We start from the raw sequence: 90,302 nt of genomic DNA, 5'->3' as shown, positions 1-90,302 counted from the left end.
CTTGCTGAGATGCATCAGGTAGGGCATCGAGCGTTCGAGCAGCCCGTTGCCGCGCAGGTAGTGATGGCCGAGGTCGAGCGTCTTGACCGTCAGCTCGAACCGCTTCGTCTCCGGGTCCTTGTGCAGGTAGCCCAGCTTTTCCAGCGTGTGGGTGAAGCGCTGCGCCGCGCTTTTGTCCAACCCGACGATCGAGGCGATCTGGGTCAGACTCATCGTCGGACGCGCCGCGTCGAACGCGTTCAGCACACGGAACGCCTTCTCCACGGACATCACCATCAAGGGATCGCCGGCACGCGCGGCGCCCCCCTCCTTCACCGAGGCGTCCGCAACGGCAGTTGCGGATTCCGTGTCTGACTGTCGGGAAGACGGACGGCGCGGAGCCATGGCGATCGGTCCTGTGGTTCGTGTGCGAGAGATACCGTTGACAGGTCTAGCAAAGCAAGCCAAGCTATTCAATACCAAGTATCGTATTGCAATACGACGCGCCGCCCCGAGGGGCGCCGGAACATCCGCAAGGCGCGCGAAACGCCCCGCTTACAGGAGTGGTCCCGTGTTCAAATTCATCCTCACCGAGGTCCGCGGCCCGGTCGGCATCATCACGCTGAACCGCCCGGAGATCCTGAACGCCTGGAACGCCGCGATGCGCGACGAGCTGGTCGTCGCCTTCGACCAGCTCGAGAACCAGGACGGTGTGCGCGCGATCATCCTGACCGGGGCCGGCGACCGCGCCTTTGGCGCCGGGCAGGACCTGAACGAGACCAAGACCTTCGACGCCGACCGCGCCGAGGAGTGGGTGGCGGAGTGGGAGCGCCTCTACCACCGCATGCGCACCCTCTCGAAGCCGCTGATCATCGCGCTGAACGGCGTCGCCGCCGGCTCCGCCTTCCAGGTCGCCCTGCTCGGCGACTTCCGCATCGGCCATGCCGGGGTGCGCATGGGCCAGCCGGAGATCAACTCGGGCATCGCCAGCACCACCGGCCCGTGGATCATGAAGGAGATGATCGGTCTGGCCCGCACCATGGACCTGACGCTGTCGGGCCGGCTGATGGACGCCGAGGAGAGCCACCGCATCGGCCTGATCAACCGCATCGTCCCGCAGGACCGCGTGATGGCCGAATCGCTGGCCCTGGCCGAGGAGCTGGCCGCCAAGCCGCCGGTCGCCATGCGGCTGGACAAGCAGCGCTTCCGCGAGATGACTGAGGCCGGCTTCCGCGACGCCCTGGCCGCCGGCGTGCGCATCCAGCGCGAGGCCTACGCGTCCGGCGAACCGGCCCGGATGATGGAGGAGTTCCTCGCCAAGCGCGCCGCGAAGCGCGCGTAACTCGGTCTCAGGCCGCAAACACGACTCTTCCTGGGCGCAACGATCCGCCCACCCGCGCCGCCACGGCGGCGCTCCTTCACCGGGGCAACAGAGACGCCCCGACCGCAGAACAGGGAGTTTCACATGAGCAAGTCCACCTTCTCCATGGGCCGCCGCAGCCTGATGAAGGGAGCCGCCGGCGTCGCGCTGGGCGCCACCCTGCCCGCCGGGCTGCTTCGTCCGGCCTTCGCCGCCACGCAGATCACCGTCGCCGATCCGGGCGGCCCCTACAGCCCGGCCTTCCGCAAGGCCTTCTACGACCCGTTCGAGAAGGCCACCGGCATCAAGGTGGTCAACGTCGCCCGCGAGGCGGAGCCGACCGCCCAGTTCAAGGCCATCGTGGAGACCAAGTCCTACACCTGGGACGTCTGCACGCTGACCCTGTCGGCCCGCGACATCCTGATGAAGCAGAACCTGCTGGAGCCGCTGAACTTCACCGCGGCGGACGCGCCCGGCCTGATGCCGGACTCGCTGACCAGCCATTGGATGGGCACCGACGTCTATTCGACCATTCTCGGCTACCGCGCCGACAAATTCGCCTCCAACGCCCCGCAGAGCTGGGCCGATTTCTGGAACGTCGAGAAGTTCCCGGGCCGCCGTTCGCTGCGCAAGAACCCCATCGACACGCTGGAGCAGGCGCTGCTCGCCGACGGCGTGCCGCTCGACCAGCTCTACCCGCTCGACGTCGACCGCGCCTTCAAGGCGCTCGACCGCATCAAGCCGCATGTCGCCGTGTGGTGGACCGGCGGCGCCCAGTCCAGCCAGCTCATCCAGAGCGGCGAGGTCGACATGATCGCCCTGTGGAACGCCCGCGCCCAGGCGGTGATCGACGGCGGCGCCCCCGTCAAGATCAACTGGAACCAGGGGCTCTACTCGATCGAGGGCTGGGGCATCCCGCGCGGCACCCCGCGCGCCGACGCCGCCCGCCAGTTCATCAAGTTCTGCGCCGACCCGGCCCGTCAGGCCGTCTTCACCGAGGTCCTGGCCTACGGCCCGACCAACCTCGACGCCTACAAGAGCATCCCGAAGGAGCGCGCCCCGGCGCTGCCGACCTTCGAAGACAATCTGAAGGTGATGACCATCGCCAAGGAGGATTGGTGGGGCGCCAACCGGTCGAAGATGAACGAGCGTTTCAACGCCTGGATTCTCGGCTAAGCCCGCCTGTCGGAAAGGAGACCCGCCGCCATGCTCTCACCGCTCGCACAGGCGCGGACAGCGCCGGTCCAGGCCGGAGCCGCCGCCACGCCGAAGCTGCTGGTCGACGGCCTGACCAAACGGTACGGCGCCATCACGGCGCTGGAGCCCACCCGCCTGGAAGTCCCGGCGGGCGAGTTCCTGACGCTGCTCGGCCCGTCAGGGTCCGGCAAGACCACGCTGCTGCAGATGATCTGCGGACTGGTGGAGCCCAGCGGCGGGCGCATCCTGATCGACGGGCAGGACGAGACCCGGACGCCCGTGCACAAGCGGGACATCGGCCTCGTCTTCCAGCATTACGCCCTGTTCCCCCACCTGACGGTGGCGGAGAACATCGGCTTTCCCCTGCGCATGCGCGGCGTCGCCCCGGCGGACCTGACGCGGCGCGTGAAGGAGGCGCTGGAGATGGTCCATCTCGGCCATCTCGCCGGGCGCTTCCCCAAGGAGCTGTCCGGCGGACAGCAGCAGCGCGTCGCCCTGGCGCGCTGCTTCGTCTACCAGCCCTCAGTCATTTTGATGGACGAGCCGCTGGGCGCCTTGGACAAGAAGCTGCGCGAGCACATGCAGTACGAGATCAAGCGCCTGCACCGCGAGACCGGCGCGACGATCATCTACGTCACTCATGACCAGGAGGAAGCCCTGGCCATGTCGGACCGCATCTGCCTGATGAACCACGCCCGGATCGAGCAACTCGGCACCCCGCACGACATCTACGCCCGCCCGAAGACCGCGTTTGCCGCCGACTTCATCGGCGTGTCGAACATCTTCCGCGGGCAGGTCCGGCGCGACGGCAACGGAGCGCCCATGCTGGTCACCGGCAAGGGCAGCTTCCGCCTGTCCGCCGACACGCCGGACAGCCAGGACGGCACGCTGGTCGTCCGTCCCGAACAGCTCGACATCGACGGCGACGGCGACAACGAGGTGCGCGGCGAGGTGGTGGACACCGTCTATGCCGGGTCCGAGACCCGCGTGCTGGTGTCACTCGGCGGCGAGGAGACGATCACCGTCCGCCTTCGCCGCGGCACCGCACCGCCGCGGCTGGGCGAGGTGGTCGCGGTGCGCTGGCGCGCCGACGCCGGGGTGCTGGTGTCATGAGCGCCGCCACCCTGAACCATGACGGTGCCTTCGCCGCGGCGCGGCGGCGGCTGCGCTTCGGCCCGCTGTGGCTGGCCGCCCCCGGCCTCGCCTTCCTGGCCATCTTCTTCCTGTTCCCGGTGCTGCGGCTGCTCGGCCTCAGCGTCCAGGATCTCGAGACCTCGGCCTGGACCGGCGACCATTACGCCCGCATCGTCGCCACGGACGTCTATTTCCGCGTCCTGATGAGCACCTTCCGCATCGCCGGGCTGACCGCCCTGCTGTCGCTCCTGTTCGGCTATCCGCTGGCCTATTGGCTGGCGCAGCTGCCGGAGCGCCAGCGCGGGCTGGCAATCCTGGCGGTGATGGTGCCCTTCTGGACCAGCTATCTGGTGAAGACCTTCGCCTGGATGGTCATCCTGGGGCGCACCGGCGTCATCAACCAGATCCTCTCCGGCACGGGGATGTCCCCCCTGCCGCTGCTGCACAACGAGTTCGGCGTGATGGCCGGCATGGTCCACGCCATGCTGCCGCTGGCCGTGCTGACCATGCTGCCGGTGCTGACCACCATCGACCGCCGGCTGGTCCAGGCGGCCGAGACGCTGGGGGCGCCGCCGGCCAACGCCTTCTGGCTGGTCTATTTCCAGCTCTCTCTGCCCGGCGTGGCGGCGGCCGGACTCCTCACCTTCATCTCCTCGCTGGGCTTCTTCATCGTTCCGGCGCTGCTCGGCGGGCCGCAGCAGACCATGCTGGCGCAGCTCATCATCACCCAGATCCAGGAGATGCTGAACTGGGCCTTCGCCGGCGCGCTGGCCACCTTCATGCTGGTCGCGGCGCTGGTCACCTGCTGGGTCTACGACCGGCTGTTCGGCCTGTCCTCCCTGTCGGGGGAGACCTCCGGGCGGACCGGCGCCGGCCAAGGGCATCTGCGCAACGCCGGGATGAAAATCCTGTCGGCGCTCGCCAAGGCTTCGACGGCTCTGGGCGGCCCAGTCGGGCGCGTTCTGGGACCGAAGATGATGGACCGGCTGCTGCCGCTCTATTCCGCGGCGGTGATCGTCTTCCTGGTCGCCCCGGCGCTGGTGGTCGTTCCCATCGCCTTCACCACCTCCCCCTTCCTCGACTTCCCGCCGCCGGGCTATGGGCTGGAATGGTTCCGGGTCTACTTCAACTCCGACCTCTGGGTGTCGGCGACGATCCGCTCCTTCGCGGTGGCCCTTGCCACGGCGGTCCTGGCGACGCTGGTCGCCGGTCTGGCCGCGCTGGCGCTCGCCCGCTCCTCCTCGCGCTGGCGGGGGGCGATCTTCGCCTTCTTCCTGGCGCCGATGATCGTGCCGCGCATCGTCATCGCGGTCGGGCTGTTCTACCTGTTCGCCCAGATCGGGCTGGTCGCCACCGACCTCGGCCTGATCATCGGCCACACGGTGCTGGCCCTGCCCTTCGCCTTCGTCGCGATCTCCGCGGTGGTCAAGGGGCACGACTGGCGGCTGGACCAGGCGGCGGCGACGCTGGGGGCGAACCGCTTCCGGACGCTGATACTGGTCACCGTTCCGCTGATCCGCGGCGGTCTGGTGGCGGCCTTCCTGTTCGCCTTCATCACCTCCTTCGACGAGCTGACCGTGGCGATCTTCGTCAGCGGCGGCGTCAAGACCACGCTTCCGAAGCAGATGTGGGACGACATGATCCTCCAGTTGAACCCGACGCTGGCCGCCGTGTCCGTCGTGGTCTTCGCGATCGTGATGGCCCTGCTGCTGATGGCGGAATGGCTGCGCCGTCCGGCGCGGTGATCCGCAACCACACTCGGCCGTCACCAACCGACCAAACGCATTCGAGATTACGCATCATGTCCGATTTCGAAGAAGGGTTCGTCCGCCTGTTCACGCAGGCGGCCCGGACCGGACGCGCCCGCCTGTTCGCCCGCTTCAACGGCGAGGCGCTGAGCTTCGCCACGCTCGACCGCCAGTCCGACGGCGTGGCGGCGGAGCTGCGGCGGCTGGGGCTGAAGCCCGGCGATCGCGTGGCGCTGATGCTGCGCAACAGCCCGCTGGTGCTCTCCACCCTGTTCGGCCTCGCCAAGGCGGGGCTGGTCTGGGTGCCGATCAACGCCCAGCAGCGCGGCGAGGGCCTGCGCTACATCCTGGAGCATTCAGATCCCGGCGCCATCATCGCCGAGACCGAGTTCCTGCCGGTGATCGCCGAGACGGGTGCTGTGCCCGCCGGCACGCCGCTGATCGTCCAGGGCGATCCGGCGGCGGCGCTGCGGCTGGAGACCCTGCTGGAGTCCGACGCCGCCTTCGAGGAGCCGCCGCCCGCCCCCGACGACACCTTCGCCATCATGTACACCTCCGGCACCACCGGGCGGCCCAAGGGCGTGCTGGTGTCGCACCGCATGATGCGGCTGGCCGGCGAGGCGGTGGCCCGCGTCTCGGCCGCCCGCGACGGCGACGTGCTGTTCGTGTGGGAGCCGCTGTACCACATCGGCGGCGCCCAGATGATCGTCATGCCGCTGATCCGCAGCGTGTCGCTGGCCATGGTCGACCGCTTCAGCGCCAGCCGCTTCTGGGATCAGGTGCGGGAGTACGGGGCGACCCACATCCACTATCTGGGCGGCATCCTGCAGATCCTGCTCAAGCAGCCGGTCTCGCCGCGCGACCATGACCACCCCGTGCGCATCGCCTGGGGCGGCGGCTGCCCCAAGGAGACCTGGACGCCCTTCGAGGAACGGTTCGGCGTGCAGATCCGCGAATGCTACGGCATGACCGAGGCGTCGAGCATCACCACCTGCAACGACGAGGGCGTGGTCGGCGCGGTCGGCCGCCCGATGCCGTGGTTCACCGTGGAGCTGCTGGACGGCGCCGGCCAGCCGGTGCCGAAGGGCGAACGCGGCGAGATCGTCGTCCGCACCGACCGCCCCGGCGCCATCTTCCCCGGCTATTTCCGCAACCCGGAGGCGACGGCCCGCGCGCTCAAGAACGGCGCCCTGCACACCGGCGACCTCGGCTCGCTCGACGAAGGCGGGACGCTGCTGTTCCACGGCCGGATGACCGACAGCGTGCGCTGCAAGGGCGAGAACGTCTCGGCCTGGGAGGTCGAGCATGTGGCGGCCACCCACCCCTCCGTCGAGGACTGCGCCATCATCGGCGTTGCCGCCGACGTCGGCGAACAAGACATCAAGCTGTTCGTGAAGCCGAAGGCCGGGGCGACGCTGGACATCCCGTCGCTGTCCGGCTGGCTCGGAAAGCAGCTCGCCCCCTACCAGAATCCACGCTACATCGCGGTGGTCGAGGAGTTCGAGCGCACCCCCAGCCAGCGCATCATGAAGCACAAGCTGTCCCCCGCCTTAGACGGCTGCTGGGACCGGCTGGCCGGCTGACGGCGTCCCCACTCCCCCCGCATGCCGGCTGGCCTGCGGGGGATTTTTTTGGACACGGCTCCCGGCGCCCCCCCACCGCCCCGCCGACGAAGCCCGATTTATTGGAAAGCCCTGGACATGCCGCTGCACCGCTGGTTTTCGAACCGCAAGTTATTGCACAAGATCCTCGTTCCGGTTCTCGTCCTGCTGATCGTCATCGCCAGCCTCGTCTGGACCGCCCGGAGCGCGATCTCCGATCTGACAAGCTCCACCGCCCGCATCACGGAGCTGGTCGCCGATCGGCTCGGCGCGACCATCGCCGTCCAATCGGCGCTGGGTGACGCTATGGACACCGAGGCGAACGCCATCGTCGCCTCGTCCCGCGAAGCCATCGACGCCGCCAACGCGCAGCTCACGGCCAACATTGCCAAGGCCCTGTCCGCCATCGACACGCTGGCCGCGGCCTATGACGATCCGGCGGAGCGCGAGAGCATCCAGGCCATCAAGTCGATCGTCGGTGAGTACGAGCGCGTTGCCCAGACCACCGTGCAGCTGGCCCGCGGCTTCGACACCGACGGCGCCATCCGCGTGTCCATCGACGTCGGCCGGCCGGTCCGGCAGAAGCTGACCGCGGCGCTGGGCGAGCGGGTGGAGCAGAGCATGGCCGAGACTCGGGAGGCCGAGCGGCGGGCCACCGCCCTGTCCCAGCAGGTCATGACGCGGCTCTACACGGTCGCGGGCGCGGGCGTGCTGTTCGCCTTCGGCCTGCTGGGGTCCATCCTGCTGTTCTTCGTCGTGCGTCCACTGCACCGCCTGACGTCGGAGATGACCTCCATCGCCGCCGGCGACCTGACCGTCGCCATCCAGGGCACCGAGCGCACGGACGAGGTCGGCCTGCTCGCCCGCGCGCTCCAGGTCTTCAAGAGCAACGGGCTCGACATGCGCCGCCTCCAGGAGGAGAGCGACGCGCAGAAGCGCCAGATGGAGGCCGACCGCCGCGCCGCCATGCTGGCCCTGGCCGACCAGTTCGACGCCAACGTCCAGGGCGTGGTCCAGGCCGTCTCGCAGGCCGCTCGCCAGCTTCAGAGCAACGCGCAGACGATGACCGGCGCCGCCGAGACGACGACGGAACAGGCCTCCTCGGTCGCCGCCGCGACGGAGCAGGCGTCGGCCAACGTCGCGACGGTCGCCGCGGCGTCGGAGCAGCTGGGAAGCTCCATCGGGGAGATCGGCCGTCAGGTGAACGGTGCGGCGACGGTCGCCCGCGATGCCGTGGCCGAAGGGGAACGGACCAACGCGCTGGTGGAACGGCTGGCCAGCGCCGCCCAGAAGATCGGCGACGTCGTCAACCTGATCCAGAACATCGCGTCGCAGACCAACCTGCTGGCGCTGAACGCGACCATCGAGGCGGCGCGCGCCGGCGAGGCCGGCAAGGGCTTCGCCGTCGTGGCGGGCGAGGTCAAGGCGCTGGCCACCCAAACCTCCCAGGCGACCGAGGAGATCGCCAGCCAGATCACCGAGATCCAGGCGATCACCGAAGGCACCGTGACGGCCATCCGCAACATCGCCCGGACCATCGCCGACGTGGACGCCATCGCCGGGGCCATCGCCGCCGCCGTGGAGGAGCAGACCGCCGCCACGCACGAGATCGGCCGCAACATCCAGCAGGCAGCCCAGGGCACCCGGCTGGTCTCGGGCAACATCGGCGGGGTCAGCCAGTCGGCCACCGACGTGCGCGAGGCCGCCGCGGAGGTGCTGAACGCCGCGAACAGCCTGTCCCGCGACTCCGACCTGCTGCGCGACGAGATCCACGGCTTCATCGCGCGGGTCCGCGCCGGCTGACACCTTTGCACGAGCGTGACCCCCGCGTGACCATTTTCACATCACGCGGGGGTCACGCCCCCAACGGCCGAATTCGTGGTAGCATGGCGCTCCACAGTCGGAAGCCTTTGGAAACCATGCCGAGCCTGTCCAGCGGCCTCAACGCCCTCATCGCCACGGTCCTGCGCAGCCACCCGTCGCTGCGGGTTCTGCCGGTGTCCCGCTACACCCGGGACCATGCCGCCGCTTATGCCGCCGCCAACGGGCGGGCCATCGCCCACGCCGTCGACGAGCGGGGGCGGCAGTCGCTCCTGGTCGCCCTGGCCGGGCTGGACTACGTCAGCGTCTGCGACCTCGACCACGACCTGACGGTACCCGCCGAGCAGCCGGTGTCGCTGATCGTGCCCGAGCTGCGCGGCGGGCTGCTCGCCCGCTTCACCCCGCGGACCGCCGGGGACGTCTGCCGGATCGTCGAGGCCGTCTGCCCCTGATCCGCCCACGTCCCCGTTAAGGCCCCCGTCAAGGCACTCAGGCCGGCTGCATGCTGCCCGTCTGCTGGTAGCGCAGGTGCCAGGAGAAGGCCTCCTCCAGCAGATGCGGCGTATGGCCGCCGCGCTGCAGCGCCCGGCGGTGATAGTCCAGCGCCAGCTCGCGGTAGCTGGGATGGACGCAGTTGCGGATGATCGTCTCCGCCCGCTCGCGCGGGGCGAGGCCGCGCAGGTCGGCCAGACCGGTTTCGGTCACCAGGACATCCACGTCATGCTCGTTGTGGTCGGTGTGGGTGACCATCGGCACGACGCTGGAGATGCGGCCGTCCTTCGCCAGCGACTTGGTGACGAAGATGGCGAGATGGGCGTTGCGCGCGAAGTCGCCGGAGCCGCCTATGCCGTTCATCATCTGCGTGCCGTTGACGTGGGTCGAATTCACGTTGCCGTAGATGTCGCACTCCAGCGCCGTGTTGATGCCGATCACGCCCAGCCGGCGGATGACCTCCGGGTGGTTGGAGATTTCCTGCGGGCGCAGCAGCAGCCGGCCCTTGTAGGTGCCGATCCGCGGCAGGACCTCCGCGTATTTCCCGGCGCTCAGCGTGATCGAGGAGCCCGAGGCGAAGGTCAGCTTGCCGGCGTCGAACAGATCGAAGGTGCTGTCCTGCAGGACCTCGCTGTACATGGTCAGGTCGTGGAACGGGCTGTCGATCATGCCGTGCAGCACGGCGTTGGCGATGGTCCCGATCCCGGCCTGGAGCGGGTTCAGCGAACGGCCCAACCGGCCCTGCCGCACCTCGCGGTCGAGAAATTCGATCAGGTGCCCGGCGATGTCCCTGGTCTCGCCGTCCGGCGGCAGGATGGTGGCGCTGCTGTCCTGCTTGCGGGTCACCACGATGGCCGCGATCTTCGACGGGTCGATGGGGATGCAGGGCAGGCCGGCGCGGCTCTCCGCCGTCACCACCGGGATCGGCTCGCGGAAGGGGCGGCGCGTCGGGATGTAGACGTCGTGCATCCCCTCCAGATCGAGCGGCTGGGTCAGGTTCAGCTCGACGATGACCTTCTCCGCCAGGATGGCGAAGGTCGCCGAGTTGCCGATCGAGGTGGTCGGGACGATCCCGCCCGTCTCGGTGATCGCGCAGGCCTCGATCACCGCCACGTCCACCGGCCCCATCTGACGGGAGCGCAGAAGCTCCACCGTCTCCGACAGGTGCTGGTCGACGAACATCACCTCGCCGCGGTTGATCGCCTTGCGCAGCACCGGGTCGGCCTGGAACGGCAGGCGGCGGGCCAGCACCCCGGCTTCCGTCAGGATGCGGTCCACGTCGTTGCCGAGCGAGGCGCCGGTCATCAGCGTGATCTTCAGCCGTTCCGTCGCGGCGCGTTCGGCCAGCGCCAGCGGCACCGCCTTGGCGTCCCCGGCGCGGGTGAAGCCGCTCATGCCGATGGTCATGCCGTCACGGATCAGCAGGGCGGCCTCTTCCGGCGTCACCACCTTCCCCCACAGGGACTTCAGGCGAATACGGTCGCGGTACATGGTTATCCTTTGCACGTTCTCGGGCGTTTGTTGGCGGACGATTCATTCGCCTTTTATCGTTGAGGTCCGTCATAGGCCCCGCTTTCGCAGCGCTGCAATTGCCGGTCGGTCATATCAGGGTGTCCTAATGGGCATGAATGGCCGCATTGCGCCGTCGCTCCTCAAACGCCCGGTTGTGCCCCGGCACCGTCCTGGGGCATATGGATGGGTCGTCCGCCGTGACCCTTGTCCGGCCAACAGAAAAGCCTGCCAGGGAGCCTCCGCCGATGCGTTTCTCTTCCCTCACCGACCGCATCCGCGGCGACCGCGTCGCGGCCTGGGACATCCATTTCGCCGCCTGGACCGCCAAGGGACGCGGCGAGGACGTGATCGTGCTGAGCGTCGGCGACCCGGATTTCGACACGCCCGCCCCGGTGCGCGACGCCGCCATCGCCGCCCTTCACGCCGGCGACACCCACTACACTCCTATTCCCGGTCGTCCGGAGCTGCGCGCCGCGCTGGCCCGCGACGTCGCCCGCCGCACCAGCATGGCCGTCGAGCCGGAGAACGTCATCGTCTGCGCCGGGGCGCAGAACGGCCTGTTCAACGCCACGCTCTGCCTCGTAGAGGCGGGGGACGAGGTTCTGGTGCCGGAGCCGATGTACCTGACATACGAGGCCTGCGTCCGCGCGTCGGGCGCCACGCTGGTCCCGGTGGCCCCGGACGCCGCCACGCTCCGGCTGGACCCGGCGGCGCTGGCCGCCGCGGTCACCCCGCGCACCCGTGCCATCTTCCTGGCGACCCCCGCCAACCCCACCGGCATCGTGATGTCCATGGAGGAGTTGGAGGCCGTGGCCGACCTCGCCCGCCGCCACGATCTGTGGGTGGTCGCCGACGAGGTCTACGCCAGCCTGACCTTCGACCGGCCGCACATCGGCATCGCCACCCTGCCCGGCATGGCGGAGCGCACGGTGACCATCAACAGCCTGTCCAAGTCGCACGCCATGACCGGCTGGCGCGCCGGCTGGGTGGTCGCCCCGGCGCCGCTGGTCGCCCATATGGGCACGCTGGCGCTGTGCATGCTCTACGGCCTGCCGGGCTTCGTGCAGCAGGCGGCGCTGGTCGCCGTCGAGCAGGGCGACGAGGCGGTGGCGGCGATGCGCGAGGGCTACCGCCGCCGCCGCGACATCGCGCTGGAAGCGCTCGGCTCCGTTCCCGGCCTGCGCTGCCTGAAGCCGGAGGCCGGGATGTTCATGCTGGTGGACGTGCGCGGCACCGGCCTGCCGACCATGGAGTTCGCGTGGCGGCTGTTCCGCGAGACCGGCGTGTCGGTGCTGGACGCCGGAGCCTTCGGCCCGGCGGCGGCGGGCTGCGTCCGCCTGTCCTTCGCGGTCGGCGAGGCGGAGCTTGCGGAGGCCTGCCGCCGCATCGCCGCCTTCGTGACGGGGTTGGGTCTGGCGGCTGAGTAACGTAACCCTCTCCCCCTGGGGAGAGGGTGGCCCGTAGGGCCGGTGAGGGGGTTGCGCTTGTGCCGAACGTGGCGCCACGCGCAACCCCCTCACCCTAGCCCTCTCCCCGGAGGGGAGAGGGGATTCCTGACGCCCCTCGACGCTGTTACCGAGCGTTACAAATCTAATCCCTTCTGGACATATTCTGCGCGCGACGCCGTGATAGCGTCCCGCCGGGATCGGGGCTGGGTCGCCGGCCGCCCTCCCGACGCGACTTTCCGGACGACGCCCGCAGGCGATGAAGGACCCGATGGATTTGGACACGCCTCTCAAGCCGCCGCCCGCGCCCGGGCCGGATAGCCACACCACGGCAGTACCGGAGGCCCGCCGGGACCAGTCGGCTCCCGACGCCCAGCGGATCGACGCGCCACGGCGCCGCTCGATCCTGGGCCGGGTGCTGGCGTGGCTGGTGGTGCTGGCGCTGATCGGCGGCGGGGTGTGGTGGTTCGCCTTCCGCCCGGCGCCGGAAATGGCGGCGCGCGGCGGCCCCGGCGGGTTCCGGCCCGGCATGCCGACCGCCTCGCCGGTAGTGACCGCCACGGTGGAGAAGGGCGACATGCCGATCCGGCTGAATGGGCTGGGCACCGTCTCGTCGCTCGCCACCGTCACGGTGCGCCCGCAGGTCGGCGGCCAGCTCACCCAGGTCGCCTTCACCGAGGGGCAGGCCGTGCAGAAGGGCGACTTCCTGGCGGAGGTCGACCCGCGGCCCTTCCAACTCGCCGTCGAGCAGGCCGAGGCCCAGCTTCTGCGCGATCAGGCGCTGTTGAAGAACGCCCGGCTGGACCTGGAGCGCTACCGCCTGCTGGTCAAGCAGGACTCCATCGCCAAGCAGCAGCGCGACACCCAGGAATCGCTGGTCCAGCAGTATGAAGGCACGGTGAAGGCCGATCAGGTGGCGGTGGAGAACGCCAAGCTCAACCTGTCCTACACCCGCATCACCGCCCCCGTCTCCGGCCGCGCCGGCCTGCGGCTGGTCGATCCCGGCAACTACGTCACCGCGGGCGAGGCCGGCGGCATCGTCGTCATCACCCAGGTGCAGCCGATCTCCGTCCTGTTCACCCTGCCGGAGGACAACATCCCGGCGATCATGGCGCGGCTGCGCGACGGGGCGAAGCTGCCGGTCACCGCCTACGACCGGACGCGCGACCGCGTGCTGGCAACCGGCACGCTGACGACGGTGGACAACCAGATCGACGTGACCACCGGCACGGTCAAGCTGCGCGCCCAGTTCGACAACGCCGACCAGTCGCTGTTCCCCAACCAGTTCGTCAACGTTCAGCTTCTGGTGGACACGCTGGCCGGTGTGCCGATGGTCCCGGTGGCGGCGGTGCAGCGCGGGGCGCCCGGCACCTACGTCTATGTGGTGAACGGCGAGGACAGCACGGCCTCGGTCCGTCCGGTGACGCTGGGTGCCAGCGACGGGGCGAAGACCGTCATCACCCAGGGCGTGCAGCCCGGCGAGACGGTGGTGATCCAGGGCGCCGACCGGCTGCGCGAGGGCGCCAAGGTGGCGGCGACCGACGGCACGGCCCAGCCAGCGCCCCCCACCCCGTCCAGCGAAGGGCCGCGCCCGCAGCGCCGTCCCCAGCGCAACGCGTCGTAACGCGCGCCTGCCGCCATGAACATCTCCCACCCCTTCGTCGTCCGCCCGGTCGCCACCTCGCTGCTGATGCTGGCGATCCTGCTGGTCGGGGCGGTGTCCTACCGCTTCCTGCCGCTGTCGGCGCTGCCGGCGGTGGAATACCCGACGATCCAGGTCCAGACCTTCTTCCCCGGCGCCAGCCCGGAGGTGATGACCTCGTCGGTCACCGCCCCGCTGGAACGCCAGCTCGGCCAGATGCCGGGGCTGGTGCAGATGTCCTCGGTCAGCGCCGCCGGGGCGTCGGTCATCACGCTCCAGTTCGGGCTGGAACTCAGCATCGACATCGCGGAGCAGGAGGTGCAGGCGGCCATCAACGCCGCCGGGAACCTGCTGCCCTCCGACCTGCCCGCCCCGCCGATCTACGCCAAGGTCAACCCAGCGGACGCGCCGATCCTGACGCTGGCCCTGACCTCCAAGACGCTGCCGCTGACCCAGGTGCAGGACCTCGCGGACAGCCGCTTCGCGCAGAAGCTGTCGCAGCTTCCCGGTGTCGGTCTGGTCAGCCTCAGCGGCGGGCACCGGCCGGCGGTGCGCATCCGCGCCAACGTCCAGGCGCTGGCCGCCTACGGCCTGAACATCGACGACCTGCGCAGCACCATCAACACGGCCAACGTCAACTCACCCAAGGGCACCATCGACGGGCCGACCCGCAACTACACCATCAACGCCAACGACCAGCTCCGCCGGGCCGACGAGTACAAGGACCTCGTCGTCGCCTATCGCAGCGGCGCCCCGGTGCGCCTGTCCGACGTGGCCGAGGTGCTGGACAGCGCCGAGAACACCCGGCTGGGCGCCTGGATGAACGACACGCCGGCCATCCTCCTGAACATCCAGCGCCAGCCCGGCGCCAACGTGATCGAGGTGGTGGACCGGGTGAAGGAGATGCTGCCCAACCTGACCGCCGCCCTGCCCGGCTCGGTCGACGTCGCCGTGCTGACCGACCGCACCGTGACCATCCGCGCCTCCGTCGAGGACGTGCAGATGGAGATGATGGTGGCCATGGGGCTGGTCGTCCTGGTGATCTTCCTGTTCCTGCGCAACATCCCGGCGACGATCATCCCCAGCCTGTCGGTGCCGCTGTCGCTGGTCGGCACCTTCGCGGTGATGTATCTGGCGGGCTTCAGCCTGAACAACCTGTCGCTGATGGCGCTGACCGTCGCGACCGGCTTCGTCGTCGACGACGCCATCGTGATGATCGAGAACATCGCCCGCCATGTGGAGCGCGGCGAGTCCCCGCTCCAGGCCGCGCTGAAGGGGTCGAAGCAGATCGGCTTCACCATCGTGTCGTTGACCGTCTCGCTGATCGCGGTGCTGATCCCGCTGCTGTTCATGGGCGACGTGGTGGGCCGGCTGTTCCGCGAGTTCGCCATCACGCTGGCCGTCACCATCCTGATCTCCGCCGTCGTCTCGCTGACTCTGGTGCCGATGCTCTGCGCCAAGCTGCTGCGCCACCGCGAGCCGCGCGAGATGTCCGCCATCGCGCGGCGCAGCGAGGCGTGGTTCGACGCGGTGATCGCCGGCTACGCCCGCACGCTGCGCTGGGTGCTGGACCGCCAGGGGGCGACGCTGCTGGTCGCCGTGGGCACGCTGGCGCTGACGGTCGTGCTCTACACCGCCATCCCCAAGGGCTTCTTCCCGGCGCAGGACACCGGCCTGATCCAGGGCGTGACGGAGGCCACCCAGTCCGTCTCCTACGCCGCCATGGCGGAGCGGCAGCGGGCGCTGGCGGTGGAGGTGCTGAAGGACCCGGACGTGGTCAGCCTGTCCTCCTTCATCGGGGTGGACGGCGCCAACACCACCATGAACAGCGGCCGCCTCCTCATCAACCTGAAGCCGAAGGAGCAGCGGACGGACCATGTCGCCGACATCATCCGCCGCATCCGCCACAACACCGCCGCCGTTCCGGGAATCGAGCTGTTCATGCAGCCGGTGCAGGACCTGACCATCGACGCCACGGTCAGCCGCACCCAGTACCAGTTCGTCCTTGAGGACGCGAATCCCGAGGAGCTGCGCGTCTGGGCGCCCAGGCTGATCGACCGGCTGGCCGCGGTTCCGGAGATCACCGATGTCACCAGCAACCTTCAGGAGAAGGGGCTGTCGGCTGCCATCACCATCGACCGCGACACCGCCGCGCGCTACGGCGTCACCACCGCGGCCATCGACAACGCGCTGTACGACTCCTTCGGCCAGCGCATCGTCTCCACCATCTTCACCCAGGCCAACCAGTTCCGGGTGATCCTGGAGGCCGACCCCGACCGCATGACGGTGGACCAGCTTCTCACCTCCATCCATCTGCCCTCGGCGGGCGGCGGGCAGGTGCCGCTGGCCGCCTTCGCGCGGATGGAGGTGCGCAACGCGCCGCTCCAGATCAACCATTTCGGGCAGTTCCCGGCGGTCACCGTCTCCTTCAACCTGGCGCCGGGGGTGTCGCTGGGCGCCGCGGTCAAGGCCATCGAGGCGGCGGAGCAGGAGCTTGGCCTGCCGGCCAGCGTGCTGACCCGCTTCCAGGGCGCGGCCCTGGCCTTCCAGGCGTCGCTCGGCAACCAGCTGCTGCTGATCCTGGCCGCCATCGTCACGATGTACATCGTGCTGGGCGTCCTCTACGAGAGCTACATCCACCCGATCACGATCCTGTCCACCCTGCCCTCGGCGGGCGTCGGGGCGCTGATCGCGCTGATGCTGGCCGGGCACGACCTGGACATCATCGCCATCATCGGCATCATCCTGCTGATCGGCATCGTGAAGAAGAACGCGATCATGATGATCGACTTCGCGCTCGACGCCGAGCGGGAGGAGGGCAAGCCGCCGCGCGAGGCGATCTATCAGGCCTGCCTGCTGCGCTTCCGCCCGATCCTGATGACGACCATGGCGGCGCTGCTCGGCGCCCTGCCGCTGATGCTCGGCTCCGGTACGGGGTCGGAGCTGCGCCAGCCGATGGGCGTGTCGATCGTCGGCGGTCTGATCCTCAGCCAGCTTCTCACCCTCTACACCACGCCGGTGATCTATCTGGCCTTCGACCGGCTGGCAGCAAAGCTGCGCGGGCGTCCCGACGGGCAGGCGGAAGGGGCCGCGCGATGAGCTGGGCCGCCAACCTGTCGGCGCCCTTCATCCGGCGGCCGGTGGCGACGACCCTGCTGACGCTCGGGCTGGCGCTCGCCGGAGCGCTGGGCTTCGTCGGGCTGCCGGTGTCGCCGCTGCCGCAGGTGGATTTCCCGACCATCTCGGTCACCGCCTCGATGCCCGGCGCCAGCCCGGAGACGATGGCGGCCAGCGTCGCCACGCCGCTGGAGCGGCATCTGGCGCAGATCGCCGACGTCACGGAGATGACCTCCTCCAGCTCCGCCGGCTCGACGCGCATCACGTTGCAGTTCGGGCTGAACCGCGACATCGACGGGGCGGGGCGGGAGGTCCAGGCGGCCATCAACGCCGCCCGTGCCGACCTGCCGTCCAGCCTGCGCAGCAACCCGACCTACCGCAAGGTCAACCCCGCCGACGCGCCGATCATGATCCTGACCATGACCTCGGCGACGCTCAGCCAAGGGCAGCTCTACGATTCCGCGGCGACCGTGCTCCAGCAGAAGCTGTCGCAGGTCGAGGGCATCGGGCAGGTCAGCATCGGCGGCAGCTCGCTCCCCGCCGTGCGGGTGGAGCTGAACCCCCGCGCCCTGTTCCAGTACGGCATCGGGCTGGAGGACGTGCGCGCCGCCATCGCCTCGGCCAACGCCAACGCCCCCAAGGGCGCCGTCGAGGACGGGGAGCTGCGCTTCCAGATCTACACCAACGACCAAGCCCGCAAGGCGGAGGAATACCGGTCGCTGGTCATCGCCTACCGCAACGGCGCGGCGGTCCGCCTGTCGGACGTGGCCGAGGTGTCGGACAGCGTGGAGGATCTGCGCAACGCCGGCATCACCAACGGCAAGCCGTCGGTCCTGCTGATGCTGAACCGCCAGCCGGCGGCCAACATCATCGAGACGGTGGACCGGGTGAAGGCCATGCTGCCGGAGCTTCGCGCCTCCATCCCCGCCGACATCGACCTGTCGGTCTCCAGCGACCGCACCACGACCATCCGCGCCTCGCTGGCCGAGGTGGAGCACACGCTCATCATCGCCGTAGGGCTGGTGGTGATGGTGGTGTTCCTGTTCCTGCGCAACGCGCGGGCCGCCCTGATCCCCAGCGTGGTCGTGCCGGTGTCGCTGGTCGCCACCTTCGGCGCCATGTATCTGCTCGGCTACAGCCTGAACAACCTGTCGCTGATGGCGCTGACCATCGCCACCGGCTTCGTCGTCGACGACGCCATCGTCGTGCTGGAGAACATCGCCCGCCACATCGAGAACGGCATGTCCCGCACCCAGGCCGCGTTGCGCGGCGCGCGGGAGGTCGGCTTCACCGTCCTGTCGATGAGCGTGTCGCTGGTCGCCGTCTTCATCCCGATCCTGCTGATGGGCGGCATCGTCGGGCGGCTGTTCCGCGAATTCGCCCTGACCCTGTCCATCGCCATCCTGGTTTCGATGGTCATCAGCCTGACCACCACGCCGATGATGTGCGCCATCCTTCTGCGCGAGCCGCGCAAGGCCAGGGAGCCGGGCCGCACCATGGTCGCCCTGCGCCGGGTCGGGGCATGGATCGGCGGGGGCACGCTGCGCCTCTACGACCGGACGCTGACGGCGGCGCTCGACAACAGCCTGCTGACCATGGTGGTCTTCGCGGCGACCGTGGCGCTCAGCGTCCATCTCTTCACGATCATTCCCAAGGGCTTCTTCCCGCAGCAGGACACCGGCCGGCTGATCGGCTTCGTCGTGGCGGACCAGAGCACCTCCTTCACGCTGATGAAGGAGAAGATGGAGCGTTTCGTGGCGCTGGTGCAGGCCGACCCGGCGGTGGACACGGTGGTGGGCTACACCGGCGGCAGCCGGACCAACAGTGGCTTCATGGCCGTGTCGCTGAAGCCGCTGGCGCAGCGCGACGTCACCGCCGACGCGGTGATCGCCCGGCTGCGCACCCAGCTCACCCAAGTCCCCGGCGCCAACCTGTACCTGTCGGTCATGCAGGATTTGCGGGCGGGGGCGCGGCAGTCAAACGCCAACTACCAGTTCACGCTGCAGGGCGACACGCTGGACGAGCTGCAGACCTGGGCGCCCCGCCTGACCCAGGCGCTCCAGCAGGTGCCGGAGCTGACGGAGGTGAACTCCGACCAGCAGCAGCGCGGGCTGGCGCTGGAGGTGACGGTGGACCGCGACGCCGCGGCGCGGCTGGGCCTGTCCTTCAACCAGATCAACAACACGCTCTACGACGCCTTCGGCCAGCGCTCCGCCTCGACCATCTACAACCCGCTGAACCAGTACCGCGTGATCATGGAGGTCGCCCCCCAGTACCGCGAGGACCCGGAGATGATGAAGGACATCCTCATCAGCAAATCCGGCGGCGCGGTCAGCGGGACGCAGGCGACCAGCGCCATTGCCGGCGCCGCCACCGCCGACACCGAGGCCGCGCGCAACCAGCGCATCAACCAGATCGCCACCACCGGCCGCAGCGCCGCCTCCACCGGGTCGGCGCTCAGCACGGGAGTGGAGACGATGGTGCCGCTCTCGGCGATTGCCCGCGTCGCGCTGGAGAACACGCCGCTGTCGGTGAACCACCAGGGGCCGTTCGTCGCCACCACCCTCTCCTTCAACCTCGCCCCCGGCGTTTCGCTGGGCGAGGGGCTGGCCGTCATCCGCCACACCATGGATCGGATCGGCGTGCCGACCACCATCCAGGGCAGCTTCCAGGGCACCGCGCGGGTGTTCCAGCAGTCGATCGGCGACCAGCCGGTGCTGATCCTGGCGGCGCTGCTGGCCGTCTACATCGTGCTGGGCGTGCTCTACGAGAGCTACATCCACCCGCTGACCATCCTGTCCACCCTGCCCTCCGCCGGGGTGGGAGCGCTGCTCGCGCTGATGGCGCTGGACAAGGAGCTGAGCATCATCGCGCTGATCGGCGTGATCCTGCTGATCGGCATCGTCAAGAAGAACGCGATCATGATGATCGACGTGGCCCTGGAGGCGGAGCGGAGCGAAGGGCTGGACCCGCGCACCGCGATCCACCGCGCCTGCCTGCTGCGCTTCCGCCCGATCATGATGACCACGGTCGCCGCGTTGCTGGGCGCCCTGCCGCTGGCGCTGGGTTCCGGCGACGGGGCTGAACTGCGCCAGCCGCTGGGCATCGCCATCGTCGGCGGTCTGGTGGTCAGCCAGATGCTAACCCTCTACACCACCCCGGTCACCTACCTGTACCTCGACCGCTTCCGGCTGTGGTGCCGTCGGCGCTGGCGGCGCCCCGAGGCGGGTGTCGCGGCATGATGACCGATTTCGCCCATCGTAGCCCTCTCCCCTCTGGGGAGAGGGGATTTGTCCTTCGGATGGACCTGACATGACGACGATCATCGGGCGGCGCGCCCGTCTCCTGGGCTCGGCGCTCGGCGCCCTCACGCTGCTGTCGGCCTGCGCGGTGGGACCGGATTACGAGCGGCCGTCCGCCGCCGTGCCGCCGGCCTACAAGGAGGGCGGCATCACCCCCGTGGCCTTCGCAGCTCTTCCCGTCCCGCGCGACGACGGCTGGCGCCCCGCCGCCCCCGGACAGGCTGAGGCCGGACCCTGGTGGACCGTCTTCAACGATCCGGTGCTGGACGGGCTGATGCGCCGGGTGGAGGTCGACAACCAGAGCCTGAAGGCGACGGAAGCCGCCTACCGGCAGGCGAAAGCGCTGTCGGATCAGGCCCGCTCCGGATTCTTCCCCATCCTGTCGGTCAACGGCGGGGCCGACCGGGCGGGACGCGTCGGATCGGGCGACCGCAGCACCGCCGGCACCGGCACCGGCACGGCGGCCAGCCGGAGCAGAACCCCGGTGACCACCTACGACGCCGGTCTGGGGGCGAGTTGGGCGCCGGACCTCTGGGGCCGCATCCGCCGTTCGGTGGAGAGCAACGACGCCAACCTCCAGGCCAGCGCCGCCGACCTCGCCGCCGCCCGCCTGTCGGCGCAGGCGCAGCTCGCCACCGCCTACGTCCAGTTCCGTGTGGCGGACGAGCGCAAGGCGCTGCTGGAGCGGGCCATCGCCGCCTACCGCCAGTCGCTGGAGATCGCCCGCAACCGCCACGCCGTGGGCACGGCGACCCTGGCCGACGTCTTCACCGCCGAGACCCAGGTCCGCTCCACCGAGTCGCAGCTCGTGGCGCTGGGGGTACAGCGCGCCCAGTTCGAGCACGCCATGGCGGTTCTGGTCGGCCAGGCGCCCGCCGCCTTCGCGTTGGCCCCGGCACCACTGACCGCCGCGGTCCCGGCGATCCCGCCCGGCGTGCCCTCAGCCCTGCTGGAGCGCCGGCCGGACATCGCGGCGGCGGAACGGCAGATGGCCCAGGCCAACGCCCAGATCGGCATCGCGGAGTCGGCCTGGTACCCGGACGTGGTGCTGTCCGGCTCCCTCACCAACAGCGCGACGATCCTGCCCAAGCTTCTCCAGGCGCCGACGGCGATCTGGGCGGTCGGGGCGCAGGTCGCCCAGACCCTGTTCGACGGCGGCACGCGGACGGCCGAGGTGGAGCTGCGCCGCGCCGTCTTCGACCAGACCGTGGCGCAGTATCGCCAGACCGTGCTGACCGCCTTCCAGGAGGTGGAGGACCAGCTCGCCGCCCAGCGCATCCTGGCGCAGCAGGCCGCCGTGCAGGACGACGCCGTGCGGCTGGCGCGCGAGGCGGAGCGGCTGACCCTGAACCAGTACCGGGCCGGTACCCTGCCCTACAGCAGCGTCCTGACCGCCCAGACCGCCGCCCTGTCGGACGAGGAAAGCGCCCTGTCGGTGCGGCAGAGCCGCCTGCTGGCCGCCGTCTCGCTTCTCCAGGCGTTGGGGGGCACTCCGCCAAGTTTTTAATCCGGGGGAAGGCCGGGCTACCCCTTCGGACTCCGCATCGAAAGTGGTGCGGGGATGGGGCGGTCAGTCCTTTGAAAAAATGGATAAAACCCGCGCAGTTGCTGGCTGCGGGGGCGGTGCCGGGGTCAATCCGCTGGACGGGCTAGCCCGCAATTTCAGTAACGGCATGGGGAACTTGAGATTTATCTGAGTCCCGTGCGTTCAACCCCAAAGAAAAGCAGGCGCAGCATGATCCTCGATGCTCGCTCGGTGTCCTCGGGCACCAACCTTGACGCGGACCTCTGCATCGTCGGCGCCGGCGCCGCCGGGCTCGCCATAGCCCGTGCGCTGGCCGGTTCGCGCTGGAAGATCGTCCTTCTGGAGAGCGGCGGGCTCGACCCCGACGGCCACACCCAGTCGCTCTACGCCGGCGAGAATCTCGGCCTGCCCTATGAGCGCCTGTCCACCGCGCGCAGCCGCTATTTCGGCGGCAGCACCAACTGCTGGGGCGGTTTCTGCCGGCCCTTCGAGCCGATCGACATGGAGGCGCGGCCCTGGGTGCCGAACAGCGGCTGGCCCTTCGGGCCGGAGATGCTGGCCCCCTACTACGCCCGCGCCCACAGCCACCTGAATCTGCCGTCTCGCATCTACGACAACGGCCATTGGGAGAAGACCCTGGCGCCGGACGGGATCGAGTTCCTGCCGGTCGAGGGCGGCGCGCTGGAGAACCGGATCGCCCAGATCAGCGACCAGCCGCGCGTCGGCGTGACCTCCGTCGACGAGATCGTCCAGGCCACGAACATCGCCTGCTACCTGAACGCCAACGTCACCGAATTCGAGACCAACGACACCGCCACAGTGGTCGAGCGGGTGCGTTGCGCCGCCCTTAGCGGCGCCCGCTTCACCGTCACCGCGCGGCAGTTCGTCCTATGCTGCGGCGGCATCGAGAACGCCCGCCTGCTGCTGCTGTCCAACCGTGTGCAGAGCGCCGGTCTGGGCAACGGCCACGATCTGGTCGGCCGCTACTTCACCGACCACCCGCGCATCAAGGCCGGCTCGGTCCGGCTGACCGATCAGGCGCGGCACCGCCGCCTCTACGACATGACGCTGACGCTGTCGCGCCGCCGGCTGAACGCCAAGCACCTTCCCGTCTCCGCCTCCCTGTCGCCGACGGTGGAGACTCAGCGCCGGCTGGGGCTGATGAACTCGCGCAGCTATCTGGTGGCGCAGTATCACGGCGAGGCAACCGCCGGGGTGCGGGCGCTGCACGACCTGCGCATGCTGATGTCCGACCGCCGCAAGTTCGGCCACGCCGAGGGCGACCTGCGCGCCCTGCTGCGCGAGGCGGTGCCGCAGATCGCGCTGAATCTGCCGAACCTCGCCTACGCGCTGTTCGACAATGTGGTCAACCCGGCCTGGGTGACGCGCAGCTTCCTGCTGGAAACCATCGTCGAGCCGGTACCCAACCCCGACAGCCGCGTAACCCTGGCGACGGAGCGCGACGCGCTTGGCCTCAACCGGGCCGACACGGTGTGGCGCCTGACTGAGCAGGACCGCGACAACTTCCTGCGCACCAACGCGCTGGTGCGGACGGAGCTGACCCGCAACGGCCTAATCACGGTGACCGAGACCGACCCGCAGGAGGCCGCCGAGCGCGCCTGGGCGGAGCGCATCTCCTGGTGCTGGCACCATATGGGCACCACCCGCATGCACGATGACCCGAAGCAGGGTGTGGTCGACGCGCGCTGCAAGGTGCACGGGATGCACAACCTGTACATCGGCGGCAGCTCGGTCTTTCCCAGCATGGGGTGCGACCACCCGACCATCAACCTCGTGGCGCTGGCCTTCCGCCTCGCCGAGGAAGTGTCGGCCCAGCTTCAGCACGACCGCGCGGTCACTCTGGAGGGCCAGCAGGCGGCGTGATTCGCCGGTCCGGCACGGGCGGGGAGCGATCTTCCCGCCCGCAACCTCCAATCCCGGCCCCAATCCCGGTTGACCGAGAAATCAACTCAACTACTCTTGGAGCAAGAAGGGTCCAAGGGACAAGGGACGTTGGGGACGGGGATGGCGGACGATATCGGGACGGGAAATCCGGACCTCATGCTGCGTTTTCAGGCCATGCTGGACACGGTGCCGGACGGGGTCGTCATCATCGATGCCGAAGGGCGCATCCAGACCTTCAACCCGGCCTGCGAACGGCTGTTCGGCTGGACCGCCGCCGAGGTCATCGGCCACAACGTCAAGATGCTGATGCCGCCGCCCTACCGGGAGGAGCATGACGGCTATCTGGAGCGCTACCACCGGACCGGGGAACGCCGGATCATCGGCATCGGGCGGGAGGTCACCGGCCTGCGCCGCGACGGCACCACCTTCCCGATGGAACTGTCGGTCGGCGAGGCCTGCCGGGAGGCGGGTGGCGGCGGGGTCTACATCGGCATCATCCGCGACATCAGCGAGCGCAAGCGGGCCGAAACCGCCCTGCGGGAGCGCGAGGCCCGCCTCACCTCCATCCTGGAGACCGTGCCCGAGGCGATCATCGTCATCAGCGAGCGGGGACTGATCGAGTCCTTCAGCCCGGCGGCGGAGCGGCTGTTCGGCTACAGCGCCGCCGAGGTGACGGGGCAGAACGTCAGCCTGCTGATGCCCTCCCCCTACCGGGAGCAGCACGACCGCTACATGGACCATTATCTGACCACCGGGGAGCGCCGGATCATCGGGATCGGACGGGTCGTCTCCGGCCTGCGCCGCGACGGCTCGGTCTTCCCCATGGAGCTGGCGGTGGGTGAGGTGCAGCTGGCCGGGCATCGCTGCTTCACCGGCTTCATCCGCGACCTGACCGAGCGGCAGGCCACCGAAAAGCGCCTTCAGGAGCTTCAGGCGGAGCTTCTGCACGTCAGCCGGGTCAGCGCCATGGGCCAGATGGCCTCCACCCTGGCCCACGAGCTGAACCAGCCGCTGACCGCCGTCATCAACTACGCCAAGGCGGTGAAGCGCCTGCTCGACCGTCCGGATGGGACGGACAAGGCGCGGGAGACGATGGACAAGGCCACCGCCCAGGCGGCCCGCGCCGGCCAGATCATCCGCCGCCTGCGCAACTTCATCGAGAAGGGCCAGACCGAGCACACGGTGGAGAGCATCGGCAAGGTGGTGGAGGAGGCCAGCGCCCTCGCCCTGGTCGGCGCCAAGGAACGCGGCGTCCATGTCCGGCTGGAGATGAGCGGCGACGAGCGCCCCGTGCTGATCGACAAGATCCAGATCCAACAGGTCGTCCTCAACCTCGTCCGCAACGCCATCGAGGCCATGGCCGAGTCGGAGATTCGGGAACTGACGGTCACCACCGGCCCCGATCCGGAATCGGCGGCGCTGATGCGCGTCACCGTCCGCGACACCGGCCCCGGTCTGAACGAGACCGTGCTGGCCCAGCTTTTCCAGCCCTTCGTCACCACCAAGGAGAAGGGGATGGGACTCGGCCTGTCGATCTGCCGGTCGATCATCGAGGCCCATGGCGGCCGCCTGTGGTTGGAACCGGGGGACCGAGGGGCCACCTTTGCCTTCACCGTGCCGGTTGCCGGAGAGGATGATGTGCCCTGAGTCCCCATTGCCGCCCGAATTATCCCCGTCGGACATGACGGTCTTCGTCCTGGACGACGACGAAGCGGTGCGCGATTCCGTCGTGATCCTGCTGGAATGCGAGGGATTCCGGGTCGAGGGCTTCGCATCCCCCCTCGCCTTTCTGGAATCGGACGCGCCGTCGCGTCCCGGCTGCCTGCTGGTCGATGTGCGGATGCCGCAGATGAGCGGGCTCGACGTGCAGGAGCGCTTGGTGCAGGAGGGGCGCGGCCTGCCGGTGATTGTGATGACCGGCCACGCCGACGTTCCCCTGGCGGTGCGGGCGATGAAGGCCGGCGCCGTCGATTTCGTGGAGAAGCCTTTCGACGAGCAGGCCCTGATCGGCAGCGTGAAGACCGCCCTGGCCCGCGCCGTTCCAACGCCTGCGCCGCAGGCCGCCCAAGCGCCCGCCCCGTCCCCAGCCGCCCCCGCCGCGTCTCCGGAGGTGCTGGAGCGGCTGTCCAGCCTGACGCCGCGGGAACGCGACGTGCTGCAATGGCTGGTCGAAGGCAAGTCGAACAAGGTCATCGCCTTCGAGCTGTCCATCAGCCCGCGCACGGTCGAGATCCACCGCGCCCGCGTGATGGAGAAGATGCGCGCCGACAGCTTGCCCTCGCTGGTCCGCATGGCCCTGGCCGCCGGGATCACCCCCAAAGGGAAGTAATTCGGGCCGCCGGGCGCCGCCGGCGGCGACTGATCCACATCAAAACCGCGCCCGATAAGGGGAACTCCGTATTCCGGCACCGCCGGTCGGCTTCTATCTTCCCTGTAACGCCCCACGACGGGCGTCATTCCGCGTGATTTCCGATGCTGGAGGCAGTCTTGGCCGAACCGGGCGATAGCATCGTCTACATCGTCGACGACGACGAGCCGGTGCGGGACTCGATGAAGGCGCTGCTCGAAGCCTGTGCCTTCGAAGTGCGCGACTATGCGTCGTGCCAGAGTTTCATGGATCAGTACAACGGCAAGCCGTCGGGCTGCCTCGTTCTCGACCTGCATCTGCCGGTGATGAGCGGGCTGGAGTTCATCGAGCGTTTCGGCGCGAACCTGCACGGCCTGCCCGTCATCATGGTGTCGGGGCGCGGCGATCCGGCGACGTTCGCCCGCGCGCGGGAAGCCGGCGTGACCGCCTTCCTGGAAAAGCCGTTCGAAGAGGACCAGCTCCTTGACGCGGTGCAGCGCCTGCTGCCAGCCTGACCGTCCTTCTCGGTCCTGAGAGGGCCGCCGTTCCCCGGACAGGGTTCGTGAGACACCGTCCGCAGCGGAGCGCGCCCATGGCGTCCGAAGAACCCTTTTCCCGCCCCCTGTCTGCCCTGGAGGCCGTGCGCAGCCGCCGCAGCGTCCGCGCCTTTACCGCCAAGCCGGTGCCGCGCGCCGTGGTGACGGAGATCCTCGACGCCGCCAGCCGGGCCCCCAGCGGGTCGAACATCCAGCCCTGGAAAGTCCATGCGGTGGCCGGTGCAGCGCGCGAGGCGCTGTCGGCGGAGTTGCGCGCCGCCCATTTCGACCCGGCGGACGACCAGGCCGGAGCGGAATACACCTATTACCCGACCCAGTGGTTCGAACCCTATCTGGCTCGGCGCCGGAAGATCGGCTGGGACCTCTACGGCCTGCTCGGCATCGCCAAGGGCGACCGGGAAGCGATGGAGCGGCAGCACGCCCGCAACTACGACTTCTTCGGCGCCCCGGTCGGGCTGTTCTTCACGATGGACCGGCGGATGGAGCAGGGAAGCTGGCTCGACGTCGGCATGTTCATGGAGAATGTGATGGTGGCGGCGCGGGGCTTCGGGCTGGACACCTGCCCGCAGGCCGCCTTCATCACCCACCACCGCATCGTCCGTCGCCATCTCGACATCCCGGACACCGACATCCTGCTGAGCGGCATGGCGCTGGGCCACGCCGACCCGGACGCGCCGGAAAACCGTCTGGAGACCGAGCGCGCCCCGGTCGCCGACTTCACCCGTTTTCACGGCTTCTGATATCCCCGCCTTGTTGGCTCCTGTTGTAGGCCCCTGTTCGCAATGTGCGTTTTCGCACAGGCGTCGGCGGGCCGTGACGGCACTCTCCAGCCGCGCCGCGAAGCGCTGGCCTGACCGTTCCATCCCGGCAGGCTCCGCCCCGCGTCCTGTTTCCTGCGGCTTGGAGTGTTCCGACGATGGCTCTGCTCGATGATCTTGTGGTGCAGACCGCCCTGTTTCCGCTGGTGGTCGGCGTCGCCGCCGTCGGTGTGGTCCGTCTCGCCGGCGGGCGCACGCGGGGTCCCCGGTTGGCGGCGGCGGGTGTTGCCGCCGCCTTCCTGGCGGCCTACGCGCTGATCGTCGGCCTGCCGCCCTGCCCCCGCCCTCCAGCATGGGCCGCCTGTTCTGGAGCGCGGTGGCCGGTCTGGTCATCGGCGTCGGCGCCGACCTCGCCGGGCTCGACCGCCGCCGCGGCACATGGCTGCTCGGCGCCTGGGTGACGGCGGCGTTGCTGTGGATCGCCCTGCCGGTGCTGCCGGGCGGCCTGGACACCATCACCGCCGCGGTCCTGCTGTTGGCCGGCGGCTGGATCGCCCTGTCGCGCACCGCCGGCGAGGGCGACGGGGTGTCCACGCCCGGCGTCGCCCTGCTGGCCGCTGCGGTAGCGGTGGGCGGGGTGGCGCTGGTCGGCGCCTCGGCCTCCGTCGCCCAGCTCGCCTTCGCGCTGGCCGCGGCCACCGGCGGCCTGCTGCTGTGGAACTGGCCGGTGGAGCGCCACGCCTGGGGCAACGCCGGTCAGGCCGCGCTGGGCATCCTGGTGCTGCTGGCCGCCACCCTTACCTTCTTCTCCTCCGCCCACGCCGAAGCCCTGCTGCTCGTCCTGCCGGCTTTCTTCGCCGACCGGCTGCGCGACCGCCTGCCCCTGCCGCGCACCGCCGCGGGACGGGCCATGGGCACCGTGGCGCTGACCGTCCTCGCCCTGGTGCCGGCCGTCGCCGCCGTGGGCGTCGCCTTCCTTCTCTCCGCCGGTTCCGACGTGTCCGGCTACTGACCCACCCCATTCATCCCGTTCAATCCGACAAAGGACTCCGAATCATGAAGCGTCTTCTCGCCGCCGCCGCCCTGTCCGCCCTCGTCGCCCTGCCGATGACCGTCCAGGCCGCCCCGGTCGCCTACAAGCTGGACCCGGCCCACACCGCCGTGGTCTTCATCGTCGACCATCTGGGCTTCTCAAAGGCCGTGGGCAGCTTCAACACGGTGGCCGGCGAGCTGTCCTTCGACAAGGACGCCGCGGACAAGAGCAGCCTGTCGGTGACCATCGACACCGCCAGCATCGACACCAACCACGCCAAGCGCGACGAGCACCTGAAGTCGCCGGACTTCTTCAACGTGAAGGAGTTCCCGAAGCTGACCTTCAAGAGCACGAAGATCGAGAAGACCGGCGAGAAGACCGGCAAGCTGCACGGCGACCTGACCCTGCTGGGCGTCACCAAGCCGGTGGTCCTCGACGTGACCTTCAACAAGGACGGTGTCAGCCCGGCCAGCAAGCTGGACACGGTCGGCTTCTCCGCCCGCGGCACGATCAAGCGCTCCGACTTCGGCATGAAGTACGGCGTGCCGAACATCGGCGACGACATCCAGATCATCATCGAGTCCGAGGCCGTGAAGGCGTAAAGACCCGCCTTCAATCCTCCTCCGCCGCCTGCCGGACCCGCTCCCGCAGGCGGCGGGTGTCGAGCAGGACCAGAGCGCCCCGCCGCTTCTCCAGCAGCCCGTCGCGCTCCAGCGCGCTCAGCTCCCGCGAAACCGCCTCGCGCCGGGTGCTGACACGGGCGGCGAGGTCGGCGTGGGGCGGCGGCGGGGAGATGGTGGCGCTGTGCTCCCCCCGCCCGTCCGGCCGGGCCAGCCGCAGCAGCTCGGCGTAGATGCGGTGGCGCACGTCCAGCGTGTTGAACTCGTTTACCCGCGTGGCGAGCTTCCGGATCTCCCCGGCCAGCAGGACCATCACCTGGTCGCAGACGTCGGGGTGGCGGTGGATGCAGTCGCGGAACAGCGGGGCGGGCATGCAGGCGACCGTGGCGTTGGTCACGGCGACGATGCCGGCGGAGCGGGCCTTCCCGTCGATGGCCGCCAGCTCGCCGAAGAATTCCCCCGAGGGGATGTCGCGCAGAATCACCGTCCGCCCGGAGATCGCGCGGATCGTCACCCGGACCAGACCGGCGGCGACGACGAAGACGTCGGTCCCCTCATCCTCGAAATCGATGATCCATTGCCCGGCCTCCACCCGGCGCCAGACGCAACGGTCCTCCAGCGTCCGCAACTCGTCGGGGGACAGGGAGCGGAACAGCGCCGCCCCGGCCAGCGTTTCGGTCCGGCGCCTCATGAAAGGGAATGGGTGTCGGGCTGTGGCATGGCGCGGGATGATCTCATAGGATGCCGAAGGACGCCACGCAGAAGCCGAGACCCACAGCCCGAGACCGCCGACCAACATGAACGAACGTCCCATCGCCGCCCGGAGCCGTTCATGACCGGGACCCGTTCATGAAACGCCGGATCGAACGCCCGCTGCGCCTGTTCACCGGCCTGACGCTGTTCACCTTCGTCATCACCCATTTCCTGGCCCACGCCGCCGGGCTGCTGCTGCTTCCGGGAATGGAGGTGGCGCGGCGCACCCTGCTGTGGGCCTGGGACACGCTGCCGGGACAGGCGCTGCTCGCCGGCTCCTTCGTCACCCACGCCGGGCTGGGGCTGTGGGCGCTGTACCGGCGCCGCCACCTGCGCATGCCAGCCGGGGAGGCGTGGCAGCTGGGGCTCGGCCTGTGCATCCCACTGCTGCTGATTTCCCACGGCATGGCCGGGATGCTGTCGGACGACCTCTACAACGACCCGCTGACCTACCCGCGGGCGATCGTCCTCTACTGGATCACCGCGCCGGAAACCCTGCTGTGGCGCCAGCTCCTGCTTCTGGTGATCGTGTGGATACACGGCTGCATCGGGGTGCGCGGCTGGCTGATGACGAAGCCCTGGTACCGGCGCCGCGCCGCGCTGCTCGGCGCCTTCGCCATGCTGCTGCCCCTGCTGGCGCTGGCCGGAATCGTCAACGCCGGCTGGGACGCCGAGCGCCGGGCCGCCGCCGACCCCGCCTATCTGGAGCAGTTCCGCCCGCCCCCCGCCGGCACGCCGGAGGCGGAGAACCGCGCCACGCTGGCGGTGATCAGCGGCGGCGTGTTCAACACCTACGTCCTGCTGCTGGTCGGCACGCTGGGGATGCGGCAGTACCGCAACTGGCGGGCGCGGGCGACCAGCCCGGTGCGCATCGCCTATCCCGGCGGACGCACAGTAACCGTCCCGCGCGGCACCTCCGTTCTGGAGGCCAGCCGAGCCAACGGCGTCCCGCACACCGCGCTGTGCGGCGGGCGGGGCCGCTGCTCCACCTGCCGCATCCGGGTAACCGAGGGGGTGGACGCCCTGCCGCCGCCCAACGCCACCGAGCGGGCGGTGCTGGAGCGGATGAAGGCGCCGCGCGCCGTCCGTCTCGCCTGCCAGCTCCGCCCGGTGGCGCCGCTGTCGGTGACGCCGCTGCTGTCGGCGCGGGACAACGGCCGCACCTTCGCCGTCACCGCCCCCATGGACAGCGGGCGGGAGTTGGCGATCACCGCGCTGTTCGTGGATCTGCGGGGATCGACCTCGCTGGCGGCGGAACGGCTTCCCTTCGACGCCCTGTTCATCGTCACCCGCTACGTCCAAGTGGTCACCGACGCGATCCGGCGGCACGGCGGCTACGTCATCGCCATCGCCGGCGACGGGGTGATGGGCATGTTCGCCAACGAGGAGGACCCCACCGCGGCGGCTGCCAGCGCGTTGCGCGCCACCGCCGACCTGTGGCGCGACATTGAGGTGCTGAGCCGCGACCTCGCAGAGGAGCTGGACCAACCGCTGGCCTTCGGGGCCGGGGTGCATTCCGGCCTCGCCGTGGTCGGGGCGGTGGCCTGCTCGGAGGACGGATCGCTGCAGTTCATCGGCGACACCGGCAACGTCGCCGCAAGGCTGGAGGAGATGACCAAGACGCTGGGCGCCACCATGATCTTCTCCGACGCGGCCGCTGAACTGGCGGGGCTCCGGCGGCTGGAGCATCTGGAGCGCCGGGACGTGTCGATCCGGGGCCGCGACGGCACGCTGGGGGTACGGATGGTCCAGCGCCAGGAGGATTTGCGGGCGTTGCTGGAGGGAGGTACCACCGTTCCTTCTCCCCCCTTGGGAGAAGGTTAGGATGAGGGGGCGGCCGCAGGCCGGAAAAGCCCCGGCATGAGGCAGGCTTTCCCCACCCCGGCCCTCCCCCGCTGAGCGGGGGAGGGACATTCTGATGCATCAGAGCAGATGGGCCTGGGCCAGAACCTCGTTGCCGCCGCGCCAGATCATGTCGAGCGCCACGTAGGTGATGATGGCGAGGCCGATCCAGCCGATCCAGCGATGCTTGTGCAGCACATGCGCGATCATGTTGGCCGCAGCACCCATCAGGACGACGGAGAGCAGAAGGCCGATGACCAGGACCGTCGGGTGATCCTTGGCCGCACCGGCCACCGCCAGCACGTTGTCGAGCGACATCGACACGTCCGCCACCACGATCTGCCAGACCGCAGCGCCGAAGGTGGTCGTGGCCACCGCCGCACCGACCGCGGCGTCCCCGGAGCCGGTTCCGGCCAGCGCCTCGTCGGGCGTCACCTCGTCCGCCCCTCCGGAGTGCAGTTCGCGGAACATCTTCCAGCAAACCCACAGCAGCAGCACGCCGCCGGCCAGCGTCAGCCCGATGATGGCGAGAAGCTGGGTGGTGATCAGGGCGAAGAAGATGCGCAGCATGATGGCGGCACCGATGCCCCAGACGATCACCTTGCGGCGCTGCTCCATGGGAACGGCGGCGGCGGCCATGCCGACCACGATGGCGTTGTCGCCGGCGAGAACGAGGTCGATGGCGACCACCTGCCCAAGGGCGGTGAGCTGCGACCAGAGATCGACGCTTTCCATATCAAAATCTCTTCGAAGGCTTCGGTTGGGCTCAATAGCGGTGTGCGGTCATCTCTTTTCTTGGGGCTTGCGCCTGAAACAGCGGCCCTGGGGGTTCTGTCGCACGAATCCAGCCACGGCGCAGCAGGTTTAGCGTGCAGCGGTGGGTTGCAACGGACGTGAGGGCGGGATCAATCCGGCGCGCGCAGCCGGTAGCCGACGCCGGTCTCGGTCAGGATGTGCGAGGGGCGCTCCGGCTCCGCCTCGATCTTCTGGCGGAGCTGGCGGATGTAGATGCGCAGATACTGCACGTCGGTGTCCGCGCCCCAGACCTCCTTCAGGATGAGGCGGTGGGTGAGCACCTTGCCGGCATGGGCGACCAGCAGGCGCAGCAGGTCGTATTCGCGGGGCGAGAGCTTCACCTCGGCGCCGCGGACCGTCACGATCCGTCGGACCAGATCGACGGCGAGGTCGCCGCTGCGGAACAGCGGGCGCTCCCCCTGCTGCTGCAGGCGGTGGCGCAGGGCGGCGCGGATGCGGGCGAGAAGCTCGTCCATGCCGAAGGGCTTGGTCACATAGTCGTCGGCGCCGAGGTCCAGCGCCTCCACCTTGCCCGCCTCGTCGGCACGGCTGGACAGCACGATGATCGGGGCGGCCACCCCGTCGGCGCGCAGGCGGCGGATCACCTCCAGCCCGCCGATCCCCGGCAGGCCAAGGTCGAGCACCAGCAGGTCCGGCGGGCGCCGCCGCACCGCCTCCAGAGCGCCCGCCCCGTCCTCCGCCTCGGCGATGTCGTAGCCCTGGGCGGACAGGGTGGTGCGCAGGAAGCGGCGGATCGGCGGCTCGTCGTCCACCACCAGGACGCGCAGCGGCAGGGTGTCCGACCTCATAGCGCCCCCTCCTCAAGGCCGGGCTCCTCAAGGCCGGGCAGAGCCGCGGCGGCGGGCATGGTCAGGGTGAAGACGGCGCCGGAGCGGTCCCTGCGGTTGCCGGCGGCGATGGTGCCGCCCATCGCCTCGACGAAGCCGCGGCAGATCGCCAGCCCCAGCCCGGTCCCCGCGCGCTGCCGGTCCTGGGCCTGGACGCGGTAGAACTTGTCGAAGATGCGCTCGACATCCGCCGCCGGGATGCCGTCGCCCTCGTCCCGCACCTCGATGCGCACCCGACCGCCCTCCCGCGACGCTCCCACCTGGATCAGCGAGCCTGTTGGCGCGTATTTGGCCGCGTTGTCCAGCAAATTGAAGAGAACCTGTTCGAACAGCACGTCGTCCGCCTCCAACATCGGCAGGTCGGCGGCCAGATCGACCTCCACCCGGTGCCCGGCCAGGATGCGGCCCGCCCGCCCCAGAGCGCTGCCCACCGTCTCGGCCAGATCGACCGGGCCGGTGCGCGGACGGATGGCTCCCGATTCCAGGCGCGTCATGTCCAGCAGGTTGGCGATGAAGCGGTTCAGCCGCTCCGCCTCCTCCTGGATGGTGGCGGCGAGGTCGCGGCGCGACGCCTCGTCCATCCCGGCGCCGTAGGCGGTCAGGCTGGTCGCCGACCCCAGGATGGAGGCCAGCGGAGTCCGCAGGTCGTGGGAGATCGAGGTCAGCAGGGCCGAGCGCAGCCGTTCCGTCTCGGCGGCCAGACGCGCGCGGTCCACGTCCTCCGCCAGGGTGACGCGCTCGATGGCCAGCGCGGCCTGATCGGTCAGCGCGTCGAGCAGCCGGCGCTGGTCGGGGGTCAGCAGGGCGCCGGGCTTGCCGGTGCGGGCGGTGTCGGTGTCGATGCCGACCACCCCGACCGGACCACGCCCGGTGCGCAGGGGAAGGAACAGCCACTTGGCGCCGGGCAGCGTGTCCGAGCCGCGCCCGGCGGGCCGGTTGTTCTCCCAGGCCCAGACGGCGGCGGCGAGGTCGGCCTCGCGCAGTTCGTCCTCCGGCGGGTAGCCGGCGCGGACGGACACGGTGCCGCCGTCGGGCAGCAGCAGGACCACATGCACCTTGAGCATCGCCGCGATCTGGTGGGCGGTCGCCCACAGCAGGTCGTCCATGGTGACCACGCCGGCCAGCTTGCGGCTGAAGCCGTAGAGATCCTCCGTCGTCTTGGCGCGCAGCCGGGCGGTGATCGCCTGGGCGCGCACGCGGGCGGTCAGGTTGCTGGCGATCACCGCGACCACCGCGAAGAAGAACAGCGCGACGATGTTCTCCGGATCAGCGATGGAAAAGGTGTAGAGCGGGTTCAGGAAGAAGTAGTTGAAGGCCAGGGTGCTGGCGACGCAGGCGTAGAGCGACGGCCCCAGCCCGCCGGTCACGGCGCTGGCCAACACCGCCGTCAGGAAGACCAGCGCGACGTTGCTGACGTCGAGCACCTGCTGAAGCACCTTCCCGACGCCCAGCGCCAGCGCGACATAGCCGGTGGCGGCGGCGTAGGGCCAGCCGGACAGCGCCGGGCGCCGGGGAACCGCGGTGCGCACCGTCTTGGGCGGGATCGGCTCCTCGGCATCGTCGGCGATGACATGAACGCTGATGCCGCCGGCCTGCCGGATCAGCCGGAGGGCGATGGAGCTGCGCAGCAGCTCCGCCCAGGGGCCGCGGTGGGATTTGGCGATGACGATGTGCGCGACGTTGTTGGTCCGCGCATACTCGACCACCGCGCCGGCGACGTCGCCGCCGGGAATGGTCACCGCCTCGCCGCCCAGCTTCTCGACCAGCCGCAGCGCGTCGGCGATGCGGTCGCGCTCGGCCTCGCTCAGGCGCAGGCTGCGCGGAGTCTCGACGTGCAGTGCGGTCCAATGGGCGCGCAGCCGCTCCGCCTGACGGCGGGCGTAGCGGACCACGGCAGCGCAGGCCGGGTCCTCGTTGACGCAGACCAGCAGCCGCTCCCCCGCCGCCCAGGGGCCGGCGATGGCGTGGGCCTGCATGTGGGTCAGCAACTGCTCGTCCACCCGCTGGGCGGTGCGGCGCAGCGCCAGTTCGCGCAGCGCCGTCAGGTTGCCGGGGGAGAAGTAATGGCGGATGGCCCGCTCGGCGGTGCGCGGGACATAGACCTTGCCGTCCTTCAGCCGCTGGATCAGGTCGTCCGGCGTGATGTCGATGACCTCGATGTCGTCGGCCCGGTCGAGGATGGAGTCCGGCACCGTCTCGCGCACGCGGACGCGGGTGATCCGGGCAACGACGTCGTTAAGGCTCTCCACATGCTGGATGTTCATGGTGGTGTAGACGTCGATCCCGACGGCGAGGATCTCCTCAACGTCGAGGTAGCGCTTGGCGTGACGGCTGCCGGGGGCGTTGCTGTGGGCCAGCTCGTCCACCAGCACGATGGCCGGGCGGCGGGTGAGGATGGCGTCGAGGTCCATCTCGTCGAGCCGGCGGCCCTTGTACTCGACCTTGCGGCGGGGGATGACCTCCAGCCCGGCGAGCAGCGCCTCGGTCTCGCGTCGGCCATGCGTCTCGACCACGCCGACCACCACGTCCACCCCGTCGCGCCGCTTGGCCTGGGCGGTCAGCAGCATCTCGTAGGTTTTGCCGACGCCGGGGGCGGCGCCCAGGAACAGCTTCAGCCGCCCGCGCCCCTCCCGCGCCGCTTCGCGCAGGAGCGCTTCGGGCGAAGGCCGGGCGGCAGCGGCGGTTCGGTCGTTCGGCATCGGGGGCGGCTTTCGGAACGGATCGGCGGCCCCTGCCCCTCCCCTGCCCGCGCGGGAGACGGAGCGGGGCCGCCTGTTGACCTTCAGCTAATGCGTCGCCGTGGCGGCGTCGAGGGCGAGATTGAGCCGCAGCACGTTGACCACCGGCTCCCCCAGCGGTCCCAGCGGCGACGGCTCGGTGCTCATGGTGACCAGGGCGCGGACCTGGGCCTCCGACAGGCCGCGGGCACGGGCGACGCGGGGGACTTGAAAATCGGCGGCGGCGGGCGACAGATGCGGGTCGAGGCCGCTGGCCGAGGTCGTCACCAACTCGACCGGCACCGGGGCGTTGCGATTCTCGGCCTTCAGCCGCTCCGTCTCCGCGCGCACCCGGTCGGCCAGCGCCTGGGCGGTCGGGCCGAGGTTGGAGCCGCCGGAGGCCGCGGCGTTGTAGGGCGCCGGCACGCTCTTCGACGGGTCGGACGGGTCCGGCCCCAGCGTGGCGGAGGGTCGCCCGTGGAAATAGCCCTCCCCCGTCACGCTCTGGCCGATCAGGGCGGAGCCGACGACCGTCCCGTTCCGCTCGATCAGGCTGCCGTTGGCCTGATGCGGGAAGACGGCCTGGGCGATGCCGGTGACGGCCAGCGGATAGACCAGCCCGGTCACCACGGTCAGCGCGGCGATCATGACGAGGGCGGGGCGCAGTTCCTTGATCATGGCGGGTTCCTCACACGAGGCCAATGGCGGTGACGAGCAGGTCGATCAGCTTGATCCCCACGAAGGGCACGATCAGGCCGCCCAGCCCGTAGATCAGCAGGTTCCGGCGCAGCAGCCGGGCCGCCCCCACCGCGCGGTAGGCGACGCCGCGCAGCGCCAGCGGGATCAGCGCCACGATGATCAGCGCGTTGAAGATGATCGCCGACAGGATGGCACTCTCCGGGCTGGCCAGCCCCATCACGTTCAGGGCGCCGAGCTGCGGGTAGAAGGCCAGGAACATGGCGGGGATGATGGCGAAATACTTCGCCACGTCGTTGGCGATGGAGAAGGTGGTCAGGGCGCCGCGGGTCATCAGCAGCTGCTTGCCGATCTCCACGATCTCGATCAGCTTGGTCGGGTCGCTGTCCAGGTCGACCATGTTGCCGGCCTCGCGCGCCGCGACGGTGCCGGTGTTCATCGCCACGCCGACGTCGGCCTGGGCCAGCGCCGGGGCGTCGTTGGTGCCGTCTCCGCACATGGCGACCAGCTTGCCCCGCGCCTGCTCGTCGCGGATCAGCTGCAGCTTCATCTCCGGCGTCGCCTGGGCCAGGAAGTCGTCCACCCCGGCCTCCGCCGCGATGGCGGCGGCGGTCATCGCGTTGTCGCCGGTGATCATCACCGTCTTGATGCCCATCTGGCGCAGGGCCGCGAAGCGCTCCCGGATGCCGCCCTTGACGATGTCCTTCAAGTGGATGATGCCGAGCAGCCTGCCGTCGCGGGCGACGGCCAGCGGCGTGCCGCCGGACTTGGCGACGCGCTCCGCGATGGCTTGGACCTCGCGCACCGCCGCCTCCAGGGCGGGATCGGGGCGCAGCGCGGTCACCGTGTTGCCTTGGTTGGCGACGCTCTGCCCATGATTCCGCACATGGGACAGCACCGCGTCCAGCGCACCCTTGCGGATCGTCACGCCGTCGCTGTCGATGCCGCTCAGCCGCGTCTGGGCGGTGAAGGGCACGAACCGGGCGTGCAGACCGGCCATGTCGCGGGCGCGGATTCCGTAATTCTCCTTCGCCAGGACGGTGATGGAGCGGCCCTCCGGAGTCTCGTCGGCCAGCGAGGCGAGTTGGGCGGCGTCGGCGAGATCGCGGTCGGCCACGCCGGCGATCGGCAGGAACTCCGACGCCTGACGGTTGCCCAGCGTGATCGTGCCGGTCTTGTCGAGCAGCAGCGTGTCCACGTCGCCCGCCGCCTCCACCGCCCGGCCCGACATGGCCAGCACGTTGAAGCGGACCAGACGGTCCATGCCGGCGATGCCGATGGCCGACAGCAGCGCGCCGATGGTCGTCGGGATCAGCGTGACGAACAGCGCCGCCAGCACCAGCACCCCGACCGACCCGCCGGCGTAGGCGGCGAAGCTGGGGATGGTCGCCACGGCGATGACGAAGATGACCGTCATGCCGGCCAGCAGGATGTTGAGCGCGATCTCGTTGGGCGTCTTCTGGCGCTGCGCGCCCTCGACCAGCCCGATCATGCGGTCGAGGAAGGTGTTGCCCTGGGCCGCGGTGATCCGCACCGTGATCCAGTCGGAGATCACCTGCGTCCCGCCGGTCACCGCCGAGCGGTCGCCGCCGGATTCGCGGACGACCGGGGCGGATTCGCCGGTGATCGCCGCCTCGTTGACGCTGGCCACGCCCTCCACCACCTCGCCGTCCGAGGGGATGAGGTCGCCCGCCTCCACCAGAACAAGGTCGCCGGGCTTCAGGAGGGTGGCCGGAACGCTCTCCCAGCCCTCGCCCGCCAGCCGCTTGGCGGTGGTCTCGGTGCGGGTGCGGCGCAAGCTGGCCGCCTGGGCCTTGCCGCGGCCCTCCGCCACCGCCTCCGCGAAGTTGGCGAAGAGCAGGGTGAACCACAGCCACAGCACGATCTGCAGGGAGAAGCCGATCCCCCCGGCGCCCGTCAGCCTGGCGCCCGTCAGGAGGTCGCGCAGGAACAGCAGCGTGGTCAGCGCCGCCACCACCTCCACGCAGAACATCACCGGGTTGCGGGCCATCACCCGCGGGTCGAGCTTGCGGACGGAGCCGGCGATGGCGGGCAGGAGGATGGCCGGGTCCAGCAGCGTGGAGGCCGGAGTGCGGGTGGCGGTTTTCGAATGGGTGTCCATGGAGGGTCCCCGGTCAGAAGAGGAGGCCGGCGCGCATCGCCAGATGCTCGGCCACCGGGCCGAGGGCGAGCGCCGGGAAGAAGGTCAGGCCGCCGACGATCAGGATGACGCCGGCCAGCAGCCCGACGAACAGGCCGCCGTGGGTCGGAAAGGTGCCGGCCGACGCCGCGCTGCGTGTCTTGGCGGCGAGCGAGCCGGCGACCGCCAGCATTGGCACGATGACCAGGAAGCGGCCCACCAGCATCCCGGCGGCCAGCGTCAGGTTGTACCAGAGCGTGTTGCCCGACAGCCCGCCGAAGGCGCTGCCGTTGTTCGCCGCCGCCGAGACGTAGGCGTAAAGCGCCTCCGAGAAGCCGTGCGGTCCGGCGTTGGCAAGCGAGGCGAGGCCGGTGTCGAGCACCACGGCGAAGGCGGTGCCGCCGAGCATCATCAAGGGCAGGCAGAGCACGGCGAGCATGGTCATCTTGACCTCCTTCGCCTCAAGCTTCTTGCCCAGATACTCCGGCGTGCGCCCAACCATCAGCCCGGCGACGAACATGGTGACGATGGCGAACAGCAGCATGCCGTAAAGACCGGCCCCGACGCCGCCGACGATGATCTCGCCCAGCATCATGTTGACCATCGGCACCATGCCGCCCAGCGGCATGAAGCTGTCGTGCATGGCGTTGACCGCTCCGCAGGAGGCCGCCGTGGTCACCGCGGCGAACAGGGCGCTCATGGCGATGCCGAAGCGGGTCTCCTTGCCCTCCATGTTACCGGCCGCGTTGTCCAGCCCGAGAGCGGCGAAGGCCGGGTTGCCCTGGGCTTCCGCCCAGTAGGCGACAGCGACGCCGATAACGAACAGCAGGCCCATGGCGGCCAGGATGGCCCAGCCCTGCCGCTCGTCGCCGGCCATGCGCCCGAACAGGTTGGTCAGCCCGGCGCCGATGGCGAAGATCGACAGCATCTGCACCAGATTGGTCAGGGCGTTCGGATTCTCGAAGGGATGGGCGGAGTTGGCGTTGAAGAAGCCGCCGCCGTTGGTGCCCAGCATCTTGATCGCCTCCTGCGAGGCGACGGGGCCGAGCGCGATGGTCTGCTTGACGCCGTCCAGCGTGGTGGTATCCACCGTCCCGGCCAGCGTCTGCGGCACGCCCTGCCAGACCAGGAACAGCGCGTAGAGCAGGCTGAGCGGCAGCAGCAGGTAGAGCGTGCCGCGGGTCAGGTCGGTCCAGAAATTGCCGACCGTCCGCGCCCCGCTGCGGGTGAAGCCGCGGACCAGCGCCACGGCCAGCGCGATGCCGGTCGCCGCCGACACGAAATTCTGCACGGTCAGCCCGGCCATCTGCACGAGATGGCTCATCGTGCTTTCGCCGCCGTAATTCTGCCAGTTCGTGTTGGTGATGAAGCTGGCGGCGGTGTTGAAGGCGAGATCGGCGGGGACCGCCGCCATGCCCGTGGGGTTCAGGGGCAGGATGCCCTGGAGGCGCTGCAGCGCGTAGAGCAGCAGCAGCCCGGCGGCGTTGAACAGCAGCATGGCGACGGCGTAGGTCACCCAATGCTGTTCCGCCTTCGCGTCCACCCCGGCCAAGCGGTAGAGTCCGCGCTCGACGGGGCCGAGCAGCGGCGAAAGCGGCGTGCGCTCCGCGTTGAACAGCCGCGTCATGTAGCCGCCGAGCGGGCGCGCCACGGCGGCCACGAGGGCGGCGAAGAGCAGGATGTGAATCCAGCCGCTGACGGTCATGGGAGTCTCCTCAGAACCGTTCGGGGCGGATCAGGGCGTACACGAGGTAGCCCAGCAGCCCGGCGACGACGAGGCCGCCGAGCGCGTAATCGACGATCATGGCCCGCCCTCCCTCACAAGCGGTCGCAGGCGTGCACATAGGCGATGGACGCGGCGAAGAAGGCCGCGGTGATCGCCAGAGCGATGATGTCCAGCATGGTTGCCTCCGGGGGCGCACCCGGCTGGAACCGGGCGCGCGTCAGCGTGGATCGGATGCCGGCACGGCTGTGTCCGGCACGATCAGGCTGCGCCCGAGGCGCGTATAGATCGAGGGGGCGGTGGGGGGTGGAGAATATAGGGGGCGTATATGACGGGAGGGGAAGTGTATAAAAAGGCAGAGTTCTTGCCCCCACCCCGGCCCTCCCCCGCTGCGCAGGGGAGGGAGAATCAAGTTCCCTCCCCTGCGATAGCGGGGAGGGTTAGGGTGGGGGCACTGTCAGCACAGCGGCACTCCCCTCATCCGCCCGGCGTCTCCTCCATCCGGCGGAGCAGCATATCGCACGGCCCCTGGAGATGCTCCCGCATCAGGAACTCCACACGCCCGCTCTGGCGGCGGGCGATGGCATCGAGGATGCGGCGGTGCTCCTCGTTGTACTGGCGCAGCGTGGGGCCGTCCTTTTCCATCTCGAGGACGTCGTAGATCTTCGGGACCCGGTAGACGGTCTGGAAGGAGCGGTTGAACAGCCCGCTCGGCACCAGCCCCATCAGGGTGGTGTGGAAGCGCTGGTTCAGCAGGCGCCACTGCTCCAGCGCCTCCCCCTCCAGCGGGCTGTCGCCGGACATCAGCGCCTCGGCGCGGTCGAGGCCGTTGCGCAGCGCCCGCTCCACGTCGAGCGGCAGGCCGCGCTCCGCCACGATGCGGCAGCCGTGCCCCTCCAGGAGGCTGCGCATCTCATAGCTTTCCAGAAGATCGCGCCGCGTGAACTGGCGCACCGTGTAGCCGCGGTTGGTCTCGTAGGTGACCAGCCCCTCCCGCTCCGCCGCCACCAGCGCCTCGCGGATCGGGGTCCGCGACACGCCGAACTGGGCGGCCAGCTCCGCCTCCTTCAGCTTGGTGCCGGGGAGCAGCTTGCCCTCCAGCACCCGGTTGCGCAGGGCGGTCATGATGGAGCCGACCTGCTCGGACCGGACGGTCCCGGTCGCCTTCTCATCGCTGAACGGGGTCACGGTGTCCTCCGGCCGGAGCTTCGGGTGCCGGCGGTTGGAAAATGGCGAGGCAAGAGACCGCGTTCTATCGGCGGCGCAGGAATCGCACAAGCAGAACGCTCATCAGGATCGTCCCGAACAGCCGCAGCGTCTGCAAAGTGAGGATGAAGGGCACGTCGGCGGCGCTGCCCAGCGCCACCACCGTCACCGAATCCAGCCCGCCGGGGCTGGTCGCCAGATAGGCGGTCAGCGGGTCCTTGCCGGTCAGCGTGACCAGCAGCCAGGCCGAGCCGAGCGACATCGCCACCAGACCGAAGGTGGACAGCAGCATCAGCGGCACCGACGCCACCAGATCGCGCAGCAGCTCCCGCCGGAAGCGCAGGCCGGTCGTCCAGCCGATGATCGTGAAGGCGACGGCGATCAGCCAGGACGGCGAGTCCAGCACCACCAGCCCGGTCATGTTGAGCGTGCCGCCGAGCAGGATCGGCCCCAGCAGCGCGCCCGCCGGAAGCCGCGTCACGGTGCCGGCCCAGCCGCCGGCCAGCGCGACCGCCACCAGCGCCAGCGTCGAGGCGACGGAGGCGGACGGCGCGGGAACAGCGCCAGGAGCGGCGATCGGGACCGGAACGCTGCCCAGCACGAAATGGCAGACGAGCGAGGCCAGGACGACCACCACGATCACCCGCAGATACTGCATGACCGCGACGAAGCGCGGGTCGCCGCCGAAATCGCCGGCCATGGCGATCATCGCCGGGGCGGCGCCCGGCATGGTCCCCCACAAGGCGGTGCCGCCGGGAAAGCGGCCCGACCGCTCCAGCAGCCAGCCGACCAGCACCGCGCCGGCCAGCATCGTGGACAGCGCCATCAGCATGGGGAACCAGTGCAGCGCCACGTCGTGCAGGATGGTCACGTCCATGGACCGGGCGACGACGCCCCCCGTCAGCGCCTGGGCCAGCCAGGAGAAGCGCTTGGGCAGCTCGATGGAGGCGCCGCGCACCCCCAGCAGGATCGCCGCCGCCATCGGGCCGAGCAGCGTCGCGCCGGGAAGGCCGGCCACCATGAACAGGGCCGTGAACAGGAGGGTCGACCCCACCAGCAGGCACCACTGGAGGGGATTGGAAAGGGACATCATGTCGGCAGATTGCTCAGGGGCGCGCCCGCCGGTCGGCCGCGGGCGCGCCACCGCTCCATACAGTTCAGATGGACAGTTCGGATGGGGTCAGGGACGGAGGAACGGGATCAGGCGGCCACGGCCTCGGCCTGCTTCTCGACGTAGGCCATCACCTCCGCCACCGGCAGGACGTCGCCGTACTTGGCGTTCATGTCGAACAGGGCTGAATCGTGCGGGGACTGGTGGCGGTCGCCCACGCATTCGGCGGGGACGATGACGCGGAAGCCGTGGGACACCGCGTCCACCGCCGTCGCCCGCACGCAGCCGCTGGTCGAGCAGCCGGTGAGGATCACCGTGTCGCACTCCATCACGCGCAGCATGGTGCTGAGCGGCGTGCCGAAGAAGGCGGAGGAATGGTGCTTGACCAGCACGACGTCCTGCGGCTCCGGCGTCACGCGGGCGTCGAACTCGGCCAGCGGGTTGTCGGCGGTGAAGGCGCGCAACGCCGGGATCTTCTTGACGAACATGCCGCCTTCGGTCCCGGCCGCGTCATAGACGACCTTGGTGTAGATGACCGGCAGGCCGGCGCGGCGGGCGGCGGCGTAGAGCGGCACGCTGGCGATCGTCGCGTCCACCACACCCTGCCCGAAGAAGGGGGCGCCGGGCTGGGTGTAGAAGTCGATGAAGTCGATGGAGATGATGGCGGCCTTCCGCCCGAAGCCGATCCGGTTCTGGAAGACGCCGGAATAGTTGTCCTTGAGTTCGTCGGTGACGCTGAACATGGGGTGATCCTTAAGCCGATTGCAGGGGGATGGTGCGGATGGGCGGATAGCCGATGTCCTGAAGGACCGCCGCGGCGACCTCGGACCGTGTCTCCGGCGTTTCGGGGAAATGGCAGGCGACTTGATCGGCGCCGCCGCAGGCTTTCAACGCGGGCTGGTCGATCAGGCAGGCGCGCGGCAGCAGGGCGTCGCCGCTGCGCTCGGTGGGCACGCTGCCCGCCGCCGCGACCAGCCGCGCCCGGTAGCAGCGCGGGTGGAAACGGCAGCCCGGCGGCACGTTGGTGGCCGAGCCGATCTCGCCCATCGTCACCGAGGTGCGGCGGCGGTTGCGCATCCGCACTTCGGCGATGGGCACCGCCGCCAGCAGCGAGACGGTGTAGGGGTGCAGCGGCCGGCGGTAGAGGTTGTCGCGCTCCGCCATCTCCACGACCTTGCCGAGATACATCACGGCGATGCGGTGGCTGACGTGACGGACCACCGCCAGATCGTGGGCGATGAACAGGTAGGACAGCCCGCGCTCCCGCTGGATGCGCTGGAGCAGGTTGATGATCTGCGCCTGGATCGACACGTCGAGCGCCGACACCGGCTCGTCCAGCACCAGGATCTTGGGGTCGAGCGTCAGGGCGCGGGCGATGCCGATGCGCTGGCGCTGGCCGCCGGAGAACTGGTGCGGGTAGCGGTCGGCGTGCGAGGGGTCGAGCCCGACGAGGCTCATCACCCCGGCGACCTTCTGCGGCCCATCGCCGTCCCACAGCCCGTGAACCTTCAGCGGCTCGGCGATGCTCTGGCCAATGGTGACGCGGGGGTCGAGCGATCCGTAGGGGTCCTGGAAGACCATCTGGATGTCGCGCCGCATCGCTTGCATCTCGGCCTTCGACACGCCGGTCACGTCGCGCCCGTCGACCAGAAGCCGCCCGCTGGTCGGCTCGACCAGCCGCAGGGCGAGGCGGCCCAGCGTGCTCTTGCCGCTGCCGCTTTCCCCAACGAGGCCGAGGGTTTCGCCGGCGCGGATGGTCAGCGACACGCCGTCCACCGCCCGCACCGCTTTGCCGGCCTTCTTGAACAGGCCGCCGCGGCGGGTGAAGACGCGGGTGGCGTCGACGAGTTCCAGAGCCGGAGGCGGTGCGGAGAGGGTGTCGCTCATCGGATGGCCTCCTTCCGGTCGGGCAGGTCTTCGTGGAAACAGGCGCTGCGGTGGCCGGAGCGGTCGCCGGCCAGCGGCAGCGGCCGCCGGGTGCAGCAGTCCGCCCGCCCGCGGCCGACCGTGCAGCGCGGCTCGAAGGCGCAGCCCGGCGGCAGGCGGGCGACGTTGGGCGGCTGGCCCTCGATGGCCGGAAGCTCTTCGTCCACCGGGCCGTCGAGGCGGGGGATGCTGCGGAACAGCGCGCGGGTGTAGGGGTGGCGGGGCTTGGTGAAGACCTCCTCCATGGAGCCGGTCTCGACCAGCCGCCCGGCGTACATCACCGCCACGTCGTCGGCGTATCTGGCGACCAGCCCGAGGTCGTGGGTGATGAGGACCAGCGCCATGCCGGTCTCCGCCTGGAGGTCGGCGAGCAGGTCGAGGATCTGCGCCTGCACCGTCACGTCGAGCGCCGTGGTCGGCTCGTCGGCGATCAGGATCTTCGGCGACAGGGCGATGGCCATGGCGATCAGCACGCGCTGGCGCTGCCCGCCGCTGAGCTGGTGCGGGTAGTCGTCCACCCGCCGCGCCGGGTCGGGGATCTGGACGCGGGCCAGCAGTTCGATGGCGCGGGCGCGGGCGGCGGAGCGGCCGATGCGCTGGTGGGCCCGCAGCACCTCGACGATCTGCTCGCCGATGGTGAAGACGGGGTTCAGCGCGGTCAGCGGGTCCTGGAAGATCATCGAAATGACCGCCCCGCGCAGGCGGCGCAGCCGCTCCGGCGGCTGGTGCAGGATGTCGGCGCCGTCGATCCGCACCTCCCCGCGGCGGACGCGGCCCGGCGCCGCGACGAGGCCGAGCGCCGACAGGAAGGTCATCGACTTGCCCGACCCGGACTCGCCGACCACCGCCAGCGTGCCGCCGGCCCGCACGGCGAGCGACACGCCGTCGATGACGGTGACCGGTCCGTCGTCGCCGGGAAAGACCGTGGTCAGGTCGCGCAGCTCCAGCGCGACCGGGCGGGGAGCCGTGGCGGGGGCGACGGGAGCCACCGGCGCCACTGGGTGAAGGTTCGGCATGGCCTTGTTTGGCATGGGGGGCGTCCTCACAGCACACGCCCCGACGAACGGCGCATCTGCGGGTCGAGCGTGTCGCGCAGGCCGTCCCCCAGCAGGTTCAGGGCGACCACCATCACCGCGATGCAGATCCCCGCCGACAGCGAGATCAGCGGGTTGGAGGCCAGGAAGCTCTGCCCGTCGGCGATGACGTTGCCCCAGGTCGGGGCCGGCGGCTGGACGCCGAGGCCGAGGAAGCTCAGGCCCGCTTCGGCCAGGATGGCGGTTGCGGCGCTGACCGTGGCGACCACGATCACCGGCGGCAGGCTGTTCGGCACGACGTGCAGGAACAGCAGCCGCATCGTGCCCATGCCAATGGCCCGCGACGCCTCGACGTAGGTGCGCGGCTTGATGGTCAGCACGACCGCCCGCATCACCGCGGCGACCCGCGGCGTGAAGGCCAGCGCCACGGCGATGATGACGGATTCCAGTGAGGAGCCGCGGGCCGCCACCAGCGCCAGCGCCAGCAGGAAGCCGGGGAAGGCCAGCAGGATGTCGATGATCGAGACGGTCACCCGCTCGACCCAGCCGCCGAAGAAGCCGGCGACGGCGCCGATCACTATCCCCAGCGACAGCGACAGCGCCATCACCGCGACGGCGACCTGGAGAGAGATGCGGGTGCCCCAGATCAGGCGGGACAGCACGTCGCGCCCGAACTGGTCGGTGCCCAGGAGATGAGCCGCCGAGGGCGGGGCCAGCGTGTTGGCGAGGTCGGTCTCAAGCGGCGACATCGGGGCGATCCACGGGGCCGCCACCGCCACGATCAGCAGCAGGGTCAGCAGGATCACGCCGATCAGGAAGCCCGGATGGCGGAAGTAGCGCATCAGGGACGACCGCCGCGCCGAAGCGGAGGCGGAGAGGGTTGCTGTGGCTGCCATGGGGTCACCGTGTAGACAGGCGCGGATCGACCAGCCCGTAGGCGAGGTCGAGCAGGCTGTTGACGAGGACGACGGCGACGGCCAGCACCAGCACGCCCGCCTGGACGAGCTGGTAGTCGCGGGCCGAGACCGCCTTCAGGATCATCGAGCCGATGCCGGGCCGGCTGAACACCACCTCGATCAGGATGGCGCTGCCCAGCGACCAGGCAAAGGTCACCCCGACGATGGCGAGGATCGGCACCAGCGCGTTCTTCAGCGCCAGCCGCCACACCACCCGGCGCTCCGGCACGCCCATCGCGCGGGCGACGCGGATGCAGTCCTGGCCCAGCACCTCCAGCATCGCCGAGCGGGTCAGGCGGGTGATGTAGGCCGCGACTGAGATGCCCAGCACGCCGGCCGGAAGCACCAGATGGTGCAGGTGGGTGAGGAACCCGCCGCCCGAGCTGGCCCCCAGCGCCGGGAACCATTTCAGCTCCTGCGAGAACAGCAGGACCGAGGCGAGGCCGAGCCAGAAGACCGGGAAGGAGATGCCGAACAGCGCGACGATCATGATCAGCATGTCGCTCCACGATCCCTGGCGCTCCGCCGTGAGGATGCCGAGCGGGATGCCGATCGCCACCGCCACCGCGAGGCCGGCGAAGGCCAGGATCGCGGAGTCGGGAAGGCTGAACAGGATCTCCTCCAGCGCCGGGCGGCCGGTGACCACCGACGACCCGAAATCCCCGGTGACGGCGCGCAGCACGTAGAGCCCGTACTGCACGTAGACCGGCTGGTCGAGCCCAAGCTGGGCGCGCAGCGTCGCCAGCGCCTCCTCGGTGGCGTAGTCGCCCAGCATGTACTGGGCGGGGTCGCCGGGGATCATCCGGACCAGGAAGAAGGTCACGGTCACGATGCCGAACACCGTGATCGCGAGCTGCGAGAGTTGGCGAAGAAGCCGGTCCATCGTCACGCCTCCAGCAGCGAGACCGGATAGGCGCTCATCGTGAACAGGGAGTTCTGGACGAAGCCCGAGACCTTCTTGGTGTGGGCGATGAACAGGTGGTCGGCGTAGAGCGGGATCACCGGCACGTCGCCCATCACCTTGGCCTGGATCTTCCCGTAGACCTCCTTGCGGGCGGCGTCGCCCTGGGCCTGCCGGGCGGCGGCGATCATGTCCTCGATGCCCTCGTAATGGGCGGTGTTGAGGCCCGGCGGGAAGGAGGGCTTGGCGAACAGCGACAGGATCGGGCTGTCCGGATCGGGGGCGCCGACGACGCCGGTGATGCAGGTTGGCACCGTGCCCTTGTTGCGCGCCTGGAGGTAGGCGCCGCGCTCCAGCACCTTGATCTTGGCGTCGATGCCCACGGCGGCGAGGTCGCTGGCGATCGGCACGACGATCTTGTCGTAGGGGTTGGCGCCCGGCGCCACGAGGTCCAGCGTGAAGGAACCCACCCCGGCCTCCTTGAGCAGCGCCTTGGCCTTCGCCGGGTCGTAGGGGAACAGCGGGACCTGATCGGTGAATTCCTGGAACGCCGGGGTGAGGAAACCGCTGGCCTCCGACTTGGTGCCCTTGAAGAAGCCGTCGATCAGCGCCTTGCGGTTGATGGCGTGGTAGATCGCCTGCCGTACCCGCACGTCGCCCAGCGGCTTGATCGAGGTGTTGAGCACGAGGTTGATCGTGTGGTTGGCGTCGCGGTCGTGCACGGTGACCAGACCGCCGCCCTTCAGCCGCTGGATGACCTCCGGCTGCTGCAGGCCGAAGAAGATGTCGATCTCGCCATTCTCCAGGGCGATGGCCGCCGCCGTCTCGTCCTTGATGACGCGGAACTGCACCTCCTCGACCTTGGGCGCGCCCGCGAAATAGTCCTTGTTGGCGGACAGCTTGACCTCGCGGCCCGGCGCCCAGTTCTGGAACACGAAGGGGCCGGTGCCGATGGGGTTGAGGGCGAAGGCCTTGTCGCCGATCTCGCCCAGCGCCTTGCGGCTGACGATCCAGCCCTGATTGAAGGCCGACACCTTGTGCAGGAAGCCGGAATTCGGCTCCTTCAGCGTGATGACCACCCGGTCGGGGGACGGCGTCTCGATGGACTTGATGGAGGCGAGCTGCCCGCTGTAGCTGCTGCCGGTCTGCGGGTCGAGCACGCGCTCGAACGAGAATTTCACGTCGTCGGAGGTGAAGGGGCCGAAGCCCTTGTGCCAGGTGACGCCGCTGCGCAGGGCGAAGCTGTAGACGGTGCCGTCGCCGGAGATGTCCCAGCCGGTGGCGAGGTCGGGGACGATGGCGTTGCTCGCCTCGTCATACTTGACCAGCCCGTTGAAGATCTGGGTGGCGACCGTCTGGTTCTCGATCTGGAAGATGCGGGCGGGATCCAGGTTGCCGATGTCGCTGCCGATGCGCACCCGCAGGACCGGCGGCGCCGCCGACGCCGGCAGAGGCCAGCCGCTGCCCGCCACCAGGGCGCCGGCGGCCAGCAAAGTGCCGAACTGGCGGCGGTTGACGCCGCTCCGTTCGATCCGGCCGGCCCGTTCCTTGCGATTGATCCCGTCCATAAGCCTGCTCCTCTGTGTCAAAGATTTTACGGGCAGCGCTGAGATTTGTCCGGTCTATTTTTGCACACAATCTGCGCTGGACCCTTATGCCCGACCAAATTCGCAGGAATCGTGCCACCCTGCGACAGGCTGTCGCAGTCCGCGTATAAATCATTTTAAATCAGCCGTTTAATGATGGATTTCGTGGCATTGCTTATGAATACAGCAATATGCATATCTGCGCAAAAGGCGGGCAGAGACGGGTTTGAAATGGTGAAACTATGGACTTTGAATGCAAAAAAACCTCGTTGTATGCTGGTTGGGCGCCCGTAATGCGGCGCAGCAGCGGAAGAAGGAACCTCCTGAAATGAGCGATCTTTCCATCTACGAGCGCCAGGGCATCGGCAAGCCGCTCGGCTTCGGTCGCAAGTGCGCCCTCCTCATCATCGACTTCCAGATCGGTTTCACGCGCGAGGACGCCTTCGGCGGCTTCAACATCAACAGCGCCATCACCGCCACGGGAAAGTTGCTCGGACATGTTCGTCCCTTGGGCATGCCGATCGCCCACGCCTGCTTCATCGCGCCGGAGGCTCCGGGCGGCATCGGCCCGTTCGGCGAGAAGATTCCGTCGCTGCTGACCCTGACCGCCGACTCGCCCGACGTCGCTTTCGCTCCGGAGGTCGCACCGCTGCCCAACGAGTTCATCGTGCGCAAGCAGCACGCCTCGGCCTTCTTCGGCACCGCCCTGTCGTCCTGGCTGCGGGCGAACGCGGTCGACACGCTGCTGGTCACCGGTTGCACGACCTCGGGCTGCGTGCGGGCCAGCGTGATCGACGCCTCTGCCCACGGGCTGCGCCCGATCATCGTGGAGGAGTGCGTCGGCGACCGGGCGGAGGAGCCGCACCGCGCCAACCTGTTCGACATGGGCAAGAAGTACGCCGACGTGATGCCGCTGGACACGGTCATCGCCCATCTGGCGATGGCGGACGCCGCCTGATCCGGCGGTTCCGTCCCTAAGCGCAACGAAGCGACTCAACAGGCCGTCGCCGGAGCAGTTCGTCCGAAGCCATCCGGCACGCGAGCGGAAAGCAGCAACGCATGTCCGAACTTTCGACAACGCATCCGGCCCGGTCCGGCGGCGGCAGCCCCTCCATGCCCGGCGTCAGCGAGGCGGAGACCCGCGCCCGCCTCACCCGCATCGAGAGCCTGAACCCGATCGTCAACGCCCTGCTGGCGGTGGACGCCGGCGGGGCGATCCACCGGGCGCGGGCGCAGGACGAGGCACGGGCGGCGGGCGACTGGCCCGGCCTGCTGGACGGGGTGACCGTCACCGTCAAGGACTGCTTCGAACTGGCCGGGGAGACGACCAGCTACGGCTCCTCCGAACGCTTCGCCCGGATGGGGCATCGGGACGCTCCGCTGATCCGCCGCCTGCGCGACGCCGGCGCCATCCTGGTCGGGCGCAACAACCTGTCCGAATTCTGCCTGGGCTCGACGAACCAGAACGAGCATCACGGCCCCTGCCGGAATCCCTGGGACACCGGGCGGGTGCCCGGCGGGTCGAGCGGCGGCTCGGCGGCCTCGGTTGCCGCCGGGCTGTGCCGGGTCTCCATCGGCACCGACACCGGCGGCTCCATCCGCATCCCGGCGGCGCTCTGCGGGGTGGTCGGGTTGCGGCCCAGCGTCGGCCGGGTGTCCAACGTCGGCATGATCCCGTGCAGCGTCGATTTCGACACCGTCGGCCTGCTGGCCTATTCGGTCGCCGACGTGGCGCGCGCCTTCGCCGCCATCGCCGGCTACGACCTGGAGGACCCCAATTCGGTCGACGTGCCGCTCGGCAATTTCCTGCCGGATTTGAAGGCGGGGATCGCCGGCAAACGCATCGGGCTTCCGCGCAACTTCTACTTCGACACCCTCCAGCCCGCGGTGGCGGAGCGGGTGCGCGCGGCGGCGACGGTGCTGGAGAGGGCCGGCGCCGTTCTGGTGGACATCACCATCGAGGACGCGGAGGTGGCACAGGCCCGCACCGCCTTCTCGCTGCTCGTCGCCGACATGGCGCAATACCACCTCGACAAGATGGAGACCGCCCCGGAGTCCATCGGGCCGGAGGTGCTGCGCCGCCTGCAGCTCGGCCTGCCGGTGAGCGGCGTGCAGTACGCGGAATCGCGGCGTTGGCTGGCCTCCTGGAAGCTGCGGTTCCGCACGCTGTTCGAGCGGGTGGACCTGATCCTCACCCCGACCACCCCCATCGTGGCCCCGCGCATTTACGACAGCGCCGACATGATCGAGGCGACGCGGGCGGTCAGCCGCTTCACCTACGGCTTCGGCGCGCTCGGCCTGCCCGCCATGTCGGTGCCCTGCGGCTTCGACGGCGACGGGATGCCGGTGGGCATGCAGATCGTCGGGCGCTGGTTCGACGAGCCCCTGGTCTTCCGCGCCGGGATGGCGTTCCAGGCGGTGACCGACCACCACCGCCAGCGCCCTGCCCTGCCCGCCTGACGTCTGACTCACCGAAAGGACCCGCCATGGAACCGTTCGAACTCACGGCCAGCGCGGCCGCCCACGCCATCCGCGACGGCCGCCTGACCAGCGAGGCGCTGATCCGCTCCTGCCTGGAGCGCATCACGGCCCGCGACGCGGAGGTGCGCGCCTGGATCACCGTCGATCCCGCCTTGGCGCTGGCCGCCGCGCGGGAGGCCGACAAGCGTCCCGCCGCCGGCCCGCTGCACGGCCTGCCCTTCGGCGTGAAGGACGTGATCGACACCGCCGACCTGCCGACCACCCAGAACTCGCCGATCTTCCAGGGCCACCGGCCCGCCCGCGACGCCGCCTGCGTGTCCATCGCGCGCAGCGCCGGGGGCATCCTGCTGGGCAAGACCGACACGGTGGAGTTCGCCTCCGGCGGGCGCAAGGCGGCGACGCGCAACCCGGTCAACCTCGCCCACACGCCGGGCGGCTCCTCCTCCGGGTCGGGGGCGGCGGTCGGCGACCGGCATGTGCCGCTGGCCTTCGGCACCCAGACCGGTGGCTCGCACATCCGTCCCGCCGCCTTCAACGGCATCTACGGTTTCAAGCCGACCTGGGGCGTGGTCAGCCGCGAGGGGATGAAGCACTACGCGGTGTCCCTCGACACGCTCGGCTGGTACGGGCGTTCGGTCGCGGACCTCGCGCTGATGGCCGAGGCGTTCCAACTGGAGGGCATGGGCGCGACTCCGCCGGTCACCCTGGCGGGCCTGCGCGTCGGGCTCTGCCGCTCCCCCGTCTGGTCGCGCATCGAGCCGGCGGGCGAGGCGGCGCTGTTGCTCGCTGCCCGGCGGCTTGAGGAGGCCGGAGCGGTGGTCGTACCCTTCGAGCTGCCGGACGCGTTCTCGACCCTGGCCGAGGTGCAGGACGTGATCCGCCGCGGCGAGGGGCGGGCCTCCTTCCTCGACCTTTACCTCAGCGACCGCCACCGGCTGCATCCCGAATTGGCCGACCATTGCGAGCACAACCACGGCATCACCGCACGCACCCTGACCGAGGCCTACGACGTCGCCGACAATTGCCGGCCGCGCTTCGCCGCCCTGTTCGAGTCCATCGACGTGATCCTGACCCCGCCCGCGCCGGGCGAAGCGCCGGAGGGGCTGCACAGCACGGGCGATCACATCTTCAATTCGATCTGGACGGTGCTGCACGTCCCCTGCCTCGCCATGCCCTGCGGCCGCGGGCCGCGCGGGCTTCCGGTGGGGGTCCAGCTGGTGGCGCCGCGTTTCCAGGACGCCGCCCTGCTGGCGATGGCCGAGGCGATGGCCCCGGTGGTCGACGTCTGAGAGCCGGCGAAATCCCCTCTCCCCGGAGGGGAGAGGGTTCATGAGGCGCGCATGCGATTGCCTGCCCTACTGCCATCCGTGACTTGAAACGACGCCGCGTCCCTCGGAAACTTTCCCGAACCGGGAGGGTTGGACGGATGCGGCGCCGCGGCCGGGCGCCCGAGGATCGGAGGAGAGGACGGATGAAGCTGGACGGGTCCTGCCACTGCGGCGCGGTGCGATTCTCGGTGGACGCCTACGCGCCGGCCCCCTACCTGCGCTGCTACTGCTCGATCTGCCGCAAGACGGCGGGCGGGGGCGGCTACGCCATCAATCTGGGGGCCAAGGCCGACACGCTGGCGGTGACGGGGGCGGAGCACATCACCGTCTTCCACGCCCGCATCGACGGGGAGGAAAGCCCCGGCGAGCGGCGCTTCTGCGCGCGCTGCGGCTCCGCCCTGTGGGTGAGCGACCCGCGCTGGCCGGAGCTGGTCCACCCCTTCGCCAGCGCAATCGACAGCCCCCTGCCGGAGGCGCCGGCCCACGTCCACATGATGCTGGGGTCGAAGGCCAACTGGGTCCCGGTCGAGGCGGGGCCGGGGGACGAGCGCAGCGACGACTACCCGCCGGAATCCCTGGAGGAGTGGCACCGTGCCCACGGGATGCTGGACAAAGGAAAGTCGGGCAGCGGGAAACCGGACGGCGGGGCGTGATCCCCGCCGTCCGGACCGGTCAGTTCTTCAGCTTGTAGCCGGTGCGGAAAATCCACCAGACCGCCGTCAGGCAGAGTGCCAGGAACAGCGCGGTCATGGCGAGGCTGATCCCCACCGGCACGTCGGCCTGGCCGTAGAAGCTCCAGCGGAAGCCGCTGACCAAGTAGACGACCGGGTTGAACAGGGTGATCTTCTGCCACAGCGGCGGCAGCATGCTGATCGAGTAGAAGCTGCCGCCGAGGAAGGCCAGCGGCGTGATGACCAGGATCGGTACGATCTGCAACTTCTCCCAGCCGTCCGCCCAGACACCCAGAATGAAGCCGAACAGGCTGAAGGTGACCGAGGTCAGCACCAGGAAGGCGACCATCCAGAACGGGTGCTGGATCGAGTAGTCCACGAACAGCCGGGCGGTCAGCAGGATCAGCACGCCGAGGATCATCGACTTGGTCGCCGCCGCCCCGACATAGCCGAGCACCGTCTCGAAGGCCGAGATCGGCGCCGACAGCACCTCGTAGATCGTCCCGGAATAGCGCGGCATGTAGATGCCAAAGGAGGCGTTGGACACGCTTTCCGTCAGCACCGACATCATGACGAGGCCGGGCACCAGGAAGGCGCCGTAGCTCACCCCGTCCACCGCCGTGAAGCGCCCGCCGATGGCCGCCCCGAAGACGATGAAGTAGAGCGAGGTCGAGATGACCGGCGCCGCGATGCTCTGGAACAGCGTGCGCCAGGTGCGGGCCAACTCGAACAGGTAGATGGCCTTGACCGCATGAAGGTTGATGGGGGAGGTCATGCCCGCTCCTTCACAAGGCTGACGAAGATCTCCTCGAGGGAGCTTTCCTCGGTGTGCAGGTTCGTGAAATCGATGCCGTGGTCGCCCAGCTTGCGGAGAAGCCGGGCAATGCCCGTCTGGTCGTCCTGCGTGTCAAAGCTGTAGACCAGCTCACGCCCGTCGCCGGACAGGGTCAGGGGGTAGCCGGCCAGCTCCGCCGGGATGGACCCCAGCGGGTTCTGGAGCTGCAGGGTCAACAGCCGCTTGCCGAGCTTGCGCATCAGCGCGGCCTTGTCCTCGACCAGCACGATGCGGCCGTTGGAGATGACGCCGATGCTGTCGGCCATCTCCTCCGCCTCCTCGATGTAGTGGGTGGTCAGGATGATGGTCACGCCACTGTCGCGCAGCCGCCCGATCATCTCCCACATGCCGCGGCGAAGCTCCACGTCCACCCCGGCGGTCGGCTCGTCGAGGAACAGGATGCGCGGCTCGTGCGACAGGGCCTTGGCGATCATCACGCGGCGCTTCATGCCGCCGGACAGCGCCATGACCTTGCTGTCCTTCTTGTTCCAGAGGGACAGGTCCTTCAACACCTTCTCGATGTGGGCAGGATCGGGCGGCTTGCCGAACAGCCCGCGGCTGAAGCTGACGGTTGCCCAGACGCTTTCGAACGCCTCGGTCGTCAGCTCCTGCGGGACGAGGCCGATCAGCGAGCGCGCGGCGCGCCAGTCGCGTACGATATCGTGCCCGTCGACCGTCACGGTGCCCGCGGTGGCGTTGACGATGCCGCAGACGGTGCTGATGAGCGTCGTCTTGCCGGCCCCGTTCGGTCCCAGCAGGGCGAAGATCTCGCCGCGGCGGATGTCGAGATCGACCCCCTTCAGCGCCTGGAAGCCGGTGGCGTAGGTCTTTTCCAGCCCACGCACCTGAATGATCGGCTGCATGTCTCCCCTCTGCCTGTCGGTCGGCCCGTTCCGGGCGGGCGTCACCTTAACGGCGGGACGGCCCGTGGTCATCGGGCATTCGGCGCGACGCAACCATTCCGGATAAGGGGGGCCTGATTTGGGAGTCCCGATTCGGGGTGGGGGATGCCCGCCCACAAATGATTTCGGGACAACAGCCCTGCCCATCCCCATATTATGTAAAAAGCACGAAAGAGGACGAGCGCTCATGCCAAAAGATGTTGTGCTCAGCGATGTCGATGTTTGGGAAAGCTCCATCACCACATGGCTGCGTTCCAACGCGGCCGAGGACCCGGCCCACGACATCGACCATCTTCTTCGCGTCTGGCGCACCGCCAAGGCTCTGGCCGCGGCGGAGGCCGAACGGGAGGGCGGACCGCCACCCGACATGCTCGTCGTGCTGGCCGCGGCCCTGCTCCACGACATCGTGAACGTGCCCAAGGACCATCCGGACCGCAGCCGCGCCTCCCGCCTGTCGGCGGACCGGGCGGAGGAGGTTCTGCGCGGCATGGGCTTCCCGGACGCGCTGATCCCCGCCACCCGCCACGCCATCGAGGCGCACAGCTACTCCGCCGGCATCCCGCCGCTGACCATCGAGGCGAAGCTGGTCCAGGACGCCGACCGGCTGGAAAGCCTGGGGGCCATCGGCATCGCCCGCTGCTTCGCCACCTCCGGCTTGATGAAGCGGGCGCTGTTCCACGGCGAGGACCCGATGGCCGAGACCCGCCCGCTGGACGACCTGCAATACGCGCTGGACCATTTCAAGGCGAAGCTGCTGCTGCTTCCCAACACCATGCAGACCCCGGCCGGCCGGGCGCGGGCGCAGGAGCGGGCGGCTTTCCTGCTGTCCTTCCAGGTCCAGCTTCTGGCGGAGATCGCCGGGGACGCCTGACGGTCCCGGCACGGTCCGCGTGTGGAAGCAGGTCCGACGACAACGCTCTCCTCCCCGGGGTGGCGCCGCGTTAGCATAACCTTATGGAGCGCGTCGCGGTGGCGGTGCGGCTCGCACGAACCGGACTGCGACGGGCGCAGCCCGGTTCGGTGTGTTGCGTGAACCGAAGCAATCCGGGTTGTATCGACCATGAACAAGAACAGGCAGTCCGGCGGTCTCTCCGCGCCGGACATGCGCAAACTGTCGGACGCACTGGCCCTGGCCCAGAAAGGCGATCTGGGGCGCGCCGTCACGTTGTTCGAACAAGCGACCAGGGGCGCCGCCCTGACTCCGCAGATCGCGGGGTTCGGACGGGACCTCCATGCGGCGGCCGGCAACGCCGCCTTCGGAAGCCAGCGCTACGACGACGCCTTGAGCGCGTTCGAGCGGGCGCGTCTTTGCGACCCGCATCACCCCGGAATCCTGCTCAACATCGGCAACACCCTGTTCAGGATGGCCGCCTACGACCGGGCCGCCGGGATGCTCGAACAGGCGCGGTCGCTGCACCCGGCGAGTCCGGACACGCTGCTCAGCCTCTCGGCGGCGCTGTTCCAATTGGGACGCCTTGCGGAGGCGGAGCGTCTGGCCCATCAGGCGGCGGCATTGGCGCCGAACGCCCCGGCGGTGTGGTTCAATCTGGGGACCGCCCTCAAGGGGCAGGACAAGCTGGCCGCCGCCGCGGACGCCTACCGCCGCGCGCTGAGGATTGCACCCGGGAACCCGACCGCGACGGTTGGACTGATCCAGACAAAGCAACGGTCCTGCGACTGGTCCAGCTTCGACGACGACGCGGTCGCGCTGGACTCCATCGCCGCGCAGGGCGTGCCGGTCCAGGCCTCCATGATGCTGTCCCACCGCGTGTCCGCCCGGTCGCTCCTGGCGGCGGCGCGGGCGCACGCGCAGACGATCCGGTCGAAGCCGGTGCGGCTGAAGACGAAGCCCGGCAGGACGGGCGTCGCCACCATCGCCTACCTGTCGAACGATTTCCGCCAGCATCCGGTCGCGCAGCTGCTGGCCGAGGTGCTGGAGTTGCATGACCGCTCGCGCTTCCGCGTGCTCGCCTACACCTACGGGCCGGATGACGACAGCGTCGAGCGTGGCCGCATCCGCGAGGGCGTCGACCGTTTCATCGACATCGATCCCCTGACCGCGGAGGAGGCCGCCGAAGCGATCCGGCGGGATGGCGTCGACATTCTGATCGACCTCAAGGGCTACACCGGCCACCCGCGGCCGCACATCCTTGCCGCCCGGCCGGCACCGGTGCAGGTCCAGTTCCTGGGTTATCCAGGCACCATGGGCGCGCCCTGGATCGACTACATCGTCGCTGATCCCGTCTCCCTGCCGCCGGAACTGGAAAACGGCTTCACCGAGGCGGTTGCCCGGATGCCGCGCTGCTTCCTGCCGCGGGACCGGCGTCATGGAGTCCCGCCGCCCCCGCCGCGGTCGGCCTGCGGTCTTCCGGCGGATGGCTTCGTGCTCGCCTGCTTCAACAACGCCTACAAGATCACGCCCGAGATCTGGGCCGTCTGGATGGCCTTGCTGCACAAAATCCCCGAAGCGGTGCTGTGGCTTGCCCATGCGACGGCGGAGGCCGAGCGGAACCTGCTTAGAGCCGCCCAATCGGCGGGCATCGCCGCGGACCGCGTCGTTTTCGCGCCCTGGGCGCCGACCCTGGACGATCACCTGTCCCGGCTCCAGAACGCCGACCTGATGCTGGACACCCTGCATTACGGCGCCCACACGACGGCGAGCGACGCGCTGTGGGTGGGGCTTCCGCTGGTGACGTGCCCGGGACACACGCTGCAATCGCGCGTCGCCGCCAGTCTGCTCCACACCGCGGGCCTTCCCGACTTCGTGATGGAATCCCTGGCGCACTACGAAAGCGCGGTTCTTCATTGGGCGAACAACCGCGCCGGTCTCGACGCCGTTCGGAAAAGGCTGCGCGCCGAGCGCGACGGCGGGACGCTGTTCGACATGAACGCCTACACGCGCCTTCTCGATCAGGCGTTGCTGACGATGCTGGAGCGCCAGCGCCAAGGCAAGCCGCCGACAACCTTCACCGTCGCCGGATAAAACAGCGCACAAAACGAAAAAGGACCGCTCCGGAGGAGTCGGTCCTTTTTTCCGGCCCGGATGGGCGGGCCGCCGCGTCGTGGGGCCGGAAGGCCCTGGCGCCGGTCATTCGCGCATCAGCGTCGGCAGGTCGAGCGTGGAGGTGCTGGCCGCCGGAGCGTAGGTGCCGGACGACACCGTCTGGTATACGATATACAGCGGGGTGGCCGAGAACCAAGCGCTGGCGAATTCCGTAACACCCTTGGCGATGTTCGACAGAAGGCCGTCGTGATGGCTGTGATGGGCGGAAGCGTAAGCCATGATGTGTCTCCTCTTTGCTGATGGGGTTATTGTGCCGTGGTATACCCGATACCAGAAGCGCTATGCCCGCAGATCAGCAAGACCGAAAAATTACAGCTGCCTCAAGCGTTTAGGATCGGAACAGTCAGCTTGGCGAACCAAAATTTTGGATACTCCGGTATGACTTCTCCCACATGATTGCGTATGTGTTTGCCGGGGAATCGCGTATTCTCCGATCATTACCCCTGGAGATAATCTGGAGAGCCGTCTGTGCCGGTGCATGAGTGGCCGCAGATCGTGCGCGCGTTGCGAAGGCTGCACGGCCTGACCACGGCACAGTTCGCCGTCATGCTGGCCACCACCGAGGAAACCGTCGCCCGCTGGGAATCCGGCGCCGCCCTGCCCGACCCGCGGGAGCAGGCGCTGTTGCGCGACGTGCTGACCGGCCATTTCCGGCACCATCCCACCTTCCTCGGCCTGAAGGCGATGGTGCGGAGCATGGGCGAGAAATGCACCCTCTACACACCCGGCCTGATCGCTCAGGCTGTGTCCCCGCCGCTGGCCCGCTGGATCGAGCGGCACCGCTTCGACATCGTCGGTTCCTCCCTGCTGCCACGCATCGACGGGCTGACCGCGGAGATGATGGAGCGCTACGCGCTGCCCATGCTGGAAGGAACGAACGACGTCCTGTCGGTCACCTACAACGACCGGGCCGTGGCCTTCCGCAACGCCGTCATCAACCGGCGGCTGAGCGTCGTCCCGGTGGACGGCGTGCGCGTCCTGGTGCTGGTGGACCGGGTGCTTTACCTGGACGACGGCCGGGACACGCCGGACCCGGATGTCCACATGCTCACCGCCGATCAGTTGACCGACGACTGACCGCCCCTCCGAAGGTCCGGCTTGCCCCCGGCGGCGTTGTCTGCTCCATGGACGCCGATACGGAGGGGAGCCAAAGCCTTGAGCACAGGATTGATCGCGTTGCTGGACGATGTGGCCGGGTTGGCGAAAGTCGCCGCCGCCTCGCTGGACGATGCCGCCGGACAGGCGGCGCGGGCAGGGGCCAAGGCCGCCGGGGTGGTGGTGGACGACGCCGCGGTGACGCCGCGCTACATGGTCGGCTTCACCGCCGACCGTGAACTGCCGATCATCGGCAAGATCGCGCTGGGCTCGCTGAAGAACAAGCTGGTGTTCCTGCTGCCCCTGGCGCTGGCGCTCAGCCTCGTCGCGCCCTGGGCGATCACGCCGCTGCTGATGCTGGGCGGCGGCTTTCTCTGCTACGAAGGTGCGGAGAAGGTCTGGGAGGCACTGCGCCCCCACGCGGCGCATCACGACGCGGAGGGACCAGGCACCGCGGGGCAGGACGCCGCGCAGTTCGAGCGGGAGAAGGTCAACAGCGCCATCAAGACCGACCTGATCCTGTCGGCGGAGATCATGGCCATCGTCCTGTCCACAGTCGCCGCCGAAACCTCGTCCTTCTGGATGCAGGCCGCCGTCCTTGCCATCGTCGGGGTGGGAATCACGGCGCTGGTCTATGGCGCGGTGGCGCTGATCGTGAAGGCGGACGACGTCGGCCTGTCGCTGGCGCAGAACGGGCGTCCGGCGGCCAGCCTCCTGGGGTTGCGCACCCTCTCCCCCGGCGCTCCGGGCGGGGCCGACCGAACGCTCGCCCCGGTCACCCAGGCGATCGGGCGTGGGCTGGTCAAGGGGATGCCGGTCTTCCTGAAGCTGCTCGCCCTGGTCGGCACCGCGGCCATGCTGTGGGTCGGCGGCGGCATCGTCATCCATGGGCTGGAGGGCTTCGGCCTGACCGCGGTCGGGCACGCGATCCATGGCGCCGCCGTAGCGGCGGGAGAGGCCGTGCCGGCGGCGAAGGCCGCGGTGGAATGGCTGGTCGGGGCGGCCGGGGCCGGGGTGTTCGGCTTGTTGCTGGGCGCCCTGCTGATCCCCCTGGTGCACAAGGTGATCGAGCCGCTCTGGGGCATGGTGAAAGGCAAATAGAGCGTCTGGAAGTGCGAAGGGGCGGCCCTGCCCGGACCGCCCCTTGACGTTTGCCCTTCACACGCGGCCCTGCCCCGTTTCCACAATGACAAGGACGCTCCATGGACGGGGCTTGGTGTGCCCGGACCGGCCGTGGGTCCGCCGAGAGATCGGAGCGCCATATACTAGTATATCAGCGCCCCATCCCAAGACAAGCCCCCCTTCCCTTACATCAGCATGTTCGGCAGGAACAGCACCAGCCCCGGCCACAGCGTCAGCACGGCGACCAGCAGGACAATGGTGCCGACGAAGGGCAGCGATTCGACTACATACTCCTCGACCGGGCAGTCGAGCAGGCTGCACACCGTATACATTGCCACACCCACCGGCGGCGTCATCGAACCCAGCGTGACGATGGTCATCATCAGGATGCCGAAATGCACCGGATCGACGCCCAGCGGCGTCACAATGGGCAGGAAGATCGGCGTCAGCAGCAGGACCAGCACCGTGCTTTCCACGAACAGCCCGGCGATGAACAGGAAGACCAGGATCAGCGCGACCACCAGCAGCGGGTTGGTGGTGAGCTGGGTCATCGCCTCGGCGATGGACTGAGGCGCCTGCTCGAAGATGATGGCGTAACCGACCATGCCCGAGAACAGGATGATGAGCATGATCAGGCCGGTGTCCACCACCGCTTCCTGAAGCGCCTCGGCCACCGCGGCCCAAGTCAGCTCCCGGTGCAGCAGGAAGCCGACGACGGCGGCGTAGACGACGGCGAAGGCGCCGACCTCCGACGGGGTGAACAGGCCGCCGCGGATGGCGAACAGCAGGGCCACCGGGAACAGCAGCGCCCATTTCGCGTCGGCCACCGCCCGCCACACGGCGCGCAGGGTCGGCCGCTCGGCCATTTCCGGGCGATAGCCGCGACGGCGCGCGATCAGCCAAACCGTCAGCATCAGCCCGGCCATCATCATGAAGCCCGGAATGACGCCAGCCAGGAACAGTCGCCCGATCGACACGTTGCCGACGAAGCCGTAGAGGATCAGTCCCAGGCTGGGCGGGATCGTCGCGGTGATCAGCGAGCCGACCGCGATGACCGCCGAGGTGAAGCCCTTCGAATAGCCGCGGGCGATCAGGCTGGGGCCGAGGATGCGGGCCTCCATCGCCGCGTCGGCCACCGCCGAGCCGGAGACGCCGCCCATCAGGGTGGACAGCACGATGCAGACCTGCGCCAGCCCGCCGGACATCCAGGAGACCAGCACGTTGGAGCAGTTGATCAGCCGGCTGGTGATGCCCGTCCGGTTCATCATGTGACCGGCCAGCACGAAGAAGGGCACGGCCAGCAGCGGGAAGCTCTGCGAGGCCGAGGCGACCTGCTGCACCCCGATGGACATCGGGATGATGTCGTTCGTGGCGAAGAAGGAGAAGCCGGCGATGCCGATGGCGAAGGCGATCGGAAGCCCGAAGGCCATCAGCGCGAAGAAGGTGACGGCAAGAAGGGTCACGGCACGACCTCCTCGATGTCGCCGGCCTTGGGGGCCGGCGCGAAGACCGGTTTGGGATGGCTGCGCAGCTCGCGCAGCGTTTCCAGGATCTGGCCGGTCAGCGTGACAGCCAGCAGCAGGCAGCCCACCGGCACCGCCGATGTCACGAAGGCGTAGCTGATGCCGCTGTCGCCGAACTGGCGCTCCAGGTTCAGCATGGTCAGCCGGTAGCCCATCACCGTCATGGTGATGAGAAAGGCGAGGACCAGCACACCGAGCACCAAATCGAGCATGGCCCGGCTGGAGGCCGGAAGACGCTTGACCAGATAGTCGATGCCGATGTGGGCGCGCTTGCGCAGCGCCATGTCGGCGCCGAGGAAGGCGACCCAGACGAACAGGAGCTGCGCCACGTCCACCGACCAGACCAGGGGATGGCCGAACCAGCGCATAACGCCGGCGGCGAAGACGAGCAGGACGATGGCGGCGAGGAGAAGCATCGCCAGGAAGGCTTCCCCCTTGTGAAACAAGGACGACATGATGGCGGTCCCTTGATGGCGGCGGACGGCTTGGATTTAGGAAGCATTGCCCCGCCCCGGCCCTCCCCCGCTTACGCAGGGGAGGGAGAATTTGTCCCCTTCCCTGCGTAAGCGGGGGAGGATCAGGGAGGGAGCAAGGTCAGCGCGAACCGAACCCCGCGTCAGTTCTGCAGCAGCTTTTCCACTTCCTTGTGGAGTTCCGCGTAGCCCAGCTTCTCGTAGACCGGCGCGGTGGCCTTGCGGAACGGGGTCACGTCGATCTCCTCGATCGTCATGCCCTTGTCCTTCATCTGCTTCTCGAAGTCGGCGAGCGATGCCTGGGTGGCGCGCGACGCGCTGTCGCCGGCCTTCAGCGCTTCTTCCTTGAGGATCGTCTGCTGCTCCGGCGGCAGCTTGTCGAACCAGGCGGCGCTGGTCACGATGCCGGTGATCAGGTTGATGTGGCCGGTCTTGGTGACGTGGTTGGTCACTTCATACAGACGGGAACCGAAGCTGGCCGGATGCTGGGCCTCGACGCCGTCGATCACCTTCTGCTGCAGACCGGTGTAGACCTCCGACCAGCCCATCGGGGTCGGGGTGGCGCCCATGGCGCGGATCGTCTCCATCCACACCGGAGCGCCCGGCGTGCGCATGCGGATGCCGGCGAGGTCTTCCGGACCCTTCACCGACTTGTTGGTCAGCAGGTGCCGCTCGCCCTGCCACCAGTTGAAGGACAGCACCTGATGGCCCGACGCCTTGCGCAGCTTGTCCGACCATTGGTCGAACATCGGCGAGGTGACGACCTTGCGGATGCCGTCGTACCCCTGGGCGAGGTACGGGCCGCCCAGAACGCCGAACTCCTTCACGAAGACGGCGAGGCGCCCGCCGTCCACGACGACCGCGACTCCGGCCCCGGCGCGGGCCTGCTCCAGCACGTCCTCGTCCTTGCCGAGCTGCGAGCCGGGGAACAGGCGGACGGCCATCTTGCCGCCGGACCGCGCCTCGACGTTCTTCTTGAACTCCTCCAGCCCCTTGTAGAGCGGGTCCTGCTGGGCCAGCGCCGTGTTGACGCTGAGCGTGTAATCGGCGGCCAGCGCGCCGCCGGCGACAGTGGCCAGCGCAAAGCCGAGGGCGGCGACGCGCCAAGTACGAGTGATGATGCTCATGTTTCCTCCCTTTGAGGACAACGCCTCTTGCACGGAGGCGATTGTTCGATACGCGACTGGTATGGTAGTATACAAGAATGGTGTTGTCCATGGGCTTGCGAACGGTGCAGGATGAATCCGCTGTACAGGATCGTCCGGGCGGGCAACGGCAGGGCGGACGGAAAAAAGAAGGGATTGGGGGGAGCATGCTGAGGAGGATCGAGCCGGATTCGACCGAGCCCGTGGCGCGCCGCGTCTTTCGGGAATTGCGCCACGCCATCGTGACGATGCAGTTTCAGCCCGGCCAGCCGCTGTCCGAGCAGGAGGTTGCGGGGCAGTTGGGCGTCAGCCGCCAGCCGGTGCGCGAGGCCTTCATCAAGCTGAGCGAGTCCGGACTGGTGGTCATCCGCCCGCAGCGCGGCACCTTCGTCGTCAAGATCTCGGCCAAGCAGGTAATGGACGCCCGCTTCGTCCGCGAGGCGGTGGAACTGGCCGTGGCCCGCAAGGCCGGCGAGGGGTTGCCGGCCCGCGCCGTCGCGGAGCTGGAGGCCAACCTAAAGGCGCAGCGCGACGCCGCCACGAGCACCAACCCAGCGGCCTTCCTGGATCTGGACGAAGCCTTCCACCGCACCATCGCGCTGGGGGTCGACTGCGAATACGCTTGGCGGGTGGTGGAGGAAACCAAGGCCCAGATGGACCGCGTGCGCTACCTCAGCCTGCCCCAGGCGACTCCGCTGGACCGGCTGATCGCCCAGCACGAGCAGATCGTCGAGGGCATCCGGGCGCGCTGCCCCGACGCCGCCGAGGCTGCCATGCGCGTGCATCTGCGCGAGATTCTGAACTCCCTGCCCGATCTGGCCCGGCGCTTCCCCGACCTGTTCGACAGCGATTCCACTCCGGCCGAACCGATCGCCGAATCCGCTTGAACGCCGGACGCGGATTGCGCGGTTCGTCTTCGAAGCGCGCGGTGCTTGCATCGGCCCAACACGAAAACGGGGTTCGCCCCGCCGCCGGCCAAAGCCGAATGGGCGAAAGAACAAAGGGGCACGGCCCTGTCCGGCGCCGCGCCCCTTGTTGGCCAACCCGCTGAGCGGGAATTAGAATTGGCTTTCCGCAACCTTTTTGACCAGGAAGTCGCGGAAGACCGCGATGCGCTTGGAATGGCGCAACTCCTCCGGATAAACGAAGAAGGCGTCCACCTTCGACCCGGACTGATCCGGCAGCACCCGAACAACATCGTCCAGGCCGGTCACCAGATAATCGGGCAGCGAGCCGACGCCCAGCCCACTCTCCACGGCGCGGAAGATCGCGTACAGGTTGTTAACCTGAAGAACCGTCCGGTCGCGGGCCACCGGATCGGTCACCAGATCGCGCAGCCAGTGGGTGTTGGCGAAGGGCGGGCGCAGTTCCTGCGGATAGGTCACCAAGTCGTGCGAGGCGAGATCGGCCACCGTCTGCGGCTCTCCCTTCCGGTCCAGGTAGCGGCGGTGCGCGTAGAGGTGAGAGCGGAAGGTCATCAGATGCCGCTGGATCAGGTCGGGCTGGCGCGGTGGGCTGACGCGGATCGCCACGTCGGCCTCGCGCATGCCCAGATCCAACTCCGTGTCGGTGATCAGCAGGGTGAGCTGGATGTCCGGGTAGAGCGCCAGGAATTCTCCGATGCGCGGGGTCAGCCATGTCGAACCGAAGGCCGCCGTGGCCGTCACCTTCAACGGCCCCTTGGCGGCGTCCTTGCTCTCGCTCAGCATCGCCTGGGTCATCGACAGCTTCGCGAAGATGTCGCGCGCCGCGTGATTCAGCAACTCGCCCTGCTCGGTCAGGATCAGCCCGCGGGCGTGCCGATGGAACAGCGGAACGCCGAGGCTGTCCTCCAGCGCGCTGATCTGCCGGCTGACCGCCGATTGGCTGAGGTTGAGGGCCTCGCCGGCGTGGGTGAAGCTGCCGGCCTCGGCCACAGCATGGAACACCCGCAACTTGTCCCAGTCCATCATCCCGTCCTGCTTCCCGATGCCTTTGCCTGTTGGTCGGGGTCTGTCAGCGGGAAAATTCGCCGCGCGCCCCTGTTCCAATACTCTTTATGGCAAAACGCGGCCCAGGTCTTCCATTGCGAACGTCATGGGCGTTCCGGACGACGGGATGCCGAACGCGTTGGCAGCGGGAATACGGCCGGCAGGCGCCGGTTGTCACAGCGGGGCATCGCTCACATGGCGGCGATGTCCTTGACCGCCGTGTCCTTCAACAACTGATCGAAGCTCTCGGACTTGAAGCCCAGAGCGCTGAGCTTGTCCCCCGCCGCGCGTTCCGAGTCGGTCCGCGCCATCTTGTTCAAGGCAAATTCCGCCGTCAACTTCACGGTGGTCGCGCCTTCGTCCGCTTGACTCATCAGTGAGCTGCGTTCCCACATTGAGCGTCGCAGTTCGCTCGTGATCGCCACGGCCTGATCCAGGCGTGACGCCGAACTTGCTATTTTATCGATGGCGGACAGCCGTGCTTCGATGCTTTCCGAAAGCAATCTGATTTTCTTCTGGTTTTCGGTTTCCTGTCTGACACCCGCTTCGACGGCGCTCTTCCAGAAGGTCTGGCTGCGGGATTCCTTCAGTTTCCCCGAAAGCGCATCGTTCATTTCATCGGACGACATTTGGCCGGATGAAACGAAGAGACCCAAGGCGCTTCGGTCATTGCCGGATAAATTGCTGAACAACGACAGCGCGTCACCTTTCAAGGCCGACGCCAGCGGACTCAAAGCCACTTGGTCGGCCTTCCCGCTGCCGGTGTCGGCTTCGTCCTCCCTGGCCCGGCCCACCGGCGGCTTGGCGGACGGCATCGTCGGATGCGCCGAGACTGAAGAGATCGCACTGGTCAAGGAAACGTTCGACATCCTTTCCCCCATCAAGCCGCGCCCTTGAATTGAAAAAATGATACATTCATTTTGAAAGCTCAACGATAAAAGAGAAAATACTTAAAGATCTAATCAATATTCTCGGTGCGAGTGCTTCGATTTCCATCGATATGCGGTCGCTCCGCTCATTCCGCCAGATGACCCAGCGGCAAGGCCGTGCGGTAGCGCACCTGCTTCAGTGCGAAGCTGGACCGGATGTTGGCGACCCCGGAAATCCGTGTCAGATGCTCCTTGAGAAAGCGCTCGTAGCTGGCGAGATCGGGGACCACCACGCGCAGCAGGTAATCGGCGTCGCCGGTCATCAGATAGCATTCCATCACCTCCGGCAGCGCCATCACGGCGGCCTCGAAGGCGTCGATCCGCTCCTCCACCTGCCGCTCCAGACTGACGCTGACGAAGACGTTCACCGGCAGATCGACCGCGGCGGGATCGACCAGCGCGACGTGGCGGGTGATGACGCCCGCCTCCTCCAGCGCCTTGACCCGGCGCAGGCAGGGTGACGGCGACAGGCCGACGCGCTCCGCCAGCTCGTTGTTGGGCATCCGCCCGTCCTGCTGGAGCAGGGCCAGGATCTTCCAGTCGATGCGATCGAGTTTGATTTTTGGCATTTCATGCTGCCATCAGCCGTTTTGCGCAATCCAATGCTAAACCAGCGGCGTTTCCGGCGCCACTTTGCAAACTCCTGCCGCGGCACAAATGATAGGCTTCACCGATCATCGACCGCCGCTCCGTCAAGAGGGGAACAGACATGGACGCGACCGTTCCGAACCACGCCGACCTCGCCTGCCTGCGCGAGCTGGAGCGCAAGGTTCTCTGGCTCGCGTCCTGGACGATCCACAACGCCAATCATGTCCGCCCCAACCAGGACGGGTTGAAGATCGGCGGGCATCAGGCGTCCTCGGCCTCGCTGGCGACGATCATGACGGCGCTCTATTTCCAGGCCCTGCACCCGGAGGACCGGGTGGCGGTGAAGCCGCACGCCAGCCCGATTTTCCACGCCATCCAGTATCTGCTGGGCAACCAGACGCGCGGGAATCTGGAGAATTTCCGCGGCTTCAAGGGCGCCCAATCCTACCCGTCGCGGACCAAGGACGTGGACGACGTGGACTTCTCCACCGGCTCGGTCGGGCTGGGGGTGGCGCAGACGCTCTTCGCCTCGCTGGTGCAGGACTATGTGAAGGCCAAGGGCTGGGCAAAGGACCTGCCCGAGGGGCGCATGGTGTCGCTGGTCGGCGACGCCGAGATGGATGAGGGCAACATCTTCGAAGCCCTTCAGGAAGGCTGGAAGCACGGTCTGCGCAACACCTGGTGGATCGTCGACTACAACCGCCAGAGCCTGGACGCGGTGATCCGCGAAGGTCTGTGGGAGCGGCTGGAGAACATCTTCCGCGCCTTCGGCTGGGACGTGGTGATCCTGAAATACGGCGCGCTGATGCAGGCGGCCTTCCAGGAGGAGGGTGGTCAGCGCCTGCGCGACTGGATCGACCGGTGCCCGAACCAACTCTATTCCGCACTGACCTACCAGGGTGGAGCGGCGTGGCGGAAACGGCTGCTCGACGATCTGGGCGACCAGGGGCCGGTCACCCGCCTGATCGAGCGCCGCAACGACGAGGAGCTGGCCCTTCTGATGGGCAATCTCGGCGGCCACGACCTGCCCTCACTGCTCGACGCCTTCGCCCAGGCGCGCACGCACGACCGGCCCGTCTGCTTCATCGCCTACACCATCAAGGGCGCCGGGCTGCCGCTGGCCGGGCACAAGGACAATCATTCCGGCCTGATGACCCCGGCGCAGATGGAGGCGTTCCGCGCCGCCAACGCCGTCCGTCCGGGCCATGAATGGGACCGCTTCGAAGGGCTGAGCCGGCCGGCGGCGGAGTTGGACGCCTTCCTGAAGCGGGTGCCCTTCGCGGCCAAAGGGCGGCGGCGCCATGGTGCGGCGGCGGTCCCGGTGCCTACGGCTCTGACGGCCCCGGCGCAGAAGGCGCTATCCACCCAGGCGGCCTTCGGCCTGATCCTGAACGAGTTGGGGCGCGAAAAGACGGAGTTGGCGGAGCGCATCGTGACGACCGCGCCGGACGTGACGGTGTCCACCAACCTCGGCGCCTGGGTGAACCGCCGCGGCCTGTTCGCCAAGAGCGCGCTGGCCGACCTGTTCAAGAAGGAGCGCATCCCGTCCACCTACACCTGGGACTTCTCCCCCGACGGCCAGCATTTCGAGCTGGGCATCGCCGAGTCCAACCTGTTCATCCTGCTGTCGGCGCTGGGCCTGTCGCATTCGCTGTTCGGGGAGCGGCTGCTGCCCATCGGCACCGTCTATGACCCCTTCGTGATGCGGGCGGCGGACCAGATGAACTACGCCTGCTATCAGGACGCACGGTTCCTGCTGGTGGCCACGCCGTCCGGAGTGACGCTGGCCCCGGAGGGCGGGGCGCACCAGTCCATCGCCACGCCGCTGGTCGGCATGGCCCAGGACGGGCTGGCTTGTTTCGAGCCGGCCTTCGCCGACGAGCTGGCCGTCACCATGCGCTGGGCCTTCGACTACATGCAGCGGGAGGGCGAAGGCGAGCCGGACGAGCGGAACTGGCTGCGCGACGAGACCGGCGGTTCGGTGTATCTGCGCCTGTCCTCGCGCGTGCTGGAGCAGCCGGTCCGGACGATGGACGAGGAGCTGGAGAGCGGCATCGTCCAAGGCGCCTACTGGCTGCGCCGCCCCGGCCCGAACGCCCAGGTGGTCGTCGCCTACAGCGGCGTGGTGGCGCCGGAGGCCATCGAGGCGGTGGGCATGCTCGGCGAGGACCGCCGCGACGTCGGGCTGCTGGCCGTCACCTCCGCCGACCGTCTGCACGCCGGCTGGAGCGCGGCGCAACGAGCGCGCGAGCGCGGCAAGCCCCACGCGCGCTCCCATGTCGAACGCCTGCTGGAAGGCGTGCCGTCCCATTGCGCGCTGGTGACGGTGCAGGACGGGCATCCGGCGGGGCTGGGCTGGTTGGGCTCGGTCCTTGGTCACCGCACACGGGCGCTGGGGGTGGAGCATTTCGGCCAGACCGGAACCATCGCCGATCTCTACCGCCATCACGGCATCGACGCCCAGGCCATCGTCCGTGCGGCGGAGGCCCTGTCCCCCGGCCGCCCGGTCCGCCATCTGAAAGCGGTGTAGCGCGGGAGACATCCACGGCGCGGGCCGGATGTGACGGCGTTCCAAGGCGGAGGTTCGCATTCCCGCTTGGCCGGTCCCGCTTTCGGTGAGCCGCTCCCTTTCACACGCGAGCGCGGCGGCTGTCTGGAGACGGGTGTTATGGTCGGCGGTCTTTTCGGTCGATTTGACGGATCATCCATAGGTGGACAAGGCTGCACGCTCCAAAGAATGCCACTCCAAGAAGCATTGTAAGCCTGTCCCAGATGCCTCCCTTACCAACGAACGTGACAAACGCGCAGACCAACGTCATCAGAACGCTGAGAACGAAAAACACCCACAGAGTGCGCTTTCCGATGCCCCGGGCGGATATCAGCCACGATTCCACCAGAGACATTCGTTCCTTTGATACGCGGTGGGTCCGCACGGGCATGTAGTGGGAGGCATATTGCGCCACCACCACCCCGCACAATGCGGGCATCTTTACCCAGAAGGACAAGCTTGCTGAGAACAAAACCGCATACATTGCCACGGAAGCAATAAAGGCAAATTTTATTATGGTTCTCAATCTCCTCTCTTCGGCTTCTTCTGATAAAATGCGGCCGCGACCGAATATCCCAAATGGATAATAGATCCGCTGTCCGGTAACGCCCGTCTTGAAATACGAACCGGCAAAGCTGTCAAAAAAATTCACCGAAAGCCTCCGCACATCGCACTGAATGCTCTTAAAAGTAGCATAAATTTGATTAATCAGCAAGAATCTGGCGATAAGAGATTTGACAAAATTCCTTCTCGTCGATGGTCGCAGCAGGAATTGCCCCATTTGGTTTGAGCGGGCGCCGACCCACGGCACGGACCGGCGTTGTTCAGCCCGTTCGCCCCTCCCCAAGCGCAGCGTGACGCCACGCCCCTTGGATCACCACATAAGGATCACACCCACATCGGTCACAGCGCGAGGCGAGGTCGGGATGAGCTGGTCGATCCCCATCGGCACCGTGAAGGGCACGGTGATCCGCATCCACATCACCTTCTTCCTGTTCCTTTTGTGGATCGGCGCCGCCTACCACGCGCAGGGCGGCTGGCCGGCGGCGCTGGAGGGGGTGGTCTTCCTCTCGCTGCTGTTCCTCTGCGTGCTGCTGCACGAGTTCGGGCACGTCTTCGCCGCCCGGCGCTACGGCGTCCGCACACCGGACATCACCCTGCTGCCCATCGGCGGGGTGGCCCGTCTGGAGCGGTTGCCGGAAAAGCCCTCGCAGGAGCTGGTGGTGGCGCTGGCTGGGCCGGCGGTCAATCTGGTGATCGCGGCGCTGCTCTATGCCGCACTCGGCGGCTTCGTGCCGGCGGAGGCGGCGGAGGTGCGGAACGCCGGCATCGACGTGCTGTCCCGATTGGCCGTGGTGAACCTGTTCCTGGCGCTGTTCAACCTGATTCCGGCCTTCCCGATGGACGGCGGGCGCGTGCTGCGGGCGGTGCTGGCGAGTCGCATGGGCTATGTCCGCGGCACCCAGGTGGCGGCCTCGGTCGGGCAGGCGGTGGCCATCGGGCTGGGGCTGCTCGGGCTGTTCGGCAACCCGATGCTGCTGTTCATCGCGCTGTTCGTCTATCTGGGCGCCTCGTCGGAGGCGCACGCGGTGCAGATGCGCGAGATCACCCATGGCGTGGTCGTGTCGGACGCCATGGTCACCCGCTTCGAGACGCTGCCGCCCTCCGGCGTGCTGGAGGACGCGGTGCAATGCCTGATCCGGACGACCCAGCACGAGTTTCCCGTGGTGGATGGGGCTGGCAAGCTGCGCGGCGTGCTGACCCGCGACGACCTGATCCGCGCCCTGCGCGACCGCGGCCCGGACACGCCGGTGCTGGAGGTGATGCGCCCCGATATCCCGGTAATCCACCGGCACGGCAAGCTGGAGGAGGCGCTGCGCCTGATGCAGGAGAAGAGCCTGCCCGCCGTCGGCGTCGATGACGGCAGCGGCCGGCTGGTCGGTCTGGTGACGCCCGAAAATGTGGGGGAGATGATGATGGTTCAGGCCGCCAAACACGCCCTGCGCCGCTGACGCCCTCCCCCTTCCGTTGCGGCGCCTCTCCCTTCGGGAACAAGCGGCGTCCGGGGTCATTGTGCTAGGACAGCGGATGCCCCCACAGCGGAAGGGAGGATGACATGGCAATGCGCTCCACGCGCCGGGCGGCGCTGGCTCTGGCCGGATTCGCCGGGATGACCGCGGCCATGGCGGGGCGGAAGGCCGCGGCGGACCAGCCCGGCGTTCACCGCGTCGCCATCCAGGTCAGCAGCAACGACCCGGCGCTGATGAACATGGCGCTGAACAACGTCAAGAACATCATCGAGTATTACAAGAACATCGGTGAGACGGTGGAGGTCGAGCTGGTCACCTTCGGCCCCGGCCTGCACATGCTGCGCGCCGACCGTTCGCCCGTAAAGGACCGGCTGGCGTCGCTGAAGGGCAGCCTGCCGACCCTGATCTATTCCGCCTGCGAGAACACCCGCAACGGCATGATCCGCGTCGAGCAGGGCGAGGTCCCCATGGTGCCGGAAGCCAAGCTGGTGCCCTCCGGAGTCGTCCGCCTGATGCAGCTTCAGGAAGAGGGCTGGTCCTACCTTCGTCCGTGACCGGGCTCTCTATTCCGCCGCGATGTCCTTCAGCAGGGCCGCCGTCACCGGCCCCACCCTTCCGGCGCCGATGGCCTGCCCGTCGACGCGCAGCAGCGGGCGCAGACCCAGGCTGTTGGTCAGGAAGGCTTCCTCAGCCCCCAGCAGGTCGGCGACGGAAAGCGGCGCCTCCCCGGCATCGCCCCGTTGCAGGATCAGCGCGCGGCGGATGCCCGGCAGCGCGCCCTCGACGACTGGCGGGGTCAGCGGGCGCCCATCCCGGACGATGAACAGATTCGCCACGCTGGACTCGGCCAGACGGCCCGCGCTGTTGAGCAGGAGCGCCTCCCCCGCGCCGCGCGTCGCCGCCTCCTGCCGGGCGAGGATGGAGTCCAGGTAATTCAGCGACTTCACGCGCGACAGCGGCGAATGCTCATTGCGCCGGGTGCAGAGGGCGATGACCGCCTCCACCGCGCCGACGGGCGGTGGCGCGGGCGCCAGCGTCATCAGCAGCGTCGGCACGGCGTCCGCCGGCGGCAGCACGCCGCGCGCTCCGGTCCCCCGCGTCAGCGTGATCCGCAGCACACCCTCAACGCAACCCTGCGCCGCGATCAGCGCTTCGGCCGCGGTCGTCAGCGTTGCTGCGCCTTGGGGGAGCGGCAGGCCGAGCAGCGCCGCGCTGTCCGCCAGCCGGGCAAGATGCCGGTCGAGATGGCGGGCGGTGCCGCCGGCCACCCGGATCGTCTCGAACAGCCCGTCACCCAGCGTGAAGCCGCGGTCTGCCGGGTCGATCCGCGCCTCTTCCGCCGACAGCAGGCGCCCGTTCAGCCAGACGACGTTCATGGCCGGACTCATCCCTGGGTCTCCCCCAGCGCGCGGAGTTGGGCGCGGATCTTGACCATCATCTCCTCATGCTCGTCCGCCGGGTCGGAATCGGCGACGATGCCGCCGCCGGCCTGGGCGAACACCGTATCCGGCGTGACCGACAGGGTGCGGATGACGATGCTGCTGTCCATCGCGCCGTCGAAGCCGAGCCAGGCGACGGACCCGCAGTAGGCGCCGCGCCGCGCCACCTCCAGCTCGTCGATGATCTGCATGGCGCGGATCTTGGGTGCCCCGGTGATCGAGCCGCCGGGCAGCGCCGCCCGCAGCAGGTCCACCGCCCCCAGGCCGGGCCGCAGCCGCGCCGTGACGACCGAGACGAGGTGATGCACGCTGGCGAAGCTCTCCAGCCCGTAGAGCGTCGGCACCCGGACGCTGCCCACCCGCGACACCCGACCGAGGTCGTTGCGCAGCAGGTCGGTGATCATCAGGTTTTCCGCCCGGTCCTTGACGCTGGCCACCAGTTCCGCGGCGGCGGCGTCGTCCGCGGCGGGATCGGCGTAGCGCGGGCGGGTGCCCTTGATCGGGCGCGTCTCCACCTCCCCCGCAGCGCTCAATCGGATGAAGCGCTCCGGCGAGGCGCTGGCGATGCACAGGCGCGGGCCGCAGTCGAGATAGGCGGCGAAGGGCGCCGGGCTGATCGCGCGCAGCCGCCGGTACAGCGCGTAGCTGTCCAGCCCGTCGCGCCGCTCGGCCAGGAAGCGCTGCGTGAAGTTGGCCTGATAGATGTCGCCGGCCCGGATGTACTCCAGCACCCGCTCCACCCGCGCCAGATAGTCGTCGCGCTCCAGCTCGCTCCGCCAGGGGGCGGCCGGGACGGGGCCGAGGGGGGACGCTCCGCCGCCCTCCAGCCGGGTGGCCAGGGCGCGGGCGCGGTCCTCGGCCTCCGGACGGGCGGCGATCACCCAGGCGCGGCGCTCCGCATGGTCGAAAGCGGCCACCGCATCGTAGAAGCCGAAGGCCATCTCGGGCTGGCCGCCGGGGTTGGCGTGGCGCGATCGGATGCGCTCCAGCCGCAGCCCCGCCTCGTAGCCGATGAAGCCGACCGCCCCGCCGCAGAAGGGCGCCGGTCCCGGCGGCCCCTCCGGCCGGGCGTGGCGCGCCAGCTCCTCCGCCAGCACGGAGAAGGGGTCGCCGTCCACCGGCTGGCCATCAAGATGCGCCCGCCCGTCCAGCGACTCCAGGGTGCGGAAGGGCTCCGCGGCAATGTAGCTGTAGCGGCCATGGGCCGGGTGCGCGGCGGCGCTGTCGAGCAGCATCGACCAGGGCTGTCCGGACAGGGCGCGGAAGGCCTCCGCCGGATCGGCGCATGACAAGGGGATCGCCAGCATGGCGGTGCTGCTTCCTGTAAGACCGGCCTTCACATGAGAATGGTGGCGCCGCCGTCCACCACCAACACATGCCCATTGACGTAGGACGCGGCGGGCGAGGCCAGGAACACCGCGGCCCCGGCGATCTCCTCCGGGCGGCCCCAGCGGCCGATCGGGGTGCGTCCCTCGAAATAGGCGGACAGGGCCGGATTGCCGGTGATGCCGGCGTTGGTCTCCGTCGCGAAGAAGCCCGGCGCGATGGCGTTGCTGGTCAGGCCCTTCGCACCGTACTCGGCGGCGAGCGCCCGCACCATGCCGGCCAGCCCGGCCTTGGCGGCGGCATAGACCGCGTCGTTGGCGCGGGCGATCTGCCCGGAGATGGATGTCACCGTGATCAGCCGTCCGAAGCCCTGGGGCAGCATCAGCCGCGCCGCCTCCCGCGCCAGGATCAGGCCGGCGGCCAGATCGACGTTGAGCAGCTCGCTGATTTCCTCATCCGCGAAGTCGGTCAGCGGCTTGCGGTTGCGCTGCCCGACATTCTGGACCAGCACGTCCAGCCGCCCATGGTCCCGCCCGATCCGCGCGAAGGCGTCCCGCACCGCGTCCCGGTCGGCCACGTCGAAGGCCAGCACCGAGGCCCGTCCGCCCGCCGCAGCGATGGCCTCGGCCTGCGGTTCCAGCCGCGCGGCGTCACGCCCGTTCAGCAGCACATGGGCGCCGGACCCGGCCATGGCGCGGGCGATTTCCAGACCCAGCCCGCGCCCGGACCCGGTAACCAGCGCCACCCGGCCTTCCAGCGAGAACTGCGACAGATAGGGGAGATGCGGAGCGGTCATGGTCACCGATGCGGAGGACGTGAACGGTTTCGCAGGTTTAGCAGATGCTCCGCCGGATGGCACGCTGTCCGACATCGGGCCTCAGGCGCGGGGAAGCAGTTCCACCGTTTCCGCGATGGTCCAGCCGTCCGCCCGCACCAGCCGCCCGAGGCGCCCGTACAGCGTGGCGCCACTGGACACACGCCCCTCCGCAGCCCAGACGTCGGCGGCTGGGGCGGTCAACAGACCCAGCACCTCCACCGAGAAGGCGATTCCGTTCCGCGCCAGCAGACGCCCGAAGGGTTCCGTCCCCTCGCGAAGCTGTTCGGCGAAGGCCGCGGGAAAGCCGCCGAGCGCGATGCGGATGCTCGCCAGTTCCACCGGCAGCGCATCCGGCCCGACGGTCAGCACGATGTCGCGCAGCAGCGCCGTCCCGTCCGGCTCCGTCCGCTGGCGCAGCACCCGCACGCCCACCGGCTCGCCCCACCGCTCCGACAGGACGGCGGTCATGCCGCGGTCGTGGTCGAGCAGCGCCCGATACGGCGCCGGGACCGTGGTGGCGGACAGCGCGGACAATCCCCGTGCTCCAGGCCCCCACCCCATCGTCAGAGCCCGCGCGCGCGCCAGGGCGGAACCGGAATCGTCCACGGAGGAACAGCCGGCGGCGGAGGCGGACGAAAAGGAAGGCTTCATTCGGAATCGCGGTTCTGCGGAAGGGCTTGGCCGCTCCCGGAGAGGGAAGGGCCACGGGCCGGCATTCTAGGAACAGCGCCCCGCCAACCGCAATGCCGAAGGCGCACATCGCAGGGTCGTGCCACTCGCTTGACCCCACAATGAAAAGGGGCGCCGACCGCAGCCCTGCCCCGCGCCGGCGGCCTCTTGCGCTTCACGGACGCTGCATTAGATCACGCTGATAAAGACGCCCGTCCTGGAGGGAAGCCGCGCCATGTCCGACCTTCTGCACGTCGCCTGCCCAAGCTGCGACACCCTGAACCGCCTACCGCGCGCACGCCTGGACCAGCCCGGCGCCGGCAAATGCGGCCGCTGCGGCCAGCCTCTGTTCCAGGGCAAACCCATCGCGCTGACCGCCGCCCGCTTCACCGCCCAGGCCGAGCGCAGCGACCTGCCATTGCTCATCGACTTCTGGGCGGAGTGGTGCGGGCCGTGCCGGATGATGGCGCCGGTCTTCGAACAGGCCGCCGGCAAGTTGGAGCCCCACGTCCGGCTCGCCAAGGTCGACACCGAGGCTGCCCCCGATCTCGCCGCCCGCTTCGGCGTGCGCAGCATTCCGACCCTCGTCCTGGTCCACCATGGGCGCGAGGTGGCGCGCACCGCCGGGGCGATGCCGCTGCCCGCCCTGCTCGGCTGGGTGCGGCAGGCGATGGCGGCCGCCTGACCCTTATTCCGCTTCCAGAAGCAGCCGGGTCAGGTCGGAGACGGAGGCGACCTCCAGCTTATCCATGACGTTGTGGCGATGGACCTCCACCGTCTTCAGGCTGAGGTTGATCTCCGCCGCGATGACCTTGTTCGGCTTGCCCTGCACCACCAGATCGGCGACCTGCCGCTCCCGCGGGGTCAGGCGGGCCAGCAGGGCGCGGACATGGGCCTTGCGCGCCTGCGCCTCCCACGCCCGACGGGACGTCTCCAGCGCCTCGTGAACCCGGTCGAGGAGGAGCTGGTCGTTGAAGGGCTTCTCGATGAAGTCCACCGCCCCGGCGCGGAAGGCGCGGGCGGCCATCGGCACGTCGCCGTGGCCGGTGATGACCACGACGGCCAGGACCGACCCGGCGCGGGCCAGCGTGTCCTGCAACTCCAGCCCGCTCATCCCCGGCATGCGCACGTCGGTGACGAGGCAGCCGGGCCGGTCGGCGCGGACGGCGCGCAGGAACTCCTCGCCGGAACCGAAGGACTCCACCGCCACGCCCAGCGAGCCGATCAGCCAGCCCAGCGAGTGGCGCATCGCCGGATCGTCGTCCACCACGTAGACGGTGCGGGCCGCGTCAGCCTGCATCGACCTTCTCCTCCGCTGCGGGCAGGACGAGGCGCACCACGGCGCCCCCGCCCGGATTGTCCGTGGCCCAGAGATGGCCGCCATGGCTTTCCACGATGGTTCGGCAGATCGACAGGCCCAGCCCCATGCCGCCGGGCTTGGTGGTGAAGAAGGGATCGAACGGGCGCGCCCGCGCGTCCCCCGACAGGCCGTGCCCGCGGTCGGACGCGGCGATCTCCACCCGCCCCTCCACGTCCAGCCCGGTGCGCACGGTGACGCCGCGTCCCTCCCCCGCCTCGCCGTCCGCCAGACCATCCATCGCATCCAGCGCGTTCTTGACAAGGTTCAGGACGACCTGCTCGATCTGCACCCGGTCGGCCAGGACCGGCGGCAGGCCGGGGGCCAGTGCGCGGGTGACCGGGATGTTGCCGCTGCGCGCCCGCCCCTCGCAAAGCTGCAACGCCGCCTCCACCGCGCCGTTGACGTCGGCCGGCTCCAACTGGACGGCGCGCTTGCGCACAAAGTCGCGGATGCGGGCGATGATCTGCCCGGCGCGGTCGGCCTGGGTGGCGATGGCGCGGGAGGCCTCGGCGAACTCCGCGGGGCTGCCCACCCCGGCCTCCAGCCGCCGCGTGCAGCCGCGCGCGTAGTTGGCGATGGCGCCCAGCGGCTGGTTCAGCTCATGAGCGATGTTGCTGGCCATCTCGCCGAGGATGGAGAGGCGGGCGACGTGGTCCATCTCCTTCTGCCGCTCGCGGGCGGTTTCCTCGGCGCGATGGCGCTCGGCCATCTCCCGGCGCAGCTCGCGGTTGGCCGCGCGCAGCTCGGCGGTGCGCACCTTGATGAGATGCTCCACCCGCAGCGAATGGACCGCCCACCACAACAGGGCCAGCGCCGCCAGCGCCAGCCAGTGCCAGTGTTCGCGCGCGAGGTCGAGCAGGGTGACGTCGCGCAGATGCTCGTAGGGACCGATGCGCAGGCTGCGGAACAGGCCATGGACCGGCTGGTAGTCCATCGGCACCGTCCAGCCCTCGTAGCCGCCGGCCAGCGCCGCCGGATGGCCGTCGGGCATCTGGAACAGAGCGACCACCACCGCCTTCGCCAGATCCTCCGGCGTGTTGGCCAGCCGGGCGAGCGGCCAGTCGGGATAGAGGCCGGTGGACAGGGCGCAGCCGAACCCCGGCTCCGTCCGGGCGCCGACGACCTGGAAACCCGCGCGGTCGAGGTGGCCTTCCTGGGCCAGCTCCTCCAGCACGCAGGCGCGCAGCACGCCGGCGTCCACCGCGTCGTCGCGGACGGCGAAGGCGACGCGGTCCACGGGAAAACCGGAGAAGCGCAGCTCCTTCAGGTCGGCGTAGGGATCGACCCCGGCGGTCAGCAGCGCCCCCCAGGCGACCTGGAAGCCGCCGAAGGCGTCGGGGTCCACCGCCATCACGGTCTTGCCCTTGAGGTCGGCGAGGCTGCGGATGTCGTCGCGCCCGGCGCGGACGATCAGAGCGGAACCCACCGCCGCTCCCGACGCGCCGGAGCGGGAGGAATGGAGCGTGGCGATGCGGGTGACGCCGTGGCGGGCCTCCAGCTCCACGTAATTGCCGGTGTTGGTCAGCACGAAATCGACGCCGCCGGCGGCCACCGCCGCGTCCATGCCCGGCAGGTCGAGCGGCACCATCTCCGCCCCGCGCTGCGGAAAGCGGTCCGCCAGATAGCGGACGGTCGGTTCCCAGACGGCGTTGGCGTGGTCGCCGCCGCGGTAGGCCAGGACGCCGACGCGGATCGGCGGTTCCGCCGCCCGAGCCGGGGCCACCGCCAGAATCGTCGCGGCGAGAATCCCGGCCAGCGCGAGCGTCAGGCGAACCGGTCGGGGCGTGGGGGGCATGGCTTCCTTCGGACGGGGCCGGTGAATGGGAAAAGGCGCGGGGAAGGCAGCTTCCCACGCGCCGCATACACCCGTGCCCGGCCACTTTCAATCCGTATGGCTCCTTACCCGTCCAGCGTGGCCGGCGCGTCCGGCTGCACGCGCGTCAGGCCCAGCAGTTTCAGCGCGTAGCGTTCATAGACCGGCTCGCCGATGCCCTTGCGCACCTTGCGCAGGAAGTAGCGCTCGAAGCCGACCTTGGCGAGATGGACCCAGCGCCCGTGCGACGACCAGTTGACGTTGCGCGGCGGGATCTGCGGCATGGCGACGAAGGCGACTCCGCTATCCCCGAAATCGGCGAGGCAGAGCGCGTTCCAGGTCGCCTCCTCCGTCGGTTCCCTGCCGTCCAGGATAGCGCGGATGTTGTGGGCGGCGGCGGTCACCATGGTCTCGATCATGTAGCCGGTCTTCGGAACGCCGACCGGGACGGGGGTCTTCTCCACCGGCGGGATGGCGATGCAGACGCCGACGCCGAAGACGTTGCGGAAGGTCGGGTTGCGCTGGTGGCAGTCGGTCAGCACGAAACCGCGCGGGTTCACCAGCCCCTCCACACCGCGCAACGGGGCGATGCCGCGGAAGGCGGGGAGCATCATGGTCAGGCGGCTGCTCACCATGTGCCGCGCCTTGTCCTTGCCGTCGGCATCGACCTCCGTGACGTGGACCGTGTCGGGCTCGAAGCGGTCGACGCGGGCGTTGGCGATCCATTGGATGTGGCGCTCGCGCAGCGCCGATTCCAGAAGTCCCTTGGTGTCGCCCACCCCGCCCAGCCCGAGATGCCCGATGTAGGGTTCCGACGTGACGAAGGTCATCGGCACCCTGTGGCGGATTTTGCGGCGGCGCAGGTCGGCGTCGGCGATCATCGCGAACTCGTAGGCCGGGCCGAAGCAGGACGCCCCCTGAACCGCCCCGACGACCAGCGGGCCGGGGTCGCGGCAGAACGCCTCCCACCGCTGGGCCGCCGCCTCCGCGTGGTCGACGTGGCAGATCGAGACGGTGTTGGCCTGCGGCCCGAAGCCCTCGATCTCGTCGAAGGCCAGTTCGGGGCCGGTGGCGATGACGAGCTGGTCGTAGCCGAGGCTGGTCCCGTCCCCGAGATCCAGCGCGTTGTCCTGGGGCCGCAGCGCGCGGCAGCCGGAATGGTTGAAGGCGATGCCCTTGCGGGCGAAGGGCTCCGCCAGAGCGACGGTGATGTCGCTGCGCTTGCGCCAGCCGACCGCCACCCAGGGGTTGGACGGCACGAACTGGAACTGGCCGCTGTTCGACACGACGGTGATCCGGTCGCCGGGCCGCGTCCGATCCTTCAGCTCGTAGGCCATCGGTATGCCGCCGATGCCCGCCCCGAGTACGACGATGTGGGCCATATCCGTTTCCTCTCCGGACGATCCGGGTCTGTTGGGCTGCCCGGTTGTGTGTCTTGGTCGAATGCCCCGCCTTGCCCGGCCCGCGCCTACTCGAAGGCCATGCCGGGGCGCAGCCCGATCCGCTTCAGCACGATCGCCAGCGGACAGAAGCCGGTGAAGGCCGCCTGGAGCAGGTTGGCCCCGACGAAGGCGGTCAGCCACAGCCAGTTCGGGCCGTGAAGCTGGGACAAGGCGAGGCTCAGCAGGATCACGGTCCCGGCGAAAGCCATGACGATGCGGTCGATGCTCATGAGGCGGTCTCCTTCAGGCCGGACGGACTGCCGGCTGGCTTTCGCATTTTATTCGTTGACGCTAAATTAGCAATTCCTAAAATATAGGATCAAGACGCCCTGAGTTCCGCTCCTCCCGTCCGAAGTGGCCCGCCATGCCCCGCTCCCTTCCTCCACGCACGCCGGTCCGCAAGGCGCTGCTCGCCGTCGCCCTGCTGGCGGCCCTCCTTCCCCTGTCCGCGACGGCGGCCGAACCCGACAGCCTGACCGTGCAGCCGCGCCCGGTGGAGGATCTGAAGGCCGTCTTCGCCACCGTGGAAAGCGTGCGCGAGACGCTGGCCCGCACGCGCATCGGCGGCACCGTGGCCGACCTGAAGGCGACGGAGGGCGACAAGGTGACCATCGGGCAGGTCATCGCCACCGTTCACGACCCCAAGCTGCCGCTCCAACTCGCCGCGCTGGACGCGCGCATCCAGGCGCTGAAGGCGCAGCAGCATCAGGCGGAGCTGGAGCTTGGACGCGCCCGCCAGCTCCGCGCCAGCGGCACCGGCACGCAGCAGCGGCTGGACGACGCGCAGGCCGCGCTGGACGTCGCCCACGCCCAGATCGCCGCCATGGAGGCCGAACGCTCCGTCGTCGTCCAACAGGCGTGGGAGGGAGAGGTGCTGGCCCCCGCCGCCGGGCGCATCCTTCAGGTCAAGGTGATCGACGGCGCCGTGGTCATGCCGGGCGAGCCGGTCGCCAGCATCGCCACCGACACCTACATCCTGCGGCTGCGCCTGCCGGAGCGGCACGCCCGCTTCCTGAAGGAGGGCGACCCGGTGCTGGTCGGCCAGCGCGGGCTGGCTCCGGTGACCGTCACCGATCCCGGCGCCACGGCGCTGGCGCGCGGCGCCGTCCGGCAGGTCTATCCCGAGATGGACGGCGGTCGGGTGGTCGCCGACGCCACGGTCAGCGGCCTGGGCAACTTCTTCGTCGGCGAGCGGGTGCGGGTCTATGTCGCCACGGGCACGCGCGACGCGGTGGTGATTCCGCCGGATTGGCTGCTGCGCCGCTTCGGCACCGATTTCGTCCGGCTAGCCGACGGGACGGAGGTCCCGGTTCAGGCGGGCGGTGAGATTCCCACGGTCGGCGACCGGCCCGGCGGGCTGGAGATCCTGTCCGGCCTGAAGCCCGGCGACGTCATCGTCCGCCCGGCGGGCTCGTGAGGGGGACGCCATGAGGCTCGGCCTTTCCGGGGTGCTGACGCGGACCTTCATCCGCTCGCCCCTGACCCCGCTGCTGCTGCTCGCCTCGCTGGCGGTCGGCGCCATCGCCCTGCTGTCGCTGCCGCGTGAGGAGGAACCGCAGATCAGCGTCCCCATGGTCGACATCCTCGTCCAGGCGGACGGGCTGAAGGCTGGCGACGCCGTGGAGCTGGTCACCCGGCCGCTGGAGGAGATCGTCAAGGGCATCGACGGGGTCGAGCACACCTACAGCCAGACCATGGACGACCGCGTGGTGGTCACCGCGCGCTTCCTCGTCGGCACCCCGTCCGACGACGCCGTCCTGCGCGTGCACGAGAAGGTGCGCGCCAGCATGGACCGCATTCCGCTGGGCATCCCGGAACCGCTGATCGTCGGGCGCGGCATCAACGACGTCGCCATCCTGACGCTCACCCTGTCGCCCAGGGCGGAGGCCGCCGGGCGCTGGACCGACAATGCCCTGCACGGCGTGGCCGACGACCTGCTGGGCCAGCTCGTCCAGGTGGAGGATGTGGGGCGCAGCTTCATCGTCGGCGGCCAGCCCGACCAGATCCGCGTGGAGCCCGACCCGGAGCGGCTGGCGCTCTACGGCGTCACGCTGAACCAGCTCGTGGACAAGGTGAAGAACGCCAACCGCTCCTTCATCGCCGGGTCGGTGCGCAGCGCGGGCGGCAGCCTGCCGGTGGTCGCCGGCCAGACGCTCCAGGGCACGGCGGACATCGGGCTGCTTCTGGTCACCACCCGTGACGGGCGGCCAGTCTATGTAAAGGACGTGGCCGACGTGGTGGCGGGGGCGCGGCCCGGCGAGAGCAGCGCCTGGCATCTGGTGCCGGACGGCAAGGGCGGGCTGGTCCGCACTCCCGCCGTCACCATCGCCATCGCCAAGCGCGCCGGGGCCAATGCCGTCACCATCGCCGACCGCGTGCTGGAGCGCGTCCAGGCCATCCAGGCGGAGGGGCTTCCCAAGGACCTGACGCTGACCGTCACCCGCAACTACGGCGAGACGGCCGACGAGAAGGTCAACGAGCTGCTGTTCCATCTGGCGCTCGCCACCGTCACCATCGTCGGGCTGATCGTTCTCGCCATCGGCTGGCGGGAAGGGCTGGTGACGCTGGTGGTCATCCCGACGACCATCCTGCTGACCATGTTCGCATCCTGGCTGATGGGCTACACCATCAATCGCGTCAGTCTGTTCGCCCTGATCTTCTCCATCGGCATCCTGGTCGACGACGCCATCGTGGTGGTGGAGAACATCGACCGTCATTGGTCGATGCGCGACGGGCGGAGCAAGGTCCAGGCCGCCATCGAGGCGGTGGCGGAGGTCGGCAATCCGACCATCGTCGCCACCCTGACGGTCATCGCCGCCCTGCTGCCGATGATGTTCGTCTCCGGCCTGATGGGTCCCTACATGAGCCCGATCCCGGCCAACGCCTCGGCGGCCATGGTCTTCAGCTTCTTCGTCGCCATGGTGCTGACGCCCTGGCTGATGGTGACGCTGCGTCCGGGCGAAACTCCGGCGGGTGGACACGGCGAGCAGGACGGCGGGCGGCTGGGGCGCCTCTACCGCGCCGCGGCGCGCCCGGTCGTGCGCAGCAAGCGGCGGGCCTGGATCTTCCTGCTGGCGGTCGGGGTGGCGACGCTCGCCTCGACGGCGCTGTTCTACACCAAGGACGTGGCGGTCAAGCTGCTGCCCTTCGACAACAAGTCGGAGCTTCAGGTGGTGCTCGACCTGCCGCGCGGCGCGGCGCCGGAGAACACGGAGCGCGCCCTGCTCGCCGCAGCACAGAAGATTGCCGATCTGCCGGAACTGGCCAGCGTCCAAGTCTATGCCGGGACCGCAGCCCCCTTCAACTTCAACGGTCTGGTCCGGCATTACTACCTGCGCGACCAGCCGGAGCAGGGCGACCTTCAGGTCAACCTCGCCCCCAAGAGCGAGCGGAGCCGCAGCAGCCACGCGGTCGCGCTCGACATCCGGGCGCGGCTGTCCGGCCTCCCCCTGCCCGCCGGGACCGTGCTGAAGGTGGTCGAGGTGCCGCCCGGTCCGCCCGTGCTCTCCACCCTGCTGATGGAGGTCTACGGCCCCGACGCGGAGACCCGGCGCAAGGCGGCGCTGGCGGTGGAGGGCGCCTTCCGCGGCGTGGACTTCATCGTCGACGTGGAGAACAGCATCCGCCCACCCGGCGAACGGCTGCGTTTCGCGCTGGATCGCGAAAGCCTGGAATTCCACGGCGTGGAGGAGCAGGCCGTCTACGACACGCTGCGCGCGCTGACCGGCGGCGTTCCCGTCGGCTACTCGCACCGCGGGGCGGGGCGCACGCCCATTGAGATCGCCGTGCAGATGCCGCGCTCCGGCCTGTTCCTGTCCGAACGCCTCCTCGCCACCCCGGTTCCGGGGGCGCGCGGCACGGTGGAGCTGGGCGATCTGGTGACGATGACGCGGGAACCCGCCTCCCACACGCTGTTCCGCCACAACGGGCGCTTCGCGGAGATGGTCATGGCCGATCTGGCCGGGCGCTTCGAGGCGCCAATCTACGGCATGCTGGCGGTGCAGGAGCATCTGAAGGCCGTCGATTGGCCCGCCGCCGGGCTGGCCGCCGCGCCGGAGATCCGGCTGCACGGCCAGCCGGACGACCAGAGCCGGCCCGTCCTGCTGTGGGACGGCGAGTGGGAGGTCACCTATGTCACCTTCCGCGACATGGGGGCGGCCTTCGGGGTGGCGATCCTCGGCATCTATCTGCTGGTCGTCGCGCAGTTCGGGAGCTTCAAGCTGCCGCTGGTGATCCTGGTGCCGGTGCCGCTGACCCTGATCGGAATCGTGCTGGGCCATTGGCTGTTCGGAGCGGCCTTCACGGCCACCTCGATGATCGGCTTCATCGCGTTGGCCGGGATCATCGTGCGCAATTCCATCCTGCTGGTGGACTTCATCCGCCATCTGAGGGAGCGCGGGACCCCGCTGCGCGAGGCGGTGCTGGAGGCTGGGGCCATCCGCTTCAAGCCGATCCTGCTGACCGCCGTCGCCGCCATGATCGGCGCCGCCTTCATCCTGACCGACCCGATCTTCCAGGGGCTGGCGATCTCGCTGCTGTTCGGGCTGTTCAGCTCGACCCTTCTGACGGTGCTGGTGATCCCAGCGATCTACATCGTCCTGCGCGGGGAGGAGACGACCGCCGCTCCCCCGCCGCCGCCCGCCGTCCATCACCGCCGTGAACTCCTCGACATCCAGGGATGACCATGCTCAAGACCCTCCTTTCCCGTCTCGGCCTCAACCGGAGCGCAAACGCCATGAGCGACCAGATCAAGACCGTCGATGCGGCCACCGTCATGGGCTGGATGAAGGACGGCTCGGCGGTGATCGTCGATGTCCGCGAACCGCACGAACATCGCGCCGGCCACATCCCCGGCGCCACGCTGGTGCCGCTGTCGCAGTTCGACCCGGCCCGCGTGCCGGACGCGACGGGCAAGCATCTGGTCTTCCATTGCCAGAGCGGGCGGCGCTGCGGCCCGGCGTCGGCCAGGATGGCGGCCGGCGGCTACACCGGGGGTATTTACCGACTGAACGGCGGCCTGGCCGCCTGGATGGCCGCGTCCGGCCCGATCGAGCGCTGAGAGGAGGATTTCAGGGTAACGGGTCCGCGTCGGCCACGCAGCGTGCGCCGACGCAGAACTGGCGGTACAGCTCCAGCAGGATCGGGCGCACCCGGTCCGACCCGATGCGGTAGTGGATCGACGTGCCGTCCCGCCGGGTGGCGACCAGCCCCTCGTCCCGCAGCTTGGCAAGGTGCTGGGACAGGTTCGACTGCGACAGGCCGAGCCGCCGCGCGAGGTCGCCCACCGGCATCTCCCCGTCCAGCAGGCTGCACAGGATCATCAGCCGGTGGCGGCTGGCGATGGAGCGCAGGAAGGCCTCCGCCTCGGCGGCCCGCTCTTCCAGTTCGGCGGGGTCGAGCGGCGGCTCGATGGATGGCATGGGCCACGTCCACCCTTTAAATGAGGTTTCTCTAATTTATAGGCAACCCCCCGCCGATCAAGCGGATTGTGACCGGCCTTCCTGAACCGCGGTTGAACGCCCCGTTCAGGCGAGGCTCAGACGCGCCTTGTCATGATCACTCCTGTTCGGGCGGACCTCCCGCCCCTTGCGATGGAGACAGGATCATGCACCGTTCCACCACCCTCCCTGTTCTGGCCGCGGCCTTCGCCGCCCTTCTGCTGTCCGGCTCCGCCGACGCGGGCGAGCGGGACCGCGCGGTTCAGCCCTCCTCACCGCAGCCGGTCGCCGACGCGCTGCGGACCGGTGGCGGCACTGTCTCCGGAACGGTCGCCGCGGTGGGCGCGAATTGGATGACCATCCAGGATGACAGCGCACGGACCGATGTCACGGTGCGCGGCCTCCTGCCGGACGGCATTGCGCAAGGCGCGCCCATCACCGTCACCGGGCGTATCCGCAAGGGCGGGCTGATGGCCAGCGAGATCATCCTCGCCGATGGCTCCCTGCACCGGCCATCCCGCGACCACGACGACGATTGACTGCGGAAAGCGTCCCGCCCCGGGATTAAAAGGCCCTCCCGAAACGAAAACGGAGCAGGAAATCGGGAAAATCCAGTCCACGGGGTGGAGACGTGACGTTCAGCCTGCGCGATCAACTGTCGAATCAACTGCGCTCCCTGCGCCGCTACGCCCTCGCGCTGGCGCGCAACCGCGACGATGCGGAGGATCTCGTGCAGGAGACGTTGGTGCGCGCCATTTCCGGCTCCCGGACCTTCCGGCCGAACGGCGACCTGCGTTCCTGGCTGTTCGGCATCCTGCACAACGTCCACGTCAACGGGGTGCGGCGGGAGCAGGTGCGGGCGCGCGGCGCCTCGACCATCGAGGCCATGACCCACGGGCAGATGCCGCCCAACCAGCCGGACCATGTCGAGCTGATGCGGACCATCGAGGCCTTCGCCACCCTTCCCGACGAGCAGCGCCGCGTCCTCACCCTCGTCGCCGTGGAGGGGATGAGCTACCAGGAGGCCGCCCGCCAGTTGGACATTCCGCTCGGCACGCTGATGTCGCGTCTGGCCCGCGGACGGGAGGCGCTGCGTGTGGAGATGGGCCACCGGGAGATGGGCCGCCGGGAGATGGACCAGCGCGACCGCGCCCAGACCGCGCTGCGGGCGGTGAGGTGAGCCATGGGCGGTGATCCCATCAGCCTCAACCAGGACGCCGACCTGCATCTCTACATGGACGGCGAGATGGAGCCGGTCCGCCGCGCCGCCTTCGAGGCGCGGCTCGCCGCCAACCCGGCCCTGGCCGCCAAGCTGCACGAGTACCGGCACCAGCAGGAGATGCTGAAGCTCGGCCTCGACATGATGGCCAGCGTTTCGGTGCAGGAGACCGAAACGCTGGCCGGGCGCCTGCGCTGGCGCCTGGACATGGACCGCTTCTCCCGGCGGGTCGCCCCGCTGGCCGCCGCCATGCTGCTGGTCATGGGGGGATGGAGCCTGACCGTGTGGGTGCAGTCGGGCGGGGCCGCCGGACCGCAGCTGGCCGGCGAGGTCGACGACGTCCCCGCCTTCGCGGACGAGGCGGCGGACGCCCATTCCAAGGCGGTCGCGCTCAACACGCTGCAGCCGGCCCCGCCCCAGACGAACGTCACACCGGTCCCGGTGCAGACCGCCCAGGTGCCGCTGCCGGAGGGCCGCGGCATGACGGTGGCGCTTCCCGCCATCGGTCCGGAACTGACCCTGATCCGGGCCAGCATCGTGCCGTGGAACCATGGCACCGCTCTCCAGTTTCTCTACAGGGAGCCGGACGGCGAGTTGCTGACCCTGTTCGTCGCCTCCGGTGGCCCGGCGCAGGACGGCACGCTGCACACCGTCGTGCAGGACAGCCTGCGGCTCGTCTATTGGCGGGCCGGGCTGGTCGCCTACACGGTCACCGGCAACAAGGCCGACGGCGATCTGCTGACCGTCGCCAAGAAGATGGCGGACAGCATCCGCCGATCCTGACACCGCACCGCCCTGAGACCCTGTCGGGCGGAGCCCCACCAAGCCTGTGGAGCCCAGCCATGAGCCTGCACACCGATCCGGACGAGCGGAACGGCCATCCGCTGGACATGGTCGAAACCTTCGTCGCCCGCGAGCATTGGGAACCGATCCTGCGGCAGGCCGCCTTCAACGGCATGGTTCTGGGCGCGGTTACCCAGCTGCTGGGGCTGGACGCGCTGCCCGGCCTCGCGATCATCCACTTCATCACCTTCGCGTCGGGCATGGCCCAGGGCTTCCTGGCGCTGCGCCTGGAGGAAGGCGGGCAGGACGAGGCCGCCGTCGCCGTGGGGCGGCGGTCGATGGCCGCCTTCACCCTGGCCTCGGTCACGCTGCTTTTGATGCCCTTCGCGGCCTGATCCGGGCAGAAGTCACGCGCTTAACCGGCCGTTCCGTGTCATGGTCCCCGTTCCGCCGGGGACATGCCCCCGGTCGGGGATTTCCAAGACGGGGACTGGAACAGCCGATGCGGGGCAGGCAGACAGGCTCCGGGAACCGGATGCAGATCCGTGCGCCCTATCTCGACCCGGTGCGTGTGGGGGAGACCTCGGGGAATTTGCGCTGCCGCTGCTGCGGGCGGCCCGACGGGGTGGTCGTGCGCTGCCTGCCCGACGGGCGCTGGTACGACGGGGCGGACGAGACGTGGCGCGACGGGCGCGGGCGCCGCGTGCCCTGGCCGGAGGCCACCGAATACGCCGCCACCACCGACATCCTGGTCAGCGTCGAGGCGCTGCGCATCACCCGCTCCGCGGTCGAGCGGGTCCGCCTGCTGTGCAACCGCTGCCGCCGGCTGGAGGGCGCCGTCCATGGCCGCGCCCGTGCCCGGATCAGCATCCTGCTGCGCCGGGCCATCGGCGACCTGTTCCTTGGCCGCTACGACGATCCCGCCGTTCTCACGGCGTTGGTCGACCTCTATCGCAAGGACGGCTGAGCAACGATCCGCGCCTCAGCCGGCAGTGTCCTCGGCCATCCCGCCGTCGAGCCGTGCCGCCAGCTCCCGACGCGCCAGCAGCTCCGGCGCCACCGACGCCGCAGGAACCGTGGCGGACAGACGACCGTAGGCGCCAATGCCGAAGGCCCCGGCGTCGCCGACGATCCACTCCTCGGCGGGTGGGGACGGCGGGGGCGTTTCGATCTTCCGGAACAGCGCCGCGGCAGAGGCCAGCGCGGAGGAAGCGGTGAGCGGGATCGTGGAATTCGCGCGTTCGGTCCGGCCCTGCATGGCCAGGACTTCATCGTGTGCATCGGACATGGGCCTCTCCCTCACCGCGTGACGAAGGGTAACGCTGGAACTGTGGCATGGAAGTCACGCTCCGTCCAATTGCACGAACGGATGAACCGCCGCTTGGACAACAGTCCGCCCCTACCGCCGGTTCATAAGCAATTAGGGGGAATAGGTTCCGGGGAAGCCGCGCGACGATCCCGGCTGTTCACCCTGTGGCACGGCAACGGGGAGTGACGGCAGACGCATGGGACGGTTCTTCCGCTGGACGGCGGCCCTGCTGCTTCTGGCCGCCTTGGGCGGGGCGGCGATGGTGGGAACGGGCGCGGTCGCGGTTCCGCCCCGCTACGACCCCTGGGCGCCGCTGGACATCGGGGACGTGCCGAACCTGCTGACCCGCCTCAAGCTGTCCCGGCTGGACGGTGCGCCCCGGCAGTGCCACGCCATTCTGGGCGCAACGGACTTGCGGTTCAGTCCGGTGACCGACCGCCGGGCGGAGGATGGCTGCGGCCTGACCGACGCGGTGCGGGTCAGCCGCTCGGCGGTGGCCTTCAACGGCGGCTTCACGGTCACCTGCCCGCTCGCCGCCGCCTGGATGCGGTTCGAGACGCACACGCTCCAGCCCGCGGCGCAGCGGCATTTCGGCCAGCGGGTGACGCGGGTGCGGCATCTGGGAAGCTACGCCTGCCGCAACGTCTACGGCCG

General features: G+C 69.3%; 81 protein-coding genes (2 of these 81 running past the window's edge). 43 read left to right on the top strand and 38 right to left on the bottom strand.

Annotation, left to right across the window (positions count from 1 at the left end):
* Positions 1 to 276 carry the start of an IclR family transcriptional regulator gene (locus tag ACWPXE_RS01095; protein WP_454016326.1) on the bottom strand. Its footprint begins 501 nt before the window's first position, so the window shows 276 of its 777 coding nt (coding positions 1–276); it begins with the start codon at positions 274 to 276; the stop codon falls past the left edge of the window.
* A gap of 274 nt (positions 277 to 550) precedes the next feature.
* Here ACWPXE_RS01095 and ACWPXE_RS01090 point away from each other — a divergent pair, with 274 nt between their 5' ends.
* The 7 genes from ACWPXE_RS01090 to ACWPXE_RS01060 all read left to right on the top strand — a co-directional run bounded on the left by ACWPXE_RS01090 (position 551) and on the right by ACWPXE_RS01060 (position 9,292).
* Positions 551 to 1,321: an enoyl-CoA hydratase/isomerase family protein gene (locus ACWPXE_RS01090; RefSeq protein ID WP_454016325.1), complete on the top strand. Its 771-nt coding sequence runs from the start codon at positions 551 to 553 to the stop codon at positions 1,319 to 1,321.
* 123 nt (positions 1,322 to 1,444) lie between these two features.
* On the top strand, positions 1,445 to 2,515 hold the full coding sequence (locus ACWPXE_RS01085; protein WP_454016324.1) for a polyamine ABC transporter substrate-binding protein: 1,071 nt from the start codon (positions 1,445 to 1,447) through the stop codon (positions 2,513 to 2,515).
* Between the two features lie 30 nt (positions 2,516 to 2,545).
* Positions 2,546 to 3,649, top strand: coding sequence for an ABC transporter ATP-binding protein (locus tag ACWPXE_RS01080; RefSeq protein ID WP_454016323.1), 1,104 nt, complete (start codon positions 2,546 to 2,548; stop codon positions 3,647 to 3,649).
* Positions 3,646 to 5,415: an ABC transporter permease subunit gene (locus ACWPXE_RS01075; RefSeq protein WP_454016322.1), complete on the top strand. Its 1,770-nt coding sequence runs from the start codon at positions 3,646 to 3,648 to the stop codon at positions 5,413 to 5,415. The genes ACWPXE_RS01080 and ACWPXE_RS01075 overlap by 4 nt, the downstream gene beginning before the upstream one ends.
* 56 nt (positions 5,416 to 5,471) lie before the next feature.
* Complete coding sequence (locus tag ACWPXE_RS01070) at positions 5,472 to 7,001, top strand: AMP-binding protein (RefSeq protein WP_454016321.1); 1,530 nt, start codon at positions 5,472 to 5,474, stop codon at positions 6,999 to 7,001.
* A 117-nt stretch (positions 7,002 to 7,118) separates the two neighbouring features.
* Positions 7,119 to 8,822: a methyl-accepting chemotaxis protein gene (locus tag ACWPXE_RS01065; RefSeq protein ID WP_454016320.1), complete on the top strand. Its 1,704-nt coding sequence runs from the start codon at positions 7,119 to 7,121 to the stop codon at positions 8,820 to 8,822.
* 116 nt (positions 8,823 to 8,938) lie between these two features.
* Positions 8,939 to 9,292, top strand: coding sequence for a hypothetical protein (locus ACWPXE_RS01060; protein WP_454016319.1), 354 nt, complete (start codon positions 8,939 to 8,941; stop codon positions 9,290 to 9,292).
* 37 nt (positions 9,293 to 9,329) lie between these two features.
* On the opposite strand, the gene ACWPXE_RS01055 is transcribed toward ACWPXE_RS01060, so the two are convergent.
* Positions 9,330 to 10,823: an acetyl-CoA hydrolase/transferase family protein gene (locus tag ACWPXE_RS01055; RefSeq protein WP_454016318.1), complete on the bottom strand. Its 1,494-nt coding sequence runs from the start codon at positions 10,821 to 10,823 to the stop codon at positions 9,330 to 9,332.
* A 266-nt stretch (positions 10,824 to 11,089) separates the two neighbouring features.
* Here ACWPXE_RS01055 and ACWPXE_RS01050 point away from each other — a divergent pair, with 266 nt between their 5' ends.
* The 13 genes from ACWPXE_RS01050 (at position 11,090) to ACWPXE_RS00990 (ending at position 29,077) form a co-directional block, all read left to right on the top strand.
* A complete protein-coding gene (locus tag ACWPXE_RS01050; RefSeq protein ID WP_454016317.1) occupies positions 11,090 to 12,271 on the top strand; it encodes a pyridoxal phosphate-dependent aminotransferase in 1,182 nt (393 codons plus the stop codon).
* Positions 12,272 to 12,560: 289 nt separating this feature from the next.
* Entirely contained in the window at positions 12,561 to 13,913 is a 1,353-nt protein-coding gene (locus ACWPXE_RS01045; RefSeq protein ID WP_454016316.1) for an MdtA/MuxA family multidrug efflux RND transporter periplasmic adaptor subunit, read from the top strand.
* Between the two features lie 15 nt (positions 13,914 to 13,928).
* Complete coding sequence (locus ACWPXE_RS01040) at positions 13,929 to 17,030, top strand: MdtB/MuxB family multidrug efflux RND transporter permease subunit (RefSeq protein WP_454016315.1); 3,102 nt, start codon at positions 13,929 to 13,931, stop codon at positions 17,028 to 17,030.
* Entirely contained in the window at positions 17,027 to 20,290 is a 3,264-nt protein-coding gene (locus ACWPXE_RS01035) for an efflux RND transporter permease subunit (protein WP_454016314.1), read from the top strand. Before ACWPXE_RS01040 ends, ACWPXE_RS01035 begins: the two co-directional genes overlap by 4 nt.
* 70 nt (positions 20,291 to 20,360) lie before the next feature.
* Positions 20,361 to 21,857, top strand: coding sequence for an efflux transporter outer membrane subunit (locus tag ACWPXE_RS01030; RefSeq protein ID WP_454016313.1), 1,497 nt, complete (start codon positions 20,361 to 20,363; stop codon positions 21,855 to 21,857).
* A gap of 228 nt (positions 21,858 to 22,085) precedes the next feature.
* On the top strand, positions 22,086 to 23,759 hold the full coding sequence (locus ACWPXE_RS01025; RefSeq protein ID WP_454016312.1) for an FAD-dependent oxidoreductase: 1,674 nt from the start codon (positions 22,086 to 22,088) through the stop codon (positions 23,757 to 23,759).
* 177 nt (positions 23,760 to 23,936) lie between these two features.
* On the top strand, positions 23,937 to 25,427 hold the full coding sequence (locus tag ACWPXE_RS01020; protein WP_454016311.1) for a PAS domain-containing sensor histidine kinase: 1,491 nt from the start codon (positions 23,937 to 23,939) through the stop codon (positions 25,425 to 25,427).
* A gap of 34 nt (positions 25,428 to 25,461) precedes the next feature.
* Entirely contained in the window at positions 25,462 to 26,109 is a 648-nt protein-coding gene (locus ACWPXE_RS01015; RefSeq protein ID WP_454016310.1) for a response regulator transcription factor, read from the top strand.
* A gap of 158 nt (positions 26,110 to 26,267) precedes the next feature.
* The gene (locus ACWPXE_RS01010) at positions 26,268 to 26,642 is read left to right on the top strand and encodes a response regulator transcription factor (protein WP_051141058.1); all 375 of its coding nucleotides are present in this window, start codon (positions 26,268 to 26,270) and stop codon (positions 26,640 to 26,642) included.
* Between the two features lie 77 nt (positions 26,643 to 26,719).
* Positions 26,720 to 27,424, top strand: a complete 705-nt coding sequence (locus ACWPXE_RS01005) for a nitroreductase (RefSeq protein WP_454016309.1) — start codon at positions 26,720 to 26,722, stop codon at positions 27,422 to 27,424.
* Positions 27,425 to 27,600: 176 nt separating this feature from the next.
* Positions 27,601 to 27,903 carry a hypothetical protein gene (locus tag ACWPXE_RS01000; protein ID WP_454016308.1) on the top strand — a complete coding sequence of 101 codons (303 nt, stop codon included), beginning with the start codon at positions 27,601 to 27,603 and terminating at the stop codon, positions 27,901 to 27,903.
* Entirely contained in the window at positions 27,795 to 28,454 is a 660-nt protein-coding gene (locus ACWPXE_RS00995; RefSeq protein ID WP_454016307.1) for a hypothetical protein, read from the top strand. Before ACWPXE_RS01000 ends, ACWPXE_RS00995 begins: the two co-directional genes overlap by 109 nt.
* A gap of 44 nt (positions 28,455 to 28,498) precedes the next feature.
* Positions 28,499 to 29,077: a YceI family protein gene (locus ACWPXE_RS00990; protein ID WP_454016306.1), complete on the top strand. Its 579-nt coding sequence runs from the start codon at positions 28,499 to 28,501 to the stop codon at positions 29,075 to 29,077.
* Positions 29,078 to 29,087: 10 nt separating this feature from the next.
* On the opposite strand, the gene ACWPXE_RS00985 is transcribed toward ACWPXE_RS00990, so the two are convergent.
* Complete coding sequence (locus ACWPXE_RS00985) at positions 29,088 to 29,786, bottom strand: Crp/Fnr family transcriptional regulator (protein ID WP_454016305.1); 699 nt, start codon at positions 29,784 to 29,786, stop codon at positions 29,088 to 29,090.
* 158 nt (positions 29,787 to 29,944) lie between these two features.
* On the opposite strand from ACWPXE_RS00985, the gene ACWPXE_RS00980 reads away from it, so the two are divergent.
* Positions 29,945 to 31,672 carry an adenylate/guanylate cyclase domain-containing protein gene (locus ACWPXE_RS00980; protein ID WP_454016304.1) on the top strand — a complete coding sequence of 576 codons (1,728 nt, stop codon included), beginning with the start codon at positions 29,945 to 29,947 and terminating at the stop codon, positions 31,670 to 31,672.
* A gap of 99 nt (positions 31,673 to 31,771) precedes the next feature.
* Here the strand turns inward: ACWPXE_RS00980 and ACWPXE_RS00975 are convergent, their stop codons facing one another.
* The 15 genes from ACWPXE_RS00975 to ACWPXE_RS00905 form a co-directional block, all read right to left on the bottom strand.
* Positions 31,772 to 32,425 carry a TerC family protein gene (locus ACWPXE_RS00975; RefSeq protein ID WP_237907494.1) on the bottom strand — a complete coding sequence of 218 codons (654 nt, stop codon included), beginning with the start codon at positions 32,423 to 32,425 and terminating at the stop codon, positions 31,772 to 31,774.
* Positions 32,426 to 32,595: 170 nt separating this feature from the next.
* Positions 32,596 to 33,294, bottom strand: coding sequence for a response regulator (locus tag ACWPXE_RS00970; RefSeq protein WP_454016303.1), 699 nt, complete (start codon positions 33,292 to 33,294; stop codon positions 32,596 to 32,598).
* Complete coding sequence (locus ACWPXE_RS00965; protein ID WP_454016302.1) at positions 33,291 to 36,032, bottom strand: DUF4118 domain-containing protein; 2,742 nt, start codon at positions 36,030 to 36,032, stop codon at positions 33,291 to 33,293. The genes ACWPXE_RS00970 and ACWPXE_RS00965 overlap by 4 nt, the downstream gene beginning before the upstream one ends.
* 87 nt (positions 36,033 to 36,119) lie before the next feature.
* The gene (locus tag ACWPXE_RS00960) at positions 36,120 to 36,728 is read right to left on the bottom strand and encodes a K(+)-transporting ATPase subunit C (protein WP_454016301.1); all 609 of its coding nucleotides are present in this window, start codon (positions 36,726 to 36,728) and stop codon (positions 36,120 to 36,122) included.
* Positions 36,729 to 36,738: 10 nt separating this feature from the next.
* Positions 36,739 to 38,868, bottom strand: coding sequence for a potassium-transporting ATPase subunit KdpB (gene kdpB / locus ACWPXE_RS00955; protein ID WP_454016300.1), 2,130 nt, complete (start codon positions 38,866 to 38,868; stop codon positions 36,739 to 36,741).
* Between the two features lie 13 nt (positions 38,869 to 38,881).
* A complete protein-coding gene (gene kdpA / locus ACWPXE_RS00950) occupies positions 38,882 to 40,591 on the bottom strand; it encodes a potassium-transporting ATPase subunit KdpA (RefSeq protein WP_454016299.1) in 1,710 nt (569 codons plus the stop codon).
* Positions 40,592 to 40,601: 10 nt separating this feature from the next.
* On the bottom strand, positions 40,602 to 40,691 hold the full coding sequence (locus ACWPXE_RS00945; RefSeq protein WP_237907488.1) for a K(+)-transporting ATPase subunit F: 90 nt from the start codon (positions 40,689 to 40,691) through the stop codon (positions 40,602 to 40,604).
* A 395-nt stretch (positions 40,692 to 41,086) separates the two neighbouring features.
* Complete coding sequence (locus ACWPXE_RS00940) at positions 41,087 to 41,797, bottom strand: GntR family transcriptional regulator (protein WP_454016298.1); 711 nt, start codon at positions 41,795 to 41,797, stop codon at positions 41,087 to 41,089.
* A 64-nt stretch (positions 41,798 to 41,861) separates the two neighbouring features.
* Positions 41,862 to 42,908, bottom strand: coding sequence for an AbrB family transcriptional regulator (locus ACWPXE_RS00935; RefSeq protein ID WP_454016297.1), 1,047 nt, complete (start codon positions 42,906 to 42,908; stop codon positions 41,862 to 41,864).
* Between the two features lie 107 nt (positions 42,909 to 43,015).
* Positions 43,016 to 43,669: an isochorismatase family protein gene (locus tag ACWPXE_RS00930; protein WP_035680138.1), complete on the bottom strand. Its 654-nt coding sequence runs from the start codon at positions 43,667 to 43,669 to the stop codon at positions 43,016 to 43,018.
* Positions 43,670 to 43,679: 10 nt separating this feature from the next.
* Positions 43,680 to 44,813 carry an ABC transporter ATP-binding protein gene (locus ACWPXE_RS00925; RefSeq protein WP_454016296.1) on the bottom strand — a complete coding sequence of 378 codons (1,134 nt, stop codon included), beginning with the start codon at positions 44,811 to 44,813 and terminating at the stop codon, positions 43,680 to 43,682.
* Positions 44,810 to 45,883 (bottom strand): ABC transporter ATP-binding protein, encoded by a 1,074-nt coding sequence (locus ACWPXE_RS00920; RefSeq protein WP_454016295.1) that lies wholly within the window; start codon positions 45,881 to 45,883, stop codon positions 44,810 to 44,812. The genes ACWPXE_RS00925 and ACWPXE_RS00920 overlap by 4 nt, the downstream gene beginning before the upstream one ends.
* An 11-nt stretch (positions 45,884 to 45,894) precedes the next feature.
* Positions 45,895 to 46,782: an ABC transporter permease gene (locus ACWPXE_RS00915; RefSeq protein ID WP_454016294.1), complete on the bottom strand. Its 888-nt coding sequence runs from the start codon at positions 46,780 to 46,782 to the stop codon at positions 45,895 to 45,897.
* Positions 46,783 to 46,786: 4 nt separating this feature from the next.
* Positions 46,787 to 47,725: an ABC transporter permease gene (locus tag ACWPXE_RS00910; RefSeq protein ID WP_014242069.1), complete on the bottom strand. Its 939-nt coding sequence runs from the start codon at positions 47,723 to 47,725 to the stop codon at positions 46,787 to 46,789.
* A gap of 2 nt (positions 47,726 to 47,727) precedes the next feature.
* Positions 47,728 to 49,311 (bottom strand): ABC transporter substrate-binding protein, encoded by a 1,584-nt coding sequence (locus tag ACWPXE_RS00905; RefSeq protein WP_454016293.1) that lies wholly within the window; start codon positions 49,309 to 49,311, stop codon positions 47,728 to 47,730.
* A 346-nt stretch (positions 49,312 to 49,657) separates the two neighbouring features.
* On the opposite strand from ACWPXE_RS00905, the gene ACWPXE_RS00900 reads away from it, so the two are divergent.
* The 4 genes from ACWPXE_RS00900 (at position 49,658) to ACWPXE_RS00885 (ending at position 53,791) form a co-directional block, all read left to right on the top strand.
* On the top strand, positions 49,658 to 50,287 hold the full coding sequence (locus ACWPXE_RS00900) for an isochorismatase family protein (RefSeq protein ID WP_454016292.1): 630 nt from the start codon (positions 49,658 to 49,660) through the stop codon (positions 50,285 to 50,287).
* Positions 50,288 to 50,388: 101 nt separating this feature from the next.
* A complete protein-coding gene (locus ACWPXE_RS00895) occupies positions 50,389 to 51,789 on the top strand; it encodes an amidase (protein ID WP_454016291.1) in 1,401 nt (466 codons plus the stop codon).
* 26 nt (positions 51,790 to 51,815) lie between these two features.
* Entirely contained in the window at positions 51,816 to 53,099 is a 1,284-nt protein-coding gene (locus ACWPXE_RS00890) for an amidase (RefSeq protein ID WP_454016290.1), read from the top strand.
* Between the two features lie 182 nt (positions 53,100 to 53,281).
* Complete coding sequence (locus ACWPXE_RS00885) at positions 53,282 to 53,791, top strand: GFA family protein (RefSeq protein ID WP_454016289.1); 510 nt, start codon at positions 53,282 to 53,284, stop codon at positions 53,789 to 53,791.
* 19 nt (positions 53,792 to 53,810) lie between these two features.
* On the opposite strand, the gene ACWPXE_RS00880 is transcribed toward ACWPXE_RS00885, so the two are convergent.
* Together ACWPXE_RS00880 and ACWPXE_RS00875 are read right to left on the bottom strand one after the other, a co-directional pair.
* Positions 53,811 to 54,584: an ABC transporter permease gene (locus tag ACWPXE_RS00880; RefSeq protein ID WP_014242063.1), complete on the bottom strand. Its 774-nt coding sequence runs from the start codon at positions 54,582 to 54,584 to the stop codon at positions 53,811 to 53,813.
* Entirely contained in the window at positions 54,581 to 55,507 is a 927-nt protein-coding gene (locus tag ACWPXE_RS00875; RefSeq protein WP_454016288.1) for an ABC transporter ATP-binding protein, read from the bottom strand. The genes ACWPXE_RS00880 and ACWPXE_RS00875 overlap by 4 nt, the downstream gene beginning before the upstream one ends.
* A gap of 226 nt (positions 55,508 to 55,733) precedes the next feature.
* Between ACWPXE_RS00875 and ACWPXE_RS00870 the strand changes: the two genes are divergently transcribed.
* On the top strand, positions 55,734 to 56,417 hold the full coding sequence (locus ACWPXE_RS00870; protein ID WP_145704657.1) for an HD domain-containing protein: 684 nt from the start codon (positions 55,734 to 55,736) through the stop codon (positions 56,415 to 56,417).
* Between the two features lie 189 nt (positions 56,418 to 56,606).
* Positions 56,607 to 58,529, top strand: a complete 1,923-nt coding sequence (locus ACWPXE_RS00865; RefSeq protein ID WP_454016287.1) for an O-linked N-acetylglucosamine transferase, SPINDLY family protein — start codon at positions 56,607 to 56,609, stop codon at positions 58,527 to 58,529.
* Positions 58,530 to 58,634: 105 nt separating this feature from the next.
* Here ACWPXE_RS00865 and ACWPXE_RS00860 read toward each other — a convergent pair whose 3' ends face one another.
* Complete coding sequence (locus ACWPXE_RS00860; RefSeq protein ID WP_454016286.1) at positions 58,635 to 58,829, bottom strand: hypothetical protein; 195 nt, start codon at positions 58,827 to 58,829, stop codon at positions 58,635 to 58,637.
* A gap of 249 nt (positions 58,830 to 59,078) precedes the next feature.
* On the opposite strand from ACWPXE_RS00860, the gene ACWPXE_RS00855 reads away from it, so the two are divergent.
* Both ACWPXE_RS00855 and ACWPXE_RS00850 read left to right on the top strand, forming a co-directional pair.
* Complete coding sequence (locus tag ACWPXE_RS00855; RefSeq protein ID WP_454016285.1) at positions 59,079 to 59,687, top strand: helix-turn-helix domain-containing protein; 609 nt, start codon at positions 59,079 to 59,081, stop codon at positions 59,685 to 59,687.
* Positions 59,688 to 59,765: 78 nt separating this feature from the next.
* A complete protein-coding gene (locus tag ACWPXE_RS00850) occupies positions 59,766 to 60,806 on the top strand; it encodes a DUF808 domain-containing protein (RefSeq protein ID WP_454016284.1) in 1,041 nt (346 codons plus the stop codon).
* Between the two features lie 206 nt (positions 60,807 to 61,012).
* On the opposite strand, the gene ACWPXE_RS00845 is transcribed toward ACWPXE_RS00850, so the two are convergent.
* The 3 genes from ACWPXE_RS00845 to ACWPXE_RS00835 form a co-directional block, all read right to left on the bottom strand.
* Complete coding sequence (locus tag ACWPXE_RS00845) at positions 61,013 to 62,290, bottom strand: TRAP transporter large permease (protein ID WP_454016283.1); 1,278 nt, start codon at positions 62,288 to 62,290, stop codon at positions 61,013 to 61,015.
* Positions 62,287 to 62,805 (bottom strand): TRAP transporter small permease, encoded by a 519-nt coding sequence (locus ACWPXE_RS00840; protein ID WP_454016282.1) that lies wholly within the window; start codon positions 62,803 to 62,805, stop codon positions 62,287 to 62,289. Before ACWPXE_RS00840 ends, ACWPXE_RS00845 begins: the two co-directional genes overlap by 4 nt.
* 161 nt (positions 62,806 to 62,966) lie before the next feature.
* A complete protein-coding gene (locus tag ACWPXE_RS00835) occupies positions 62,967 to 63,950 on the bottom strand; it encodes a C4-dicarboxylate TRAP transporter substrate-binding protein (protein WP_174440630.1) in 984 nt (327 codons plus the stop codon).
* A gap of 185 nt (positions 63,951 to 64,135) precedes the next feature.
* On the opposite strand from ACWPXE_RS00835, the gene ACWPXE_RS00830 reads away from it, so the two are divergent.
* The gene (locus ACWPXE_RS00830; RefSeq protein WP_237907472.1) at positions 64,136 to 64,855 is read left to right on the top strand and encodes a GntR family transcriptional regulator; all 720 of its coding nucleotides are present in this window, start codon (positions 64,136 to 64,138) and stop codon (positions 64,853 to 64,855) included.
* A gap of 171 nt (positions 64,856 to 65,026) precedes the next feature.
* On the opposite strand, the gene ACWPXE_RS00825 is transcribed toward ACWPXE_RS00830, so the two are convergent.
* From ACWPXE_RS00825 to ACWPXE_RS00815, 3 genes are all read right to left on the bottom strand, one after another.
* Positions 65,027 to 65,917: a LysR family transcriptional regulator gene (locus tag ACWPXE_RS00825; RefSeq protein ID WP_454016281.1), complete on the bottom strand. Its 891-nt coding sequence runs from the start codon at positions 65,915 to 65,917 to the stop codon at positions 65,027 to 65,029.
* Between the two features lie 212 nt (positions 65,918 to 66,129).
* Positions 66,130 to 66,792 (bottom strand): hypothetical protein, encoded by a 663-nt coding sequence (locus tag ACWPXE_RS00820; protein ID WP_454016280.1) that lies wholly within the window; start codon positions 66,790 to 66,792, stop codon positions 66,130 to 66,132.
* A 161-nt stretch (positions 66,793 to 66,953) separates the two neighbouring features.
* Complete coding sequence (locus tag ACWPXE_RS00815; protein WP_454016279.1) at positions 66,954 to 67,436, bottom strand: Lrp/AsnC family transcriptional regulator; 483 nt, start codon at positions 67,434 to 67,436, stop codon at positions 66,954 to 66,956.
* A 140-nt stretch (positions 67,437 to 67,576) separates the two neighbouring features.
* Here ACWPXE_RS00815 and ACWPXE_RS00810 point away from each other — a divergent pair, with 140 nt between their 5' ends.
* Complete coding sequence (locus tag ACWPXE_RS00810; RefSeq protein ID WP_454016278.1) at positions 67,577 to 69,985, top strand: transketolase; 2,409 nt, start codon at positions 67,577 to 67,579, stop codon at positions 69,983 to 69,985.
* Between the two features lie 136 nt (positions 69,986 to 70,121).
* Here the strand turns inward: ACWPXE_RS00810 and ACWPXE_RS00805 are convergent, their stop codons facing one another.
* Entirely contained in the window at positions 70,122 to 70,814 is a 693-nt protein-coding gene (locus ACWPXE_RS00805) for a hypothetical protein (protein ID WP_454016277.1), read from the bottom strand.
* 115 nt (positions 70,815 to 70,929) lie between these two features.
* Between ACWPXE_RS00805 and ACWPXE_RS00800 the strand changes: the two genes are divergently transcribed.
* Entirely contained in the window at positions 70,930 to 72,015 is a 1,086-nt protein-coding gene (locus ACWPXE_RS00800) for a site-2 protease family protein (RefSeq protein WP_454016276.1), read from the top strand.
* A 104-nt stretch (positions 72,016 to 72,119) separates the two neighbouring features.
* On the top strand, positions 72,120 to 72,587 hold the full coding sequence (locus ACWPXE_RS00795) for a DsrE family protein (RefSeq protein ID WP_454016275.1): 468 nt from the start codon (positions 72,120 to 72,122) through the stop codon (positions 72,585 to 72,587).
* A gap of 9 nt (positions 72,588 to 72,596) precedes the next feature.
* Here the strand turns inward: ACWPXE_RS00795 and ACWPXE_RS00790 are convergent, their stop codons facing one another.
* The 4 genes from ACWPXE_RS00790 to ACWPXE_RS00775 all read right to left on the bottom strand — a co-directional run bounded on the left by ACWPXE_RS00790 (position 72,597) and on the right by ACWPXE_RS00775 (position 76,149).
* Positions 72,597 to 73,421, bottom strand: a complete 825-nt coding sequence (locus ACWPXE_RS00790) for an aminotransferase class IV (protein ID WP_454016274.1) — start codon at positions 73,419 to 73,421, stop codon at positions 72,597 to 72,599.
* Complete coding sequence (pabB, locus tag ACWPXE_RS00785; RefSeq protein WP_454016273.1) at positions 73,418 to 74,779, bottom strand: aminodeoxychorismate synthase component I; 1,362 nt, start codon at positions 74,777 to 74,779, stop codon at positions 73,418 to 73,420. Before pabB ends, ACWPXE_RS00790 begins: the two co-directional genes overlap by 4 nt.
* 29 nt (positions 74,780 to 74,808) lie before the next feature.
* Entirely contained in the window at positions 74,809 to 75,594 is a 786-nt protein-coding gene (locus ACWPXE_RS00780; RefSeq protein WP_200486197.1) for an SDR family oxidoreductase, read from the bottom strand.
* Positions 75,595 to 75,675: 81 nt separating this feature from the next.
* Positions 75,676 to 76,149: a hypothetical protein gene (locus ACWPXE_RS00775; RefSeq protein WP_454016272.1), complete on the bottom strand. Its 474-nt coding sequence runs from the start codon at positions 76,147 to 76,149 to the stop codon at positions 75,676 to 75,678.
* 370 nt (positions 76,150 to 76,519) lie between these two features.
* Here ACWPXE_RS00775 and trxC point away from each other — a divergent pair, with 370 nt between their 5' ends.
* Positions 76,520 to 76,969 (top strand): thioredoxin TrxC, encoded by a 450-nt coding sequence (gene trxC, locus ACWPXE_RS00770; RefSeq protein ID WP_454016271.1) that lies wholly within the window; start codon positions 76,520 to 76,522, stop codon positions 76,967 to 76,969.
* Positions 76,970 to 76,972: 3 nt separating this feature from the next.
* Here trxC and ACWPXE_RS00765 read toward each other — a convergent pair whose 3' ends face one another.
* The 4 genes from ACWPXE_RS00765 to ACWPXE_RS00750 form a co-directional block, all read right to left on the bottom strand.
* Complete coding sequence (locus ACWPXE_RS00765) at positions 76,973 to 77,584, bottom strand: response regulator transcription factor (RefSeq protein ID WP_145624798.1); 612 nt, start codon at positions 77,582 to 77,584, stop codon at positions 76,973 to 76,975.
* The gene (locus tag ACWPXE_RS00760; protein WP_454016270.1) at positions 77,574 to 79,439 is read right to left on the bottom strand and encodes a sensor histidine kinase; all 1,866 of its coding nucleotides are present in this window, start codon (positions 79,437 to 79,439) and stop codon (positions 77,574 to 77,576) included. Before ACWPXE_RS00760 ends, ACWPXE_RS00765 begins: the two co-directional genes overlap by 11 nt.
* 104 nt (positions 79,440 to 79,543) lie before the next feature.
* Positions 79,544 to 80,839, bottom strand: a complete 1,296-nt coding sequence (locus ACWPXE_RS00755; RefSeq protein ID WP_454016269.1) for an NAD(P)/FAD-dependent oxidoreductase — start codon at positions 80,837 to 80,839, stop codon at positions 79,544 to 79,546.
* Between the two features lie 86 nt (positions 80,840 to 80,925).
* Positions 80,926 to 81,129 carry a YgaP family membrane protein gene (locus ACWPXE_RS00750; RefSeq protein WP_454016268.1) on the bottom strand — a complete coding sequence of 68 codons (204 nt, stop codon included), beginning with the start codon at positions 81,127 to 81,129 and terminating at the stop codon, positions 80,926 to 80,928.
* A gap of 134 nt (positions 81,130 to 81,263) precedes the next feature.
* Here ACWPXE_RS00750 and ACWPXE_RS00745 point away from each other — a divergent pair, with 134 nt between their 5' ends.
* Genes ACWPXE_RS00745 through ACWPXE_RS00735 form a run of 3 tightly spaced genes read left to right on the top strand, consistent with a single transcriptional unit; the run spans position 81,264 to position 85,958 of the window.
* Positions 81,264 to 82,316, top strand: a complete 1,053-nt coding sequence (locus ACWPXE_RS00745; RefSeq protein WP_454016267.1) for an efflux RND transporter periplasmic adaptor subunit — start codon at positions 81,264 to 81,266, stop codon at positions 82,314 to 82,316.
* Positions 82,317 to 82,326: 10 nt separating this feature from the next.
* Complete coding sequence (locus ACWPXE_RS00740; protein WP_454016266.1) at positions 82,327 to 85,581, top strand: efflux RND transporter permease subunit; 3,255 nt, start codon at positions 82,327 to 82,329, stop codon at positions 85,579 to 85,581.
* 53 nt (positions 85,582 to 85,634) lie between these two features.
* Complete coding sequence (locus tag ACWPXE_RS00735) at positions 85,635 to 85,958, top strand: rhodanese-like domain-containing protein (RefSeq protein WP_454016265.1); 324 nt, start codon at positions 85,635 to 85,637, stop codon at positions 85,956 to 85,958.
* Between the two features lie 10 nt (positions 85,959 to 85,968).
* Here ACWPXE_RS00735 and ACWPXE_RS00730 read toward each other — a convergent pair whose 3' ends face one another.
* Complete coding sequence (locus tag ACWPXE_RS00730; RefSeq protein WP_454016264.1) at positions 85,969 to 86,319, bottom strand: ArsR/SmtB family transcription factor; 351 nt, start codon at positions 86,317 to 86,319, stop codon at positions 85,969 to 85,971.
* A gap of 185 nt (positions 86,320 to 86,504) precedes the next feature.
* Between ACWPXE_RS00730 and ACWPXE_RS00725 the strand changes: the two genes are divergently transcribed.
* The 5 genes from ACWPXE_RS00725 to ACWPXE_RS00705 all read left to right on the top strand — a co-directional run bounded on the left by ACWPXE_RS00725 (position 86,505) and on the right by ACWPXE_RS00705 (position 89,306).
* Positions 86,505 to 86,876, top strand: coding sequence for a cytochrome c maturation protein CcmE (locus tag ACWPXE_RS00725; protein WP_454016263.1), 372 nt, complete (start codon positions 86,505 to 86,507; stop codon positions 86,874 to 86,876).
* A 92-nt stretch (positions 86,877 to 86,968) separates the two neighbouring features.
* Positions 86,969 to 87,517, top strand: a complete 549-nt coding sequence (locus tag ACWPXE_RS00720) for a sigma-70 family RNA polymerase sigma factor (protein ID WP_454016262.1) — start codon at positions 86,969 to 86,971, stop codon at positions 87,515 to 87,517.
* Between the two features lie 3 nt (positions 87,518 to 87,520).
* Positions 87,521 to 88,339, top strand: a complete 819-nt coding sequence (locus ACWPXE_RS00715) for an anti-sigma factor family protein (protein ID WP_454016261.1) — start codon at positions 87,521 to 87,523, stop codon at positions 88,337 to 88,339.
* A 59-nt stretch (positions 88,340 to 88,398) separates the two neighbouring features.
* Positions 88,399 to 88,734 carry a hypothetical protein gene (locus ACWPXE_RS00710; RefSeq protein WP_454016260.1) on the top strand — a complete coding sequence of 112 codons (336 nt, stop codon included), beginning with the start codon at positions 88,399 to 88,401 and terminating at the stop codon, positions 88,732 to 88,734.
* Between the two features lie 140 nt (positions 88,735 to 88,874).
* Complete coding sequence (locus tag ACWPXE_RS00705) at positions 88,875 to 89,306, top strand: hypothetical protein (protein WP_145682063.1); 432 nt, start codon at positions 88,875 to 88,877, stop codon at positions 89,304 to 89,306.
* Positions 89,307 to 89,321: 15 nt separating this feature from the next.
* On the opposite strand, the gene ACWPXE_RS00700 is transcribed toward ACWPXE_RS00705, so the two are convergent.
* Entirely contained in the window at positions 89,322 to 89,627 is a 306-nt protein-coding gene (locus ACWPXE_RS00700; protein ID WP_454016259.1) for a hypothetical protein, read from the bottom strand.
* Positions 89,628 to 89,844: 217 nt separating this feature from the next.
* Here ACWPXE_RS00700 and ACWPXE_RS00695 point away from each other — a divergent pair, with 217 nt between their 5' ends.
* Positions 89,845 to 90,302: the 5' portion of an extensin-like domain-containing protein gene (locus tag ACWPXE_RS00695; RefSeq protein WP_454016258.1), read on the top strand. The gene runs 250 nt beyond the window's last position; the window shows 458 of its 708 coding nt (coding positions 1–458); its start codon is at positions 89,845 to 89,847; its stop codon lies off the right edge, out of view.

The organism is Azospirillum sp. Marseille-Q6669, assembly GCF_965111635.1.
Note: the sequence above shows the minus strand (reverse complement) of the source record. Positions and strands in the feature narration are given on the sequence as shown.

What these genes read in the sequence shown, in the direction of transcription:
- ACWPXE_RS01085 (WP_454016324.1), top strand. Translation starts at nt 1,445, where the DNA reads ATGAGCAAGTCCACCTTCTCCATGGGCCGCCGCAGCCTGATGAAGGGA.
- ACWPXE_RS01080 (WP_454016323.1), top strand. Translation starts at nt 2,546, where the DNA reads ATGCTCTCACCGCTCGCACAGGCGCGGACAGCGCCGGTCCAGGCCGGA.
- ACWPXE_RS01075 (WP_454016322.1), top strand. Translation starts at nt 3,646, where the DNA reads ATGAGCGCCGCCACCCTGAACCATGACGGTGCCTTCGCCGCGGCGCGG.
- ACWPXE_RS01070 (WP_454016321.1), top strand. Translation starts at nt 5,472, where the DNA reads ATGTCCGATTTCGAAGAAGGGTTCGTCCGCCTGTTCACGCAGGCGGCC.
- ACWPXE_RS01065 (WP_454016320.1), top strand. Translation starts at nt 7,119, where the DNA reads ATGCCGCTGCACCGCTGGTTTTCGAACCGCAAGTTATTGCACAAGATC.
- ACWPXE_RS01060 (WP_454016319.1), top strand. Translation starts at nt 8,939, where the DNA reads ATGCCGAGCCTGTCCAGCGGCCTCAACGCCCTCATCGCCACGGTCCTG.
- ACWPXE_RS01055 (WP_454016318.1), bottom strand. Translation starts at nt 10,823, where the DNA reads ATGTACCGCGACCGTATTCGCCTGAAGTCCCTGTGGGGGAAGGTGGTG.
- ACWPXE_RS01050 (WP_454016317.1), top strand. Translation starts at nt 11,090, where the DNA reads ATGCGTTTCTCTTCCCTCACCGACCGCATCCGCGGCGACCGCGTCGCG.
- ACWPXE_RS01045 (WP_454016316.1), top strand. Translation starts at nt 12,561, where the DNA reads ATGGATTTGGACACGCCTCTCAAGCCGCCGCCCGCGCCCGGGCCGGAT.
- ACWPXE_RS01040 (WP_454016315.1), top strand. Translation starts at nt 13,929, where the DNA reads ATGAACATCTCCCACCCCTTCGTCGTCCGCCCGGTCGCCACCTCGCTG.
- ACWPXE_RS01035 (WP_454016314.1), top strand. Translation starts at nt 17,027, where the DNA reads ATGAGCTGGGCCGCCAACCTGTCGGCGCCCTTCATCCGGCGGCCGGTG.
- ACWPXE_RS01030 (WP_454016313.1), top strand. Translation starts at nt 20,361, where the DNA reads ATGACGACGATCATCGGGCGGCGCGCCCGTCTCCTGGGCTCGGCGCTC.
- ACWPXE_RS01025 (WP_454016312.1), top strand. Translation starts at nt 22,086, where the DNA reads ATGATCCTCGATGCTCGCTCGGTGTCCTCGGGCACCAACCTTGACGCG.
- ACWPXE_RS01020 (WP_454016311.1), top strand. Translation starts at nt 23,937, where the DNA reads ATGCTGCGTTTTCAGGCCATGCTGGACACGGTGCCGGACGGGGTCGTC.
- ACWPXE_RS01015 (WP_454016310.1), top strand. Translation starts at nt 25,462, where the DNA reads ATGACGGTCTTCGTCCTGGACGACGACGAAGCGGTGCGCGATTCCGTC.
- ACWPXE_RS01005 (WP_454016309.1), top strand. Translation starts at nt 26,720, where the DNA reads ATGGCGTCCGAAGAACCCTTTTCCCGCCCCCTGTCTGCCCTGGAGGCC.
- ACWPXE_RS01000 (WP_454016308.1), top strand. Translation starts at nt 27,601, where the DNA reads ATGGCTCTGCTCGATGATCTTGTGGTGCAGACCGCCCTGTTTCCGCTG.
- ACWPXE_RS00995 (WP_454016307.1), top strand. Translation starts at nt 27,795, where the DNA reads ATGGGCCGCCTGTTCTGGAGCGCGGTGGCCGGTCTGGTCATCGGCGTC.
- ACWPXE_RS00990 (WP_454016306.1), top strand. Translation starts at nt 28,499, where the DNA reads ATGAAGCGTCTTCTCGCCGCCGCCGCCCTGTCCGCCCTCGTCGCCCTG.
- ACWPXE_RS00985 (WP_454016305.1), bottom strand. Translation starts at nt 29,786, where the DNA reads ATGAGGCGCCGGACCGAAACGCTGGCCGGGGCGGCGCTGTTCCGCTCC.
- ACWPXE_RS00980 (WP_454016304.1), top strand. Translation starts at nt 29,945, where the DNA reads ATGAAACGCCGGATCGAACGCCCGCTGCGCCTGTTCACCGGCCTGACG.
- ACWPXE_RS00975 (WP_237907494.1), bottom strand. Translation starts at nt 32,425, where the DNA reads ATGGAAAGCGTCGATCTCTGGTCGCAGCTCACCGCCCTTGGGCAGGTG.
- ACWPXE_RS00970 (WP_454016303.1), bottom strand. Translation starts at nt 33,294, where the DNA reads ATGAGGTCGGACACCCTGCCGCTGCGCGTCCTGGTGGTGGACGACGAG.
- ACWPXE_RS00965 (WP_454016302.1), bottom strand. Translation starts at nt 36,032, where the DNA reads ATGCCGAACGACCGAACCGCCGCTGCCGCCCGGCCTTCGCCCGAAGCG.
- ACWPXE_RS00960 (WP_454016301.1), bottom strand. Translation starts at nt 36,728, where the DNA reads ATGATCAAGGAACTGCGCCCCGCCCTCGTCATGATCGCCGCGCTGACC.
- kdpB (WP_454016300.1), bottom strand. Translation starts at nt 38,868, where the DNA reads ATGGACACCCATTCGAAAACCGCCACCCGCACTCCGGCCTCCACGCTG.
- kdpA (WP_454016299.1), bottom strand. Translation starts at nt 40,591, where the DNA reads ATGACCGTCAGCGGCTGGATTCACATCCTGCTCTTCGCCGCCCTCGTG.
- ACWPXE_RS00945 (WP_237907488.1), bottom strand. Translation starts at nt 40,691, where the DNA reads ATGATCGTCGATTACGCGCTCGGCGGCCTCGTCGTCGCCGGGCTGCTG.
- ACWPXE_RS00935 (WP_454016297.1), bottom strand. Translation starts at nt 42,908, where the DNA reads ATGATGTCCCTTTCCAATCCCCTCCAGTGGTGCCTGCTGGTGGGGTCG.
- ACWPXE_RS00930 (WP_035680138.1), bottom strand. Translation starts at nt 43,669, where the DNA reads ATGTTCAGCGTCACCGACGAACTCAAGGACAACTATTCCGGCGTCTTC.
- ACWPXE_RS00925 (WP_454016296.1), bottom strand. Translation starts at nt 44,813, where the DNA reads ATGAGCGACACCCTCTCCGCACCGCCTCCGGCTCTGGAACTCGTCGAC.
- ACWPXE_RS00920 (WP_454016295.1), bottom strand. Translation starts at nt 45,883, where the DNA reads ATGCCAAACAAGGCCATGCCGAACCTTCACCCAGTGGCGCCGGTGGCT.
- ACWPXE_RS00915 (WP_454016294.1), bottom strand. Translation starts at nt 46,782, where the DNA reads ATGGCAGCCACAGCAACCCTCTCCGCCTCCGCTTCGGCGCGGCGGTCG.
- ACWPXE_RS00910 (WP_014242069.1), bottom strand. Translation starts at nt 47,725, where the DNA reads ATGGACCGGCTTCTTCGCCAACTCTCGCAGCTCGCGATCACGGTGTTC.
- ACWPXE_RS00905 (WP_454016293.1), bottom strand. Translation starts at nt 49,311, where the DNA reads ATGGACGGGATCAATCGCAAGGAACGGGCCGGCCGGATCGAACGGAGC.
- ACWPXE_RS00900 (WP_454016292.1), top strand. Translation starts at nt 49,658, where the DNA reads ATGAGCGATCTTTCCATCTACGAGCGCCAGGGCATCGGCAAGCCGCTC.
- ACWPXE_RS00895 (WP_454016291.1), top strand. Translation starts at nt 50,389, where the DNA reads ATGTCCGAACTTTCGACAACGCATCCGGCCCGGTCCGGCGGCGGCAGC.
- ACWPXE_RS00890 (WP_454016290.1), top strand. Translation starts at nt 51,816, where the DNA reads ATGGAACCGTTCGAACTCACGGCCAGCGCGGCCGCCCACGCCATCCGC.
- ACWPXE_RS00885 (WP_454016289.1), top strand. Translation starts at nt 53,282, where the DNA reads ATGAAGCTGGACGGGTCCTGCCACTGCGGCGCGGTGCGATTCTCGGTG.
- ACWPXE_RS00880 (WP_014242063.1), bottom strand. Translation starts at nt 54,584, where the DNA reads ATGACCTCCCCCATCAACCTTCATGCGGTCAAGGCCATCTACCTGTTC.
- ACWPXE_RS00875 (WP_454016288.1), bottom strand. Translation starts at nt 55,507, where the DNA reads ATGCAGCCGATCATTCAGGTGCGTGGGCTGGAAAAGACCTACGCCACC.
- ACWPXE_RS00870 (WP_145704657.1), top strand. Translation starts at nt 55,734, where the DNA reads ATGCCAAAAGATGTTGTGCTCAGCGATGTCGATGTTTGGGAAAGCTCC.
- ACWPXE_RS00865 (WP_454016287.1), top strand. Translation starts at nt 56,607, where the DNA reads ATGAACAAGAACAGGCAGTCCGGCGGTCTCTCCGCGCCGGACATGCGC.
- ACWPXE_RS00860 (WP_454016286.1), bottom strand. Translation starts at nt 58,829, where the DNA reads ATGGCTTACGCTTCCGCCCATCACAGCCATCACGACGGCCTTCTGTCG.
- ACWPXE_RS00840 (WP_454016282.1), bottom strand. Translation starts at nt 62,805, where the DNA reads ATGTCGTCCTTGTTTCACAAGGGGGAAGCCTTCCTGGCGATGCTTCTC.
- ACWPXE_RS00835 (WP_174440630.1), bottom strand. Translation starts at nt 63,950, where the DNA reads ATGAGCATCATCACTCGTACTTGGCGCGTCGCCGCCCTCGGCTTTGCG.
- ACWPXE_RS00830 (WP_237907472.1), top strand. Translation starts at nt 64,136, where the DNA reads ATGCTGAGGAGGATCGAGCCGGATTCGACCGAGCCCGTGGCGCGCCGC.
- ACWPXE_RS00825 (WP_454016281.1), bottom strand. Translation starts at nt 65,917, where the DNA reads ATGGACTGGGACAAGTTGCGGGTGTTCCATGCTGTGGCCGAGGCCGGC.
- ACWPXE_RS00815 (WP_454016279.1), bottom strand. Translation starts at nt 67,436, where the DNA reads ATGCCAAAAATCAAACTCGATCGCATCGACTGGAAGATCCTGGCCCTG.
- ACWPXE_RS00810 (WP_454016278.1), top strand. Translation starts at nt 67,577, where the DNA reads ATGGACGCGACCGTTCCGAACCACGCCGACCTCGCCTGCCTGCGCGAG.
- ACWPXE_RS00800 (WP_454016276.1), top strand. Translation starts at nt 70,930, where the DNA reads ATGAGCTGGTCGATCCCCATCGGCACCGTGAAGGGCACGGTGATCCGC.
- ACWPXE_RS00795 (WP_454016275.1), top strand. Translation starts at nt 72,120, where the DNA reads ATGGCAATGCGCTCCACGCGCCGGGCGGCGCTGGCTCTGGCCGGATTC.
- ACWPXE_RS00790 (WP_454016274.1), bottom strand. Translation starts at nt 73,421, where the DNA reads ATGAGTCCGGCCATGAACGTCGTCTGGCTGAACGGGCGCCTGCTGTCG.
- pabB (WP_454016273.1), bottom strand. Translation starts at nt 74,779, where the DNA reads ATGCTGGCGATCCCCTTGTCATGCGCCGATCCGGCGGAGGCCTTCCGC.
- ACWPXE_RS00780 (WP_200486197.1), bottom strand. Translation starts at nt 75,594, where the DNA reads ATGACCGCTCCGCATCTCCCCTATCTGTCGCAGTTCTCGCTGGAAGGC.
- trxC (WP_454016271.1), top strand. Translation starts at nt 76,520, where the DNA reads ATGTCCGACCTTCTGCACGTCGCCTGCCCAAGCTGCGACACCCTGAAC.
- ACWPXE_RS00765 (WP_145624798.1), bottom strand. Translation starts at nt 77,584, where the DNA reads ATGCAGGCTGACGCGGCCCGCACCGTCTACGTGGTGGACGACGATCCG.
- ACWPXE_RS00760 (WP_454016270.1), bottom strand. Translation starts at nt 79,439, where the DNA reads ATGCCCCCCACGCCCCGACCGGTTCGCCTGACGCTCGCGCTGGCCGGG.
- ACWPXE_RS00755 (WP_454016269.1), bottom strand. Translation starts at nt 80,839, where the DNA reads ATGGCCCACATCGTCGTACTCGGGGCGGGCATCGGCGGCATACCGATG.
- ACWPXE_RS00750 (WP_454016268.1), bottom strand. Translation starts at nt 81,129, where the DNA reads ATGAGCATCGACCGCATCGTCATGGCTTTCGCCGGGACCGTGATCCTG.
- ACWPXE_RS00745 (WP_454016267.1), top strand. Translation starts at nt 81,264, where the DNA reads ATGCCCCGCTCCCTTCCTCCACGCACGCCGGTCCGCAAGGCGCTGCTC.
- ACWPXE_RS00740 (WP_454016266.1), top strand. Translation starts at nt 82,327, where the DNA reads ATGAGGCTCGGCCTTTCCGGGGTGCTGACGCGGACCTTCATCCGCTCG.
- ACWPXE_RS00735 (WP_454016265.1), top strand. Translation starts at nt 85,635, where the DNA reads ATGAGCGACCAGATCAAGACCGTCGATGCGGCCACCGTCATGGGCTGG.
- ACWPXE_RS00730 (WP_454016264.1), bottom strand. Translation starts at nt 86,319, where the DNA reads ATGCCATCCATCGAGCCGCCGCTCGACCCCGCCGAACTGGAAGAGCGG.
- ACWPXE_RS00725 (WP_454016263.1), top strand. Translation starts at nt 86,505, where the DNA reads ATGCACCGTTCCACCACCCTCCCTGTTCTGGCCGCGGCCTTCGCCGCC.
- ACWPXE_RS00715 (WP_454016261.1), top strand. Translation starts at nt 87,521, where the DNA reads ATGGGCGGTGATCCCATCAGCCTCAACCAGGACGCCGACCTGCATCTC.
- ACWPXE_RS00710 (WP_454016260.1), top strand. Translation starts at nt 88,399, where the DNA reads ATGAGCCTGCACACCGATCCGGACGAGCGGAACGGCCATCCGCTGGAC.
- ACWPXE_RS00705 (WP_145682063.1), top strand. Translation starts at nt 88,875, where the DNA reads ATGCAGATCCGTGCGCCCTATCTCGACCCGGTGCGTGTGGGGGAGACC.
- ACWPXE_RS00700 (WP_454016259.1), bottom strand. Translation starts at nt 89,627, where the DNA reads ATGTCCGATGCACACGATGAAGTCCTGGCCATGCAGGGCCGGACCGAA.